This is a genomic window from Devosia sp. LjRoot3 (genome assembly GCF_964252865.1).
GTDB lineage: Bacteria > Pseudomonadota > Alphaproteobacteria > Rhizobiales > Devosiaceae > Devosia.
This window is the reverse complement of sequence record NZ_CAXUPK020000004.1, coordinates 168,518-275,717: the sequence shown is the minus strand read 5'-3', so window position 1 is coordinate 275,717 and position 107,200 is coordinate 168,518. Positions and strand designations below refer to the sequence as shown.

The 107,200-nt window shown below is 61.4% G+C and carries 121 protein-coding genes and 1 tRNA gene (2 of these 122 cut by a window edge); 63 read left to right on the top strand and 59 right to left on the bottom strand.

Annotated elements, in window-relative coordinates:
• The 4 genes from ACSQ2A_RS15990 to ACSQ2A_RS15975 form a co-directional block, all read left to right on the top strand.
• Positions 1-352: the 3' portion of an invasion associated locus B family protein gene (locus tag ACSQ2A_RS15990; protein WP_295413085.1), read on the top strand. Its footprint begins 170 nt before the window's first position; only the last 352 of its 522 coding nucleotides appear in the window; its start codon lies beyond the left edge, outside the window; the stop codon is at positions 350-352.
• Between the two features lie 87 nt (positions 353-439).
• On the top strand, positions 440-940 hold the full coding sequence (locus ACSQ2A_RS15985) for an invasion associated locus B family protein (protein WP_295413086.1): 501 nt from the start codon (positions 440-442) through the stop codon (positions 938-940).
• Between the two features lie 439 nt (positions 941-1,379).
• Positions 1,380-2,588, top strand: coding sequence for a 23S rRNA (adenine(2503)-C(2))-methyltransferase RlmN (rlmN, locus tag ACSQ2A_RS15980; protein WP_436073033.1), 1,209 nt, complete (start codon positions 1,380-1,382; stop codon positions 2,586-2,588).
• Positions 2,588-2,962 (top strand): restriction endonuclease, encoded by a 375-nt coding sequence (locus ACSQ2A_RS15975; RefSeq protein WP_436073032.1) that lies wholly within the window; start codon positions 2,588-2,590, stop codon positions 2,960-2,962. The genes rlmN and ACSQ2A_RS15975 overlap by 1 nt, the downstream gene beginning before the upstream one ends.
• 3 nt (positions 2,963-2,965) lie before the next feature.
• Here the strand turns inward: ACSQ2A_RS15975 and ACSQ2A_RS15970 are convergent, their stop codons facing one another.
• From ACSQ2A_RS15970 to ACSQ2A_RS15955, 4 genes are read right to left on the bottom strand one after another with little or no spacing between them, the layout of a single operon-like run.
• Positions 2,966-3,814, bottom strand: coding sequence for a 23S rRNA (adenine(2030)-N(6))-methyltransferase RlmJ (locus ACSQ2A_RS15970; RefSeq protein WP_436073031.1), 849 nt, complete (start codon positions 3,812-3,814; stop codon positions 2,966-2,968).
• Positions 3,814-4,461 carry a LysE family translocator gene (locus ACSQ2A_RS15965; protein WP_436073030.1) on the bottom strand — a complete coding sequence of 216 codons (648 nt, stop codon included), beginning with the start codon at positions 4,459-4,461 and terminating at the stop codon, positions 3,814-3,816. The genes ACSQ2A_RS15970 and ACSQ2A_RS15965 overlap by 1 nt, the downstream gene beginning before the upstream one ends.
• 2 nt (positions 4,462-4,463) lie before the next feature.
• A complete protein-coding gene (locus ACSQ2A_RS15960; RefSeq protein ID WP_436073029.1) occupies positions 4,464-4,922 on the bottom strand; it encodes a hypothetical protein in 459 nt (152 codons plus the stop codon).
• 40 nt (positions 4,923-4,962) lie between these two features.
• Positions 4,963-5,427 carry an Lrp/AsnC family transcriptional regulator gene (locus tag ACSQ2A_RS15955; RefSeq protein WP_436073028.1) on the bottom strand — a complete coding sequence of 155 codons (465 nt, stop codon included), beginning with the start codon at positions 5,425-5,427 and terminating at the stop codon, positions 4,963-4,965.
• 125 nt (positions 5,428-5,552) lie between these two features.
• Here ACSQ2A_RS15955 and ACSQ2A_RS15950 point away from each other — a divergent pair, with 125 nt between their 5' ends.
• The 5 genes from ACSQ2A_RS15950 to ACSQ2A_RS15930 all read left to right on the top strand — a co-directional run bounded on the left by ACSQ2A_RS15950 (position 5,553) and on the right by ACSQ2A_RS15930 (position 10,621).
• On the top strand, positions 5,553-6,776 hold the full coding sequence (locus ACSQ2A_RS15950; RefSeq protein ID WP_436073027.1) for an argininosuccinate synthase: 1,224 nt from the start codon (positions 5,553-5,555) through the stop codon (positions 6,774-6,776).
• Positions 6,777-7,421, top strand: a complete 645-nt coding sequence (locus ACSQ2A_RS15945) for a chloramphenicol phosphotransferase CPT family protein (RefSeq protein WP_436073026.1) — start codon at positions 6,777-6,779, stop codon at positions 7,419-7,421.
• Positions 7,422-7,488: 67 nt separating this feature from the next.
• On the top strand, positions 7,489-9,600 hold the full coding sequence (locus ACSQ2A_RS15940; protein WP_436073025.1) for an EAL domain-containing protein: 2,112 nt from the start codon (positions 7,489-7,491) through the stop codon (positions 9,598-9,600).
• A 6-nt stretch (positions 9,601-9,606) separates the two neighbouring features.
• Positions 9,607-10,206, top strand: a complete 600-nt coding sequence (locus ACSQ2A_RS15935) for an RNA polymerase sigma factor (protein WP_436073024.1) — start codon at positions 9,607-9,609, stop codon at positions 10,204-10,206.
• Between the two features lie 28 nt (positions 10,207-10,234).
• Positions 10,235-10,621, top strand: a complete 387-nt coding sequence (locus ACSQ2A_RS15930; RefSeq protein WP_436073023.1) for a VOC family protein — start codon at positions 10,235-10,237, stop codon at positions 10,619-10,621.
• Positions 10,622-10,722: 101 nt separating this feature from the next.
• Here the strand turns inward: ACSQ2A_RS15930 and ACSQ2A_RS15925 are convergent, their stop codons facing one another.
• From ACSQ2A_RS15925 to ACSQ2A_RS15870, 12 genes are all read right to left on the bottom strand, one after another.
• Positions 10,723-11,274 (bottom strand): dihydrofolate reductase family protein, encoded by a 552-nt coding sequence (locus tag ACSQ2A_RS15925; protein WP_295413113.1) that lies wholly within the window; start codon positions 11,272-11,274, stop codon positions 10,723-10,725.
• A gap of 679 nt (positions 11,275-11,953) precedes the next feature.
• On the bottom strand, positions 11,954-14,098 hold the full coding sequence (locus ACSQ2A_RS15920) for a sodium-translocating pyrophosphatase (protein ID WP_436073022.1): 2,145 nt from the start codon (positions 14,096-14,098) through the stop codon (positions 11,954-11,956).
• A 202-nt stretch (positions 14,099-14,300) separates the two neighbouring features.
• Positions 14,301-14,585 carry a hypothetical protein gene (locus ACSQ2A_RS15915; RefSeq protein WP_436073021.1) on the bottom strand — a complete coding sequence of 95 codons (285 nt, stop codon included), beginning with the start codon at positions 14,583-14,585 and terminating at the stop codon, positions 14,301-14,303.
• 75 nt (positions 14,586-14,660) lie between these two features.
• Positions 14,661-14,987 carry a DUF167 family protein gene (locus ACSQ2A_RS15910; protein ID WP_436073020.1) on the bottom strand — a complete coding sequence of 109 codons (327 nt, stop codon included), beginning with the start codon at positions 14,985-14,987 and terminating at the stop codon, positions 14,661-14,663.
• On the bottom strand, positions 14,968-15,270 hold the full coding sequence (locus ACSQ2A_RS15905) for a YggT family protein (protein ID WP_295413124.1): 303 nt from the start codon (positions 15,268-15,270) through the stop codon (positions 14,968-14,970). Before ACSQ2A_RS15905 ends, ACSQ2A_RS15910 begins: the two co-directional genes overlap by 20 nt.
• Positions 15,271-15,624: 354 nt before the next feature.
• Complete coding sequence (locus ACSQ2A_RS15900) at positions 15,625-16,233, bottom strand: DedA family protein (protein WP_436073019.1); 609 nt, start codon at positions 16,231-16,233, stop codon at positions 15,625-15,627.
• 86 nt (positions 16,234-16,319) lie between these two features.
• Positions 16,320-18,134: a translational GTPase TypA gene (gene typA, locus ACSQ2A_RS15895; protein ID WP_295414438.1), complete on the bottom strand. Its 1,815-nt coding sequence runs from the start codon at positions 18,132-18,134 to the stop codon at positions 16,320-16,322.
• A gap of 266 nt (positions 18,135-18,400) precedes the next feature.
• A complete protein-coding gene (locus ACSQ2A_RS15890; protein ID WP_436073018.1) occupies positions 18,401-19,714 on the bottom strand; it encodes a diguanylate cyclase domain-containing protein in 1,314 nt (437 codons plus the stop codon).
• Positions 19,715-19,826: 112 nt separating this feature from the next.
• Entirely contained in the window at positions 19,827-20,264 is a 438-nt protein-coding gene (locus ACSQ2A_RS15885; protein WP_436073017.1) for a MarR family winged helix-turn-helix transcriptional regulator, read from the bottom strand.
• A gap of 61 nt (positions 20,265-20,325) precedes the next feature.
• Positions 20,326-21,198, bottom strand: a complete 873-nt coding sequence (locus ACSQ2A_RS15880; protein WP_436073016.1) for a heme-dependent oxidative N-demethylase family protein — start codon at positions 21,196-21,198, stop codon at positions 20,326-20,328.
• 150 nt (positions 21,199-21,348) lie between these two features.
• Positions 21,349-21,882, bottom strand: a complete 534-nt coding sequence (gene ppa / locus ACSQ2A_RS15875) for an inorganic diphosphatase (RefSeq protein ID WP_295413139.1) — start codon at positions 21,880-21,882, stop codon at positions 21,349-21,351.
• A 140-nt stretch (positions 21,883-22,022) separates the two neighbouring features.
• The gene (locus ACSQ2A_RS15870; protein WP_436073015.1) at positions 22,023-22,472 is read right to left on the bottom strand and encodes a universal stress protein; all 450 of its coding nucleotides are present in this window, start codon (positions 22,470-22,472) and stop codon (positions 22,023-22,025) included.
• A gap of 84 nt (positions 22,473-22,556) precedes the next feature.
• Here ACSQ2A_RS15870 and ACSQ2A_RS15865 point away from each other — a divergent pair, with 84 nt between their 5' ends.
• On the top strand, positions 22,557-23,108 hold the full coding sequence (locus ACSQ2A_RS15865; RefSeq protein WP_436073014.1) for a hypothetical protein: 552 nt from the start codon (positions 22,557-22,559) through the stop codon (positions 23,106-23,108).
• Here the strand turns inward: ACSQ2A_RS15865 and ACSQ2A_RS15860 are convergent.
• The gene (locus ACSQ2A_RS15860) at positions 23,105-23,554 is read right to left on the bottom strand and encodes a TerB family tellurite resistance protein (RefSeq protein ID WP_436073013.1); all 450 of its coding nucleotides are present in this window, start codon (positions 23,552-23,554) and stop codon (positions 23,105-23,107) included. The genes ACSQ2A_RS15865 and ACSQ2A_RS15860 overlap by 4 nt on opposite strands.
• 241 nt (positions 23,555-23,795) lie before the next feature.
• On the opposite strand from ACSQ2A_RS15860, the gene ACSQ2A_RS15855 reads away from it, so the two are divergent.
• From ACSQ2A_RS15855 to ACSQ2A_RS15845, 3 genes are read left to right on the top strand one after another with little or no spacing between them, the layout of a single operon-like run.
• On the top strand, positions 23,796-24,605 hold the full coding sequence (locus ACSQ2A_RS15855) for an ImuA family protein (protein WP_436073012.1): 810 nt from the start codon (positions 23,796-23,798) through the stop codon (positions 24,603-24,605).
• Complete coding sequence (locus ACSQ2A_RS15850) at positions 24,490-26,160, top strand: Y-family DNA polymerase (RefSeq protein WP_436073011.1); 1,671 nt, start codon at positions 24,490-24,492, stop codon at positions 26,158-26,160. The genes ACSQ2A_RS15855 and ACSQ2A_RS15850 overlap by 116 nt, the downstream gene beginning before the upstream one ends.
• Entirely contained in the window at positions 26,157-29,624 is a 3,468-nt protein-coding gene (locus ACSQ2A_RS15845) for an error-prone DNA polymerase (RefSeq protein ID WP_436073010.1), read from the top strand. The genes ACSQ2A_RS15850 and ACSQ2A_RS15845 overlap by 4 nt, the downstream gene beginning before the upstream one ends.
• A 7-nt stretch (positions 29,625-29,631) precedes the next feature.
• Here ACSQ2A_RS15845 and ACSQ2A_RS15840 read toward each other — a convergent pair whose 3' ends face one another.
• Complete coding sequence (locus ACSQ2A_RS15840; RefSeq protein WP_436073009.1) at positions 29,632-29,919, bottom strand: 4a-hydroxytetrahydrobiopterin dehydratase; 288 nt, start codon at positions 29,917-29,919, stop codon at positions 29,632-29,634.
• Between the two features lie 358 nt (positions 29,920-30,277).
• Between ACSQ2A_RS15840 and ACSQ2A_RS15835 the strand changes: the two genes are divergently transcribed.
• The gene (locus ACSQ2A_RS15835; RefSeq protein ID WP_436073008.1) at positions 30,278-32,584 is read left to right on the top strand and encodes a putative bifunctional diguanylate cyclase/phosphodiesterase; all 2,307 of its coding nucleotides are present in this window, start codon (positions 30,278-30,280) and stop codon (positions 32,582-32,584) included.
• Between the two features lie 108 nt (positions 32,585-32,692).
• Entirely contained in the window at positions 32,693-33,472 is a 780-nt protein-coding gene (locus ACSQ2A_RS15830) for an N-acyl amino acid synthase FeeM domain-containing protein (RefSeq protein WP_436073007.1), read from the top strand.
• 19 nt (positions 33,473-33,491) lie between these two features.
• On the opposite strand, the gene ACSQ2A_RS15825 is transcribed toward ACSQ2A_RS15830, so the two are convergent.
• The 5 genes from ACSQ2A_RS15825 to hemC all read right to left on the bottom strand — a co-directional run bounded on the left by ACSQ2A_RS15825 (position 33,492) and on the right by hemC (position 37,953).
• A tRNA-Thr gene (locus ACSQ2A_RS15825) sits at positions 33,492-33,567 on the bottom strand.
• 36 nt (positions 33,568-33,603) lie between these two features.
• On the bottom strand, positions 33,604-34,989 hold the full coding sequence (locus ACSQ2A_RS15820) for a heme biosynthesis protein HemY (RefSeq protein ID WP_436073006.1): 1,386 nt from the start codon (positions 34,987-34,989) through the stop codon (positions 33,604-33,606).
• Entirely contained in the window at positions 34,986-36,254 is a 1,269-nt protein-coding gene (locus ACSQ2A_RS15815; protein ID WP_436073005.1) for a hypothetical protein, read from the bottom strand. Before ACSQ2A_RS15815 ends, ACSQ2A_RS15820 begins: the two co-directional genes overlap by 4 nt.
• 24 nt (positions 36,255-36,278) lie before the next feature.
• On the bottom strand, positions 36,279-37,010 hold the full coding sequence (locus ACSQ2A_RS15810) for a uroporphyrinogen-III synthase (protein WP_436073004.1): 732 nt from the start codon (positions 37,008-37,010) through the stop codon (positions 36,279-36,281).
• A 4-nt stretch (positions 37,011-37,014) separates the two neighbouring features.
• The gene (gene hemC / locus ACSQ2A_RS15805) at positions 37,015-37,953 is read right to left on the bottom strand and encodes a hydroxymethylbilane synthase (protein ID WP_436073003.1); all 939 of its coding nucleotides are present in this window, start codon (positions 37,951-37,953) and stop codon (positions 37,015-37,017) included.
• Positions 37,954-38,051: 98 nt separating this feature from the next.
• Between hemC and tsaD the strand changes: the two genes are divergently transcribed.
• From tsaD to ACSQ2A_RS15785, 4 genes are read left to right on the top strand one after another with little or no spacing between them, the layout of a single operon-like run.
• Positions 38,052-39,110, top strand: coding sequence for a tRNA (adenosine(37)-N6)-threonylcarbamoyltransferase complex transferase subunit TsaD (gene tsaD / locus ACSQ2A_RS15800; protein ID WP_436073225.1), 1,059 nt, complete (start codon positions 38,052-38,054; stop codon positions 39,108-39,110).
• Positions 39,100-40,086, top strand: coding sequence for an NAD(P)H-dependent glycerol-3-phosphate dehydrogenase (locus tag ACSQ2A_RS15795; protein WP_436073002.1), 987 nt, complete (start codon positions 39,100-39,102; stop codon positions 40,084-40,086). Before tsaD ends, ACSQ2A_RS15795 begins: the two co-directional genes overlap by 11 nt.
• Before the next feature lie 4 nt (positions 40,087-40,090).
• A complete protein-coding gene (locus tag ACSQ2A_RS15790) occupies positions 40,091-40,384 on the top strand; it encodes a YciI family protein (RefSeq protein ID WP_295413180.1) in 294 nt (97 codons plus the stop codon).
• A gap of 5 nt (positions 40,385-40,389) precedes the next feature.
• Positions 40,390-40,824 carry an EVE domain-containing protein gene (locus tag ACSQ2A_RS15785; protein WP_436073001.1) on the top strand — a complete coding sequence of 145 codons (435 nt, stop codon included), beginning with the start codon at positions 40,390-40,392 and terminating at the stop codon, positions 40,822-40,824.
• A 104-nt stretch (positions 40,825-40,928) separates the two neighbouring features.
• On the opposite strand, the gene ACSQ2A_RS15780 is transcribed toward ACSQ2A_RS15785, so the two are convergent.
• Positions 40,929-41,228, bottom strand: a complete 300-nt coding sequence (locus ACSQ2A_RS15780; RefSeq protein WP_295413185.1) for a hypothetical protein — start codon at positions 41,226-41,228, stop codon at positions 40,929-40,931.
• A gap of 122 nt (positions 41,229-41,350) precedes the next feature.
• Here ACSQ2A_RS15780 and rimM point away from each other — a divergent pair, with 122 nt between their 5' ends.
• The 4 genes from rimM (at position 41,351) to ACSQ2A_RS15760 (ending at position 44,479) form a co-directional block, all read left to right on the top strand.
• Positions 41,351-41,887: a ribosome maturation factor RimM gene (gene rimM / locus ACSQ2A_RS15775; RefSeq protein WP_436073000.1), complete on the top strand. Its 537-nt coding sequence runs from the start codon at positions 41,351-41,353 to the stop codon at positions 41,885-41,887.
• Between the two features lie 14 nt (positions 41,888-41,901).
• Positions 41,902-42,582 (top strand): tRNA (guanosine(37)-N1)-methyltransferase TrmD, encoded by a 681-nt coding sequence (gene trmD / locus ACSQ2A_RS15770; protein ID WP_436072999.1) that lies wholly within the window; start codon positions 41,902-41,904, stop codon positions 42,580-42,582.
• Positions 42,583-42,776: 194 nt separating this feature from the next.
• Positions 42,777-43,319 (top strand): 50S ribosomal protein L19, encoded by a 543-nt coding sequence (gene rplS / locus ACSQ2A_RS15765; RefSeq protein WP_436072998.1) that lies wholly within the window; start codon positions 42,777-42,779, stop codon positions 43,317-43,319.
• Positions 43,320-43,666: 347 nt separating this feature from the next.
• Positions 43,667-44,479 (top strand): exodeoxyribonuclease III, encoded by an 813-nt coding sequence (locus ACSQ2A_RS15760; RefSeq protein WP_436072997.1) that lies wholly within the window; start codon positions 43,667-43,669, stop codon positions 44,477-44,479.
• Positions 44,480-44,482: 3 nt separating this feature from the next.
• Here ACSQ2A_RS15760 and ACSQ2A_RS15755 read toward each other — a convergent pair whose 3' ends face one another.
• Positions 44,483-44,998, bottom strand: a complete 516-nt coding sequence (locus ACSQ2A_RS15755) for a DUF930 domain-containing protein (RefSeq protein WP_436072996.1) — start codon at positions 44,996-44,998, stop codon at positions 44,483-44,485.
• A gap of 25 nt (positions 44,999-45,023) precedes the next feature.
• On the opposite strand from ACSQ2A_RS15755, the gene ACSQ2A_RS15750 reads away from it, so the two are divergent.
• Positions 45,024-45,179, top strand: coding sequence for a hypothetical protein (locus ACSQ2A_RS15750; RefSeq protein ID WP_436072995.1), 156 nt, complete (start codon positions 45,024-45,026; stop codon positions 45,177-45,179).
• 29 nt (positions 45,180-45,208) lie between these two features.
• Here the strand turns inward: ACSQ2A_RS15750 and ACSQ2A_RS15745 are convergent, their stop codons facing one another.
• The 3 genes from ACSQ2A_RS15745 to ACSQ2A_RS15735 form a co-directional block, all read right to left on the bottom strand.
• A complete protein-coding gene (locus ACSQ2A_RS15745) occupies positions 45,209-45,661 on the bottom strand; it encodes a Crp/Fnr family transcriptional regulator (protein ID WP_436072994.1) in 453 nt (150 codons plus the stop codon).
• A gap of 113 nt (positions 45,662-45,774) precedes the next feature.
• The gene (locus tag ACSQ2A_RS15740; protein ID WP_035084782.1) at positions 45,775-46,458 is read right to left on the bottom strand and encodes a response regulator transcription factor; all 684 of its coding nucleotides are present in this window, start codon (positions 46,456-46,458) and stop codon (positions 45,775-45,777) included.
• 128 nt (positions 46,459-46,586) lie between these two features.
• Positions 46,587-47,270 (bottom strand): YggS family pyridoxal phosphate-dependent enzyme, encoded by a 684-nt coding sequence (locus ACSQ2A_RS15735; protein ID WP_436072993.1) that lies wholly within the window; start codon positions 47,268-47,270, stop codon positions 46,587-46,589.
• A 139-nt stretch (positions 47,271-47,409) separates the two neighbouring features.
• Between ACSQ2A_RS15735 and leuS the strand changes: the two genes are divergently transcribed.
• Genes leuS through holA form a run of 3 tightly spaced genes read left to right on the top strand, consistent with a single transcriptional unit; the run spans position 47,410 to position 51,555 of the window.
• Positions 47,410-50,043 (top strand): leucine--tRNA ligase, encoded by a 2,634-nt coding sequence (gene leuS, locus ACSQ2A_RS15730; RefSeq protein ID WP_436072992.1) that lies wholly within the window; start codon positions 47,410-47,412, stop codon positions 50,041-50,043.
• Complete coding sequence (gene lptE, locus ACSQ2A_RS15725) at positions 50,030-50,536, top strand: LPS assembly lipoprotein LptE (RefSeq protein WP_436072991.1); 507 nt, start codon at positions 50,030-50,032, stop codon at positions 50,534-50,536. Before leuS ends, lptE begins: the two co-directional genes overlap by 14 nt.
• Positions 50,533-51,555: a DNA polymerase III subunit delta gene (gene holA / locus ACSQ2A_RS15720; RefSeq protein WP_436072990.1), complete on the top strand. Its 1,023-nt coding sequence runs from the start codon at positions 50,533-50,535 to the stop codon at positions 51,553-51,555. Before lptE ends, holA begins: the two co-directional genes overlap by 4 nt.
• A 221-nt stretch (positions 51,556-51,776) precedes the next feature.
• On the opposite strand, the gene ACSQ2A_RS15715 is transcribed toward holA, so the two are convergent.
• The 8 genes from ACSQ2A_RS15715 to hemE all read right to left on the bottom strand — a co-directional run bounded on the left by ACSQ2A_RS15715 (position 51,777) and on the right by hemE (position 60,439).
• Positions 51,777-52,652 carry a ParB/RepB/Spo0J family partition protein gene (locus tag ACSQ2A_RS15715; protein ID WP_436072989.1) on the bottom strand — a complete coding sequence of 292 codons (876 nt, stop codon included), beginning with the start codon at positions 52,650-52,652 and terminating at the stop codon, positions 51,777-51,779.
• 10 nt (positions 52,653-52,662) lie between these two features.
• The gene (locus ACSQ2A_RS15710; protein WP_436072988.1) at positions 52,663-53,463 is read right to left on the bottom strand and encodes a ParA family protein; all 801 of its coding nucleotides are present in this window, start codon (positions 53,461-53,463) and stop codon (positions 52,663-52,665) included.
• Between the two features lie 22 nt (positions 53,464-53,485).
• Positions 53,486-54,133: a 16S rRNA (guanine(527)-N(7))-methyltransferase RsmG gene (rsmG, locus tag ACSQ2A_RS15705; RefSeq protein ID WP_436072987.1), complete on the bottom strand. Its 648-nt coding sequence runs from the start codon at positions 54,131-54,133 to the stop codon at positions 53,486-53,488.
• Complete coding sequence (gene mnmG, locus ACSQ2A_RS15700) at positions 54,133-55,995, bottom strand: tRNA uridine-5-carboxymethylaminomethyl(34) synthesis enzyme MnmG (RefSeq protein WP_436072986.1); 1,863 nt, start codon at positions 55,993-55,995, stop codon at positions 54,133-54,135. The genes rsmG and mnmG overlap by 1 nt, the downstream gene beginning before the upstream one ends.
• Before the next feature lie 178 nt (positions 55,996-56,173).
• Complete coding sequence (gene mnmE, locus ACSQ2A_RS15695; protein ID WP_436072985.1) at positions 56,174-57,466, bottom strand: tRNA uridine-5-carboxymethylaminomethyl(34) synthesis GTPase MnmE; 1,293 nt, start codon at positions 57,464-57,466, stop codon at positions 56,174-56,176.
• A gap of 10 nt (positions 57,467-57,476) precedes the next feature.
• Positions 57,477-58,742 carry a transcription termination factor Rho gene (gene rho, locus ACSQ2A_RS15690; RefSeq protein WP_035084758.1) on the bottom strand — a complete coding sequence of 422 codons (1,266 nt, stop codon included), beginning with the start codon at positions 58,740-58,742 and terminating at the stop codon, positions 57,477-57,479.
• Between the two features lie 292 nt (positions 58,743-59,034).
• Complete coding sequence (gene hemJ, locus ACSQ2A_RS15685; protein WP_035084755.1) at positions 59,035-59,460, bottom strand: protoporphyrinogen oxidase HemJ; 426 nt, start codon at positions 59,458-59,460, stop codon at positions 59,035-59,037.
• A gap of 10 nt (positions 59,461-59,470) precedes the next feature.
• Positions 59,471-60,439: a uroporphyrinogen decarboxylase gene (gene hemE, locus ACSQ2A_RS15680; protein ID WP_436072984.1), complete on the bottom strand. Its 969-nt coding sequence runs from the start codon at positions 60,437-60,439 to the stop codon at positions 59,471-59,473.
• Positions 60,440-60,944: 505 nt separating this feature from the next.
• Here hemE and ACSQ2A_RS15675 point away from each other — a divergent pair.
• From ACSQ2A_RS15675 to dnaQ, 4 genes are read left to right on the top strand one after another with little or no spacing between them, the layout of a single operon-like run.
• A complete protein-coding gene (locus ACSQ2A_RS15675; protein WP_436073224.1) occupies positions 60,945-61,547 on the top strand; it encodes a Maf family protein in 603 nt (200 codons plus the stop codon).
• A 6-nt stretch (positions 61,548-61,553) separates the two neighbouring features.
• Positions 61,554-62,384, top strand: coding sequence for a shikimate dehydrogenase (locus ACSQ2A_RS15670; protein WP_436072983.1), 831 nt, complete (start codon positions 61,554-61,556; stop codon positions 62,382-62,384).
• A 2-nt stretch (positions 62,385-62,386) separates the two neighbouring features.
• Positions 62,387-62,983, top strand: coding sequence for a dephospho-CoA kinase (coaE, locus tag ACSQ2A_RS15665; RefSeq protein ID WP_436072982.1), 597 nt, complete (start codon positions 62,387-62,389; stop codon positions 62,981-62,983).
• Entirely contained in the window at positions 62,983-63,690 is a 708-nt protein-coding gene (dnaQ, locus tag ACSQ2A_RS15660; protein ID WP_436073223.1) for a DNA polymerase III subunit epsilon, read from the top strand. Before coaE ends, dnaQ begins: the two co-directional genes overlap by 1 nt.
• A 174-nt stretch (positions 63,691-63,864) precedes the next feature.
• Here the strand turns inward: dnaQ and secB are convergent, their stop codons facing one another.
• The gene (secB, locus tag ACSQ2A_RS15655; protein WP_295413240.1) at positions 63,865-64,386 is read right to left on the bottom strand and encodes a protein-export chaperone SecB; all 522 of its coding nucleotides are present in this window, start codon (positions 64,384-64,386) and stop codon (positions 63,865-63,867) included.
• 90 nt (positions 64,387-64,476) lie between these two features.
• Positions 64,477-64,950: an FxsA family protein gene (locus ACSQ2A_RS15650; protein WP_436072981.1), complete on the bottom strand. Its 474-nt coding sequence runs from the start codon at positions 64,948-64,950 to the stop codon at positions 64,477-64,479.
• Between the two features lie 128 nt (positions 64,951-65,078).
• On the opposite strand from ACSQ2A_RS15650, the gene ACSQ2A_RS15645 reads away from it, so the two are divergent.
• The 4 genes from ACSQ2A_RS15645 (at position 65,079) to ACSQ2A_RS15630 (ending at position 67,328) form a co-directional block, all read left to right on the top strand.
• Entirely contained in the window at positions 65,079-65,804 is a 726-nt protein-coding gene (locus ACSQ2A_RS15645; RefSeq protein WP_436072980.1) for a Tim44/TimA family putative adaptor protein, read from the top strand.
• 24 nt (positions 65,805-65,828) lie between these two features.
• Positions 65,829-66,410, top strand: coding sequence for a Smr/MutS family protein (locus ACSQ2A_RS15640; protein ID WP_436072979.1), 582 nt, complete (start codon positions 65,829-65,831; stop codon positions 66,408-66,410).
• Complete coding sequence (locus ACSQ2A_RS15635) at positions 66,407-66,778, top strand: helix-turn-helix domain-containing protein (protein WP_295413249.1); 372 nt, start codon at positions 66,407-66,409, stop codon at positions 66,776-66,778. The genes ACSQ2A_RS15640 and ACSQ2A_RS15635 overlap by 4 nt, the downstream gene beginning before the upstream one ends.
• A 61-nt stretch (positions 66,779-66,839) precedes the next feature.
• Complete coding sequence (locus ACSQ2A_RS15630) at positions 66,840-67,328, top strand: hypothetical protein (protein WP_436072978.1); 489 nt, start codon at positions 66,840-66,842, stop codon at positions 67,326-67,328.
• A 35-nt stretch (positions 67,329-67,363) separates the two neighbouring features.
• Here ACSQ2A_RS15630 and hslU read toward each other — a convergent pair whose 3' ends face one another.
• Genes hslU through hslV form a run of 3 tightly spaced genes read right to left on the bottom strand, consistent with a single transcriptional unit; the run spans position 67,364 to position 69,769 of the window.
• The gene (gene hslU, locus ACSQ2A_RS15625; RefSeq protein ID WP_436072977.1) at positions 67,364-68,674 is read right to left on the bottom strand and encodes an ATP-dependent protease ATPase subunit HslU; all 1,311 of its coding nucleotides are present in this window, start codon (positions 68,672-68,674) and stop codon (positions 67,364-67,366) included.
• Positions 68,675-68,680: 6 nt separating this feature from the next.
• The gene (locus ACSQ2A_RS15620) at positions 68,681-69,214 is read right to left on the bottom strand and encodes a GNAT family N-acetyltransferase (RefSeq protein WP_295413257.1); all 534 of its coding nucleotides are present in this window, start codon (positions 69,212-69,214) and stop codon (positions 68,681-68,683) included.
• Entirely contained in the window at positions 69,215-69,769 is a 555-nt protein-coding gene (gene hslV / locus ACSQ2A_RS15615; RefSeq protein ID WP_436072976.1) for an ATP-dependent protease subunit HslV, read from the bottom strand.
• 128 nt (positions 69,770-69,897) lie between these two features.
• On the opposite strand from hslV, the gene ACSQ2A_RS15610 reads away from it, so the two are divergent.
• From ACSQ2A_RS15610 to coaA, 9 genes are all read left to right on the top strand, one after another.
• Positions 69,898-70,281, top strand: coding sequence for a VOC family protein (locus tag ACSQ2A_RS15610; protein ID WP_436072975.1), 384 nt, complete (start codon positions 69,898-69,900; stop codon positions 70,279-70,281).
• A gap of 67 nt (positions 70,282-70,348) precedes the next feature.
• Positions 70,349-70,936, top strand: coding sequence for an imidazoleglycerol-phosphate dehydratase HisB (gene hisB, locus ACSQ2A_RS15605; RefSeq protein ID WP_436072974.1), 588 nt, complete (start codon positions 70,349-70,351; stop codon positions 70,934-70,936).
• 194 nt (positions 70,937-71,130) lie between these two features.
• On the top strand, positions 71,131-71,487 hold the full coding sequence (locus tag ACSQ2A_RS15600) for a hypothetical protein (RefSeq protein WP_436072973.1): 357 nt from the start codon (positions 71,131-71,133) through the stop codon (positions 71,485-71,487).
• Positions 71,484-72,137: an imidazole glycerol phosphate synthase subunit HisH gene (gene hisH / locus ACSQ2A_RS15595; protein WP_436072972.1), complete on the top strand. Its 654-nt coding sequence runs from the start codon at positions 71,484-71,486 to the stop codon at positions 72,135-72,137. The genes ACSQ2A_RS15600 and hisH overlap by 4 nt, the downstream gene beginning before the upstream one ends.
• The gene (gene hisA / locus ACSQ2A_RS15590) at positions 72,134-72,865 is read left to right on the top strand and encodes a 1-(5-phosphoribosyl)-5-[(5-phosphoribosylamino)methylideneamino]imidazole-4-carboxamide isomerase (RefSeq protein ID WP_436072971.1); all 732 of its coding nucleotides are present in this window, start codon (positions 72,134-72,136) and stop codon (positions 72,863-72,865) included. The genes hisH and hisA overlap by 4 nt, the downstream gene beginning before the upstream one ends.
• Positions 72,862-73,191, top strand: a complete 330-nt coding sequence (locus tag ACSQ2A_RS15585) for a hypothetical protein (protein ID WP_436072970.1) — start codon at positions 72,862-72,864, stop codon at positions 73,189-73,191. Before hisA ends, ACSQ2A_RS15585 begins: the two co-directional genes overlap by 4 nt.
• Positions 73,188-73,988, top strand: a complete 801-nt coding sequence (gene hisF, locus ACSQ2A_RS15580) for an imidazole glycerol phosphate synthase subunit HisF (RefSeq protein ID WP_295413275.1) — start codon at positions 73,188-73,190, stop codon at positions 73,986-73,988. The genes ACSQ2A_RS15585 and hisF overlap by 4 nt, the downstream gene beginning before the upstream one ends.
• A gap of 130 nt (positions 73,989-74,118) precedes the next feature.
• On the top strand, positions 74,119-74,436 hold the full coding sequence (locus ACSQ2A_RS15575) for a phosphoribosyl-ATP diphosphatase (RefSeq protein ID WP_436072969.1): 318 nt from the start codon (positions 74,119-74,121) through the stop codon (positions 74,434-74,436).
• On the top strand, positions 74,436-75,389 hold the full coding sequence (gene coaA / locus ACSQ2A_RS15570) for a type I pantothenate kinase (RefSeq protein ID WP_436072968.1): 954 nt from the start codon (positions 74,436-74,438) through the stop codon (positions 75,387-75,389). Before ACSQ2A_RS15575 ends, coaA begins: the two co-directional genes overlap by 1 nt.
• 73 nt (positions 75,390-75,462) lie before the next feature.
• On the opposite strand, the gene ACSQ2A_RS15565 is transcribed toward coaA, so the two are convergent.
• Positions 75,463-75,813 carry a VOC family protein gene (locus ACSQ2A_RS15565; RefSeq protein WP_295413280.1) on the bottom strand — a complete coding sequence of 117 codons (351 nt, stop codon included), beginning with the start codon at positions 75,811-75,813 and terminating at the stop codon, positions 75,463-75,465.
• A 145-nt stretch (positions 75,814-75,958) separates the two neighbouring features.
• On the opposite strand from ACSQ2A_RS15565, the gene dapB reads away from it, so the two are divergent.
• Positions 75,959-76,771, top strand: coding sequence for a 4-hydroxy-tetrahydrodipicolinate reductase (dapB, locus tag ACSQ2A_RS15560; protein WP_436072967.1), 813 nt, complete (start codon positions 75,959-75,961; stop codon positions 76,769-76,771).
• A 19-nt stretch (positions 76,772-76,790) separates the two neighbouring features.
• Positions 76,791-77,405: a 2,3-bisphosphoglycerate-dependent phosphoglycerate mutase gene (locus ACSQ2A_RS15555; protein WP_436072966.1), complete on the top strand. Its 615-nt coding sequence runs from the start codon at positions 76,791-76,793 to the stop codon at positions 77,403-77,405.
• 158 nt (positions 77,406-77,563) lie between these two features.
• Here ACSQ2A_RS15555 and ACSQ2A_RS15550 read toward each other — a convergent pair whose 3' ends face one another.
• Positions 77,564-78,433, bottom strand: coding sequence for a methylated-DNA--[protein]-cysteine S-methyltransferase (locus tag ACSQ2A_RS15550; RefSeq protein ID WP_436072965.1), 870 nt, complete (start codon positions 78,431-78,433; stop codon positions 77,564-77,566).
• Positions 78,434-78,508: 75 nt separating this feature from the next.
• Positions 78,509-78,994: a DUF2244 domain-containing protein gene (locus ACSQ2A_RS15545; RefSeq protein WP_436072964.1), complete on the bottom strand. Its 486-nt coding sequence runs from the start codon at positions 78,992-78,994 to the stop codon at positions 78,509-78,511.
• A gap of 45 nt (positions 78,995-79,039) precedes the next feature.
• Here ACSQ2A_RS15545 and nth point away from each other — a divergent pair, with 45 nt between their 5' ends.
• Positions 79,040-79,714, top strand: a complete 675-nt coding sequence (gene nth, locus ACSQ2A_RS15540; protein WP_436072963.1) for an endonuclease III — start codon at positions 79,040-79,042, stop codon at positions 79,712-79,714.
• Between the two features lie 121 nt (positions 79,715-79,835).
• Here nth and ACSQ2A_RS15535 read toward each other — a convergent pair whose 3' ends face one another.
• Positions 79,836-80,288, bottom strand: a complete 453-nt coding sequence (locus tag ACSQ2A_RS15535) for a DUF2214 family protein (RefSeq protein ID WP_436072962.1) — start codon at positions 80,286-80,288, stop codon at positions 79,836-79,838.
• Between the two features lie 57 nt (positions 80,289-80,345).
• Between ACSQ2A_RS15535 and ACSQ2A_RS15530 the strand changes: the two genes are divergently transcribed.
• Together ACSQ2A_RS15530 and ACSQ2A_RS15525 are read left to right on the top strand one after the other, a co-directional pair.
• On the top strand, positions 80,346-80,906 hold the full coding sequence (locus tag ACSQ2A_RS15530; RefSeq protein WP_295413296.1) for a TetR/AcrR family transcriptional regulator: 561 nt from the start codon (positions 80,346-80,348) through the stop codon (positions 80,904-80,906).
• 194 nt (positions 80,907-81,100) lie between these two features.
• On the top strand, positions 81,101-82,102 hold the full coding sequence (locus ACSQ2A_RS15525; protein ID WP_295413298.1) for an adenosine kinase: 1,002 nt from the start codon (positions 81,101-81,103) through the stop codon (positions 82,100-82,102).
• A 59-nt stretch (positions 82,103-82,161) separates the two neighbouring features.
• On the opposite strand, the gene ACSQ2A_RS15520 is transcribed toward ACSQ2A_RS15525, so the two are convergent.
• The 3 genes from ACSQ2A_RS15520 to pyrF form a co-directional block, all read right to left on the bottom strand.
• Positions 82,162-82,353 carry a hypothetical protein gene (locus ACSQ2A_RS15520; protein ID WP_436072961.1) on the bottom strand — a complete coding sequence of 64 codons (192 nt, stop codon included), beginning with the start codon at positions 82,351-82,353 and terminating at the stop codon, positions 82,162-82,164.
• A gap of 438 nt (positions 82,354-82,791) precedes the next feature.
• Positions 82,792-83,571, bottom strand: a complete 780-nt coding sequence (locus tag ACSQ2A_RS15515) for a TIM barrel protein (RefSeq protein ID WP_436073222.1) — start codon at positions 83,569-83,571, stop codon at positions 82,792-82,794.
• Positions 83,568-84,269: an orotidine-5'-phosphate decarboxylase gene (gene pyrF / locus ACSQ2A_RS15510; RefSeq protein ID WP_436072960.1), complete on the bottom strand. Its 702-nt coding sequence runs from the start codon at positions 84,267-84,269 to the stop codon at positions 83,568-83,570. The genes ACSQ2A_RS15515 and pyrF overlap by 4 nt, the downstream gene beginning before the upstream one ends.
• A 154-nt stretch (positions 84,270-84,423) precedes the next feature.
• Here pyrF and ACSQ2A_RS15505 point away from each other — a divergent pair, with 154 nt between their 5' ends.
• On the top strand, positions 84,424-84,858 hold the full coding sequence (locus ACSQ2A_RS15505) for a MarR family winged helix-turn-helix transcriptional regulator (RefSeq protein WP_295413302.1): 435 nt from the start codon (positions 84,424-84,426) through the stop codon (positions 84,856-84,858).
• On the opposite strand, the gene ACSQ2A_RS15500 is transcribed toward ACSQ2A_RS15505, so the two are convergent.
• Entirely contained in the window at positions 84,855-85,460 is a 606-nt protein-coding gene (locus ACSQ2A_RS15500; RefSeq protein ID WP_436072959.1) for a histidine phosphatase family protein, read from the bottom strand. The two genes, ACSQ2A_RS15505 and ACSQ2A_RS15500, sit on opposite strands and share 4 nt — an antisense overlap.
• A 3-nt stretch (positions 85,461-85,463) precedes the next feature.
• Positions 85,464-86,009 (bottom strand): NADPH-dependent FMN reductase, encoded by a 546-nt coding sequence (locus ACSQ2A_RS15495; RefSeq protein ID WP_436072958.1) that lies wholly within the window; start codon positions 86,007-86,009, stop codon positions 85,464-85,466.
• Between the two features lie 125 nt (positions 86,010-86,134).
• On the opposite strand from ACSQ2A_RS15495, the gene ACSQ2A_RS15490 reads away from it, so the two are divergent.
• A complete protein-coding gene (locus ACSQ2A_RS15490) occupies positions 86,135-86,542 on the top strand; it encodes a VOC family protein (protein ID WP_436072957.1) in 408 nt (135 codons plus the stop codon).
• 212 nt (positions 86,543-86,754) lie between these two features.
• On the opposite strand, the gene dnaJ is transcribed toward ACSQ2A_RS15490, so the two are convergent.
• The 4 genes from dnaJ to ACSQ2A_RS15470 all read right to left on the bottom strand — a co-directional run bounded on the left by dnaJ (position 86,755) and on the right by ACSQ2A_RS15470 (position 91,125).
• On the bottom strand, positions 86,755-87,888 hold the full coding sequence (dnaJ, locus tag ACSQ2A_RS15485; protein ID WP_295413311.1) for a molecular chaperone DnaJ: 1,134 nt from the start codon (positions 87,886-87,888) through the stop codon (positions 86,755-86,757).
• A 296-nt stretch (positions 87,889-88,184) separates the two neighbouring features.
• Positions 88,185-88,475, bottom strand: coding sequence for a GIY-YIG nuclease family protein (locus ACSQ2A_RS15480; protein ID WP_436072956.1), 291 nt, complete (start codon positions 88,473-88,475; stop codon positions 88,185-88,187).
• Positions 88,476-88,653: 178 nt separating this feature from the next.
• Complete coding sequence (dnaK, locus tag ACSQ2A_RS15475; protein WP_295413313.1) at positions 88,654-90,561, bottom strand: molecular chaperone DnaK; 1,908 nt, start codon at positions 90,559-90,561, stop codon at positions 88,654-88,656.
• Positions 90,562-90,795: 234 nt separating this feature from the next.
• Positions 90,796-91,125 (bottom strand): hypothetical protein, encoded by a 330-nt coding sequence (locus tag ACSQ2A_RS15470; protein WP_295413315.1) that lies wholly within the window; start codon positions 91,123-91,125, stop codon positions 90,796-90,798.
• A gap of 225 nt (positions 91,126-91,350) precedes the next feature.
• On the opposite strand from ACSQ2A_RS15470, the gene pabB reads away from it, so the two are divergent.
• Complete coding sequence (gene pabB / locus ACSQ2A_RS15465) at positions 91,351-93,114, top strand: aminodeoxychorismate synthase component I (protein WP_436072955.1); 1,764 nt, start codon at positions 91,351-91,353, stop codon at positions 93,112-93,114.
• Positions 93,114-93,749, top strand: coding sequence for a bifunctional nicotinamidase/pyrazinamidase (pncA, locus tag ACSQ2A_RS15460; protein ID WP_436072954.1), 636 nt, complete (start codon positions 93,114-93,116; stop codon positions 93,747-93,749). The genes pabB and pncA overlap by 1 nt, the downstream gene beginning before the upstream one ends.
• Before the next feature lie 76 nt (positions 93,750-93,825).
• On the opposite strand, the gene grpE is transcribed toward pncA, so the two are convergent.
• Together grpE and hrcA are read right to left on the bottom strand one after the other, a co-directional pair.
• The gene (grpE, locus tag ACSQ2A_RS15455; RefSeq protein WP_436072953.1) at positions 93,826-94,410 is read right to left on the bottom strand and encodes a nucleotide exchange factor GrpE; all 585 of its coding nucleotides are present in this window, start codon (positions 94,408-94,410) and stop codon (positions 93,826-93,828) included.
• Between the two features lie 69 nt (positions 94,411-94,479).
• Positions 94,480-95,556: a heat-inducible transcriptional repressor HrcA gene (gene hrcA / locus ACSQ2A_RS15450; RefSeq protein WP_295413322.1), complete on the bottom strand. Its 1,077-nt coding sequence runs from the start codon at positions 95,554-95,556 to the stop codon at positions 94,480-94,482.
• Between the two features lie 137 nt (positions 95,557-95,693).
• On the opposite strand from hrcA, the gene rph reads away from it, so the two are divergent.
• From rph to hemW, 3 genes are all read left to right on the top strand, one after another.
• Positions 95,694-96,410: a ribonuclease PH gene (gene rph / locus ACSQ2A_RS15445; protein WP_353919585.1), complete on the top strand. Its 717-nt coding sequence runs from the start codon at positions 95,694-95,696 to the stop codon at positions 96,408-96,410.
• A gap of 253 nt (positions 96,411-96,663) precedes the next feature.
• Positions 96,664-97,305, top strand: coding sequence for a non-canonical purine NTP pyrophosphatase (locus ACSQ2A_RS15440; protein ID WP_436072952.1), 642 nt, complete (start codon positions 96,664-96,666; stop codon positions 97,303-97,305).
• The gene (gene hemW, locus ACSQ2A_RS15435; protein ID WP_436072951.1) at positions 97,295-98,452 is read left to right on the top strand and encodes a radical SAM family heme chaperone HemW; all 1,158 of its coding nucleotides are present in this window, start codon (positions 97,295-97,297) and stop codon (positions 98,450-98,452) included. The genes ACSQ2A_RS15440 and hemW overlap by 11 nt, the downstream gene beginning before the upstream one ends.
• Before the next feature lie 145 nt (positions 98,453-98,597).
• Here hemW and ACSQ2A_RS15430 read toward each other — a convergent pair whose 3' ends face one another.
• Positions 98,598-99,845 carry a penicillin-binding protein activator gene (locus ACSQ2A_RS15430; protein WP_436072950.1) on the bottom strand — a complete coding sequence of 416 codons (1,248 nt, stop codon included), beginning with the start codon at positions 99,843-99,845 and terminating at the stop codon, positions 98,598-98,600.
• An 82-nt stretch (positions 99,846-99,927) separates the two neighbouring features.
• Here ACSQ2A_RS15430 and rsmI point away from each other — a divergent pair, with 82 nt between their 5' ends.
• From rsmI to ACSQ2A_RS15410, 4 genes are all read left to right on the top strand, one after another.
• Positions 99,928-100,815, top strand: a complete 888-nt coding sequence (rsmI, locus tag ACSQ2A_RS15425; protein ID WP_436072949.1) for a 16S rRNA (cytidine(1402)-2'-O)-methyltransferase — start codon at positions 99,928-99,930, stop codon at positions 100,813-100,815.
• The gene (locus ACSQ2A_RS15420) at positions 100,784-101,164 is read left to right on the top strand and encodes a YraN family protein (RefSeq protein ID WP_295413337.1); all 381 of its coding nucleotides are present in this window, start codon (positions 100,784-100,786) and stop codon (positions 101,162-101,164) included. Before rsmI ends, ACSQ2A_RS15420 begins: the two co-directional genes overlap by 32 nt.
• 9 nt (positions 101,165-101,173) lie before the next feature.
• The gene (gene gshB / locus ACSQ2A_RS15415) at positions 101,174-102,118 is read left to right on the top strand and encodes a glutathione synthase (protein WP_295413339.1); all 945 of its coding nucleotides are present in this window, start codon (positions 101,174-101,176) and stop codon (positions 102,116-102,118) included.
• Positions 102,119-102,181: 63 nt separating this feature from the next.
• Positions 102,182-102,814, top strand: coding sequence for a MarC family protein (locus tag ACSQ2A_RS15410; RefSeq protein ID WP_436072948.1), 633 nt, complete (start codon positions 102,182-102,184; stop codon positions 102,812-102,814).
• Position 102,815: 1 nt separating this feature from the next.
• Here ACSQ2A_RS15410 and ACSQ2A_RS15405 read toward each other — a convergent pair whose 3' ends face one another.
• Positions 102,816-103,658 (bottom strand): glycoside hydrolase family 25 protein, encoded by an 843-nt coding sequence (locus tag ACSQ2A_RS15405; protein ID WP_436072947.1) that lies wholly within the window; start codon positions 103,656-103,658, stop codon positions 102,816-102,818.
• A 179-nt stretch (positions 103,659-103,837) separates the two neighbouring features.
• On the opposite strand from ACSQ2A_RS15405, the gene ACSQ2A_RS15400 reads away from it, so the two are divergent.
• From ACSQ2A_RS15400 to ACSQ2A_RS15390, 3 genes are read left to right on the top strand one after another with little or no spacing between them, the layout of a single operon-like run.
• Positions 103,838-105,364, top strand: coding sequence for a YifB family Mg chelatase-like AAA ATPase (locus tag ACSQ2A_RS15400; protein ID WP_436072946.1), 1,527 nt, complete (start codon positions 103,838-103,840; stop codon positions 105,362-105,364).
• Between the two features lie 22 nt (positions 105,365-105,386).
• Entirely contained in the window at positions 105,387-105,839 is a 453-nt protein-coding gene (locus ACSQ2A_RS15395; protein WP_436072945.1) for an NUDIX domain-containing protein, read from the top strand.
• 19 nt (positions 105,840-105,858) lie between these two features.
• Positions 105,859-106,497 carry a DUF1294 domain-containing protein gene (locus tag ACSQ2A_RS15390; RefSeq protein WP_436072944.1) on the top strand — a complete coding sequence of 213 codons (639 nt, stop codon included), beginning with the start codon at positions 105,859-105,861 and terminating at the stop codon, positions 106,495-106,497.
• Positions 106,498-106,531: 34 nt separating this feature from the next.
• On the opposite strand, the gene ACSQ2A_RS15385 is transcribed toward ACSQ2A_RS15390, so the two are convergent.
• Positions 106,532-107,200: the 3' portion of a helix-turn-helix transcriptional regulator gene (locus ACSQ2A_RS15385; RefSeq protein ID WP_295413355.1), read on the bottom strand. Its footprint extends 33 nt past the window's final position; 669 of the gene's 702 nt are visible here — the last part of the coding sequence; the start codon falls outside the window, past its right edge; the stop codon is at positions 106,532-106,534.

Sequence of the window (107,200 nt, the reverse complement as noted above, 5' to 3'; positions counted from 1 at the left end):
GACGAAGTCGGAACCCGCGGGCGCCAATCGCGATCCGATCCACTTCATGATCATCCATCGCAAGGGCCTCGGCACCAAGAACGAAGTCCAGACCCTGATCGGCTATCCGTTCAATGCGACCGCGGCCAATGCCAGCGCCTCGGTGGACGGAAAGTCCTATCCCATGGTCACCGAAGGTTCGGCCGCCTGGCTCGCCTCCACCGGCGACGAAGCAGGCTTCGTTTCCGCCTTCAAGGCCGGCAGCCAACTCCTGATCAAGGGCACATCGCAGCGCGGTACCAATACCACCGACACCTATTCGCTGTCCGGTGCCACCGCCGCGATGAACGCCATCGACGCCGCCTGCAAGTGATTTGGGCTTTGCCCACTCCTGCATTTAGACCATAAAGGGCGCCGGGCTTTGGCCCGCTGCCCATCCTACCCCGCGAGTTTCCCATCCATGACCCTTGGAAAAAAATCCGCTCTCGCCCTCGCCCTGGTTCTTGCCACCGCGCTTCCGGCGCTGGCGCAGTCGGCACGGGTGCTGGGGGATTTTCGGGACTGGTCGAGCTACGCGGCTGACGACGGGTCGGGCACGATCTGCTTTGCCATGACCAAGCCCAAGACCTCGGACCCGGCAGCCGAAGGCCAGGGCTATCTCTACATCACCAATCGCCCCGGCGAGGATGTCGTCAGCGAGATCAATATCGTCGCCGGCTACACGTTCCAGACCGGTTCGGTCGCGACGATCAGCGTCGGCGGCCAGAGCTTTGCGCTCTTCACCCAGGGCGACGCTGCCTGGCTCGATGATTCCGGCCAGTCCGCCGCGCTCGCCGCCGCCATCCGCGCCGGTTCCGCCCTGACCGTACAGGGCGTCAACGCCGCCGGCACCCAGGTGATCCAGAACTATTCACTCTCCGGCGCCACCGCGGCGCAGCAGGCCATCGGCGCCGAGTGCTGATCGGCCACTGGCCGAAGCGCCAACTTATCCAGCTTATCCCCGCCCCCTCCATCCCGTCATAAAATCAAAAAATTCCCCGCACGGGACGGAGTCGAGACGGACGGCTGCGTGGGATGCTGAGCGCACGGGACCGTTCCCGTGTGGGTTCGGGGGCTGGCCGCATGCGACGAGCGATCAAGTGCCGCTAAAAGTTCTGTCCAAAAAATCAGCTCCCCGAGGCGGTTTCGTCTCACTAATCAAAATACTCAGGGGCGAGAACGCCTCGGGGTCCGTTCCACTTACAAAAACCTGACGCGGAGACGTGTTCAGGGCAAAAGTGCTGGACAGTGTGTCTTGCGCGATTCGCAAAGCCGCCTCCCGCGGGCGTGACTTTGTGTTTTTCGTGCCCATATGCTATTGGCCGCGGACTTCCCGCATTTCTGACCTTTTTTGAGCCGCCATGAGCATCGCGCTGAACCTTGACCATTCGACCGCCATCCGCCCTCAGGCGGCCGCGCGGCCGTCGCTGATCGGCCTTTCCAAGGCGCAGCTCGCCGAGGCGCTCGTCGCCAATGACGTGGTGGGCGAAAAGGAAGGCCGCATGCGCTCGAGCCAGCTCTGGAACTGGCTCTATGTGAACGGCGTCACCGATTTCGACCGCATGACCAATGTGGCCAAGCCAGTGCGCCAGAAGCTGGCCGATACATTTATTCTCGATCGCCCGGAAATCGTCACCGAACAGGTTTCCGTCGACGGCACCCGCAAGTGGCTCTTTCGCTTTCGCGATCCGCAGAACCCGAACTTTCCGGCCGTGGAAGTCGAAACCGTCTACATCCCCGAAAGTGACCGCGGGACACTTTGTGTCTCGTCCCAAGTGGGCTGCACGCTGACCTGCTCCTTCTGCCACACCGGAACGCAGAAGCTCGTCCGCAACCTGACCGCAGGCGAAATCCTGGGACAGATCCTCATGGCCCGCGAGCGCCTTGGTGACTTCCCCGGGGGTTCGCGCCCCGATGACGGCGGCCTCGTGCCGGGCGGCGAGAGCCGCGCCATCACCAATATCGTGATGATGGGCATGGGCGAGCCGCTCTACAATTACGAGAACGTCAAGCAGGCCCTGCTCATCGCTTCGGCCGGTGATGGCATGTCAATTTCCAAGCGCCGCATCACGCTTTCGACCTCCGGCGTCGTGCCCTATATCGGCCCGACCGGCAGCGAGATCGACGTCATGCTGGCTATTTCGCTCCACGCCGTACGCGACGACCTGCGCGACGTCTTGGTGCCGATCAACAAGAAGTGGCCGCTCAAGGAGCTGCTGGAAGCCTGCCGCAACTATCCCGGCCTTTCCAATGCCCGCCGCATCACCTTCGAATATGTGATGCTCGACGGCATCAACGATTCCGATGCAGAAGCCAAGGAACTGGTGCGGCTCCTCGCCGGCATCCCCGCCAAGATCAATTTGATCCCGTTCAACCCCTGGCCGGGTTCGAACTATGGCACCTCGCCCTCGAGCCGCATCGAGCGCTTTGCCGATATCGTCAACCGCGCCGGCTATGCCTCCCCCGTCCGCACCCCGCGCGGCCGCGACATTTTTGCCGCCTGCGGCCAGCTCAAGAGCGAGAGCGAACGCCTTTCCAAGAAGGATCGTGACGCCCTCGCCGGCGTCTGATGAAACCTTCGGCGCGGCGCGTCGAACAAGCCATCGCTGCCGTCGAGGCAGCGGCAGCCCGGCGCGCTCCGTCCACCTGCCCACTTTGCGGCAGACCCATTCCCCCCGGCGCCAAATCCAGCCGCCACCACCTGACGCCCCGCCTCAAGGGCGGCACGCATATGGGCACGGTGCGCCTCCACCAGATCTGCCACAGCGCCATTCATGCCCGGTTTTCGGAAACCGAGCTGGCTAAGCGGTTGGCAGACGTCGAAAGCCTCAAGGTCGATCCGGAGATTTCTGCTTTCATCGCCTGCGTGCAAACCAAGCCTCCCGGCTTCCATGCACCGACGCGTATGACGAAGGAACGGCGGGAATCCAGAAAGGAGCGCTAGGCGCTATTCCCCCGCCACCCAGTCAATCGTCCAGCGCCCCCTGCCCTCGTCGCTCAGCACATCAGAAAGCACGGGCATCAGCACCCGCATTTCTTCTTCGAGCACGAAGGGCGGATTGATGACGATCATGCCGGTGCCATGGAGGCGCGGCGGGAGCGATGCCGCACGTATCTTCAGCTCGAGCCGCAGGATTTTGGGGATGCCTGCTTCCGCGAGCATGTCGACGAAATCGGCGACGTGCTCGGGATCCTTGATCGGATACCACAGGGCATAGAGCCCGGTCGGCCAACGCTTGTGTGCCTTGATCAGGTTCTGCGCCATGCGCTCGAATTCATTCCGCTCCTCAAACGGCGGGTCGATGAGGACGAGACCACGCTTTTCCTTGGGCGGCAGGTGTGTGCCAAGGGCCTGCCAGCCATCGACATGCGTCACGCGGACCTGAAAATCGCCGGCAAAATTCTCGCGCAACGCTTCGACATCCACCGGATGCAGTTCAAGCGCCATCAGCCGATCCTGCTGGCGCAGCATGTGTCGCGTGATCAGCGGCGAGCCGGGATAGAAGCGCAGATTTCCATCAGGATTCTGCGCGCGAACCGCGCCGAGATAGGGCGCCAAAAGGTCCTGAGCCGGCTGGGGCAGACCGCGATCAATCAGGCGACCGATGCCATCAACCCATTCTCCGGTCTTTTCCGCCTTGTCGCCCTTGAGATCATAGAGCCCGACACCGGCATGGGTATCAATGACGCGAAAAGGCGCATCCTTTCGCATGAAGTAGGTGAGAATGCGGGTGAGAATGGTGTGCTTGACCACATCGGCAAAATTGCCGGCGTGGAAGACGTGACGATAGTTCATCAGTGGCGCGCCTGTGCCGTGAGAATGGTGGCGGCAAAGGCAGTGAAGATCGCCGCAAAGCTCCAGTTCAAAATACGCTCGACCCACTTGCTCCGCTTGAACGCCGCAGCCAGCCAGTCGGCCGCCAGCACCGTGACGAGCCCGAGGGGGATCGAGAGCAGCACGAATTCAAAGCCGAGGAAGAACAGCTTCGAGGTCGCACCGGGATCATGCGCATCGACGAATTGCGGCAGGAAGGTCACGAAAAACAGCACCACCTTGGGATTGAGCAAGTTGATGCCAAGGCCAGTTGCAAAACTCTGGCGCACTGTCGGCGGCTTCTTGGCCGCCTCGGCGATCCGCAGCCCACCGCCATGCACGATGGCCTGATAGGCCAGCCACAGCAGATAAAGCGCGCCGACGATTTTTAGCGCCAGGAAGAGGGGCGGCGCCGCAATGATCAGCACCGAAATGCCGAACGCCACGAGGGTCGTGTGCACCAGAATACCGGCCATGGCACCGAGCATGGCCGCTACGCCATGGGCACGGCCATAATTGATGGCGCGGCTCAGTTGCAGCGCCATATCGGGGCCGGGCGTGATGGCGAGTATCACAGTCGCCAGCGCAAAAGCCAAAATAACGGGCAGGTCAGGAATGAAGGTAGACATGGTCAGGTTGCTGTCTCTCTGGCTTCTATGGCTTTTGTCATGACGCGATGCTCGGAGCCATAAAAAGTCACAGTGCCTATTGCCCGGAATAGGTGCATGAAACCAACGACGAGGCCGATTACGCCGACTGCCGCAAACTGCCAACCGCCCACAATTCGGAAATTCCAGCTGCCGAAATCGACACCGTTTGCGAGTGCGAATGCGCCTATATAGATCAACAAAATGGAGAATGCGAAGGACGACATCACTAGACCAATAAAGGCCGAACGATAGTCGTTGTCACGGATTAAGCGCGCATGTTCGGCAGTGATCGCTACACCCTGCAGCTTCCCCATAATGACGGCGTCTCGTAGGCTATTCGCATATTGCCAACCGCTTGTAATAGCGGACTGTGCGGCCCATACCGACGCCAGCACTGTAACGACGAGTGCGATGCTTTGAATTGGATCCGTGAAATCCATAGGGCTACTCATCGTTGATCTGCAAATGCCGACACCTTAGCTAAACCGGCAAGGCTCGCCCAGCCTTGATAGTCTCCATGGGCACATCGGTTTTGACGCTTTGCACGCTCGGGATGCGCATTAGATAGTCCGATTGAAAGCGCCAATATGCGTGCAGATCGGTCGTGACGATCCGCATGATCGCGTCACACTCCCCAGTCGTCAGATAACATTCTACCACTTCGGGGTAGCTTCGCACCGTTTCGGCGAACTGGTTTGTCGTCTCAGCATCCTGGGTCTTGAACCAGATGCGCGCAAAGACCGTCAGCCCCAGGCCCAACTTCTGCCCGTTGAGCACGGCAACATACTGGTCAATGACGCCATTTTCCTCGAGCAGTTTGACCCGGCGAAGGCAGGGGGAAGGCGACAACCCGACCTCATTGGCCAATTCCACATTGGACATGCGGCCATTGCGCTGCAATGCTTTCAGGATACGGCGATCGATAGCGTCGAGCATTTCTGGCATTTTCCGCAGCCGCCTATCTCGAAATTGGCACAATCTGCCAGAAAATGACAAAAGCTTGCGATGATCGCAAGATTATTGCGTACGTGGTGGCCTATCCTGTCACCATCTGATCTTGGGACGACATCATGGCGAATGAAATCAAGAAGGTCGTGCTGGCCTATTCGGGCGGCCTCGACACCTCCATCATCCTGAAATGGCTGCAGGAGACCTACAATTGCGAAGTGGTGACCTTCACCGCTGACCTCGGCCAGGGCGAAGAGCTGGAACCGGCGCGCAAGAAAGCCGAAATGTTCGGCATCAAGGACATCCGCATCGAAGACCTGCGCGAAGAGTTCGTGCGCGATTTCGTCTTCCCGATGTTCCGCGCCAATACAGTCTATGAAGGCCAGTACCTGCTCGGCACCTCCATTGCCCGTCCGCTGATCGCCAAGCGCCTTGTCGAAATCGCTCAGGAAACCGGCGCCGACGCCATTTCCCATGGCGCCACCGGCAAGGGCAATGACCAGGTCCGCTTCGAGCTGACCGCCAATGCCCTTGATCCCTCGATCAAGGTGATCGCGCCCTGGCGCGAATGGGACCTGCGCTCGCGCACCCAACTCCTCGCCTATGCCGAAGCCAATCAGATCCCGATCGCCAAGGACAAGCGCGGCGAGGCCCCCTTCTCCGTCGACGCCAACCTCCTGCACACGTCGTCCGAAGGCATGGTGCTGGAAGACCCGGCAGTGCCGGCCCCCGACTATGTCGCCCAGCGCACGGTCGACCCGGAAAAGGCCCCGAACGAGCCCGAAATCATCACCATCGGCTATGAAAAGGGCGACCCGGTCTCGGTCAATGGCGTCAAGTTGTCGCCGGCTGCGCTGCTCACCAAGCTCAACGAGCTCGGCGGCAAGCATGGCGTCGGCCGTCTCGACCTCGTCGAAAACCGTTTCGTCGGCATGAAGTCACGCGGCCTCTACGAGACCCCCGGCGGCTCGATCCTCCTCGTCGCGCATCGTGGCATCGAATCGATCACGCTCGACCGCGGCGAAGCTCATCTCAAGGATGAGCTGATGCCGAAGTATGCCGAGCTGATTTACAACGGCTTCTGGTTCTCGCCCGAGCGCGAAATGCTGCAGGCCCTGATCGACAAGAGCCAGGAATATGTTTCGGGCGAAGTGACCGTAAAACTCTACAAGGGTTCGGCATCGGTGATCGCCCGCTCATCGGCCAATTCGCTCTATTCGATGGACCTTGTCACCTTCGAAGAAGGCGCAGTGGCCTATGACCACAAGGACGCAGCCGGCTTTATCCGGCTCAATGGCCTGCGTTTGAAAACCTGGGCCGCTCGCAACAAGAAGGCGAACAGCTAAATGGCTTCCGGCGACGCGCCGCGCACTGGGCGCGTCGTCATTCTCAATGGCGCTCCGCGCTCGGGCAAATCCAGTCTTGCCCGGGCGATCCAGACGACCGTTCCCGGCACCTGGCTCAATACCGGTGTCGACAGTTTCATGGCGGCCCTGCCACCTGCCCTCATGCCCGGTATCGGTCTTCGCCCCGGTGGCGAACGGCCGGACCTCGAACCGGCCGTAGCAAAGCTCTATGACCTACTCTTCGCAACCATTCGCCTTCAGGCGCAGTCTGGCTTCGACATTGTAGCCGACCTCGGCATGCACGAGGATTATTCGGCGCCCATCGGCATTCTCGACCGCGCCGCATCGACCCTTGGCCCGCTTGGAGCCGTGTTGATCGGCATCGACTGCGACCTCGACGAGATCATGCGCCGCCGCAATGCCGATCCCAAGGGCGGCTTTTACGCGACGGGAGATACGGCGCCACCACCAGTATTGCGCTGGCAGGACGCCGTGCACCGCGACAAGACCTATGACCTGCGGCTCGATATGGGGCGGCTGACGTCCGAAGACGGCGCCGCTCGGGTAGCCTCCCTGCTCGCCGCGCCCCCAGCCCAAACCGTCCTTGCACGCCTGGGCAGGAATTCATCCGCGTCATCGACTTAAGTCTGCGTTAAGCCCCTGCCTTTAGCTTCACCAAAGCGTCATGAAAGCAATGACACCGAGGGGATTGATGGGGGAACTGGACGCTGGCACGACCGACGTCGCTGACGCGCTGCTGCTCGACGCAGCGCTGGAAAACATCCCCTATGGTTTTTGTGTCTGGTCGCCGCAATTCCGGCTGGTCATGTGGAACAAGAATTACCGCGAATTCTACGGCTTTTCCGAAGACGCCATAAGAAAGGGCATGACGCTCGAAGAGGTGGTTCACCTCTCGCATAGGCTCGGCAATCACCCCGGCCAGAGCCCTGACGCTTTCTACGAAACCTATACGAGCGACCTGCTCTCCAATCGCGGCGGCATGCGCACCAAAAGCCAGGAAGTGGTCTATGGCGGGCGCATCGTCGAGACCGCCCATGTCTATTCCGAAAAGCTCGGCTGGGTTGTGACGCATGAAGACGTCACCGACGAAATCCAGATGTCCGAGACGGTGCAGAAGCGCAAGCTCGAGCTCGAACGCCAGAATATCCGGCTCGACGCGGCCGTGAACAACATTTCCATTGGCCTGTGCATGATGGACGCCAAGGGGCGTCTGGTCATCTGCAACGAGCCCTATTCGCGCATCTACAATCTGCCGGATGAATTCGTCCGGCCTGGTGCACAGCTTGAAGACATTCTGGGGCACCTCTTCGATGGAGGCATGAGCGCCGGCGGGGATCGCGAAGACTATATTCTCTGGCGCCGCGAGGTCATCGCCAAGCGCGAATATGGCAAGAACGTTCACGAGCTCAACGGCCGCATCATCCTGATGCAGCACCATCCGATGAAGGATGGCGGCTGGGTGTCCACACACGAAGACATTACCGAGCAGCGACAGAACGAAGCGCGTATCCACCATCTCGCCCGCCACGACGCGCTGACCGACCTGCCCAACCGTGCCGAATTCCTCGAGGAAATGGCCCGTACCGAGGCCGGGTTGAAGCGCGGCGAAATGGCGGCGGTGCTCTATATCGACCTCGACCACTTCAAGGCCGTCAACGACACGCTCGGCCATGCCGTGGGTGACGAGGTGATCAAGCAGGCCGCAGTACGCCTTTGGGGCACGACGCGGGAAAGCGATCTGCTCGCCCGCCTCGGCGGCGACGAATTTGCCCTGCTGCTGCGTCCCATCGACAGCGCCGATGCCGCGGCACGCATTGCCGACCGCATCATCAAGGCCATGGGCGCACCGATGAATATCCGCGGCCAGCAGATCGAGATCGGCGCCAGCGTCGGCATCGCCGTCGGGCCCGGTGATGGCCTGACCACCGATACGCTGGTGAAAAATGCCGATCTCGCGCTCTACAAGGCGAAAAGCGAAGGCCGCTCGACCTACCACTTCTTCGAGACCGGCATGGATGCCGAACTGCAACAGCGGCGCCTGATCGAGGCGGGGCTGCGTCTGGCGCTGAGCCGCAACGAATTCCGCCTGATGTACCAGCCCCTCCTCGGCCTTGCGGAAAACCGCGTCACCTGCGTCGAAGCCCTGCTGCGCTGGGATTTTGAGGGCCGCACCGTGTCACCGGCCGAATTTGTGCCCGTGGCCGAGGAAACCGGGCTGATTTCGGCCATCGGTCAATGGGTACTGAACGAGGCCTGCAGCACCGCTGCCAGCTGGCCCAAAACCGTGCGCATCGCCGTCAATCTCTCGCCGGTGCAGTTCCGCCAGCGCGACCTCGTCACCCAGGTCCGCCGGGCGCTCAGCAATGCGCGGCTCGACCCCAGCCGGCTCGAACTCGAAATCACCGAAAGCCTGCTTCTTACCGACAGCGAGTCGACACTCAAGGCCCTGCACGAACTGCGCGCCATGGGCGTGCGCATTTCCATGGACGATTTTGGCACCGGCTATTCTTCGCTCTCCTATCTGCGCTCCTTCCCCTTCGACAAGATCAAGATCGACCGCTCCTTCATTCGCGATCTCGCCAGCCGCGCCGACAGCCAGGCGATCATTCGCGCCGTGATCGGGCTCGGCCAGTCGCTGGGGATGTCGACCACGGTGGAAGGCGTCGAAACCGAGGAACAGCTGGCGCTGGTGCGCGCCCAAGGCGTTTCCGAGGTGCAGGGCTTCTTGTTTTCTCCCCCCATTTCCGGCGCGGCATTGGCGAACCTGCTTCACGCAGAAATCGCTCTGGCCAAGGCTTCTTGAGCCAAAATGCGCGGCCGCCTTTACACGCAGCTGCTCTCCATCGCCGCCCGGGAGCACACGCCCGCCGAGGCGGAAGATGTGGTGCAGGAGGCGCTGATCTCGGCCATCGCCGCGGGCCGCAGCGATATCGAAAACCCCGACAATGCCCGCTGGCTCACCGCCGTCGTGCGCAACCGCGCCCGCATGGAGGCGCGCACGGCACGACGTCGAAAAGGCCGGGAAACCGCCTGGCAGGCGGCCCGGGCGCCGGACGCAAAAACCAGTGACGCCAAACCGGACGATGTTCTGGCCGGCCTTCCCCCGGCTTTGCGCATTTTGGCAGCCCTGGTACTGACCGGGCATAACCGGCGTGAAATCGCCTATCTGCTCCACCTGCCCGATACCGCCCTGCGCCAGCGAGTTTCGGCGCTGAAACGGCATCTGACCGCCAAAAATCTGGCAGCGCCCGAGGAATTGACCGGGCTTAGCCTGGACTTGGCCTATGGCCGCATCCGCGACGTGCTCCTGCCCGCGCTCCTCCGCCATGGCGGGGTTTTTGCGAGCCATGATCCGGACGGCCATCTTTTTCTGGTAAAGCGCTCACAAAATGACACGCCGCGGCAATAGGGTGATGTAACCAGTATTGGAGCCTGTCATGAGCCTCAAACCCAAGAATGTCAGCATTGTCTTTTACGTCAGCGACATCCTTCGCACCGAAAGTTTCTATAACGAAACGCTGGGCCTTGGGCTCGAGCGCATGGAGGGTGCCGAGCCCTTCTGGCTGCAAGGCAGCATCGAGAAGGGCCCAGATCTGATCTTCTTCCAGCAGGACGGCAAGCGCGGCGACACGCCGGCCATCGTCTTTGAACTGGACGAAGGCGGCATCGACGACGTGGTGGGGGAACTGGCGCAAAAGGGCGTCAATATCGTCACGCCCGTTTCCGAAGCCCCCGGCGGCTGGAGCGCCGACTTTCTGGACCCGGATGGCTTTGGTCTCGGCCTCTGGCAATCGGGCGAACTGCCGCGATCGGTGAAGGGCTGACCTGCTCTCCCACGACGTCATTCCCGCAAAAGCGGGAATCTCTCTTCGCCTGAAACAGAGATCCCCGCTTTCGCGGGGATGACACCGCGTTTGGGTTGGCATCAGGCCAGCCGCCGATAGACCTGCACTACATTGCCCTTTGAGGTGGTGCGGGCACGGACCAGTTCGAGGCGCGTCGTCGGATCACCCGGCTCGAACAGGTGCCGCCCCTTGCCGGCGATGACCGGGTGGGTGATCAGCGTCAATTCATCCATCAACCCGGCAAAGACCAGCTGTCGCACCAGCGAAATGCCACCCATGGCGCAGACGTCGCTGCCTTCGCCTGCCTTGAGCGCGCGGACAAAGTCGAGGAAATCGCCCTCGATCAGGCTGGCATTGGTCCAGCTCACCTCGGACGGCTTCAAGGTTTCCGAAGCGACGAATTTTTCGACGCCATTGATGAAGCCGGCAAAATCGAGGTCCTGGCTCGCATTGGGCCAATAACCCGCCCATTCGGAATAGCCCACCCGCCCCATCAGCACGGTGCCGATATTGCCCATGATGGTGCCCATTTCCTGGCCCAGCTCATCATCGAAGGAATCGAACTGAAACTCGTTGGGCGCCTCGACAACGCCATCGACAGAATGAAAGAGGCCGGCAATCACTTTACGCATTGTATGTCCCTTCTTTCTCGGGCCCCCTGCCCGATCGTTGCTGCGACGAATGAGGAAGTGAAAGTTCGACAATTTTTGTTTTGGTTTTTTTGCCCCGCTGGTAGCGCTCTTCCACTGATTGTCGCCCCGGCGTACACCGGATCGATCTCCCGCATGTGCGACTGCTGCGGACCAAGCCATCACAGGATGGGCCCTGGCCTCAGCCGGGGTGACAGCCGGTGGATAGGAAGCACCACCACCCTGCCCGCGTCTCCGCGTCAGGTTTTTGCAAAAGGAACGGACCCCGAGGCGCCTTCGCCCCTGAGTATTTTAGTGAGTGAGACGAAACCGCCTCGGGGCCCGCCATGTGAGCATAGCTCACATGGCCTTCTCTCTTAAAATCGCTCCACTGGAGCGATTTTGCCTGCGGCACAGTTCGAAGTTTTTTGGACAAGACTTTTAGCGGCACTTGATCGCTCGTCGCATGCGGCCAGCCCCCGAACCCACACGGGAACGGTCCCGTGCGCTCAGCATCCCCGCAGCCGTCCGTCTCGACTCCGTCCCGTGCGGGGAATTTTTTGATTTTATGACGGAGTGGAGGGGGCGGGGATAAGTTCTTTGGCATATCCCCCCAAACCATCGAAAAGGCCCGGGATTGCTCCCGGGCCTTCTTCTTCAATTCAGTGCAGACTGCGTCTGCCTAGCCACCCATATGCGCCAGCACGGCCAGCAGCAGCAGTGCCACGATATTGGTGATCTTGATCATCGGATTGACGGCCGGGCCGGCCGTGTCCTTGTAGGGGTCGCCGACGGTGTCGCCGGTGACGGAGGCCTTGTGGGCGTCCGAGCCCTTGAAATGCTTGACGCCGTGGCTGTCGGTAAAACCGTCCTCAAAGCTCTTCTTGGCATTGTCCCAGGCGCCGCCGCCGGCGGTCATGGAAATGGCGACGAAGAGGCCGGTGACGATGACACCCATCAGCATGGCGCCGAGGGCCGAGAAGCCGGCGGCGGGGCCGGCGATCCAGTTGATGAGGAAGAAAACGAGGATCGGCGACAGCACCGGCAGCAGCGAGGGGACGATCATTTCCTTGATCGCGGCTTTGGTGAGCATGTCGACGGCACGGCCATAATCAGGCTTGTCGGTGCCAAGCATGATACCCGGCTTTTCCTTGAACTGGCGGCGCACTTCCACCACGACCGACTGGGCGGCGCGGCCAACGGCAGTCATGGACATGCCGCCGAAGAGGAACGGAAGCAGACCACCGAAGAGGAGGCCGACGACGACGTATGGGTCGGCCAGCGAGAAGGTGAGCGCGCCCATGCCGGCAAAGATGGCCGGCGCATCAGGCAGGGACGAGAAGTAGATCAGGTCCTGCGTATAGGCGGCAAAGAGCACCAGGGCCCCGAGGCCGGCCGAACCGATGGCATAGCCCTTGGTGACGGCCTTGGTGGTATTGCCCACCGCGTCGAGCGCGTCGGTATTGTGGCGCACTTCCTTGTCGAGTCCCGCCATTTCGGCAATGCCGCCGGCATTGTCGGTGACGGGGCCAAAGGCGTCGAGCGCCACGATCATGCCGGCGAGAGCCAGCATGGTTGCCACCGCGAAGGCGATGCCGAAAAGGCCGGCCAGCGAATAGGTGACGATGATGCCGGCGATGATGACCAGAGCCGGCAGGGCGGTCGATTCCAGCGACACGGCAAGGCCCTGGATGACGTTGGTACCGTGGCCCGTGACCGAGGCTTCGGCGATGGAATTGACCGGGCGGCGATTGGTGCCGGTATAGTATTCGGTGATGACGATGATGAGACCGGTGATGACGAGGCCGGTGACGCCGCACCAGAAGAGGTGCCAGGGCGTAAAGGTCTTGTCTGATGTTTCGATGGCCAGATTCATATCGCCAAAGAGCAGCCAGAGCACCGGCAAGAGGGCGACAAGAGACAGGACGCCCGAGGCTATGACGCCCTTGTAGAGCGCGCCCATGATGTTGTTGTCGCTGCCGAGTTTGACGAAATAGGTGCCGATGATGGAAGTGATAACGCAGGCCCCGCCAATGGCGAGGGGCAGCACCATGCCGGTGAGTTTCAGCGCCTCGGGCAGGATGATTGCTGCCAGCACCATGGTGGCAACGATGGTGACCACATAGGTTTCGAAAAGGTCAGCGGCCATGCCGGCGCAATCGCCAACGTTATCGCCCACATTGTCGGCGATGGTGGCGGGGTTACGCGGGTCGTCTTCCGGAATGCCGGCTTCGACCTTGCCCACCATGTCGCCGCCGACGTCAGCACCCTTGGTGAAAATGCCGCCGCCGAGACGGGCGAAGATGGAAATCAGCGAAGCGCCGAAGGAGAGAGCCACGAGCGAGTCGATGACGACGCGGCTCGTCGGCGCATTACCCATGCCGGTGAGGATGATGAAATAAAGCGTCACGCCAAGGAGGCCGAGGCCCGCGACCAGCATGCCGGTGACGGCGCCTGATTTGAAGGCGAGGTCGAGACCCTTTGAGAGCGACGAAATGGCGGCCTGGGCGACGCGCACATTGGCGCGCACCGAAACGTTCATGCCGATAAAGCCGGCTGCGCCCGAGAGCACGGCGCCGATGAGGAAGCCGATAGCCGCATGCGGTCCCAGCAGCAGCCAGGCGGCAATGAGGATGACCACGCCGACAATGGCGATGGTGGTATATTGGCGTTTGAGATAGGCCGAAGCGCCTTCGCGTACGGCGGCGGAAATTTCCTGCATACGGGCAGAACCAGCGTCAGCCTTGAGCAGGCCCTGCGTGGTGACGATGCCATAAACAACAGCCAAACCGCCGCAGGCGACGATCAGCCAAAGTGCCAGATCCATGAAAACCGTTCCTCGAATGAAAAGATTCGAGGCCCGCCCCGGTCGTGGCCAGCTCTTTTTGGGTGCGACTTGCCCCCTGTCCGGTCCGCAACCGCCCTCCGGCGGACCTCCTCCCAAGGGGAAGATTACCGGGATTGTTCGGTTAAGCAATTGGAAAGTGTGGCGGTTTGTCGCGGCCTGTCAGAGCATTGCGAGTGGGGCACTAGCGGCTGAACGGCAGGTCGGCGGGTGCGGCGACACTGCCCTTGCCAGTCAGGCGAGAAGGCCGGACGTCGACATGGCATTCCTGATCAGGCGCCGGACAGATGATGATGTAGCCATCGACCGAGATGACGACGGAGCCGGATGGGTCGATATGCGCACGGCAACGGCTCGGCTGGGCATTGCATGAGCGCGTGGCATCGATCCCCTTCATGGCAAAGGCTGGCGGGGCGAAGGCGGCGGAGAGCGTGGTCAGGGCGAGAGCGGCAAGAAGGAACCTGTGCATTTGAGAACCCCTGCGGTTCTGGTGGCGTTGCACAAGACTGTCGCGGGCGCGCTGAACTCGCCCTGAATAGGGCGTTCAGGCGTCGGAGAGTGCGGCAAGGCGCGCCAGCAGCGCGTCGGTCTGCGGAGCGATGCGCAGGGTTTTCTGTCGCGCCGTCTCGCCGCTGACGAGGGCTATCGATGATTTTGGAATGCCGAGGGTTTTGCTCAGCAGTGCGATCACTGCGGCATTGGCCTTGCCCTTGTCGGGCACGGCGCTGACGCGAAGGCGGAGGACGGACGTGCCATCGTCGCGGCTCTCGACGCCGTCTATGGCATCACGACCGGCATTGGGCGTGACGCGGAGGAACAATAAGAGTCCCTCCGGCGTCGATCGGAAGAAGCTAGATGCCGGCGCGGGCAACGGCTGGATAGATATAGTAGCCGATGATCGACTGAATGAAGAAGATGATCAGGAAGGCCACCAGCGGGGAGAGGTCGAGGCCCGAGAAATTGGGCAGCACGCGCCTGAGGGGTCGCAGCACCGGTTCGGTCAGCTGGTTGAGCACGCGCCAGACCGCTTCGACGAACTGGTTGCGGGTATTGATCACGTTGAAGGAGATCAGCCAGCTCATGATGATCATGATGAGCAGGACCCACCAATAGAGCTGGAGCAGGATGAGGATAATATCGAGAACGGCGCGCATGGGCGTCTCCGCGAGAAAAGTTCCGAGTTATCTAGTGGGTTAGTGGCAAGGCGACAAGGCCACCCCGAGCGCTTCGAGGAAAAGTGGGTACCGGTTTTCCCTCGCCGAAGCGCGACCAGCAAGATCCAGAAAAAGCCGGAGCCCCGCACCGGGCAAGCGATACGGGGCCCAAATGACTGACATCCGGTATGCAGTACAAGGGTCCGGACACCAATTCCATTGCATGAAGCGTGCCAAGTGCGCGGCCCCGCAAAACCGGGAGCAAAGATTAAGCACCTGTTACGATTGGCCTTTTTCCTACTTTGCCGTTTCGCAAAATGCGAAGCGCGTTGCAAAATGCGAGGCAGAACTGCATCAGGCCTTGGCTTGGCTGGGCTTCCAGGTCGCGACCTTGACGAGGTAAAGCAGGACCACAAGGCCGAGGACAATGTAGCTCAGGGGATCGAGCACGACTTCGATGACCTCGTAATGCTCGTGCAGGATATAGCCAGCGAGCGTGAGAAAGGTGTTCCAGATCAGCGCGCCCGAAGTCGAGGCGAGCAGGAACACCGGCAGGCTCATGCGCGACAGGCCCGCGGGAATGGAAATCAGCGTGCGGATCAGCGGGATCAGCCGGCCGAAGAGGACGATGATCGGGCCGAAGCGCGTAAACCATTTGACCGCGACATCGATCTCATCGGCATTGAAGGCCATGACCCGGCCAAACCGATCGGCGAGATAGCGCACCCGTTCGAGCCCGAAAAGACGGCCGGCAAAATACCAGGGCAGCATGCCCACAACAGCGCCGATAGTTGCTGCGGCGAGAACGCCGAAAAGATTGAGGTCGCCATTGGCGGCGGCGAAGCCGGCAAAGGGAATGATCAGTTCCGAGGGTATGGGCGGAAAGATCGATTCGGCGAGCATGACGAGGAAGATCCCGAGATATCCGAGTTCGGAAATGGTCTGGATAATCCAATCGGTCATGCGGCACTCCTTGCACTGGACTTAAAAGAATGCCCGGACAAGCCGGGCATTCCTGTGACATTCGCGGATGAGTTTTAAGAAAACTCTTAGGCCGACTTGGCGGCGCGGCTCATGCGCTTGCGATCATTGGGATCAAGCCAGATCTTGCGCAGGCGGATCGATTTGGGCGTCACTTCGACATATTCGTCTTCGGCGATATAGCCGAGCGACTGTTCGAGGGTCAGCTTCTTCGGGGTCGTCAGGCGCACCGCTTCGTCCTTGGAGGTCGTGCGGATATTGGTGAGCTGCTTGCCCTTGAGCGCGTTCACTTCAAGGTCGTTCTCGCGGGAGTGCTCGCCCACGATCATGCCTTCATAGATGTCGACGCCGGCATCGATCATGATCGGGCCGCGGTCTTCGAGGTTCCACAGCGCGAAGGCAACGGACTGGCCGGTGCCGTTCGAGATCAGGACGCCGGTGCGACGGCCAGGCAGTTCGCCCTTATAGGGCACGAAGGAGTGGAACAGGCGGTTAAAGATAGCCGTGCCACGGGTATCCGACAGGAGTTCAGGCTGGTAGCCGATCAGCGAGCGGGTCGGAACCAGCAGCTGGATACGGGTACGGCCAACGCCGGACGGACGCATATCGGTCAGTTCGCCCTTGCGCTCGGTGAGCTTCTGCACGACGGCGCCGGTGAATTCGTCATCGACGTCGATGATGACTTCTTCGATCGGCTCGTGACGGGCGCCATCGATGTCCTGCATGAGAACCTTGGGGCGACCGATGGTCAGCTCAAAGCCTTCGCGGCGCATGTTTTCGATGAGAACGGCGAGCTGAAGTTCGCCGCGGCCGGCAACGTCATAGGAGTCGTTGTCGTCGCCGGGGGTGACGCGGATCGCGACATTGCCTTCGGCTTCGCGCATCAGGCGTTCACGGATGACGCGCGACTGCACCTTGTCGCCTTCGCGGCCGGCCAGCGGGCCGTCATTGATGCGGAAGGTAACCGACAGGGTCGGGGGATCGATCGGCTTGGCTTCGATCGGCTTGGTCACCGAAGTGGCACAGAGCGTGTCGGCCACGGTCGAGGTGACGAGACCGGCAATGGCGACGATGTCGCCGGCTTCGCCGATATCGACCGGGGTGCGTTCCAGACCGCGGAAGGCCAGAACCTTGGAAACGCGGCCCTTTTCGACTTCCTTGCCTTCACGGTTGAGCGTGTGGATGGGGTCGTTGGCCTTGACAGAACCCGAAGTGATGCGGCCGGTCAGGATGCGGCCGAGGAACGGGTTGCGCTCGATGGTGGTGACCAGCATGCGGAAGGCGCCTTCTTCGACGCTCGGCTCCGGCACGTGTTCGATGACCTTGTCGAGCAGCGGCCCGAGGCTTTCCTTCGGACCTTCCGGCTCAGCAGCCATCCAGCCCTGCTTGGCCGAACCATAGAGAACCGGGAAATCAAGCTGCTCGGGCGACGCGTCGAGGGCGATGAACAGATCAAAAATCTCTTCGAGCACTTCGAGGTGGCGCTCGTCGGACTTGTCGATCTTGTTGATAGCAACGATGGGACGCAGGCCCTGGGCCAGCGCCTTGCCAAGCACGAACTTGGTCTGCGGCATCGGGCCTTCAGCGGCGTCGACGAGGATGACGACGCCATCGACCATGGAGAGGATGCGCTCGACTTCACCGCCGAAGTCGGCGTGGCCGGGCGTGTCGACGATATTGATGCGGGTGTCCTTCCAGAGCAGGGAAGTCACCTTGGCCAGAATGGTGATACCGCGCTCGCGCTCGATATCATTGCTGTCCATGGCGCGTTCTTCAACGCGCTCGTTTTCGCGGAATGAGCCCGACTGCTTGAGCAGGACGTCGATCAGGGTAGTCTTACCGTGGTCAACGTGGGCGATGATGGCAATATTGCGCAGGGACATGGGCACCGGGGCGTTGGGCATGGTCCAGCGGCGCCAGAGGCAAACGGCCAAATCATGCGGAAAACAGGAAACGCCAGCTGCATTATGGGCAGTCTGGCGCTTTTCGGTGCGGCTATTACAGAAAAACAGCGCTCTTAACAAGCGCTGCCAATGCAGGGCGGGAATGCGCGAAAGACGAGAGGGGGCCCAATTCCGGTTCCGCGGCGAATATGGGATGGGTTTGCTGACTGAGACTCCTGGAAAAATGCCACTCTAGCGTTCGTGAGCTAGGCACTGCCGGCGAGCCTGACATTCTGGCCCGGCCAATGGCGCTCCTCCATGGCATCAGGCGCGATGGTGATCCTGTCGCGGCCGCTTTCCTTGGCGGCGTACAGCGCCTTGTCGGCCCGGGCGGTCAATCCATCGAGGTTTTCGTCGACGAGGTGCCGCGCAATGCCGGCGCTTGCGGTCACGCCCCAGCCGATATCGTCGCCAAAATCGGAGGCCGATAGCCCGGACCGGACCGCATCGGCAAACTGCCGTGCTGTGCTGAGATCACAGTCCGGAAGGATAACGGCGAACTCCTCGCCCCCCACGCGCCCCGCTATGCCACGCGGCACGGACATGTCGCGCAGGATCCGGCCTAGCCGGGAAATAACCCGGTCACCCGCCGCATGTCCGGCTGTATCGTTGACCCGCTTGAAATGGTCGATATCGAACAGGATCATGTAGATCGGACGGGCGCCGGCCGCCCGCAAAAGGCCCACGGCAGTCTCTTCGAAGGTCGCCCGATTGAGGAGGCCCGTCATGGCATCGATGCTTGAACGTTCCCGCATCCTGTCGAGCTCGCTCAGCATGTCGCGCATGACCAATGCTATGGCCATGGCCAGCAGCGCCACCACCGTGATCAGCGTCACCGTCAGGGGCTGCTCCACCGGCGGATGCGGGCCGGCCGGCGGCGCAAAATCGAGCAGTCCAGGCTGGGCCGGAGGCGGATTGAGCGAGATGGGTGCCCCGGGATCGCCCGCCTCGCCAAAGCTGCCGCGCAGGACCGATGGCGGACGGCGCGGCGACAGGGCGCGGGCGAGCCCTCCCGGATGGATCAGCGACAAGAGGCTGACAATGGCGATGCCGACGACCAGGACCAGCCCATAACCCCAGGCACCGGCGCGATAGACCAGCACAGCCGACCAGGCCATAAAGATCACCGTGGGAATGGGGCCGATCAGAAACCAGTAATGCGGCCGCGCATGCAGCACGGTCAGTGTGGTTGCCATCACGAGGAAAAGCGCCCCACAGGCGAGTATGCGGCCGAGGGGGCTGATGCGTGTGGCGCCTTCGCGATACAGCCCATAGGCCACGAGGCAGGCCGCCGCATAAAAACTGCCCCAGCTGAGCCATAAAACAGGGACAACCGGCTTTTCGAAACGCAGCGTCGCTGTTGCCAGCCACAAGGCCAGCAAGGCAAAGCTGCCGGCCCACCAGACAAAGGCCTTCAATCGGCGGTTGATGGCATAGGCAACGAGCAGCGCGACCGCCAGCAGTAACGCGGTGACAGCGGCGGCGAGCGAAAACACATCGACCTGGGCCACTTCAATCATTCCCTCTTTGCCCGCAAGCATAGGGGAGGCGCGTTAATGCACCCTTTTGGCGCGGACGAAGCGCATGATTTTTATGGTCTTTGTCTCGGTCGCCTTGCTGTTTGGCGGCCCCTCACCCCGCCCTACCCGTCTGCACTTCCAGCACGGAAATGACGCGTCCAAGCAGTTCCAGAAACTGCCCACGCTCGGCCGTGGTGAATTGCTCAAGCAGCAGTTCGTTGAGCGCGCCAAGGGCGCGGTCCATGTCGGCGATGCGATCATAGCCGGCCGGGGTCAGGGCGATCAGGGCGCTGCGGCCGTCATCGGGATTGCGCTTTCGCGTGACGAGACCATCGCGCTCCATGCGCTGGATGGTGGCGGTCATTGTCGGCTGTTCGACGGATGCCGCATCGGCGAGGCCCTTTGGCGTATGCGCGCCGCCGGCCGAGAGGGCGAGAAGCACCGGCACATAGGCAGGATTGAGCCCGATGGGTCCCAACATGGTTTCCGTCTCGCGCGCCAGAAGACGGGCAGCCCAGTTCAACTGGTCGGCAACGGTGGTCTCGTTCATATACTGAGCCTACTCAGGATTTTTCCCATTTAGGCGCGGCATACTGATTTGGGCAAGCGTTTCAGCTTATGCCTGCGAGACGTTTTAAGACCCGGTCGCGCTCGCGCGTCAGGCCCTTGTAGTCGAGCTGTTCGGGGGTGAGGGCGAGAAGCTGGGCATGGAGGGTTTCGGCGAAACTTTTGGCGCCGGGCAGGACGGAAAAGCTGTCGAGATCGACCAGTGAAATCCGGATGGTGAACACGATCGCCCCGCTTCCCGGGAGTTTGCGCAGGGTTTGCCGCTCGATGCGCAGGTGGACGGGATCGGCCCTATCGCCCGTGCCGAAGCGGGGCGTGTCGGGTCCTGAAACGTCGGGGTGAAACAATCTCCGGTCGCCATAGAGCGACCAGTTCCAGCGGATGATAGGTGTTTCGGGTCGCAGCGCGTCGAACATGCGCGCCATCAGCTGAGCCGGGCGGGTTTCGGGGCCAAAGCCGGGTACCGGAGCATGAATGGCATCGAGCACCTTTCCGATTTTTTCGGACAGCACCCAGGAGGACGGAAAGTTCAGGCTTGCTGCAACGAGGCGCCAACCGGCCTCGGCGCGAGAGAGGATGAGCAGATCGTCCTGCACCAGCTTTGCGGCCTGCAGCAGGGGAATGCCGCTCAGTTCAACCATTTCGCCGGTGGGGACGACAAGGAGGCCATCATCGCGCTTTTGCCAGAGGTCTGGAAAGCAGACGGGCAGATAGTCAGCTAGCAGGGAAAGCAGCTCGGCCTGGGCCGGACGGCTTTCGGGCAGTTCGGCAAAAATCTCGGCGAGATGCGTTTTGTGCAGCCGCGCCTTTTCGGCCAGCTGCGCCGCCATATCGGCATCGGGATCGAGCCAGTCTGAGAGGTCGAGCGGCCTGGTGGCGATCTGGAAAAGTCTGGTATCGAAGGCGGGAAGCGTCATGCCGCCATGAAAGCGGGGAGTTCGAGCCTTAGCAAGTGGCTTGGGGCGTCAATCACCACCAGCTGTCATCCCCGGCCTGCGCCGGGGTGACATCGAGGCAAGAGCCGAAAAGAAACGGGCGAGGTAGAACCCCGCCCAAAAAATCCAAAATTACTTGGAGGCCTTGTGGCGCTCGATCGATTCCAGAATCACGCGCTTGGCGTCGGCGAGGTTGCCGATCCGGTCGATCTTGGCCCACTTGCCGGGCTCGAGATCCTTGTAGTGCGTGAAAAAGTGCTTCACGCGCTCAAGCTGGATTTCCGGGAAATCCTCAATGTCTTTGATATTGTCGTACATGCGCGTCAGCTTGCTGACCGGCACGGCAATGATCTTTTCGTCCTGGCCACCATCGTCTTCCATGAAGAGCACGCCGACGGGGCGCGAGCGCACCACGGCGCCGGGCACCAGCGGACGCGAATTCATCACGATCACGTCGAGCGGATCGCCATCGCCGCACAGAGTATGCGGCACGAAGCCGTAATTGCCGGGGTAGCGCATCGGCGTATAGAGGAAGCGATCGACGAAGAGCGCGCCGCTATCCTTGTCGATTTCATACTTGATCGGCTCGCCGCCAAGGGGGACTTCGATGATGACATTGAGGTCGTCGGGCGGGTTCTTGCCGGTCGGGATGGCGTCGATGTTCATTTGGGCGTGTCCGTTGCGTCAGGGAGGGGCTGAACGGAGGCGTTCTGCCGCAGAACCCCCGGCAAAGGCAAGCCGTAAATAGGCGAGACGCCGAAGCCATTCGCCGCAGGACGAATGGCTTCGGAAAAAATTGCAAAAGCCTATTTGACGATCAGCACAGGCACGCTGGAACGCGCCAGAACCTCGGAAGCCTGGCTGCCGAGCAGCAGCCGGCCAAGGCCGCGACGGCCATGCGAGCCCATGACGATCGTATCAACGCCGCGCGCGGAAACCGCTTCGAGAATGGCATCGGCCGGACGATGGCGCGGCACATGCAGGGTTTCGGCGGCAATCCCGGCCGCGTCGAGTTTTTGCTTGGCGACGTCGAGCAGTTTTTTGGCCTGGTCGGCATAATCCTCTTCGAGCTGGGCAATGATCGGGCCCGCATCAAAAGTGCCGAAACCGCCGGCGCCGATGCCGGTGGCCACCGGGTCCGTTGAAGTTAGGACCAGGATTTTCGAGCCGTGTGCTTTGGCGAGTTCGACGCCGGCCGCCACGGCCTTGTCGCCAAGTTCGGAACCATCGGTGGCAATAAGCAGGGATTTGAACATGCTCTTCTCCTTGTTATCAGCACAATAACCCGATCATTGTGTCCGGCAATTGATCTCGATCATATCGCGGCGAGGAGGCCGGTCATGTTGCAGCGTCTTTTTCTGGTTCTGACCGTGACTTGCGCAACCCCGGCCTTTGCCCAATCGGGCTTTACCAGTGCCTATACCGACCTCGATATCGAGCAGTGCCTGGTGCTCGAAGCCGACGATTTCGGCGCCAGCTGGGCCTGCCCGGGCTATAAGGGTTTTCCGGTCATGGTTGAGGAAGGCGACCTCCGCTTTTCCATCAGCTATGGTTTTGATCCGGAAGCCAATTCGGCCGGTTTCCAGACGCTGCCGCCCTTCAACAATCTCGGCGCAAAGCTCGAATGGCGGCTGTCCAATGCAAAAGGCTACTTTTTCCCGGTGGCGACCATCGTGCGCTATCACACGGCCGACCCTGAAACCGGCGAGAACAAGGGCCAGGTGCTGGTGGTGACCCAGATTGCCGAGGGCAATTCCTGCCACATCGCCTATGTCGATGCCCTCGCCAACAAGGACGCCAACGAACTGGCCCGCGCCGCTGCCGACAAGGCTGGAAAATTCGACTGCGCCAATGACGAGCCCGAAGTAATCGGGGAGTTTTCGGCCTACTAGGCTTCGGCCTCGCCGCGCAGTCCCCGAATCTGGTTGCGCAACACGGTGCGGTCGCGGCTCGACACGCCGATCAGCTCGGCAATGCGCCAGACCATATTGTCCTCGAGCTCGTGATTCTGCCGGTCGGCAAAAACCACGGTCCACATCATGCGGATGATTTCGACGCGGTCTTCCATCGGCAACTGGGTAATGCCGGTGGTAAAGCGGTAAAAATCCACCGCCTCGGCATCGCGCTCGGCCGCCTGCTTGATCAGGCGATCGACACTGGGCTCATCAAGATCATAGTGATCCATCAGCGCGCCGCGGATGGTTTTGCGTTCCTCATCCTTCATCGTGCCATCGACCGCGGCGAGGTGCACCAGAAGCGCTGCCACCGACAGTCTTGGGTCATTGCTGTCGGCCGTGGCCTCGGCTTTTTGGAACAGACGGGTCAGGGCCTCGAACATGGCTTTCAGCCTCGTGGACGGGGTGAAGGAAACGGGTTTTGAATGAGCCGGGAGGGCCGCAGGTAAAGACTGGGGCAGAAGCTGGTTTTGCTCAATGGTCGCAAGTACTGCTCACGCGGTCTTGACCGCCGATGATGCAGCAAGGCCACACCCGATTCCGAGGTAGGCCGCAAAAGGGACTCGACTCCCGAGGGATTCGGAGTCAACATGTTCCTGTTTTGTTCTAGCAGGCAGTTTCACTATGTCAGCCCCGGATCGCCAACAGCGCCTCACCGCGCTGCGGGACACCATTGCCGATATCGAGCGCAAGCCGGCACTGGCGGAGGTGCGGGCAAAGTCCTTTGATGCCAGGGACGGCAATTTTCCGCGCCTGCCCGGAGGGCTTCTGCAGGAGGTCTTCACCGATGCCGTACGCAATGGTGGGGCCAGTCTCGGTTTTGCCCTGGGTCAGGCCAAAACACTGCTGACGCCCAAGCGTATGGCAGTGCTCTATCTGCAACTCACTTCTGACGGCCAGTTCTTCGGCCTACCCTATGGGCCGGGGCTTTTATCTTTTGGCTTCGATCCGGCACAATTGGTGATCGTGCGGGTCAGCGACATGCGGGACTTCCTTTGGGTCGCCGAAGAATCCCTGGCTTGCCGGGCGGTCGCCGGAATCGTCGCCGATATCGGCGGCGACCCCGAGCCACTCGATTTCACAGCCAGCCGGCGCCTGAGCTTGCGCGCTGCCGAAAGCGGCACGTCCTTGTTTCTGCTGCGCTATGGCGCGGAACGGCAAGCCAGCGCCGCCCATCTGCGCTGGTGTCTCACCCCGCATCGCTCGGGCCGAAAACGCTTCGATGAACAGGCACCCGGCGCGCCACGCTGGAGTCTCGAATTGGAAAAAGGGGTCGCACTGGGTCGCCAAACCCAGTTCTTACTGGAATGGACCGAAAATGGCTTTGCAACCTTGCCTGTTGAGCCCGGACGTAAAAGCCGGCACCGGCCGACGCTTCCTTTCGCTTTTCCTACCCGATTGGCCGACGGATTATCTCAAGCGGCGCGAGCCTGAACTAAGCACGCCCCTCGCGCTCTACGAGAAGATCAAGGGTGGCTTGCAGCTTGCCGCCATCGATACAGAGGCAGCTAAAAGAGGGCTGCGCGTGGGCCAAAGTGTAGCCGATGCACGTGCGCTCGTGCCGCGCCTCGCCATACGTGAACTCGATCGTCCCATGCTGGAAAATGCCTTTGCCAGCTTTGCCGACTGGCACTCCAATGCCAGTCCTCTTGTTTCGGTCCTGACCGACATAACGCCCTATGGCGATCTCATCCTCGACATAACAGGCGTGCCCCATCTTTTCGGTGGCGAGAAAATCATGTTGTCGATGATGATCAGTCGTTTGCGGCAGGTTGGCTATACCGTTTCGGGGGCTATTGCGCCGACGATCGGGGCAGCATGGGCGGTGAGCCACTTCGTCGGAAACCGGATCGTCACACCCAAGACGATGGTAACTTTGCTCGACAGCCTGCCCATCCCAGCACTGCGTCTGGGCAGGGACCAGATCGCGGCACTGACCCAGATGGGCCTTCTCACGATCGGACAGGTGCGGCAACGCCCCCGCAAACCGCTGCAGGCGCGCTTCGGTGCATCATTCCTTATCCGGCTTGATCAGGCTTATGGTGAAATCGAAGAACGGATGACCCCACGCCTGCCTGTCGTGGAACATTTTGTCGAACGCCGGTTTCACGAACCGATTTCCCAACTTGATGACGTTCTGGCGGCGGCCCGGGAACTAGCACAAAAACTCTGCGCGGCATTGGAAACCGATGGGCTCGGCGCCCAGACGTTTCATCTCTTTCTCTACCGCGTCGACCACAAGGTCATGACCCTGTCGCTCAATGCAGCGCGACTGACGCGTGATCCCCAGCATATCGCCAGTCTTTTTCATCACCGTGCACAGCGGTTCGAAGTGGAAGAATTCGATCCGGGATTCGGTATCGACATGGTGCGCCTGGCTGCAAGCTCGCTCGATCGACTCGATGTAGCCCAACTCGGCGCTTTTGAAACAGAGAATGGTGCTGCCGATATAGATCGCCTGACAGATCGACTTACGAGTCGGCTGGGCCCGACCGCCGTGCTCAAGGTCGAGCTTGTCGAGAGCCATATTCCCGAACGGGCGGCGCGCCTGGCACCGGCCGTTGTCGCCGAAACCGAGTCTCCGCTTTCCCGCCCGCGACCCAGACGTCCCCTGCGTCTCCTGCCCATGCCGGAATTGGTCAGGATCAATGCCGAAGTGCCTGATGGTCTTCCTGCTTCCATGATTTGGCGACGTCAGCCTTATCGCCTCATCAAGGGCGCCGGCCCTGAACGCCTCGGTGCCGAATGGTGGCGCAAGCGCGAACGACTACAACTTGTCGAAGAGGTCGAGCCCGAGGAACTCGAGCCAGGCGAGAAGGCCAAACAACCGCCCTATGTCGCCGCTCTGCCCCTACACGATCCGGAGGCCAGCACACGTGACTACTACCTGGTGGAAGATACCGACGGCAGGCGCTTCTGGGTTTTTCGGCAAGGTTTTTATGACGGTGATCTGCCTCCCGCCTGGTATCTGCATGGGTTTTTCCCATGAGCAATGTCGTTTCCCTCTCGCGCGAAAAAGCTTTGCAGGCTCAGCTTCCAGCTCAATCGCCTGCTTTTGCCGAACTGATAAGCACCAGTAATTTTTCTTTCCTGCGCAGCGGATCGCATCCGGAGGAACTGGTGTCTGGCGCGATACATCTGGGCATGACGGCACTCGGCCTCTGTGATCGCAATAGTTTTGCCGGCGTGGTTCGCGGCTATGTCACAGCCCGGGACACCAAGACTGACGGCAATCCCAATTTTCGCTACCTCGTCGGGGTTCGCCTTTGCTTTGCCGATGGCACTCCCGACATCGTGGCCTACCCAACCGATCGCATTGCCTATGGGCGGCTCTGCAAGCTGCTCACCCTTGGCAATCAGCGCGGCGAGAAGGGAAATCCCAAACTATTCCTCGAAGACCTTTTCGGCTCTGCCGACCCTGTTTCAGACAGCCAGCACGGTCCGACCGAAGATTTTTCCCAAGGTCAGCTCTTCATTCTCATGCCCAACGAAAACGACTGGGGACTGACGGAAGAAACCCTTGATCAGTTGAGCAGGAAAGCCCCGGGACGGATCTGGGTTGCTGGAACACCGCGCTTTGACGGGGAGGACCGGGCGCGCCTCAACCGGGTCGATCTCCTGGCCAAGCGACACCGGGCCCGGATGATCGCCAGCAATGATGTTGCCTATCATGAGCCGGACCGGCGCATGGTGCTCGATGTGGTGACCTGCATTCGAGAACACGTCACCCTCAACCAGGCCGGATTTCGTCTCGCCGCCAATGCCGAGCGACATTTGAAACAGCCGGCGGAAATGGTTCGGCTTTTCGCCGAACATCCCGACGCGATCACGCAAACGCAGCTTTTTATAAACCGCATCGCCTTCACGCTCGATCAGCTCAAGTACAATTATCCCGAAGAAACGATTGGCAACGGAGAAACCGCGCAACAGACTCTGGAACGCCTGACCTGGGCTGGCGCCGCCTGGCGCTTTCCCGATGGCCTGAGCAACAAGCTGAAAGAGGATCTCTGGAAAGAACTCTGCCTGATCGCCTATAAAGGTTACGCTGCTTATTTTCTGACCGTCCATGACATCGTCATGTATGCCCGGAACGAGCGCAAGATCATGTGCCAAGGACGTGGCTCGGCAGCCAATTCCTCAGTTTGCTTTTGCCTTGGCATTACATCGGTCGACCCAACCAAGAACACTCTGGTCTTTGGCCGTTTCATTTCCACCGAACGAAACGAGCCGCCCGATATCGACGTCGATTTCGAGCATGAGCGACGCGAAGAGGTGATGCAGTATGTTTACAAGAAATATGGTGGCCGGCGGACAGGACTGACAGCCAACGTCATCTCCTATCGCTCCAAAAGCGCCATTCGCGAAACCGCCAAGGTTTTTGGCGTATCGGAAGATGCGATCAGTGCTTTTAACCAGCTTCACTGGGGCTGGGGCTCGTCGCTAGATCTGAAAAACGTCGCCAATATCGGCCTTAGCCCCGATGATCCGGTGCTGGCCCAGATGTTCGAAGTCGTCAAAGTGCTGCGCGGCTTTCCCCGCCATCTCAGTCAACATGTCGGCGGCTTCGTCATCACCCGCGATAGTCTCGAAAGCCTGGTGCCGATCGGTCAATCGGCCATGGATAATCGGGCGATTATCGAATGGAACAAGGATGACATCGACGCCTTGGCCATTCTCAAGGTCGATATCCTTGCCTTGGGCATGCTCTCTTGTCTGCGGCGAGCATTCGAACTGCTACATGTGCATTACAAAAAAGACTATGAATTGACTGACTTGCTCGCCGAAGAAGTGGGCAAGGGACCGCTCGATAAATCTCGGGTCTATGCCATGACCCACCGCGCCGACACGATCGGCGTATTCCAGATCGAAAGCCGAGCGCAGATGTCCATGCTGCCACGGTTAAAGCCGATCCGGTTCTATGACCTAGTGATCGAGGTCGCCATTGTACGGCCCGGCCCGATCCAAGGCGGCATGGTACACCCCTATCTCAAACGCCGGGATGGAATCGAAAAATGGGAACCCAAACCCGACGATCCGCTCGACGAAGTGCTCAGGGAAACCAAAGGCATTCCCTTGTTCCAAGAACAGGCCATGCAGATGGCGACTGTTGGCGCCGGATTTACGCCGGGTGAAGCTGATCAGCTTCGACGAGCCATGGCGGCTTGGCGGCGAACAGGCAGGATCAGTATTTTCAAGGAGAAGTTCGTCAAGGGGATGATGAACAACAAAAGGGGGTATAGCCGCGAGTTCGCAGAACGCTGCTTTTCTCAGATCGAAGGTTTTGCCGAATATGGCTTTCCCGAAAGCCATGCGGCGAGTTTCGCTCTTCTTGTCTATGCCTCGTGCTGGCTCAAGTGCCACTACCCCGATGTCTTTGCCTGCGCGCTGCTGAATTCCCAGCCCATGGGGTTTTACGCACCCAGCCAGATCGTACGCGATGCAATGGAGCATGGTGTTGAAATCCTGGATGTGGACGTCAATCTTTCGGACCCCGAAAGCGTGCTCGAAACCGGTAGCCGCGAAACGCGCGATGCCATCTGGGCTCGACATGCCGAGATGAAGGACGACATCCTCTCCAATAAGGCAATCCGACTGGGTCTCAACTTTGTCGAGGGCCTGCCGGAGGCAGACATCAATCGCATCGTCGCCCGACGCGGTACAAAGCCGTACAATTCGGTCCGTGATCTGTGGTTGCGTACAGGCGTACCGATCGCGAGTCTTGAAAAGCTCGCTCGAGCCGATGCCTTTGCTTCCATGGATATCAATCGTCGTGAGGCGCTCTGGGCAGTGAAAGGGCTCATTGGCGCCCACGGCGCCGATACCTTGCCCCTCTTCCAGGCCGCAGCGCCCGTCGTGACGATAGCGGAAGAGCCCGCCGGCCTCCCCCTCATGGCGCCGGGCGAAGAGGTCATCCATGACTATGCGACCCTGTCACTGTCCTTAAAAGGCCATCCAGTGCAATTCCTGCGGCCCATGCTGATGGAGCGCGGCACGACGCGAGCGGCGAATCTCTCGACGGTGACGCCGGGCCATCGCATCGAAGTGGCGGGCCTCGTTCTGGTCCGCCAGCGGCCGGGCACGGCGAGCGGCGTCATCTTTGTCACCCTCGAGGACGAGACCGGGGTCGCCAATATCGTTGTCTGGCCAAAGCTGTTTGAAAATGACGCCATGCGAAAAACCCTGCTTTCGAGCCGCATGCTGGCGGTGCGCGGGCAATTGCAGAAAGAGGGCCTTGTCATTCACATCATCGCCGAGGACATGGTCGATTTGACCCCGCACCTGCTCGATCTCTCCCATGGCAAGGATTTTGGCGACCGGATCGTGGCCCGGGCCGATGAGGGAAAATCCGGTCCGCCGGGCACGCAGAGCCGCGACCGCAATGCCATCCGCGAGGTGGAAATGGCCCGCCGCCGCGCCTATGGCGCCATGCCCAAGGGTCGGAATTTCCATTAAGAGAGGATCACACCAGGGCGCTGATGTTTTCGGCGAGATCGACATCCTTTTGCGTCAATCCCCCGGCATCATGGGTGGACAGCACGATCTCGACTTTGTTGTAACTGTTCGACCAATCGGGATGGTGATCCGCCTTGTCGGCGAGCAGCGCCACGCGGCTCATAAAGCCAAAAGCCTCGGAAAAATCCTTGAACTTGAAGGTTCGCGTCAGTCGTTTCTCGCCGTCCTCCACCGTCCAGCCGGCCAGCTTGCCGCGTGCCGCCGCGATTTCCTCGGGTTTGAGCTTGTCTGCCATTTTGGTCTCCTCAACCTGCGGCACGTCTCCCGAAAACAGTACCGCTTCGGAACAAAGGCATGCGCGACAACAAAAACCAAGTCGCGCCAAACCAATCCAGGGGATCTCGACGCGCTTTAGCGAACCGCATTAAGCAAGGGTTCACCTTGGCAACGGGAAAGCGGCGACGAAGTTCAACTTCCGCCCAACATTCAAGACGGTCTTAACCGCACCTGAGTTGAACTCAAACGTCAACCAGAACGGCCACGCCAAGAATGGGCGGCCATAAGCCACGAACGTGGCGAACTACACCAAACTGCCACCGACCGGAGTCGGGGCGGCGGATCACCCCAAGATCCGAACTCTTCACAGGACCGGCATGTTTCAAGCCGCCCATAAATTGCTGCCCCCTCTCGACTATGTGTCGATGATCCGCTCGCTTTATGCGGACCGGCTGTCGATGCTGCTTGGCGCCTATGGCTCGGCACTCGCTGCCTCCGTCGCGGCGCTCGAGGCCCAGTCGCCCGAGCTTGGCTGCATTGCGGTGATGTTCATCGTCGTGGGCTTCCTGCGCCACCTCGATATGAAGGCTTTTGACGATGTGGTTCTGGGCGACGAAGACGTCGAAGCCGCGCTCTATTGGGAAGGACGCGCGACCCTGGGGGCCGCCGCCATCGCGTTGATCTATGGCGTCTGGTGCCTGATCAGCTTCTGGGTGGTCGACGATGCCTTTGCCGAACTGACCGCTGCCAGCGTCTCGGTTTCCGTGCTGGTGGGTGTCTCGCAGCGCAATTTCGCCATCGACAGGCTGATGACCATCCAGGTCCTGCTGATCGCCGTGCCCCTGTGCCTGGGGCTGCTGCTGGTGGGCAATATCTACTATGCCCTTCTCACCCTGCTGCTACTGCCCTTCTTCCTGTCGCTGCGAAAGATCGCGGGCAATGCGCGAAACGTGCTGCTGCGCGCCGTGCATGGCCGCACCAAGGCCTCGGCGCTGGCCGGCCAGCTTGATGCTGCGCTCGACACCATGGCGCATGGCCTCCTGATGCTCGACCGGAACCACCTGATCGAAGTGGCCAATGACAGCGCGCTCATGGCCTTCGGCATCGACAATCCCACCGACTGGATCGGGCGCCCGCTCTACGAACTGTTCGAACACGCCCTTGCCACCGGCGCCGTGCCGCAGGCCGCCACCCGGCGCATCGAGCTGCTGATCGAAACCCGTTCGAGCGGCAAGGTGCTGATCTCCAGCGCTGCGGGGCAGTATTTCGAAGCCTCGATTTCCTCGCGCGACACCAAGTCGGTTCTGCTCTTCGAAGACATTTCCGATCGCATCGCGGCCGAAGAGCGCATCAGCTACATGGCGCGCTACGACGCGCTGACGGGCCTGCCCAACCGGGCCTATTTCGCCGAGCTGGTGGAAAAGGCGCTCGAAGCGCGACTCGATACGTTCGCGGCGGGCGATATGGCGCTGCTGATCCTCGATATCGACGACTTCAAGCATATCAACGATACGCTCGGCCATCTCGCCGGCGATCAATTGCTGCACGAGCTCGGTCAGCGCCTGCCCGGCGCCCTGCCCGCAAATGCCATTGTCGGACGCCTGGGCGGCGACGAATTCATCGCCTTCTATGTCTCATCCGCGGGACCCGCAGGCATCGAGGCCGATGCCGAGCGGCTGATCACCAGCATGCACCAGGCCTATCAACTGCCCAATCGCCGGCTCGACATCGATGTCAGCGTTGGTCTCGTCTCGTCCCCGGACCGCAACAATGACTTCGAGCAATTGATGATCAAGGCCGATCTGGCACTCAACGCGGCCAAATCGGGCGGCAAGAACCGCATCATGCAGTTCCATACCCGCATGGATACCGAGTACCAATTCCGCCAGCAGCTCAAGACCGACCTCAAGACCGCCATTGCCGAAGGCAAATTGCACCTCGCCTATCAGCCCGTGGTCGACCCGCGCGAAAACCGCATCGTCGGCTGCGAGGCCCTGGCGCGCTGGGATCACGAGACTTTTGGCGCGATCTCGCCGGCCACTTTCATTCCGATCGCCGAAGAAACCGGCATGATCACCGATCTGACGCGTTTCGTGCTCGCAAAGGCCACCCGCGACTGCCACACCTGGCCCGGAAGCACCCACGTCGCGGTCAATATCTCGGCGCATGATTTCCGCGCCACCGATGTGGAAGACATGGTCAGTCGCGCGCTCGCGGAAAGCGGGCTCCCGGCCGCGCGGCTCGAAATCGAAGTGACCGAAACCACCGTCATCGAAGAGCGCGATGCCGCCGCCGCCGCTCTCCTGAAACTGTGCAAGCAGGGGGTCGGCGTGGCGCTCGACGATTTTGGCACGGGCTATTCTTCGCTGAGCTATCTCAGCGCCCTGCCCTTTACAAAACTCAAGATCGACCGCTCCTTCCTCACCGGCATCGAAACCGACGAACATGCCCTAAAACTGCTCACCAATGTGGTGCAGATCGGCAAGGACCTTGACCTCGTGACCACGATCGAAGGCGTCGAAACCGAGGTTCAGCTCAACTTCGTCACCAATCACACGCGGGCCGACCTCATCCAGGGGTTCCTTTATGGCGCGCCCATGAGTTTTGATGCGATCTCGCGCCTGCTCGAACAGCAGATTTACCGTCAAAACACGGTGCCGCTGCGCTTGGTCTCCTCGACCTAGTGGGTGCAAAACCGGCAAATTAACCACGTCGGCAATGTCAACTTTTGTCAGGGTTAATAGATCGTTAACGTTCCCGCGACGGCAATTTTGGGCGGCGGACAGATCAGCATGGCTATCGACAAAGACAGCGCGGCTGCAGCCCGCGCCGGCGAACCCTCGCGCTTTTCGGGGGCGCTGATCGACGTGCTCGACGACGTCAGCTATGCACGGGTCGATGCCAGCGTCATCGACGATCCCATCTACAAATTGCGCTATCGCGCCTATGTGCGTGAGGGTTTCATGGATCACAATGCAGAGGAAATCTGCATCGACGATCTCGATGAAACGCCCAATGCCATGAGTTTTGGCATCTATATCAAGGGCGAACTGGTCAGCTCCATTCGCCTGCACCACCTGATTGCCGAGCACCGCCGCTCGCCCAGCATGAAAGTGTGTCCCGATATCCTGGCCCCGATGGTGGATGCCGGGAAAACCTTCATCGATCCCAGCCGGTTTACGGCCGACCGCGAGGCATCGCTGACCTATCCGGCCCTGCCTTTTCTGACGCTGCGCGTTGCCGCCATGGCCTCGGTGCATTTCAATGCGGACCTGTGCCTTGCGTTGGTGCGCCCCGAGCATGGGCCCTTTTACAAGCGCGTCTTCGGCTCGGAAATCATGAGCGATGTGAGGACCTATCCGGGCCTCCATTTCCCGGTCGCCCTCTTCGGCGCGCCGGTCGAGAACATCCGCACCCGCGTCGCCCAGCGTTTTCCGTTCTTCTTGTCGACCAGCCATGAGCGCGAGCAGCTCTTCACCCAGACGGTGAAGCAGGGCACGCATCTGCGCATCCGCGCTTCGGCCCGCCACGCCTATGAAAGCGCGCGCGCAGAAATGGCGGAGCAACTCTGACCGGAATGGGAAAGGGAAGTGGTGCCGCTTAGGTGACTCGAACACCTGACCCCATCATTACGAATGATGTGCTCTACCAACTGAGCTAAAGCGGCGCCGGGCGGGCCATGGCCCGAACGGATGGCGGTCTTTTACTGTTGGTTTTCCGCGGGCGCAAGAGGCAAGACCGGCGCAGGCTTGGGGAAATCTTCAGCCGGATCACCTGAAGCCGCCGGCAACGGCAAGGGCCGCGCATTGCTGGTCACAGGCACTTTCCATTCAAAGGCGTCGAGCTTACCGGTGACGGGCGAAATCGGCTCCCACTCGGCACTGACAAGCCCATCGGCTGTCCAGGCCGGATCGCGCGCCGCGCGCAGACCCCGGGCCAGCCATTCGCGTGCCTTGCCCTGATCGCCGGTTTCGCCGGCTTCGATTTCGGCCATCAGACTCGCAACGCCCTCGGTGAGATCGGGCCCGGCATAGGGCAGCAGTACATCGCGGGCCAGCGGCCAGTCATAGGCGTCAATAGCGGCACGGGCGAGCGCCATGGCGGCCGCACGGTGTTCGGGTGGCGTATCGACGATCTCGCGCATCCGCTTCAAACGTTCGACTGCCGAAGCGCCGGGCTGGGCGTGACCGTAGAGCGCGGCGACATCGGGGTGCCCGGTCGCCCGCCAGATACGACGCAAGAGGCTCATCGCTTTGCGGCTCTCGCCCTGATTGATATGGACGCGCGCTGCAATGAGCGCTGCGGGCACGAAATCGGGCAGGAGTTTTAGCGCCGTCAGCGCATGTTCGAGCGCCACCAGCGGCTGGCTGGTTTCGGCTTCCCGCGCGCGCGCCGTTTCAATGACCGCCTGGCGGCGGCGTTTTTTGGCGCGGCCTTCGCGGCCCGGCGGCACTTCGGCATTGACCATGGCCACAGCCTCGGCCCAGTGACCGCGCCGCACCAGATCGTCGAACACGGCTTCAGAGGCCCAGGAACTGTCGGGCGCCAGACTCAGCGCCTTGCGGGCAAAGGTCAGCGCCGCTTCCGGCCGCTGCTGGGTCCGGGCCTGGTCATAAAGGCCGGTGAGAGCCGCCAGCGCGGTCTTGTCGCTGGCGATCAGCGCCCGATAGTGCTCGCGTGCCGCCGGCATATCGCCCACGGCCAGATCCGCGCGGGCTTCGAGCAATTTTGCCGCGCTGTTTTCAGGCAGCCGGGCTTGTGCCTCGCGGGCGAGAAGACGCGCCCGCGCCGGATCGCCCGATTGCAGGGCAATGACGGCGTCAGACAGGGCTTCCACCCCCTGTTCGCGACGGCGCAGGGCACGACGCCGGGCCATGGCGCGCGGCGCCCCAAAAATGCGGCGCAGCACAGCCCAAACGAGGATGATGAGCGCAGCAGCAAGCAGCAAGAGCACCACCGCCGTGCCGAGCCGCGGCTGCATGCGATAGCCGGCCAATTCCAGCGTCAGCGTGCCTGGCAGAGCCATCAACCACGCAGCGAGCGCCGCAACGACGAGGGAACCGACGATCCAGAGGGCGAGACGGATCATGCGCCGTTTCCTCCGGCCAGCGCCGCTTGGCGCAGCGTTGCAAGGAAGGTCTGGGCCGCGGCCTGCTTGTCGATTTCGTCGGCCACAGCGCCGGTGGCGGTTCGCATGGAGGGTGGCAGGGCGTCGAGTTCGGTCTTTGCCGCAACAAAGTCGCCGCGCCCAATGGCGCCTTCGAGCCGCGCAACCACAGCCTCTGGCCCATCGCCCTCCACCGCCTCCGTGGGGCGCAGCGCTATGATGCCGCGGAACCAGTCCGACGTTGCTTCCTGCCAGCCGGCATCGGCTCCAACCGGCCTGCCGGCCAAAACATCGGGCAGCACGGCATTGAAATCGCGGGCAATGAGATCGGGGCGCTTGAGCCCGGTCATGGCATTGGCAAGCACGGCATCGGGCACGGCAAGATTGGGCAGCGCCTGCCGAAGGGCAGCAATTTCCGCATCATAGGCCGAGCCGGTGGCAAAAGCCGTTTCGAAGCCGGAAACGATGAGCGGCAGGCGCACCTGCCCCGCTTCGATTGCCGTACCCTCGGAAAAATCGGTTTCGAGCGTCGCGACCTTGGCGGTGACACCATCGAGATCGGTCTGGGTCTGGGCGGAAGCCTGGCGCAGCGCAGCGAGTTCGGTTTCAAGCGTGGCAATGGCAGCAGCATTTTGCGCCGCCGTTTCACCGGCGGTCTGCGGCGCAGCAGTGAGCTCATCGACCCGAGCGCTAAGCGCGGCAAGATCACCTGCCAGCTGATTCGATGCCGTCGAATCGCCTGCCGGGGCGGACGCTTCAGGATTGGTTTCGAGCCCGGCGACCCGCGCGGTCAGCCGCGCCAACTCGCCCTGCAAGGTGGAGGTAACCGTTTCAAGTTCCGGCACGGCCGTCGAAATGGTTGATATCCGCGGATCGGCCGGCTGCGGCGCGGGAGCGACCGCAGGCCAATAGCCCAGCAGCGCCAACCCATAGGCAGCGCCGAGACCCACGACACCACCAACGAGACCAGCAAGCCACGCCGTCCCTGCCCCCGATTCGGCTGATGTAACCGGCGGCGGCGTGATCGGCTTTGATTCGGGCTTTGTCGTTGCGCTGGCCGGACTGGTCTTGGCCGGTTCGGATTTAACCGGCTCGGGCTTGGCCTCTGCTTCGGGCTTTGCCGCACTTGGCTTGGCCGATTCGGCCGGGCGCGCCGTGCCTTCGAGCACTGGTGGCTTCACCGCGCCGGACTTGCCGGCGGGCGTGGTTGGGGTTGCGGCGCTTGCCTTGTCCTTGGGATCAGCCATGTGCCTTCCTTTTGCCTTGCCCGATCATGACCCAGATTGCTCGCGGGCAAAAGCCAGCGCCAGGGACATCATCGCTTCTTCATCCGGCCGGTCGGCCAGATGCACGCGGGTAAAGTGACTGCCGAGCAGCGGCTGCGCGACATTTTCGGAGAGGCACAACAGCACGAGATCGCGCTTTTTTGCCGCGCTGAGTTTTTCGCTCACCAGCGCACAAAAAATCTCCGCCGTTCGCCGGGAATAGACGAGCACCGCGTCGAGGCCGCCGCTTTCGAGCTCCGTCAACGTGCCATTCGGGAAATATGATTCGGCGACCATGTCATAGACTGTCGCGGTGACCACCATGATCCCATGCGGGGCAAGCGCCTGCGCCAGGTCGCCGCTGAGGTGCCGCCCGGCCGGGTAAAGCACCGGCCCCTCGATGCGGGCCAAGGCCAGCATGGTCGTCAGCCGCTCAAAGGTACCGCCAGCGCTGAACACATCTCTAAAGCCCAGGCTTTTTGCCTCGTGCGCCGTGCGATCGCCCACCGCATAGACCGGCAAGTGATGCAGGTCCGGGAGTACGCTCTTGTCCTCCAGCGCCCTGAGAGCATTGGTACTGGTGACTGCCAGGGCGGCAAAGCCGGACGGGTCTGGCAGATGAAAATCAAGCGCCGCCCGCGTCAGGAGAGGTGTCGCCACCGCCTCGATGCCGAGCGCCGCCAGCCGGTCGATACTGGCTTGTGCATCGGGCTCCGGGCGGGTGACGAGCATGCGCATGTTTTCAACCCATCCACTGTTTGAGCCAGTCGGGCCCAGCCTGATCGAGCAGTTCCTGTCCGACCTTTTCGCCCAGGGCCTGCGGATCGCCACCACTGGCTTCAGCGCGGAAAGTCGTCTGCCCATCAAGGCTCAAAATTTCGCCCTTGAGGGTCAGCGAACCGCCCTGCCCCTCGGTCAGAGCCCCCACCGGGGTGCGGCAGGATCCATCGAGCACGGCCAGCATGGCCCGCTCCGCCGCAATACGCGCATGCGTTTGCGCATGATCAAGCGGCGCCACGAGGTCCAGAAAGCGCTTGTCGCCGCTGCGCACGGCAAGCCCGATGGCCCCCTGGGCCGGCGCGGGCATGAAATTGTCGGCATCAAGAACGGCCGTCGCCCGATGCGCCTCGCCCAGCCGGTTGAGTCCGGCCATAGCCAGCAGCGTGGCGTCGGCCACGCCATCAGCCAGTTTTTGCAGCCGTGTATGCACATTGCCGCGGAAGGGCACGATTTTGAGATCGGGCCGCAACCGCAGCGCCTGCGCCGCGCGGCGAATGGACGATGTGCCGAATTTCGCGCCCTCGGGCAGCTGATCGATCCCCGCCACCTTCAGGGATAAAAAAGCGTCGCGCACGTCCTCGCGCTCAAGAAAGGCGGCCAGCACCATGCCCTCGGGCAGGCCTGTCGCCACATCCTTGCTGGAATGAACGCCGATATCGACGCGGCCCGAAAGCAGCGCCTCGTCGATCTCCTTGGTGAAAACGCCTTTGCCGCCAATGGTCGACAGGGCCACATTGGCATCCTGGCTGCGGTCGCCGCCGGTCGAAAACACTTCAATATGGATGTCGTCTTCGCCAACGCCATGGGCCGATGAAAGCAGGCTCCGCACCAGCTTCGCCTGTGCCAGCGCCAGCGGGCTGCCGCGCGTTCCGATCCGGGCGAAGGGGGCTGGCGATTGCATTATGGCTCTGTCCTAGTGTAGCGAAAACCGTCAAGGCGCCTCGCGCCGCCTCACCCTTGGGAGTAGACCAGTTCGTCGTGACCGGGCAAGCGCAAGCCATCATTCTAGGTATCGAGACTAGCTGCGACGAAACCGCCGCCTCCGTGGTCGTGCGGGATCAATCCGGCCACGGCACCATTCGTTCCAATGTGGTGCGTAGCCAGCTCGACGAGCACGCGGCCTTTGGCGGCGTGGTGCCGGAACTGGCCGCCCGCGCCCATGTCGAATGGCTCGATCACATCATCGCGCAGGCAATCGACGAGGCCGGCATCAGCCTCGATGACATCGACGCCGTCGCCGCCACTGCCGGCCCAGGGCTGATCGGTGGCGTGCTGGTGGGCCTGACCACTGCCAAGGCGCTTGCCGCTTCGCTGGAAAAACCGCTGATCGCGGTCAATCACCTCGAAGGCCATGCTCTTACCGCGCGGCTGACCAATGGCGTCAAATTCCCCTACCTGATGCTGCTCGTCTCCGGCGGCCACAGCCAGTTCGTGCTGGTGCGCGGTGTCGGTGATTATGAACGCTGGGGCGGCACCATCGACGACGCGCTGGGCGAAGCCTTTGATAAGGTAGCTAAGCTCCTGTCACTGGGCCATCCTGGCGGCCCTGCGGTCGAGCGGATCGCCCAGCAGGGTGACCCAAAACGCTTCAAATTCCCAAAGCCGCTTCTGCGCGAAGAACGCCTCGATTTTTCGTTCTCAGGGCTAAAGACCGCTGTGCGTCTGCAGGCCGAGGCGCTGGCCCCGCTGACCGATCAGGACGTCGCCGACATCGCCGCCAGTTTTCAGGAAACCGTGGCGCAGATTGTTGGATTCCGCGCTCGCCAAGCCCTCGAAAAATTTGCGGCAGAATTCCCAGGCGAACCCATTCGCCTTGTCGTCGCCGGTGGCGTTGCCGCCAATCGCCGTATTGCCGAGGCCCTGCAAAAGCCCTGTACCGAATTCGGCGCCGATCTCATCGTGCCGCCTATCGCACTTTGCACCGACAATGGCGCCATGATCGCCTGGGCCGGCGCCGAGCGACTGGCGCTCGATGATACCGACAGCCTCGCCATTGCCGCCCGACCGCGCTGGCCGCTGCAGGACGAAGACATGAAGGTGAAAAGCCATGGCGCTTGAAACGGTAGCCGTTCTCGGCGGCGGCACCTGGGGCACGGCCCTCGCGCAGGCCGCTGCCATGGCTGGGCGCAGTGTGACGCTGGTGCTCCGCAACCAGGCCCAGGCCGATGCGCTCAACGCCACCCATATCAACCAGACCGCCCTGCCCGGCCAGGCCCTGCTGGAAACCATCACCGCCAGCGTGGAACCGGTATCAGCCGATATTTTTATTCTCGCCGTGCCCGCGCAGGCGACGCGAACACTGCTTACATCGCTCGATCCCCAGCTGCTGGCGGGCAAGCCGGTGGTCCTTTCCGCCAAGGGCCTCGAAGCCGGCACCCTCGCGCGCCAGAGCGAGATTCTGGCTGACATGGCGCCCGACGCGATCGGCTATGTGCTCTCTGGCCCCAGCTTTGCCGGGGATGTTGCCGCGGGTCGCCCAACAGCGGTGACTCTTGCCGGCGACGATGCCAATTCCACGTCGGACCTTGCCATTGCCCTCGCCGGCCCCAGTTTTCGCCCCTATGCGGCCGATGACCGGATCGGCGTCGAGATCGCCGGGGCACTGAAAAATGTCTATGCCCTCGCCTGCGGCGCCGTCGAAGGCGCCAGCCTCGGCGCCTCGGCCCGCTCGGCCCTGATCGCCCGCGGCTATGCCGAAATGGCGCGCATGGTGCACGCGCTTGGCGGCTCGGCCCATACCCTCACCGGCCTTGCCGGTCTGGGCGATCTCACGCTGACCTGTACCTCGGTCCAATCGCGAAACTATCAGTTCGGCATGGCGCTCGGTGCCGGCCGCAAGACAGCTGACATCCTGGCCGGGGGAGCCAAGCTCGCCGAAGGCGTTGCCACGGCCCCGGTCGCGGCCGCGCTTGCCGCCAGCCTCGATGTGGATGCCCCGCTCATCCACGCCGTTGATGCATTCGTTGCCGGCCGCGCCGATATTGCCACCATCGTTGCGGGGCTGATGTCCCGCCCGCTCAAGAGGGAACACTGAAAAAATGCTCTATGCCATGATCGCCAAGGACGCGCCGGGCGCCCTGCAGACCCGCCTCGACACCCGCCCGGTGCATCTCGAACACCTCAACTCCCTGGGCAAGAAGCTGGTCTTTGCCGGCGCCCTGCTCAATGCCGACGAACAGCCGGAAGGCTCAATCGTTGTCTTCGAAGCGGAAAACCTCGCCGAAGCCGAGGCCCTGGCGGCCGCGGATCCATTCGTGCCGGCCGGCGTTTTTTCGAGCTATGAGGTCAAGCGTTGGCGCATCGCCATCAACAACACCGCAGCGGAGTTTTAGGACCCATGGCCTACTGGCTGATGAAATCCGAGCCGGATGTGTTTTCCTTCGACGATCTCGTCGCCAAGACCGGCCGTGGCGAAGTCGAAGAATGGCATGGTGTGCGCAATTATGCGGCGCGCAACAACATGAAGGCCATGGCGGTCGGCGACCAGGCCTTCTTTTACCACTCCAATATCGGCAAGGAGATCGTCGGCATCATGCATGTGGTGGCCCCGGCCCATCCTGACAGCACGGCCGACCTCAACGCCAAGGGTGAAGTGGTGTGGGAATGCGTCGACGTGCAATCGGTCAAACCGTTTCCGCGCCCGGTGACGCTCGCCGAGATCAAGGCGACAGAAGCGCTGTCCGGGCTAGAACTGGTAAAACTTTCGCGCCTGTCGGTCTCAAAGGTCAGCGACGCCGAGTGGAAGCTGCTGTGCAAGATGGGTGGCTTGTAAGCGACTAGCCGAGCGATTCACGTGAAACGCTAAAAATGCAAAACCACGATGTCATCCCCGCGAAAGCGGGGATCTCTGTTTCGGCGTCGTGGATGGGGAAAAACCTAGTCCCGCGGCACAAATGTAAACTCGGCCTCGTTGCCGCCTGAGGGATCATCGGTCACCTCGATCGCCAGGTGTCCCTTTTCCAGCGCCACGAACCACTCTTCCCAACTCACCAGCTGAAAGCCATCGATCCGGTCCGGTCCCTCATTGCCCTCGGCATTGAGCGCATCCTGCCCAAAGGTGAGCTGCAGTACAGTGCGGATGCCAGTGCCATCCGGCACGTCCATGAGCACGGGATTGCCACCGCGGGCTTCCACCCATTCGCGAATGGCGCGGCGGTCAGTTAGGGTTTTGGACATGACGCTTCTCCTTGGCATCGCCTTGCGAGAAGAAAGCGCCATGAGGCGCAAGGTTCCGCCGTTTGCGCCAAGGCGCAACCCTGCTAAAGGGTGCAGCTGTCTTCAAGCCAAAAGGGACGAAAATGGCAGCGCCAGCAAACCGCATTCTGATGGGCAAGATCGGCGCCGCCCACGGCATCAAGGGCGAAGTCCGCATCACCACCTTTACCGGCGAGCCTGAAGCCATAGCCAGCTATGGCCCGCTCGATACCGACCGCGCCGGCCTGACCATCACCATCGAGGCGGCCCGTCTCAACAAGAACGTGCTCGTGGCGCGAGTTAAGGGCGTTCGCGACCGCAATGCGGCCGAGCTCCTCAACGGCGTGTCGCTCTTTGTCGATCGCAGCCGCCTGCCCGATCCAGATGATGAGGACGATTTCTATCACGCCGATCTCATCGGTCTCGACGCCCGGCTCGATTCCGGTGTCAGCATCGGCGAAGTTTCGGCACTCCTCAACTATGGCGCCGGCGATCTCCTCGAAGTGCGCGATCCGCGTTCGGGTGACACCTTTCTTTACCCCTTCACCAAGGCCGTGGTGCCGACCATTCGCATTGCCGATGGCTTTCTGGTCATCGCCCCGCCGCTCGATGCCGAGCCGGGCGAGGAAGAGCCGGACTGATCGGAAGCAAGAGTATGTTTTCCGCTGATATTATCACCCTCTTCCCCGATCTCTTTCCGGGGCCGCTCGGCGCTTCCGTCCTTGGCCGCGGCATGGCCGACGGGCTCTGGGCGCTGCGCGCCACCCATCTGCGCGACTTTGCGACGGACAAGCATCGCACCGTCGACGACACCCCCTCGGGTGGCGGCGCCGGCATGGTGCTAAAGCCCGATATTTTGGCCAAAGCCATCGACACCATCGCGCCTGCCGACGACCCGCGCCCACGCATTCTGATGTCCCCCCGCGGAAAACCTCTCACCCAGGCCCGTGCCCATGAACTGGCGACCGGGCCTGGCGCTGTCATCGTCTGCGGCCGTTTTGAGGGCGTTGACCAACGAGTCATCGACTCGCGAAACCTCGAGGAAATTTCCATAGGCGACTATGTACTCGCCGGTGGTGAAGTCGCCGCCATGGTCCTTCTTGAAGCGGTCGTGCGTCTCATCCCCGGCGTTCTCGGGGCCCTGGACAGCCGCGACGAAGAAAGCTTTGAGAACGGTCTTCTGGAATATCCGCACTACACCCGCCCCCAGACTTTTGAGGGCACTGATATCCCCGCCGTCCTCACCTCGGGCGACCATGCCAAAATCGCCAAATGGCGTCATGAACAGTCCCAGGCGCTGACCAGGGCACGGCGGCCTGATTTGCTGAAGGACTAAAAGCCCAAAAGACCCAAAACGCTGGACTCTCCGCGCGTTTTCTCCTATGAGCCGCCCATTCGCGCGCTTCGGGATCGGACCCGGCCGTGCGACAAGACCAAAAAGACTACCCTTCCGTCAAAAACCAAGACCGGGCGACGGGGCCGCAAGGCCCGCACAGAGTTGCCCCTAGAAAAGATCAGAACGGATCGAAAATGAGCAGCATTATCGAACAGCTCAATGCCGAGCAGGTTGCCCTGCAGGCTGCCAAGCGCGAACTCCCTGAATTCACCCATGGCGATACCGTCAAGGTGTGGGTCAAGATTCGCGAAGGCGACAAGGAACGTCTCCAGGCCTATGAAGGCGTGGTGATCGCCCGCTCCGGCGGCGGCATCACCGAAAGCTTCACCGTGCGCAAGATTTCGTACGGCGAAGGTGTGGAACGCGTTTTCCCGCTTTACTCGCCCAACATCGCTTCGGTTGAAGTGATCAAGCGCGGTAAGGTCCGTCGCGCCAAGCTCTACTACCTGCGTGATCGTCGCGGTAAGTCGGCTCGTATTTTCGAATCGACCAACGCTCGTACCCGCAAGATCGAAGCCGGCGAACGCGAAGCAGCCCAGGCCGCTCGCGAAGCCCGCGAAGCTGAAAAGGTCGCCGCTGCCGAAGCCTTTGCCGCCGAACAGGCCGCCAAGGACGCGGAAGCCGCAGCCGCCGCTGCTGCCGCAGCATCGGCTGAAGGCGAAGCCAAGAGCGAATAAGCTTTTAGCGCAGCTTGAACGATTGAAGCCCGGCCGCAAGGTCGGGCTTTTTTGATTCACGTGGAACGCAAGCTACGAGACTGGTGTATGCCGACACCCCCTCCCGGCCTCCCCCATCAAGGGGGAGGTGAGGGGACAGTGGTCGTCAGCAGAAAGTGCCAAAAACTCGATGCAGCACCTCCCCCTTAATGGGGGAGGACGGGAGGGGGTGGAGCCAAGCGCTCATAGCCCCTGACACCCCGCGTCAGCAGTCCGCCCTGCCCCGCCATTTCCGGCTTTACCCCTCGCCCGCGCTTGTCCATAAGAATGCCTCGGCCCCAAAGCCCAAAAGCATCCGGATCTCCCCCATGACCCTTTCCGTCGTCACCTGGAACATCAATTCGGTTCGCCTGCGCCTCGATATGGTGCTCGATTTTCTGCGCCAATATCAGCCCGACGTCCTGATGCTGCAGGAGATCAAGTGCACCAATGACCAGTTCCCGCGGAATGCCTTTATCGAGAACGGCTATCCGCACATGGCCGTGCACGGCCAAAAGGGCTATCACGGCGTCGCCATCGTCTCAAAATTTCCGCTGACCGACGTGTCGAGCCGCGTTTTCTGCGAGATTCCGGAATCGCGCCATGTCTCGGCGCTGGTCGACATGGGCCATGGCCCCTTCACGCTGCACAATTTCTACATCCCGGCCGGCGGCGATGAGCCCGATCCAGAGATCAATCCCAAATTCAAGCACAAGCTGGGGTTCCTCTCCGAACTGAAGACCTGGTTCAATGAACCCGTCTTCCAGCGCGGCCATCTCATCGCTGGCGATTTCAACATTGCCCCGCATGAGAACGACGTCTGGAGCCACAAGCAGCTGCTGAAAATCGTCAGCCACACCCCGGTCGAAACCGAGGCGCTCAATGGCCTGCTGAGCGGCGGCCATGGCTGGGTCGACGTCGTGCGCAAGCACGTCCCCTACGACCAAAAACTCTATTCCTGGTGGAGCTATCGCAGCGCCGACTGGAACGCCGCCGACAAGGGCCGCCGCCTCGACCACATCTGGGCCACCGCCGACGTCGCCGAACAATCCATCTCAGCCGAAATCATCCGCCCCGCCCGCGGCTGGACCGACAAACCGTCGGACCACGTGCCGGTGATCGCCCGCTTCGCAAGGCCATAAAATTCACTCGTCGGTGGCGTTGAGAAAGTGAGCTTCCCACTCGCTTTCCGGCACCAGCTCGCCCAGGGCATATTCGAAGGCGGCAACGCTGCGGATATCGGGCGCCACCGCGCAGCGATAGCGGATATGGCGCCATCGGCCAGCGCTGCGGAACGCGCCGCCATCCGCGACGAGGTCGAGCCCGCTCACCTCGATCGCCCCGAAGGCATAGCCGACAAGCGCATCCGGCGGCTCCCCCAGCCCGGCCTCGCGCAATTGCTCCAGCGCCTCGATATTGCAGATCTGGATGATCTGTTCCTGATCAGCCAATAGCGGAAAGTTCTCCCGCACCTCGCTGTTTGCGGGGTCATTGAGAATCGATGCTGCGTAAAAATCCGTGGCCGCAACCATGCCATCGGCCTGCTGTTGTACGGGCAATGGCTGTGGAAGCGCCAATTCCTCGACCGGTTCGGCGAGCGCCTCGCGCTCAACACCCGACGAAGAGAGCTTTTCGGCCCAATCTGCCGGCCTGGAAGGCATTTCGGCTTCCGGAATGAGCTCGACCATGATTGCGCGCGACGGTGGCACGGGCAGCGGTTTGGGCACCGACAGCCAGAAAACCGCGCTCAACAACAGGCTATGCGCCAGCAACGATCCGGCAAACGAACCCTGTCTCTGCCAATGGAAAAGAGAATATGCGCCCCACATGATGTCGGCGTGAACCGGCTTTGCGGCTGATTTTGGGAGGCTTTATTTGCTCTTCATCTTCCGCCGGAGCGGGTCGAGCGCCCCGAGATAACCCGTCAGCTCCCGCTCGATCCGCTGCGCCGCTTTCTGAGCCAGCTCAGGATATTGCCGAATCAGCTTCAAAAACGCCGTGCGCGGCACGAAGAGCAATTCGCAATCGGTGACGGCGGTGATGGTCACCGGCCGTGGCTTGTCGAGAATCAGCGCCATGGTCGAAACGACGCTGCCTGGCTCCGACAACGCATAGGGCTTTCCGGCCTCGACGCCCTCATTGCGCGCCTTGAGCGTGCCTTCGATGAGCACATAGGCGCCCTCGGGCACCGTGCCGGCCTTGTAGATGATTTCGTCGGCCTCGACGTGGCGGCGATCGCTGGCAAAGCCCAGCATACGCCGCTGCTCGTCGTCACACATCATGAAGAAATCGGCCCGCCCCAGAATGGCGGCCGCATCGTCCATTCTCATCAGCCACAGACCCGAATGCGCCCCGCCCGCCGAAAAGTTTCCGGCGGGTCAACGCATCTGTCTATAGGGCAGTTTTTCCACTTTATGAACACCCTTGACGGGCATCATTAGGGAACGAGGCGATATCCCCCGTCTTCCGTCACTAGAAGCCGCGCATTGGAAGGGTCGCGCTCGATTTTTTGACGCAGGCGATAGATGTGCGTTTCGAGCGTATGGGTGGTCACGCGGTTGTTGTAACCCCAGACTTCCTTGAGCAGCACGTCGCGCGTAATCGTCTTCGGACCCTGCCGGTAAAGATATTTCAGGATGGACGTTTCCTTGTCCGTCAGCCGCACCTTGATGCCGTCATTGCTCTCCAGCAGCTTTGCTGCCGGCTGAAAGCTGTATTGGCCGATGGTGAAAACGGCATCCTCGCTCTGATCGTGCTGGCGCAGGGCCGCATTGATGCGGGCGAGCAGTACGGGGAAGCGGAAGGGTTTGGTCAAATAATCATTGGCCCCCGAATCAAGGCCCTTGATTTCGTCCGCCTCGGTATCGTGCCCGGTCAACATCAGCACCGGGCTCTTGAACCCCTCCTGGCGCATCAGCTTTACCGCATCGCGCCCATCCATGTCGGGCAGGCCGACATCGAGGATCGTCAGCTCGACATTGTTCTCGCGCAGGGCTTTCAGCGCATCATTGGCGGTGCCGGCTTCGACTATGTCGAATTCAGGCTGGCTCTTGAGCTGTTCGACCAGGGTTTCGCGAAGATCCGCATCGTCGTCCACAACAAGGATGCGTCGCTTATTCATTGCAGTCTCCGGTCTTTTTCACTCAGCGGACCAAGATCACATCATTGCGACCTGTTCTTGGCCCGCCAATCACATCGACGTTATTCGGCTCAAAGTAACGCCTAGGCCCTGGAAAAAGTTGCAGCGCCTCAGAGTTGAGTGCGCCGCCCAAAGAGCGCCGAGCCCACGCGAACATGGGTGGCGCCCATGGCAATGGCCGTCTCGAAATCCCCGCTCATGCCCATGGAGAGGTTTTCAACGCCCGCCAGCTTCCCCAGCGCTGCGAGATGCGCAAAGTAGGGTCCGGCCGGCTGGCCATCGGGCGGAATGCACATCAGGCCCACGATATCGAGCCCATGCACCTCGCGGCAGCGCCGCACGAAATCCACGGCCTCATCCACGGAAATGCCGGCCTTCTGCTCCTCGCCGCCAATATTGACCTGCACGAAACACGGCAGGCGCTTTCCGGCGCGTTGCATCTCTTCGGCCAAAACGCCGGCAAGTTTTTCGCGGTCGAGGGTTTCGATGACGTCGAACAAGGCCACGGCTTCCCGTGCCTTGTTGGTCTGCAGCGGTCCGATCAGATGCAGCACCACATCGGGAAAAGCCTCACGCAGACCCGGCCATTTTTCCTTGGCCTCCTGCACGCGATTCTCGCCAAAGACGCGCTGCCCGGCCTCCAGAAATGGTCGCACCGCCTCGGCGTCAAAAGTCTTCGACACGGCAATGAGTTCGACACTTTCAGGCGGCGCGCCGAAGCGGCGCCGCGCCTTTTCCATGCGGGTTGTGATGTAGTCGAGCGCTGCGCGAGCGCCATTGACGCGATCGGCCATGAGAAGGCCCCGTTTCTGTTGACCTTGAGGGGGATTTCTGGTGATGGTCCGGTAGCCAAAATCCCCCAAAAGCGCAAGCTGGCCCAGCCCTTTGAGGTCAAACGCGCGCTTCGGACAAAGAATTTTCAAGGACGAGCAAGTGAGCGGCGAACGCTACAATCCGCGCGAAAGCGAACCGAAATGGCAAAAAATCTGGGACGATGCGAAGAGCTTCGTCACCGCCAATGACGATCCGCGCGAGCCCTACTATGTCCTGGAAATGTTCCCGTACCCGTCCGGGCGCATCCATATGGGCCACGTGCGCAACTATTCCATGGGCGACGTCGTGGCGCGCTACTATCGCGCTAGGGGCCGTAACGTGCTGCACCCCATGGGTTGGGACGCCTTTGGCCTGCCGGCGGAAAATGCTGCCATCGAGCGCAAGACCCATCCCGGCACCTGGACCTACCAAAACATCGAAGCGATGAAAGCCCAGCTCAAATCGATGGGTCTCTCCATCGACTGGACGCGCGAATTCGCCACCTGCTCGCCCGAATATTACAAGCACCAGCAGGCCCTCTTCATCGACATGCTCGAAGCAGGCCTGATCACCCGGAAAAATTCGAAGGTGAACTGGGACCCAGTTGACATGACCGTGCTCGCCAATGAGCAGGTCATCGACGGCAAGGGCTGGCGCTCGGGCGCCGTGGTGGAACAGCGCGAGCTGACCCAGTGGTTCTTCAAGATTTCCGACTTTGCCGAAGACCTGCTCGAAGCGCTCGACACCCTGACCGAATGGCCGGAAAAAGTCCGCACCATGCAGCGCAACTGGATCGGCAAGTCCGAAGGCCTGCGCCTGCTGTTCGAACTGGCCCCGTCGGACAAGACCGATGCCACCAGCATCGAGGTCTTCACCACGCGCCCGGACACCATTTTTGGCGCCTCCTTCATCGGCCTCTCGCCTGACCACCCGCTTACGACTGCTTTGGCTGCTAACAATCCGGCCTTGGCCGAATTCGTCGCCGAATGCCATCGCCACGGCACGGCCACGGAAACGCTGGAAAAGGCGGAAAAGCAGGGTTTTGACACGGGTCTTCGCGTAAAACATCCGGTCATCGAAGGCGAGACGCTGCCCGTTTATGTCGCCAATTTTATCCTGATGGATTACGGCACCGGCGCCATTTTCGGCTGCCCGGCGCACGATCAGCGCGACCTCGACCTGGCGCGCAAATATGGCCTGAGCGTCATTCCCGTCGTGCTGCCGCAGGGCGCCGACCCGAAAACGTTCGAAGTCGGCAACGAAGCCTATGTTGACGCTGGCAACATTTTCAATTCCGGTTTCCTCGATGGCCTCTCCATCGACGACGCCAAAAAGAAGATTGCCGAGCACTTTGGCGCCCAGACCGTCGGCGGCAAGGTGCAGGGCAAGGTGGAAGTGAACTATCGCCTGCGCGACTGGGGCATTTCGCGCCAGCGCTATTGGGGCTGCCCGATCCCGGTCGTCCATTGCGAAGTCTGCGGCACCATCCCCGTGCCCAAGAAGGATCTGCCGGTCCGCCTGCCCGACGACGTCACCTTCGACAAGCCGGGCAATGCGCTCGACCACCACCCGACCTGGAAGCACGTTCACTGCCCGCAGTGTGGTGCTTCAGCTCGTCGCGAAACCGACACCATGGACACTTTTGTGGATTCGTCCTGGTATTTTGCCCGTTTCACCGCGCCCCAGGCCGATACCCCAACCGTGCCGGCCGTCGCCAATCGCTGGCTGCCGGTCGACCAATATATCGGCGGGGTCGAGCACGCGATTTTGCACCTGCTCTATTCGCGCTTCTTCACGCGCGCCATGAAGGCAACCGGGCACGTCGACATCAGCGAACCCTTCAAGGGCCTCTTCACCCAGGGCATGGTGACGCACGAAACCTACAAGTCTCAATCAGGCGAGTGGGTGAACCCCACCGAAATCGTCATTGAAGCCAATGGTGATACCCGCACTGCTCGCGATCTCAAGACCGGCGCGCCGATCAGCATCGGCTCGGTCGAAAAGATGAGCAAATCCAAGAAGAACGTCGTGGATCCCGACGAGATTGTCGCCACCTACGGCGCCGATACCGCCCGCTGGTTCATGCTCTCGGATTCTCCCCCGGAACGCGACGTGCAATGGACCGAAGCCGGCGTCGAAGGCGCCAGCCGCTTCCAGCAGCGCGTCTGGCGCCTGGTCAATGAATCGATCGAGATTGCCAAACAATCTTCCGAGACTGTTTCCGACGATGATGTAAACGAAAAGCTGGCGCTACGCAGCGATGCGCTGGCCCTGCGCCGCATCATCCACCGCTCAGTCCACGGCATCGCTCACGACATCGAGGGCCTGCGGTTCAACCGCGCCGTCGCCCAGATCTATGAGCTGACCAATGCCCTGACCAAGGCGCTGGGCAGCAATCTGGGCTCTGCCCAGCGCGCCGCCATCGCCGAAGGCGTCGAAAAGCTGACGATCCTTCTGAGCCCGATGATGCCGCACCTCGCCGAAACCTGCTGGGAAGTTCTTGGAAAGACTGGCCTTGTCGCCGACGCACGCTGGCCGGATGTCGATCCGGCCCTGCTGGTCGACGACGAAGTGACCCTGCCGATCCAGATCAACGGCAAGCGCCGCGCCGAAATCTCCGTGGCCAAGGGTCTTGCCGCCGCCGAAGTCGAACAACGCGTCTTGTCACTCGACGAAGTTGTCCGCATTCTGGAGGGCAAAGCCCCGAAGAAAATCGTCGTGGTGCAGGACAGGATCGTAAATGTCGTTGTCTAGGCTAAAGCGCCTCGCCCTGATCGTCCCCCTTGCCCTGGCTTCGGCCGGGCTCGGGGCCTGTTCCTTCCAGCCCGTCTATTCGGGCGCGCTGGCCGAAAACCCCCAGCTGCAGCTCGCTTACGCGGCGCCCAAGACGCGGTTGGAACAGATCGTCTATCAGGAACTGAGCTTCCGCCTCGGCAAGACCACCTCCCCCACGGCGCCGCTCGTCTCTGTGACGGTGTCGGCCAGCGACGCCGAGCCCTATCTCAGCGCCACGGCCAATCCCAACAAACCGCGCGAAATGACTGTTTCGGCCACGCTGACCATCACCCCGCGCGATGGTGTCGATAGCAAGCCGATCACCATTACCCGGGTCGCAAAAGCCCAGCACACGCGCAGCGGACAGGTCCTGGCCGACGAATCCGCGATCATCGAGGCCCAGGAGCGCGCCGCGCGTTCCGTGGCTGAGTCGCTGCGCCTGGCCATTCTAGCGGCCCTCGCCAAGGGATGACCGCACTCAAGGCCCATGAGGTCGCTCGCTTCCTGGCGCGCCCCGACCTCACCGAAGGCATCTTCTTAGCTTACGGCCCCGACGGTGGCCTCGTCCGCGAAACCGCGCAGCGCCTGATTCGCTATTTGAGCGGCGATGACCCTGCCTCCGCCGACGTTTTCATCTTCGACGGCCCCGAACTCGACGCCGAGCCCGGCCGCCTGATCACCGAAGCCCGCAGCACCTCGCTTTTCGGCGGCAAGCGGATTATCCGCGTCCGAAACGCCAGCAAAAGCCTCGTCATGCCGCTGACGGAGCTCCGCGACGACCCCGGCGGCACCGCCATCGTGCTCGAAGCGGGCAATCTCGCCCCACGCGATGCCCTTCGCGCGCTGGTGGAAGCCGCCAAACTCGGCCGCGCCCTGCCCTGCTACCCCGATACCGACGAAACGCTCACCAATCTGATGCGCGAAACCTTCAATCAGGCCGGTATCCGCGTCGATTCCGACGTTGTCCCCACGCTGCGCGAAATTTTGGGCAATGACCGCGAAATCACCCGCCGCGAGCTCGAAAAGCTGACCCTTTTCGCCGCCAGCAGCAAATCCCTGACCCGCGAAGACGTTCTCACGCTCTGCGCCGACAACGGTGCCCTCGCGATCGACGCGATTCTCGACGCCACCGGCGGCGGTCATGCCGAAAAGCTGGAAATGGCGCTTAATCGCGCCCTCACCTCCTCGGTCAATCCCCAGCAATTGCTGGCTGTGCTGACCAATCATTTCGCCAGCCTCCGCCGCTGGCGCGTCGAGGTCGATGCCGGCAAGAGCCCACGCGGCGTCCTCGACAACGTAAAGCCCAAGCCCCACTTTTCGCGCATCGGTCAACTCGAGCAACAGCTCCGCCTCTGGACCGACCCGGCTCTCGCCCAAGCCTCAGAACGCCTGCTACAGGCAACGAGCGACAGCCGCCGCAAACCCGCTTTGGCAACCGCGATCCTGCACCGGACCACCCTCGCGCTCTGCATGATGGCTGCAACACATTGATTTCAAACGTGTTTCACGTGGATCATTCTGGCAATGTGGGTCGTTCAGCAAACGGGCTACCTCCCAGTAGCTGAACCTATTGCCCCCACGGTGTCATTCCCGCGAAAGCGGGAATCTCCCCCACGACTTGGGATTCCCGCTTTCGTGGGAATGACAGCGCGCACCGCAAACAAAAACCCCGCTTTCGCGGGGTTTCCAAAGTTTCAAAATTCCTGAGCAGCCTAATTATGCTGCCCTGTCAGCTTCAGACAAAGCGCATCGAGCTGTTCCAGCGTCTTGTAGCGGATTTCCACACGCCCGCCGCGATCCGAATGGTTGAGCGACACGGAGAGACCCAAAACATCGGAAAGACGACGCTCGAGCGCCACCGTATCGGCATCGCGTGCCGGTTCGCTGGCAGGAACTTTGCGCGCCGGCGCTTCGCGCTGCTGGCTCAGGGCCTCGGCTTCACGCACCGAAAGCCCCTTATCAACAATCTGCCGCGCCAAACCCGAGGGATCTTCAACCGTGATCAGCGTACGCGCATGACCGGCCGTCAGCGTGCCACTCGAAACCATGCCACGCACATCTTCCGGCAGTTTTAGCAGGCGCAGCGTATTGGCCACATGCGAACGGCTCTTGCCGATCACCTGCGCCAGGTCCTGCTGCGTATACTCGAACTGCTCGATGAGTTGGCCATAACCCATGGCCTCTTCGAGCGGATTAAGATCGGCCCGCTGCACGTTCTCGATAATGGCAAGCTCGAGCGCTTCCTTGTCATCGACCTCGCGGACGATAACCGGCACATCGTGCAACCCAGCCTTCTGCGCCGCACGCCAGCGACGTTCGCCGGCAATGAGCTCAAAAATGTTCGGATCATCCGTCGGCCGCACCAGCAGCGGCGACATGACGCCCTTTTCTCGGATCGAATTGGTCAGCTCTTCGAGCTGATCGGGATCAAATGTCCGCCGCGGATTGGCCCGGTTGGCGATGATAAAATCAACCGGCAGTTTTTTGCCGCCGGAACCCGTATCGGTAACGCGCGCTGCTTCCAGGGAAGCCATATCGCCAATGAGAGCAGCCAGACCCCGGCCAAGACGTGTGGGTTTGTCGTTCATCGTGGAACTCCTAGGCTGCTACCAGCCGCCGCTCGCGGCGGATGACTTCGGTGGCGAGGCGCAAATAGGCCTGGCTGCCCGCGCATTTCAGATCATAAAGCAGCGCCGGCTTGCCATAGGACGGCGCTTCGGACAGCCGCACGTTTCGCGGGATGACCGTGTCATAGACCAAATCGCCCATTTCGCTGCGCACGTCAGCAAGCACCTGCTCGGACAGATTGTTGCGCTTGTCGAACATGGTCATCACCACGCCCTGAATGGACAGGCGCGCATTGAGCGTCGAGCGAATCTGTTCGATGGTCTGCAAAAGCTGGCTAAGGCCTTCGAGCGCAAAAAACTCGCACTGCAGGGGCACCAGCACGGCATCGGCCGCCACGAGCGAATTGACGGTAAGCAGGTTCAGCGACGGCGGGCAATCGATGAGAATATAGCTCACCGCCTGGTCATTTATCCGCAGATCCGAAAGCTGCTTGAAGGCGTCGCGCAGCTTGAAAGCGCGATCCGCCTGCCCCGCAATCGTCAACTCGACGCCCAAGAGGTCCATGGTCGAGGGAATGATCGCAACGTTCGGCACGCTGGTCATGATCGCCGCCTGCGCCACGCTGGCTTCGCCCACCAGCACGTCATAGGACGAGACTTCACGATCGTCGCGCGAAATGCCGAGGCCGGTGGAAGCGTTGCCCTGCGGGTCGAGATCGACAATCAGCACGCGCTCGCCAATGGCTGCCAGCGCCGTTGCCAGATTGATCGCAGTGGTCGTCTTGCCGACGCCACCCTTCTGATTTGCCAGGGTCAGGATACGGGGTGCCAAGAGCAGGCCTCCAGTTGTGCCGCTAAGACGCTGATTTTCTTTTAAGATTCGTGATCGTCAGGATCACGCCGCCCGGATCAGTGTCACTCTTGTTTACTACCACGTCATAGTGCCAATGCGCACCCGATTCCGTGAGTTCATCAACATGTTCCCGCCCTTTATGCAGGATCGCCCTTGTTTTCTCAGCGAAAAAGGGCTCCATCCAATCACAAAGCAGCGGCAAAGCCGCCAGAGCGCGGGACGTAATCACATCCGGCTCGGGTGTTTCACGTGAATCAATTTCGTCGCTGCGCCGGCCAATGACGGTCACATTGAGATCAAGCTCGCGCGCCACGGTCCGTAGAAAGCTAACCTTTCGTGCCGTCGGTTCCACCAGCACAAAATGCCGGTCCAGACCTTTGCTGGCGACTGCCAATGGCAAAGCTGGAAATCCACCGCCACTGCCAAGGTCCATGAACTCACGATCAGTCGCTGTCAGCAGTGGTAATACCTGCAAGCTGTCGGCAAAGTGTCGTTCCCACATGGAGCCCAACGTTTCACGTGAAACAAGATTCTGCACAACCTGCCATTTTCTCAGCAGCGCAGCATAGGATTCCAGGTCTCGGCCAACCTCGTCCAGCGACCGACCAAAATGCGCCGCGTAAGGCGTAATCGCCTTGAAATCAGCCATCAACCGGCCTTCCGCAGATCACCGCGACGGATCACGGCGAGCAGAAGCGTAATGGCAGCTGGCGTCATACCGTCCACGGCTTGTGCCTGGGCAATGGTCTGCGGGCGGAACTGTGTCAGCTTCTGCCGCAGCTCGATCGAGAGTCCCGGAATGGCCTGATAATCGAGTTCGTCCGGAATCTGCCGCTGCTCGTCGCGCCGCATGCTTTCGATGTCGGCCTGCTGCCGATCAAGATAGACGGCATACTGGGCATCAATGCCAAGCTGCTCACGCACAGCTTCCGGAATATCCGTGAGATCCGGCCAGAGTTTTGTGACGTCGTCCCAGCCAAGGTCGGGATAGGACAAAATCTCGAAGGCACTCCGACGCTTACCGTCTTCGTTGATGGGAATGCCAACCCTGCGGGCCTCGCTCGGCGACGCCATTGCGGACCGAAGTCGCTGCCGCCCGTCAGCCAGAGCGGTAACCTTCGCCGAGAACAGCTCACGTCGCTCTTCGCCCACCAGTCCCTTGTCGACACCCTGCGGCGACAGGCGTTGGTCAGCATTGTCGGCCCGCAAGTGTAGCCGGAACTCCGCGCGCGAGGTGAACATGCGGTACGGCTCGGAAACACCCCGGGTCACGAGATCGTCGATCATCACACCAAGATAGCTCTCAGTGCGCGAAAGGATCATCGGCTCCTGGCCGCTCGCCGCCAGCGCCGCGTTAGCGCCGGCCAGCAAGCCTTGGGCACCCGCCTCTTCATAGCCGGTCGTGCCGTTGATCTGCCCAGCGAGGTAAAGACCTGGCTGACGCTTCACTTCCAGTGTCGGCCGCAGCTCGCGCGGATCGACATAGTCATATTCGATGGCATAGCCCGGACGAACGATTTTTACATTTTCGAGCCCAGGCATGGAGCGCAGGAACGCGTCTTGCACTTCGGCCGGCAGCGAGGTGGAGAGACCATTGGGATAGACCGTCTGCTCTTCAAGTCCTTCCGGCTCCAGGAAAATCTGATGGCTGTCGCGATCGGCAAAGCGCACGATCTTGTCTTCGATCGACGGGCAATAGCGCGGACCGCGAGATTGAATACGCCCCGAATACATGGCCGAACGATGCAGATTATCCTGGATGATCTTGTGCGTTTCCGCGGTCGTGCGGGTGATGTGGCACGATACCTGACGCGTCGTGATCGCCTTGGTCAGCGCCGAGAACGCTTCGGGCGGATTGTCGCCGGGCTGTTCTTCGAGGACGGAATAATTGATGGAATCCTTGTCGAGCCGCGCTGGCGTTCCCGTCTTCAGCCTGCCAAGCTGAAGGCCAAGATTTTCTAGCCGCGTCGAAAGGCCGAGCACCGGCTTTTCGCCCACCCGGCCGGCCGGCGTCGTTTCCTCGCCACGATGAATGAGCCCGCGGAGGAATGTCCCTGTGGTCAGCACAACGGCCTTGGTTGAAAAGCGGCGACCATCGAGCAACACGACACCGGAAATAGCGCCGTCTGTCACCTCAAGATCATCAACCTCGCCTTCGATGACGTCGAGATTGGCCTGCGCCGAAATGGCTGCCTGCATGGCGTTACGATAGAGCTTTCTATCTGCCTGGGCGCGCGGACCACGCACCGCCGGGCCCTTGCGGCGATTGAGCACGCGGAACTGAATGCCGGCCTCGTCGGCAACACGGCCCATAAGGCCATCGAGCGCGTCGATTTCACGGACAAGATGACCCTTGCCCAGCCCGCCAATGGCCGGGTTGCAGCTCATCTCCCCGATGGTGGCGAAGCGATGAGTGATGAGCGCCGTGGGAACACCAAGTCGCGCAGACGCTGCCGCGGCCTCACAGCCGGCGTGACCGCCTCCGACGATAATGACAGCATAGTCAGTCATAGGAATTTTCCTGAACGGCTCTCAACGACGCACAAATCGGCGCAGCGAAAGGAGAGCGATCAATTGAAGTTTGACGTTCTCATACAGCGTCTTGGTTCCCAAGAAAACCTCTCGCTGTGTTTCACGTGAATCACGAGATGGTGGCTGCACCAGGTGGTCGAGTAATGTTTCACGTGAATCATTTGCCGATGCAGAAGCTGGCAAAGAGCCGATCCAAAACCCGCTCAGCGTCTACGCGACCAATCATTCGCTCTAGCGCGAGTGACGCATGGCGCAACGCTTCCGCCGCCAGCTCCCAGTTGCTGAGATAAAGAACGGCTTCGTCGACCGCAGAAATTGCCTGCTCAAGCCCCAGGCGGTCACGCTCATGGCTGATCAGGGGCGGCTCGCCGCCGGCAAGATTCTCACCGATGGCGCGCAAACGATCGATCAGAACATCGAGGCCCATCCCGGTCGTCGTCGATATCTGGAGATCGTAGCCGCTTGCCGAACCGAGATCAGACTTGGTCCCAATCCGCACAACCGTGGCATTCGTGAATGGCTGAGGGGCAGCATCAGTATCAGGCGCCTCCAGCCAAAGCAGAATATCGGCGTCCTGGATTGCGCGTTCGGCGCGACGAATGCCTTCCGCCTCCGCGCGGCTATCGGTCTCGCGCAGACCGGCGAGATCCAAAAGGACAAAAAGCTGCCCGCCGATATCGAGCGGTACTTCCCGGACATCACGCGTCGTGCCGGCCTCGTCGGAAACGATGGCGATATCAGACTTTGACAGCGCATTGATCAAGCTGGATTTTCCGGCATTCGGAGCACCGGCCAGCGCCACGCGCAGGCCCTCGCGAACAATGCGGCCGCTATTCAAACTCGCCAACGCATCCACGAGCGAGGTTTTCAACTTCGCTAGTTCGGTGGCAAATTCTGCAGGCAGTTCCTCGGTAACATCGCCTTCATCCGAAAAATCGAGCCGCGCTTCAATCTCGGCCCGCAAGTCGAGCAGATCATTGCGCCAGGCTTCAACTTTTTCTGTAAGCCGACCGTCATAGCGCGCCAGAGCCTGTTGGCGCTGCTTTTCGGTTTCGGCGCTGAGAAGGTCGCCAAGGCCCTCAACGGCAATCAGGTCCAGCTTTCCGTTTTCGAAAGCACGCCGGGTGAACTCCCCCGGACCAGCCAGGCGAATACCAAAAGTATTTAGGCTACGAAGGATCGCCTTGACCCCGGCAGGTGAGCCGTGGACGTGAAACTCGGCGCAATCTTCGCCGGTAAAACTGTTTGGTCCGGGAAACCAGGCAACGAGGCCCTGGTCTAGCTGGGTATCGGCGCCAATCCGGCGCAAAGCCATGGTTCGCGGGGCAGGCAGGTCACCAGCAAGAGACAAAAACGCCTCCCGGACTTTTGGGCCCGAGAGGCGGATAACCGCAACGCCGGAAGGAAGAGCGCCCGAAGAGAGCGCCATGATCGTATCGCCGGCGAGCATTTTTTTGCGACTAGGTATTCATCGAGTCGAAGAAATCCGAATTGGTCTTGGTCTGGCGGACCTTGTCCATAAGGAATTCCATCGCGTCGATCGTGCCCATCGGATTGAGGATACGGCGGAGCACATACATCTTCTTGAGGATATCGGGCTCGACCAGCAGCTCTTCCTTGCGGGTACCCGACTTGGTGATGTCGAGCGCCGGGAAGATGCGCTTGTCCGCGACCTTGCGGTCCAAAATGATTTCCGAGTTACCGGTACCCTTGAATTCTTCGAAGATCACTTCGTCCATTCGGCTGCCGGTATCGATCAGCGCCGTAGAAATGATGGTCAGCGAGCCGCCGTCTTCGATATTACGTGCGGCACCGAAGAAGCGCTTCGGGCGTTGCAGGGCATTGGCGTCGACACCACCGGTAAGAACCTTGCCCGAGCTTGGAACCACGGTGTTGTAAGCGCGGCCGAGGCGGGTAATGGAATCGAGGAGAATGACAACGTCGCGCTTGTGTTCGACCAGGCGCTTGGCCTTTTCGATCACCATTTCAGCGACCTGGACGTGGCGCGAAGCCGGTTCATCAAAGGTGGAGGAAATAACTTCGCCGCGCACCGAGCGCTGCATGTCGGTCACTTCTTCCGGACGTTCGTCGATCAGCAGAACGATGAGATAGCATTCCGGGTGATTGGTCGCGATAGATTGTGCAATATTCTGCAACAATACCGTCTTACCAGTACGCGGAGGAGCAACGATCAGAGCGCGCTGGCCCTTGCCAAGCGGCGCCACGAGATCAAGAAGACGAGCCGAGCGATCTTTCAGCGTCGGATCTGGCAGCTCCATACGGAGCCGTTCTTCGGGATAGAGGGGTGTCAGGTTATCGAAATTGACCTTGTGGCGAACCGCCTCGGGATCTTCGAAGTTGATGGTGTTTACTTTGAGCAGCGCGAAGTAGCGCTCGCCTTCCTTGGGAGAGCGGATTTCGCCCTCGACCGTGTCGCCAGTCCGCAGGCCAAAGCGGCGAATCTGGCTGGGGCTGACATAGATGTCGTCAGGGCCCGGAAGATAGTTTGCGTCAGGAGAGCGGAGGAAGCCAAAGCCGTCTGGCAGGACCTCGACCACGCCCTCACCGACAATGTCGATGTCCTGCGAAGCCAATTCCTTGAGAATGGCGAACATCAACTCCTGCTTGCGCATGGTCGAAGCATTCTCGACTTCGAGTTCTTCGGCGAACGCCAGCAATTCGGCCGGGGACTTGGCCTTCAGCTCACTGAGCTTGATATTCTGCATGGATGCGATGGACCCTTGGGGTAAATCGTAGAGGAGGGATTTTATTTTTGGGGAATGCACCGCGCAGTGCCGGAATCGGCCGCGCATGAGGAAGGATGCTTGATGGCTTCATTTAGCGTGATCGCCAGCCGGTTTCAAGATGGGAACCGAGCCTGATTGGCAATTTTGGCGGATTCACGTGAAACTTCGAAGCGTTCCGCGCAGCGGATGAAAGGCTCCGGTGGAGCCTTTCAAGCTGAGAAGGCCATGAAAGCTATGCTTGAATGGCCCAGCGCCCGTGAGCCCCAATCGCCTAAAACGGCTTCACGATCACCATGATGACAATGCCGATCATCAGCACAGTCGGCACTTCATTGATGATGCGAAAATACTTTTGCTCCTTGACGTTCTCGTCGCGGGCAAAGCGCTTCTGGTGGCCGACCAGAATGCCATGCACACCGCTCATCGCCAGAACCATGGCCGCCTTGGCCCAGGGCCATCCCGAACCCCAATCGACGCCGCCGAGATGGATCATGGTGAGCCCAAATACCCAGGTGGCAATCATCGCCGGGTTGATAATGCCCTTGAGGAGCCGCCGCTCCATGACCTTGAACGTCTCGGACTGCACGGAGCCGATTTCGGCCTTGGTGTGATAGACGAAAAGCCGCGGCAGATAGAGCATGCCGGCCATCCAGGCGATGACCGAAATGACGTGCAGCGCCTTCACCCATTCATACATTTCAATTTTCTCAACTTTGCTTGACCAGCTCGACCAACCGCTCGACGTGGGAAATCGGGGTTTCGGGCACAATGCCGTGGCCGAGATTAAAGATATGCGGGCGCTTCGCAAACGCGGCCTTGATCTCGATCACGCGCTCTTCCATCGCCTTGCCGCCGATGACAAGCCGCAGCGGATCGAGATTGCCCTGAACCGGTAGGGTCTTTGGCAAAAATTCGTCGGCGAAGGACAGCGGGGTCGCATAGTCGAGCCCAAGCGCATTGACGCCGGTCTTTTCCGCATAGCGCTTCAAATTACCGGCAGCTCCGCGCGGGAAACCGATGATCGGAGCGCCGGGCACTTTTGCCCGCACGCCCTCAACAATCCGTCGATTGGGCTCGATCACCTGCGTTTCAAAAGCCGCATCGTCGAGATTGAGCGCCCAGCTCTCAAAAAGCTGCACCACATCGGCGCCGGCCTCAAACTGGGCGACGAGATAGTCAATGCTGGTTTCAACCAGCACATCCATCAATTTCGAAAAGGCCGCCGGGTGTTCCAGCGCAAAGCGCCGCGCCACCCATTGATCGGGCGATCCCCGACCATTGAGCATATAGGTCGCAACCGTCCAGGGAGAGCCACAGAAGCCGATCAGGGTCTTTTCGGGAGCCAGTGCCGCTCGCAGCCGCTGCACGGTCTCCAGCACAGGCGCCAGATGATCCAAAGCCCCGCCGCGCTCAAGCCGATCCACGTCGGTCACGGCCAGGGGCTCGAGCATTGGTCCTTCACCCGCTTCAAAGCGAACCTTCTGTCCGAGTGCATCTGGAATGACCAGAATGTCAGAGAACAAAATAGCCGCGTCGAGATCGAACCGGCGAAGTGGCTGCAGCGTCACTTCCGTCGCAAAATCGGGATTGTAGCAAAGATCCAAAAAGCTTCCGGCCTTGGCGCGGAGCTCGCGATATTCCGGCAGGTAGCGACCAGCCTGTCGCATGATCCACATGGGAGGGGTGTCCTGGCGTTCCCCCAGCACCGTTGCGAGCAATCTTTTCTTGGCCACTGCACTCACCCTTTCGTCCCCTTCGAAAACCCAAAAGAGACTCTTAGTCTTCCTATCTTCTTCTTTATGGTGGTGTTTATCCGCAATTCATGGCGCTCCACAATCTGGACCCATGGCGGCACTTCAGCACAGCGCTTCATTAACGCTCTGTTAACATCTGTGGCCGACCCCGCTGGCCTGCCCCGTTAATGGAGTTTAAGAGGAGCTTAACAGGGCGACTCCCGAGTCAACGATTCGGTAACGCCTGTGGATGAGGGGTGTGAAAAGCCGCTCCCGCCCTTTCAGCTTATCCCCACAGATTCCCCCAGCCCCCGTCCGAGAACCTCGGAAAGGAATTGTTAACTTTTTATCGAATAGGTCGAACAAGTTTCGTGCCTCGTGAAAGTTACGAGTCTTTCCCCCAGTTCGCCCTTGAGCTGGGGATGACAGTGTGGAAAAACTTGTTCCCATGCTGATCCTGGCCTCCTCAAGTCCGACCCGCAAAACCTTGATGGAAAAGGCTGTTTTTTCCTTTTCCGTCATTCCGGCCGATATCGATGAACGCGCCCTCGGAGCCCAGGCTTTGGGGGCCGGGGCTGACGGCCGTGATCTTGCAGGCCTCCTTGCCAAGGCGAAGGCCGAAGCGGTCTCAAAACTCCATCCTGACGCCTATGTGATCGGCGCCGATCAAACTTTGGCTCTGGGCACGGAATTGCTCCACAAGCCCATCAACCGCGAAGACGCCGCGCGCCAGCTCGATCATCTCGCCGGCAAGACCCATCGTCTGCACGCCGCGGTCGCGCTCGTGCGCAATGGCCAATTGTTGTGGTCCGATATCGAAACCGCCGAATTGACCATGCGCCAGTTCGAACCGGAAGAGCGCGACCTGGTTCTCGATCTTGAGGGACCTGCCGCCCTGACCTCCGTCGGCGGCTATCGGCTCGAAGGTCCGTCCATTCGGCTCTTCGAGACCATTACCGGCGATTATTTCACGATTCTCGGGCTGCCGCTCTTGCCCCTGATCGGCGCCTTGCGCGATATCGCTCCGGAGCTTCTTTCCGTCAGGGCCTGATCAAACGTGACCATCAAAGCTTTCGTCACCGGCCACCCCATCGCCCATTCGCGTTCGCCGCTCATTCACGGCACGTGGCTCGCCGAGCACGGCATTGATGGCTCCTATGAAGCGATCGACGTTGCGCCTGCGGATTTGCCGGCCTTTTTCGACCGTTTGCGCGCGGGCGAATTTGCCGGCGGCAATGTCACCATTCCCCATAAGGAAGCGGTTTTTGCCCTTTGCGACAGCGTCGACGATCTCGCCAAAACCATCGGTGCGGTGAATACGCTGGTCGTGCGCGGGGGCAAGGTGCACGGCTACAATACCGACTATCTCGGTTTTCTCGGCAATCTCGACGCTACAGCGCCGGGCTGGTCCGATGGCCCGCGCGATGCCCTGGTGATCGGTGCCGGCGGCGCAGCCCGCGCCATTTTGGTTGCCCTGCGCGAGCGCAATGGCGGAAAAGTCCATGTGCTCAATCGCACCCTCGCCAATGCCGAAGCGCTGGTCGAGGAAATCGAAGGCCCCTTCGAGGCCCACGGCTTTGAAGCCTTTGCCGAGCTCGCGCCAAAGATCGGCATTGTCGTCAATACCAGCTCCATCGGCATGCATGGCAGCCGCTTCGACTGGCTCGACATGAGCCTGCTTCCAAAGACCAGCCTCGTCACCGACATCGTCTATACTCCGCTAGTGACGCCCCTCCTCGCCGATGCCCAGGCCCATGGCCTCGAAATCGTCGATGGCCTTGGCATGCTGCTGCACCAGGCCGTGCCGGGTTTTGCCGATTGGTTCGGCGTGCGGCCGGAAGTGACGCCGGCCCTCCGCGCCCGCATCGAAGCGACTTTGGGTCACTGACCATGTGGCGGATCGGGGTCACCGGATCGATCGCCACCGGCAAATCCACCCTGCTCGCCGCGTTCGAAAAAGTCGGTGTTCCGACATTCTCGGCCGATGCCGCAGTCGCTGCACTCTACGAGGGCGAAGCCCTCGCCCCGGTTGAAGCTCTTTTTCCCGGCGTCACCAGAGACCAAAAAATAGACCGCCAGGAATTGGCGCGGCGCCTCGCGGCCGAGCCGCAAAATTTCAAGAAATTGGAAGCCGTGGTTCATCCCCTGGTCCGGCAGAAAATCGCCGAATTTATGGACGGCGCCGAGGCCGCCGGCGCCATCGCAGCGGCCGTCGAAGTCCCCCTGCTCTTCGAAAGCGGCTTCAATTGCGGCTTTGACGCCGTGGCCGTGACCTTTGTCGACCCCGAGATTCAGGCTGTACGGATCATGGCCCGGCCGGGCATGACCGTGGAAAAGCGCGATACCTTGCTTGCCCGCCAGATGCCGCAGGATGAAAAGAAGAAGCGGGCCACATATCTCTTCGATACCGAGCGCCCGCGCGAGGAAATCGATGCCGAAGTCGCGGCTTTGATCGCCGACCTCAAGGCAAAGGGACCAGAAATATGATCCGGGAAATCGTGCTCGATACCGAAACCACGGGCCTTTCCCATGCCGAGGGCGATCGCCTCGTCGAAATCGGCTGCGTCGAGCTGATCAATCATATTCCCTCGGGCAAGAATTTTCACGTCTACATCAACCCTCAGCGCTCCATGCCCGACGAGGCATTCCGTGTGCATGGGTTGAGCGAAGAGTTTTTGTCCGACAAGCCGGTTTTCAAGACGCTGGCCGAGGAGTTTCGGACCTTTGTCGATGGCGCCCGGCTCATCATTCACAACGCCCCTTTCGATATGGGTTTTTTGAATGCCGAGCTTGGCTGGGCCGGCCTGCCTATTCTCGACAACGAAGTCATCGACACGGTCATGCTCGCCCGCAAAAAGCACCCGGGCGCCCGCGTCAGCCTCGACGCGCTCTGCAAGCACTATGGCATCGACAATTCCCGCCGCACGCTGCACGGCGCTCTCCTCGACAGCGAGATCCTGGCTGAAGTCTATCTCGAGCTGATCGGCGGCAAGCAGGTGAGCCTGGCTCTCATTGCCGAGGTCGAAAGCGACGGCAGCGACGCCCTCGCGACCCGCATCGCCGCTCTGCCCCGCCCTGCCCCGCTCCCATCGCGCGTGACTTCAGCGGAAGCCGCGGCGCACGAAGCCTTCGTGGGAAAAATGGGCGAAAGCGCGATCTGGGCCCAATATGCCGAGGTCGCGGCGGCGGAGTAATCCGCTGGTCCTTCCGGACCCTCTTCCCCCACGGTGCCATTCCCGCGAAAGCGGGAATCTCTGTTTGACACGCATGGATTCCCGCTTTCGCGGGAATGAATCAGCGAGCGCACCCCCCAGAAACAAAAAACCCCAGCTCTCGCCGGGGTTCTTCAAATTTCAAAAAACCAAAAATCAGTTCGGCAGGTCGGTTGCCGGAGCGGCGGCTGCGCCACCTTCGGCCTGCTGCTTGGCAGCAAGGGCTGCAAGATTTTGGCGGTAGATCGCCATGAAGTCGACCGGCTCCATCATCAGCGGCGGGAAACCGCCCTGCTGGGTGACATTGGCCAGGACCTGACGGGCAAACGGGAAGATCAGGCGCGGGCATTCGACCATGAGAAGGCCGCTGAGCTGGGCTTCGGGAATGTTCTTGAGGCGGAAAACGCCGCCATAGACCAGTTCCACGTTGAACAGCAGCGTTTCCTCGCGATTGGCCTTGGCCTTGAGGTTCAGCTCGACCGCATAGAGGTCGTCGGCCTGCTTCTTGACGCCGACCGAGATCGAAACGTTGAAGGCCGGATTGCCGCCGCCGGCCAGGATCGAGCCGGGCGCGCCGGGGTTCTCGAAGGAAAGGTCGCGCACATATTGACCCACAAGGTTCATGCTGGGCGCGGTGCCGGGCTGGGTCGCTGCTGCGCCTTCGTTTTCTTCGGCCATCTTTGGTCCCTTTATATTCCGGTTGGAACAGTCCTGCGGGTGGCTAGCATCTTTGCCCCAAAGGAACAAGCAAAGAGGCCTTTTGCAACGCTATTTGCGCTGCCAGTCGTCGTCATCGAGGTCGATGGTTCCCGGTCCGTTAAGATGGGTCGGCGCGGAATCGGTCGGCGACGCGCGGCGATAGCTGGTCGTTGTTTCAACCACGGTTACATTGCGCGTCAGCGTCTTGTAGAGCCAGGCGCGCACCGGCGGAAGCAGCAGCAGAATGGCGACGAAGTCGCCCAAAAATCCGGGAATGATGAGAAAGACTGCGGCCAGGGCCAGCGCCATGCCGTCGAACAGGGTCTGTCCGGGAAGCGTACCGGTTTGCATATTGGTGCGCATGCGGTTGAGCACGCCCAGACCTTGCTGGCGCAACACAAAGCCGCCGACAACCACGGCGAGAATGACAAGACCCAGCGTCGGCAGCACGCCGATGGCGCGGCCGACGAGAATGAAAAGCGCAATCTCGATCAGCGGCAAGGCCAGAAGGAGCAGGGGAATGAAGCGGAGCAACCGGGTCATCCTTTGTTTGTGAAGGGCGCGGCAAATCGCGCTACCTTGTGTGAACTGGTTTTGAGCTAAAGCTTTCCCTATATATAGGAACGACAAAAGCGCTCGGCGAGCGCCCAACTTCTCAGGTGCACCGATTCATGGACGATTTTCTCGATCTGCCTACTCTCATCGCCATCGTGGTCGCGGTTTTCGTGCTGTTCCGCCTCCGCTCGGTCCTGGGAACGCGGACGGGCAATGAGCGCCCGCCAATCGACCGCTCTCGCTCGACCCCGACCGAGAAGAAGGCCGCCAATGGCGACGAAACGGTCGTGCCGATCCGTCCCCGTCCCACCGATGCGCCCAATCTCGATGACGAGCGCCGCACCCGCAAGACCGAGGCCGAGATCGAACAGGCTGCGTCAGGCAATGCAGATCTCGCAAACGGCCTTCGCGCCGTTGTCGAAGCCGACCCCACCTTTACGCCCAAATCCTTCCTCGAAGGCGCCAAGCAGGCCTATGAGATGATCGTCACCGCCTTTGCCGAGGGCGATCGCCAGACCCTGAAGAACCTCCTCGACAAGGACGTCTACGATAGCTTTGCCCGCGCCCTCACCGAGCGCGAGGCCGCCGGCCAGAAGAATGACTTTACCTTTGTCGGCCTGCCCAAGATTGCCATCGTCTCGGCCGAATATGACAAGAAGAACGTGCTGGTGACCGTCGATTTCCATGCCGAAGTCGTCTCGGCCATCCGCGACAAGGACGGCAATCTCGTCGAAGGCAATGCCGACCAGGTGCAGACTATCGCTGACGAGTGGACCTTTGCGCGCAATCCCAAATCGCGCGACCCCAATTGGAAGGTCATCACCACGAGCCAGCTCGACTAAAATCTTTTTGCGGCAGGCCCTTCCATGTCCAAGCGCGACCCCAAGCGCCTGCCGCACGATTTTCACCTGTGGACGACCGTGTCCGCCACGGTTGAACCCTTGCGCCGCAAGGGTCTCCTCAAGTTGGGGCATGGCACCCTGCCCATCCCCGAGCCTGAACCGACCCCCGCCATCAAGGCGCCGCCCAAAATGGGCAGTCCCAAAAAGCCCTTCCTGCCACCCTATCAGGCGCCCACCCAGCCGGTGCAGGTGGTCGAGAAAAACGTTGATCCGGCTATCCACAAAAAGGTCCGCCGCGGCCGCATCGAGATCGATGGCACCATCGACCTTCACGGCATGACCCAGGTCGAAGCCCGCGAAACCCTCCGCCGCTATATCGGTGCCCGCGCTGCCCGCGGCGACCGCACCTTGCTCGTCATCACCGGCAAGGGCGCCAAAACCGAAAACGACTATGTCGCTGCCATGACCGAGCGCGGCATCCTGCGCACCATGCTGCCGATCTGGCTTTCCGAGCCGGGCCTGTCGCATATGATTTCCGGCTGGAGCCTCGCGGCCCGCGGCCATGGTGGGGAGGGCGCCTGGTATGTGCGCCTGAGGCGCCCATGACCCCGCTTGGCGCAAAATTCCGCGCGCTTCGCGAGGCCCGCGGCATTTCTTTGAAAGAAATGGCTGCCGCCCTCAACGTCTCGAGCGCCTATCTCTCGGCCCTCGAACACGGCCGCCGCGGCCAGCCCACCAGCTTCCTGCTCCACCGCATCATCGCCTTCTTCAACGTCATCTGGGACGAAGCCGAAGAGCTGCAGCGCCTCGCCGAAATTTCCGATCCAAAAGTGACGATCGACACCGGCGGCCTCGCCCCCGAAGCCACCGAATTCACCAATCGTCTACGCGACAATATCGAGCGTCTCGAGCCCGAAGACCTCAAATTCCTGCGCGATGAATTGGTGAAGCGCGCGGGCAAGAAGCGCGGTTAGGCGGCGCTGGAATCCACCTCTCGATGGGCGTATTTTATGGCCCATGCAGTAGGAGGTTCCCATGCGCACGATTGGTGTCGCGGCCATCCTTGCCGCGTTGTCCCTACCAGCCCTCTCCGCCGACCTGACCCCGGGTGATTTTCGCGCGCTCCTCGCAGAGAGCGATGCGAGTTCCGTGGTGCGCTCGCTCGACGAAGCGTCCTGGAATGCGTTTCTCACCCATGTCGAGGCAGGCGACCGTGGCTGGATCGACCTCGTGCCGCTCCTGGCGGCGGGGACGGATGCCGGAACGTCGGAAAGCCTTGTTATCACCCTGTCGCGGGCGCTTCGCGCCAATCCGCAGGGCGTGCTCAGTGTCCTTGCCAGCAGCAGCTATGCTGCGAGTGACATCTGCGTCGACAATGAAATCGAGATCTCGACCCTCGACGCCGTTCGCCTGATCGATGAGGCGCTGGTCAAGGTCGCTGGGGTTCTCGACCCGGCATTGAGCCAGGTGCGCAACGAATGCATCTATGCCCTTAGCGATGCGCGCATCGCCGCGCTGATCTAGAAAACGCCCGCCCTTTTGGGGCGGGCATATGAAGGCTAAAGTACGAACTTGCTGAGATCGGTGTCTTTGGCGAGAACGCCCACCTTTTCGCGAACAAAGGCGGCGTCAATCTCGATCGACTGCCCGGCTTTGTCAGGCGCATCGAAGGAAATCTCTTCCACGAGCCGCTCCATCACCGTCTGCAAACGCCGCGCGCCGATATTCTCGACTGAATCATTGACCTTCACCGCCGCATCGGCAATTGCCTCGATGGCGTCAGTCGTGAAGCTCAGCGTGACCCCTTCGGTCCCCATCAGCGCCACATATTGGCGCACCAGGCTCGCCTCGGTGTCGTTGAGGATGCGAATGAAATCTTCGCGGGTCAGCGCCTTCAGCTCCACCCGGATCGGCAAACGGCCTTGCAGCTCCGGCAGCAGGTCCGAGGGCTTGCTCACATGGAACGCACCCGAGGCAATGAACAGGATATGGTCCGTCTTCACCGGCCCATATTTCGTCGACACCGTCGTGCCTTCGATCAAGGGAAGCAGGTCCCGCTGCACGCCTTCGCGCGACGGACCGCCTGATACGCCACCCTCGCGGGCCGCGACCTTGTCGATTTCGTCGATGAAGACGATGCCGTGGTTTTCCACGAGCTCGATGGCTTCCGTCTTGAGCTGTTCCTGATCGAGCAGCTTGTCGGCCTCTTCGGCGATCAGCGGCTCATAGGCGTCCTTCACCTTGACCTTGCGCTTCACACCGCGACCGCCCATCGCCGACTTGAACATGTCGGAAAGGTTGATCATGCCGATGCCGCCATTGGGCATGCCGGGGATTTCGAACCCGCCCGTATTCGGGCTCGGCTGTATCTCGATCTCGATTTCCTTGTCGTCGAGTTCGTTGTTCCGCAGCTTGTTGCGGAACGAGTCGCGCGTCGACGGCGTCGCCGAAGTGCCGACCAGTGCATCAAGCACCCGCTCCTCGGCATTGTGGTGCGCCTGCGCCTGCACATCGCGTCGGCGCTTGTCGCGGAGCACGGTGATACCGGCTTCGACAAGGTCGCGAACAATCTGCTCCACGTCGCGGCCGACATAGCCGACCTCGGTGAACTTGGTCGCTTCCACTTTTACAAATGGCGCCTGTGCCAGCCGCGCCAGGCGACGCGAAATCTCGGTCTTGCCGACGCCGGTCGGCCCGATCATCAAAATATTCTTCGGCGTCACTTCACGGCGCAGCTCGGGGGAAAGCTGCTGCCGGCGCCAGCGATTGCGCAGCGCCACGGCGACGGCGCGCTTGGCATCCTGCTGGCCGACAATATTGCGGTCCAGCTCCGAAACGATTTCGCGCGGCGAAAAATTGGTTTCACTCATTTCTTGTCACTTTCGATCGGTGCCTTGCTGTTGAACCGGTTCGCGGTCCAGGAAGCGCACCATCAGGTGTTCGTCGATATATCGACCGTTCACGAAGAGGTAGCGGGGCTCTGTCCCATAAGTCTCAAAGCCCAGCCGCTTATAGAGGCGGATGGCCGGCTCGTTCTCGGCCCAGACCCCGAGATGGACCTGGATGACCTTTTCCCGTGCATGCTGGATCAGGTGCTCGCAAAGAGCCTTCGACATGCCGCTGCCGCGATGCTCTGGCTGCACATAGACCTGGATCATCCAGCCCCGGTGCCGTTCCTTGGCCGCATCATTGCGCATGAAGGCATTGATGCCGCCAATCGATCCATCCGGCAGTTCGGCGCCAAAGACCGTCAGGGTCTCCAGCATCTGCCTGACATCCGCGTCAGTTCTCTGCGCAAAGTTCTCCGCCGAAGACACGAAGGCCTCCGGATGATTGGCCAGCGCCTCGTGCCGAATGGCCCGATAGGCCGCTGCATCCTTCACGCCGAGTTGCCGAATGGAAAAGGTCACTTAGAGCTCGATGGTTTCGAGGGTTACGTTGCCATTGGTGTAGACGCAGATTTCCTCTGCGATCTTCATGGCGCGACGGGCAATGTCTTCCGCATCAAGCTCGGTCGCCTGATGCAGGGCCAGGGCGGCCGAATGCGCATAATTGCCGCCTGAGCCAATGGCGATCACACCATGGTCAGGGGTAAGAACGTCGCCCGTACCGGTAAGCACCAGCGTGTCGGTCTTGTCGGCCACGATCATCATGGCTTCGAGCTTCCGCAGATAGCGGTCCGTCCGCCAATCCTTGGCCAATTCGACGGCAGCGCGCATCAGCTGGTCAGGATATTGCTCCAGCTTGCCTTCGAGCCGTTCGAAGAGGGTAAAGGCGTCGGCGGTCGAACCGGCAAAGCCGCCGATCACCTTGCCGCCGGCCAGCCGGCGAACTTTCTTCGCCGTATGCTTCATCACCGTCTGGCCCATGGAAACCTGGCCATCGCCAGCGACCACGACCTTGTTGCCCTTGCGCACGGAAACGATCGTTGTCCCGTGCCAGCCGGGAAATGCGTTTTCACTCATGGGGGGAAATACTCCGAACTGTTGAGTGATATTTAGGCGCAAGGCCGCCGTTTGCAACCAGCCCCGCGCAACGGCAACCAAGCCATGCGCGTTGGACGGCAAAGAGGAAATCGGAGGAGGGCGAAAAAATGCCAAGAGCCAGCCGGGTCATGCCCATGCTTTCGGTTGCCGACATGCCCGCGTCGCGCCGCTTCTATGAGACCATATTAGGCGGAACGCTGGTCTATCAGTTTCCGCCCGAAGATGAGCCGGTCTTCCTAACCCTGTCCTTCGGCGAAACCGAAATCGGCCTCGGCATCCTCTCCGACAAGGGCGTTCACGGTCGCCCCCTCCGCCCCGCCAGCGGCCACCGCATCGAGCTCTGCATCAATGTCGATGACGTCGACGCGACGCTTGCTGTCCTCGGAGCCCCCATCGTCATGCCGCCGATCGACCAGCCTTGGGGCGAGCGCGCGGCTTATGTCGAGGACCCCGACGGCAATCTGATCATGCTGGTCGCGCCCATCGGCTGAAAGCAACGCGATCTTTAAGCCTTTGCGCATATCTGCTAGTGAGCCCCGATCTCCGGAGACATTTGCAATGCGCACCGCCACCATCGCCCGCAAGACCAACGAGACCGAGATTGCTGTCTCGATCAATCTCGACGGCACCGGCGCGCATAAAATGGCGACCGGCGTCGGCTTCTTCGATCACATGCTCGACCAGCTCTCGCGCCACTCGCTCATCGACATGGACGTCACCTGCAAGGGCGACCTGCACATCGATTTCCACCACACGGTGGAAGATGTCGGTATTGCCCTCGGTCAAGCCATTGCCAAAGCGATCGGCGACAAGAAGGGCATCCGCCGCTACGCCTCGTGCGACCTGCCCATGGATGGCACTCTTACCCGCGCGGCGCTCGACGTTTCGGGCCGGCCCTTCCTCGTCTTCAAGGCCGAGTTCAACCGCGACAAGATCGGCGACATCGACACCGAACTTTTCCGCGAGTTCTTCCAGGCTTTTGCCATCAATGCCGGCATCACGCTGCATGTCGAAAACTTCTACTTCGACAACAACCATCATCTGGCCGAGTCGATGTTCAAGGCGGTGGCCCGCGCCCTGCGCGATGCGCTCGAAATCGACCCCCGCCAGGCCGACCGCGTCCCCAGCACCAAGGGCACGCTGTAAGCCAATCGCCGCTACTTCAGTTGTCGTCACTGCCGGGCTTGTCCCGGCAGTCCATGCCATCCGCAGGATGGCGGGCCTCAGAAAGCTGGATTGCCCGGACAAGCCGGGCAATGACGACGCATCAAATAGGTCGTGGCCTTTCGCATTTCCGCTTTTTGCACTAAGTGGACCTCATTCCGTCCTGGGAGTTCCCCGTGACCCTCTTTGCCCTCTACCGATCCGTCGATGACCCGACCGCCCTGCCCGTGGCCGTCGCCGAGCGCTTCTCTTGGGTTTCGGCCCTGTTGCCGCCCGTCCATGCGCTGCTCCATCGACATTGGGATCTCCTGGGCCTTTTTGCCGTCGGCCTCGTCGCGCTGATTTTTGGCGCGCGCTATCTCGGCCCGGACGCCACTCTCTGGCTCTACATCCTCCTCGCCATCGCCTGCGGCTTTGCCGCACCGGGCGCCGAGCGTCGCGCACTGAAACGTCGTGGTCTCTCTTCGCTTGGCCACCGCGTCGCCGCCGATGCCGACCTTGCCCGTCTCGCTGTTATGGAATCTCGTCCATGAGCACTGTTGCCATTATCGACTATGGCGCGGGCAATCTCCGCTCCGCCGCCAATGCCTTCGAGCGCGTCGCCGCCTCGCTCGTAAGCAGCCCCGACATCGTCGTCACTGCCGACCCTGAAGTCGTCCGCCGCGCCGACCGCATCATGCTCCCCGGCGTCGGCGCCTTCGCCGATTGCAAAGCGGGCCTTGATGCCGTCGCCGGCATGACCGAGGTTCTGGAAGAGCGCGTCATCCGTGGCACCACGCCGTTCCTCGGCGTCTGCGTCGGCATGCAGCTTCTCGCTGGGGAAGGCCGCGAAAAGGTCATCACGGCAGGTCTTGGCTGGATCCCCGGCGCCGTCGAAAAGATCAAGCCGACCGATCCAAACCTGAAGATTCCGCACATGGGCTGGAACACCATTTCGGTGACAAAACCCCACGCCCTCCTCGCCGGCATCCCGGATGGTCCCAATGGCCTCCACGCCTATTTCGTACACTCCTACCACTTCCTCACCGAGGACCCGGCGCACCTCCTCGCCACCACCGACTATGGTGGTGTGGTGACGGCCTGCGTCGGCCGCGACAATATTTTCGGGACGCAGTTTCACCCGGAAAAGAGCCAGGCCCTCGGCCTCAAACTGATCGAGAATTTTATGGGGTGGACGCCATGATCCTGTTCCCGGCCATCGACCTCAAGGACGGTCAGTGCGTGCGCCTCAAACTGGGCGACATGAACCAGGCCACTGTCTTCAACGACGATCCCGCCGCCCAGGCAAAGTCGTTCGAAGATCAGGGCTTTGAATATCTGCACGTCGTCGATCTCAACGGCGCCTTCGCCGGCGAGAGCGTCAACGGCGCTGCCGTCGAGCAGATTTTGAAGACTGTAAAATTCCCCGTCCAGCTCGGCGGCGGCATTCGCACGCTCGACCACATTGAAGCCTGGCTCGACAAGGGTCTTGCCCGCGTCATCCTCGGTACGGTCGCTGTGAGGAATCCGGAGCTGGTGAAAGAGGCCGCCAAAAAGTGGCCCGGCCAGGTCGCCGTCGGCACCGATGCGAAGGGCGGCATGGTCGCGGTCGAAGGCTGGGCGGAAACCTCCGAACTCTCGATCATCGAACTCGCCAAGCGTTTTGAAGGCGCCGGCGTCGCGGCCATCATCTACACCGACATCGACCGCGACGGCATCCTCGCCGGCATCAACTGGGACTCGACCCTCGAGCTTGCCCGCTCGACCTCAATCCCGGTGATCGCTTCCGGCGGCCTCGCCTCCATGGACGATATCGATCGCATGACCCGCCCCGAATATCAGGTTCTCGAAGGCGCCATTTCCGGCCGTGCACTTTACGATGGCCGGATTGATTCACGTGAAGCACTGGCAAAACTGAGGGCCGCGGCGTGAGCGAAGCCCGGCCTGCCAAATTTCCGTGGTGGGCCTATTGGCTCTTTCTCGCCGTCATCGCGCTCTTCGCCTTCGCGCCGGTGATCTCGGTGCTTACCGCCGGCTTCATCGCCGAAAGCAATGGCTGCGCTCTCAACGAGGGCAGCATCAATACCTGCGTGGTCGGCGGCAATGATCTGGGCCCGACCATCTACACTCTCTTCGTGCTCGGCTGGTTCGCCATAGCCACCCTGCCACTTGGCGGCGCTGCCTTCTTCGTCTGGCTCGCAACGCTCATCATTCACCGCATCGCCTGGGGGCAGATGCAGAAGGGCAAACGCTCATGACCCTGAAAACCCGCATCATTCCCTGCCTCGACGTAGCCGGCGGCCGCGTCGTCAAAGGCGTCAACTTCGTTGATCTCATCGATGCCGGCGACCCGGTTCAGGCCGCCATGGCCTATGACGCGGCCGGCGCCGATGAATTGACCTTCCTCGACATCACCGCCAGCCACGAAGGCCGCGACACCATTTTCGACGTCGTCGCCCGCACGGCCGAACACTGCTTCATGCCGGTCACCGTCGGCGGTGGCGTCCGCTCCATCGAAGATATTCGAAAACTCCTCCTGGCCGGCGCGGACAAGGTGGCGATCAATTCCGCCGCCGTAAACGATCCCGATTTCATCGCTCGCGCGGCGGACAAGTTCGGCAATCAGTGCATCGTCGTTTCGGTCGATGCCAAGCAGCGGCTCGATGCAAAGGTCGGCGGCGACAATCGCTCCGAATGGGAAATCTACACCCATGGCGGCCGCCGCCCCACCGGCATCGACGCGGTCGAATTTGCCGCCAAAATGGTCGAGCGCGGCGCCGGCGAACTCTTGGTGACCTCCATGGATCGCGACGGCACCAAGTCCGGCTTTGACCTCAAGCTCACCCGCGCCATTGCCGACTCGGTGGAAGTCCCGGTTATCGCCTCGGGCGGTGTCGGAAAACTGCAGGACCTCGTCGATGGCGTCACCGAAGGTCACGCCAGCGCCGTCCTTGCCGCCTCCATCTTCCACTTCGGCACTTTTACGATTCCCGAAGCGAAGCGCTACATGGCCGATCATGGCATCGCCATGCGGCTCGATGCGGCAGCGGCTTAAGTAGGGATTGCCCCGGCACGTCATTCCATCACAACGTCATCCCCGCGAAAGCGGGGATCTCGGGAACGGAAACTGGGATTTCCGCTTACGCGGAAATGACGCGGTGAAAGCGGGCCCAAAGGACCAAAAAATGACCCTTGAAGAACTCGAAGCCCGCATCGCCATCCGCGCCGCCGCTTCGCCCGAGGAAAGTTACACGGCAAAGCTCATCGCCCGCGGCATGAAAAAAGCCGCGCAAAAAGTCGGCGAGGAAGCGACCGAAGCCGTCATCGCCGCCGTCACCGGCGACCGCGCCGAGCTGGTCAAGGAATCCGCTGACCTCCTCTACCATCTCCTCGTCGTGCTCAAGGCGGCCGACATTCCGCTCGCTGAAATCATGGCCGAGCTCGATGCGCGCACCGCCCAGTCCGGCCTTGCCGAAAAAGCCTCCCGATCGGAAAAGCAGTAATGGCGCCTCGTTCCCCCGCGCTCGACCCCTATCACAATTTTACCAAGGCCGAATGGAGCAAGCTGCGCGACGGCCAGCCGATGACGCTCGACCAGAGCGACATCGATCGCCTGCGCGGCCTCACCGACCCGATCTCCCTGGAAGAAGCCGAAGAGGTCTACCTGCCGCTTTCGCGCTTGCTGTCCTACTACGTCGAAGCCATCCAGGGTCTTCACAACGTCCAGTCGCGGTTCCTCCAAACCCCGCATGGTCACAAGGTGCCCTTCATCATCGGCGTCGCCGGTTCGGTTGCGGTGGGCAAATCGACTACCGCGCGTATCCTGCAGACCTTGCTCTCGCGCTGGCCGTCGACACCCCGCGTCGATCTCGTCACCACCGACGGCTTTTTGTACCCCAATGCCGTGCTCGCCGAAAAAGGCCTGATGGAGCGCAAGGGTTTTCCGGAAAGCTACGACCGCGCCCGCTTCGTCAACTTTTTGGCCGACATCAAATCGGGCAAGGCGAACGTAAAGGTCCCGGTCTATTCCCATCTCGTCTATGACGTGGTGGAAGGCACCGAAATATCAGTCGATCGCCCCGACATTCTCATCGTCGAAGGCCTCAACATCCTGCAGGCCGGCGAATTGCCCAAGACCGGCAAGCCGATCCTCTTCGCCTCCGACTTCCTCGATTTCTCGGTCTATATCGACGCCGACAATGACGACCTTGAAGACTGGTTCATGCAGCGCTTCTTCCGCCTGCGCGAAACCGCCTTCAAGGACCCCACCTCCTTCTTCCGCCGCTTTGCCGAAATGAGCGAAGAGGAAGCCGGCTCCTTCGGCCGCCAGGTCTGGCGCTCCATCAACCTGCGCAACCTCATTGACAACGTGCTGCCGACGCGCGGCCGCGCCGATCTGATCCTCAAAAAGGGAAAAGATCACCTGATCGAGAATGTCAGCCTGCGCCGCGTCTGACGCCCATCGACTCTCCGCCCCCCACGATGTCATCCCCGCGAAAGCGGGGATCTCTGTTTCCGGAGAGAGGGGCCTAATACGTCCCCTGCTGCGGCTGGCTCAAGACGATCATATTGCCATCGGGATCGCGCAGTTTCGCGGTCTTGAAAAAGTCTCCGATCGCCTTAGCCACCGGCTTGATCCCGAACATCTCCAGCCGCCCCAGCTCGTCCGCAATATCATCGACGATCAGCATAAGTACGCTCGCCCCTGCCCGGTCGGCATCGGTCGCCACATGCACCCAGCCGCCCCCCGGCAACTTCCATTCGGCGACGTCGGCCATGGGCCGTGCATCGGCTTTCCGGCCGAACAGATACTCATACCAGACGAGGGATTCAGGCAGGCTTTCGACGGCAATGCTGGCCAGCGCATTGGTGATGGTCATTGCGGGTCCGTGTGTTCGCTTTACGCCAGCCTAGAGTCTCCCGCCGATTGTGTCGATTGCGAAGCATTCATCCAATCGCCGCACGGAGTTGGCGGCCGGCCATGGCACTGATATAGGCGTTGGCGACCATATTTGGAGACTAGGCATGACCGAGCTCAGAACCATTGTCGTCGGCGCCGGCGGCCGCATGGGATCTGCCAATATCAGGGCAGTAGCGGCAAGCCATGGTCTCAAACTCGTCGGCGCAGTGGATCGCCCCGGCGCCTCCTCGATCGGCAAGGATGCTGGCACGCTTGCGGGCATCGATGCACTCGGCGTCACCATCACCGACGATGTTTCCCCACTACTCGACCAGGCCGACGTCATCATCGATTTCACGGCCCCCGCCTCCAGCGTCGCGCTGGCAAAACTCGCTGCGACCAAGGGCCTCGTCCACCTCATCGGCACCACCGGCTGTTCCGAAGCCGACGACGCTGAAATCGCCGCTGCCGGTGCCGCCGGCGCGCGCATCGTCAAGTCCGGAAACTTCTCCCCCGGCATGGTCGCCCTCGCCGTCCTCGTCGAGAAGGCCGCCCAGGCCCTGCCCGACTACGACGTCGAAGTCCTTGAGATGCACCACAACCTCAAGGTCGACGCCCCCTCGGGCACGGCGCTTCTGTTGGGCGAAGCTGCCGCCAAGGGTCGCAACATTTCGCTCAAGGATCATTCGGTTCGCGTTCGCGACGGCCACACCGGCCCGCGCGAATTCGGCACCATCGGCTTTGCCACCCTCCGTGGGGGCAATGTCATCGGCGACCACATGGTGATCCTTGCCGGCCCCTCCGAGCGCATCGAGCTGAACCACCGCGCTCAGGACCGCACCATCTACGCCAACGGCGCCGTCCGCGCCGCCCTCTGGGCTACCCACCAGCCCGCGGGCCTCTATTCCATGGCCGACGTCCTCGGCCTCAACGACTAGTCTTAGGGATCAAAAAAATATGTCCGGTACACTGATCCTGGTCCGCCACGGCCAGAGCGAATGGAACCTGAAAAACCTCTTCACCGGTTGGCGCAATCCCAACCTCACCGAGCAGGGTGAAGGCGAAGCCCGCGCCACGGGCAAGGCTCTCAAGGCCGGCAAGTTCGCGCCTGACCTCTTTTACACCTCGGCCCTGCGCCGCGCCCAGCACACGCTCGATCTCATCCTCGAAGAGATGGGCATCCTCAACGTGACGATTACCCGCAACATCGCGCTCAACGAACGCGACTACGGCGATCTCTCCGGCCTTAACAAGGACGACGCCCGCGCCAAGTGGGGCGAAGAGCAGGTCCTCATCTGGCGCCGCTCTTTCGACGTTCCCCCTCCGGGCGGCGAAAGCCTCAAGGACACCGCGGCCCGCACCCTGCCCTATTATGAAGCCGAAATCCTGCCCCAGCTCAAAGCCGGCAAGACCGTCCTCATCGCCGCCCACGGCAACTCGCTCCGCGCCCTCGTCATGGCCATCGAAGGCCTCACCCCCGACGAGATTCTCGCCCGCGAAATCGGCACCGGCGAACCTACGGTCTACAAGATCGGCCCGGATGGAAAGCTGGTCGAACGGCTGAAGCTCTAAGCCCTCACCTCTCCCAAACCACGACGTCATCCCCGCGAAAGCGGGGATCTCTGTTTCTGGCACTGAGAAATGGATTCCCACTTTCGCGGGAATGACGTCGTGCCGGGATGAGGATTCACGTGAAACTTCGAGGCATTCCGCGTAGCGGATGAAGGCGCCTAGTGCGCCGCCGAAACCACCCCGGCCTCCCAGCCGAGAATCGCCCGCTTGCGCGGCACGCCCCAGTGATACCCCGTCAACGCGCCTGACGTTCCCACCACGCGGTGGCATGGCACCACAAAGCTGATCGGGTTCTTTCCCACTGCCGCGCCCACCGCGCGAGACGCCGTCGGTCGCCCGATATGGTTGGCGACGCTGGAATAGGTGACGGCCTTCCCGCACGGAATTTTAAGCAGGGTCTCCCAGACCTTCACCTCAAAGTCGGTCCCGATAAGCACCACCCGCACCGGCCGATCCGGCGACCAGCGTCCCGGCTCAAACACCTGCGCCGCCATCGGCGCAATGCGCGCATCGTCCCGGGTAAACCGCGCCTTGGGCCAGCGATTGGCGAGATCGGCAAAAGCCTCTTCGATTGACATATCCGCATCGGCAAAGCCCAACCCGGACATGCCATATTCCGTCGCCGTCACCACGGCGAGCCCGAAGGGCGAAGGCGCCACGCCCCAGAACATGTCGATCCCCTCACCCCCGGCGCGAAACACCCCCGGCGGCATGGCTTCATAGGTGACAAAAAGATCGTGCAGCCGCGAGGTGGAAGACAGCCCCACCTCATAGGTGGTGTCGAGCACGCTGGCCTTGTCGCGCAGGAGCGATTTTGCATGGTCGAGCGCCACCGCCTGCGCAAAGCTCTTTGGCGAGAGCCCACACCAGCGTCGAAAGAGGTCCGTCAACTGCCGCTCGGTCAGCCCGAGCGCCCGCGAAAATTTGCCGAGATCGGTCGCATCCGGACCGTTCTCGCTGAGATAGCGAATAGCCGCGCGAATGGTGTCGTAGTCGCTGGCCGGGGCGATATGGGCAAGCTGGTTCATGGCCGTATCTTTCAATTGAGCTTTTGCCCTTTTTAGTCCCGGAAGAGGGCGGCCCGCGACCCGGTTTTGACGCGCCTAGCCGTGCCGTGCCTTGCGCACCGCCTGGCCAAAGGCGCGGGCAAAACTCGACTTGTCATTGACCGCGAGAAAGGCGCCGATCTCGATGCGTTCATCGCCATGCTTGAGATACATGGCCGTGGTGCGCTCGTTCTCGTCCCGGTCGAGCAGCAGCCGCACCTTCTTGGGGTCAAGCCGGCGCATCTGCCGCTCCTGCCCCCGGCCCGAAGTGACCACTTCAATCTGGTCGGGCCAGACGGTAATCTGCTCCGTGCGCCGCGAGCGCCGCGCCTGCCTCACCGAAAAGGCCGCAAGCGCACCCCCGGCAATGACAAAACCCAGAACGCCCGGCAGCAGAAATTCCGGCACGGAGATCACGAAGGGCAGGCCAAGAATTCCGGCGGCTGCCAGGCCAATCCAGCCGCCAGCAGCGCGCAGTGACCTGTCCGGCCGCAAGGTGGCCGAAAACAGAGGACTGGTCGTTGTGCTGGTTTGCATTGGCATGATGGACTCGCCCTGAAATATTGGCAGAGATTCGGGGTCGAGAGAATGCCAAGTCCTAAAAAAGTGAAGAAGCTGAACCGCGCCCAGGCCGAGGCAATTTTCGAGCGGTTCCATCAGATCGAGCCCGAGCCCAAGGGCGAACTCGACTACGTCAACGCCTATACTCTGCTGGTCGCTGTCGTCCTCTCCGCCCAGGCGACCGACGCCGGGGTCAACAAGGCCACAAAACGTCTCTTCGAACTGGCGCCCTCCCCGGCCGCCATGGTGGCGCTGGGCGTGGAACAGATCACCGATCTCATCAAGACCATTGGCCTTTATCGCGGCAAGGCCAAGAACGTCTTTACCCTCAGCCAGATGCTGATCGACCTGCACGGTGGCGCAGTCCCCGAGCATCGCGAGGCGCTCGAAGCCCTGCCCGGCGTCGGCCGCAAGACGGCCAATGTAGTGCTCAACATCTGGTTCAAGCAGCCGACCATCGCGGTGGACACCCACCTGTTTCGCGTCGGTAACCGCACCGGCCTTGCTCCCGGCAAAACCCCGCTCGCAGTGGAACAGGCCCTCGAAAAGCAGATCCCCGAGCGTTTTATGCTGCACGCTCACCACTGGCTGATTCTCCACGGCCGCTACATCTGCAAGGCCCGAAAACCCGAATGCTGGCGCTGCCCGATCAGCGAGTGGTGTCTTTTCGAACCAAAGTCGCCGCTGCCAAGGGCGGCATAGCAGGCCCAACGCCCAACCCACCGAACGTCATCCTCAGGCTTGACCCGAGGACACTGCACTTGGCGATGGCGCAGCAAGTATAGAGCCCTCGGGTCAAGCCCGAGGGTGACGACGTGTGTGTTCAGCTCCCATACCCCCTCGCCATAGCCGCAGCAAAAATCGGGATCAGCAACAGCACCCCCGCCTGCAGATGCACGAACCGCCGGCTCGTCCCGATCTCGCTTTCCGGCACCAGATAATCGACGACGCCCTCGCCCGCCTTCGCCCAGCGCCGGATAGCCATGGTCGGCTGGACGGTAAGCAACCCCATCACCAGGAACGCTGCCATCTTCCCCCAAAAGGCGTGATTACCGAGATAATACCAGGGATCGACACCCCCGAACCAAACCCGCAAAATTCCAACAACGATCACCACGATCGCGATCGCGCCATAGGCCGCATCGATCCGCGCCAGCTGCCCGAGCCTGGTCCCGCCTAGCCCTGGCCTGATCAGCGCAAATTCCGTCGCAAAAATCCCCACCAGCGAAAAGACCGCCAGATGGTGGGCGCAAGCCAATATCAGATTCCAATCCATTGCCCTGTCCTCACCCAGGTGTTAACGGTGCTCACATCTATTCCTGTCATGTAAACAATGTCAACATCTCTCAATTCGCCCTATCATCACGGCAATCTGCGCCAGGCTCTGCTCGAAGCCGCGCTGATCATTCTGGAAAAGGAAGGCGAAGCCGGCCTCGGTCTGCGCGACCTTGCCCGCGCCGTCGGCGTTTCGGCTGCCGCGCCCTATCGCCACTTCGATTCCCGCGCTGCTCTCCTCGAAGCGCTCGCCGTCACCGGCTTCCAGCGTTTCTCCGCCGCCATGGAAGCAGTGGCGTCAAGCAATCCGGCCGATCCCATGGCCGCCATGGGCAAGACCTATGTCCTCTTCGCCCTCAGCAATGCCAATCTCTTCCGCCTGATGTTCTCGCCCCAGCTCAAGAAAGACGGTCGCCCCGGCCTGCGCATGGCAGCCGACGCGGCCTTCGATACCCTGCGCCACGTCGTCGGCGGCGACATGCAGACTGGCCGCATAAAAGCCCTTGCCGCCTGGGCCAAGGTCCACGGCCTTTCCATCCTGCTCCTCGACGGCCAGATCGCCCTGCGCGCCGGTGAAGACACCGAAGCGCTGATCGCCGAAATTATCGGGAGCCTGTAGCGCCTCTATCGCCTGGACCTCACGAAATTCCACAGCGTCATCCCCGCGAAAGCGGGGATCTCCGTTTGTCTGCCGGGGGATTCCCGCTGTCGCGGGAATGACGCCGAGCGAGGGCCCCAAAAACCCAAAACATTGCCCCCGCTCCCCTCATGCGCTAAACCCAGCCCCGATTTTCCTCATCCCGGACTGCCCGCATGACCCAGACCCGCTTCGACGTGCTGACGATCGGTAACGCCATTGTCGACATCATCGCTCCGGTTGAGCCCGGCTTCATCGAGCGCGAAGGCATGAAGGAGGGGATCATGCACCTGATCGATACCGATCGGGCCGAAGACCTCTATTCAAAGATGCCGCTGAGCCGGCAGCAGATTTCCGGCGGCTCCGCCGCCAACACCGCCGCGGGCGTCGCCTCGCTCGGTGGCCGCGCCGCCTTCGTGGGCAAGGTGGCGGATGATCCGCTTGGCGATGTCTTCGAAAACGACCTCGACGCCATCGGCGTCTATTACAACACCTCGCGCCTCAAGAATGGCGCGCTGACGGCCCGCTCGATGATCTTCCTCTCGGAAGCCGAGCGCACCATGAACACCTATCTCGGCGCCTGCCACCAGCTCACCGAAGCCGATATTCGCCCCGACGAAATCGGCGGCGCCGCCATCACCTATATGGAAGGCTTTTTGTGGGACCCGGTCGAAGCCAAGAAGGCCTTCGTCCTCGCCGCCCACTATGCCCACAAGCATGAGCGCGCCGCGGCCTTCACCTTGTCCGACCCGTTCTGCGTCGACCGCTACCGCGCCGAATTTTTGGACCTCATTCGCTCCAAGACGATCGACTACGTCTTTGCCAACGTCCACGAGCTGAAATCGCTCTACGAAACCGACGACCTCGGCACCGCCGTCCGCGCCATCGCACAGGACGCCGAACTCGCCGCCATCACCATGGGCGCCGAGGGTGCTATGGCGGTATACAATGGCGAAGTCGTCTCGGTTCCCGCTTTCCCGATCGACACTGTCGTCGATGCCACCGGCGCCGGCGACCTCTTTGCCTCCGGCTTCCTCCTCGGCATGGCCCGAGGCCAAAACCTCGAATCCGCCCTCAAAACCGGCTGCCTTGCCGCCTCCGAAGTCATCTCCCACATCGGCGCCAGGCCACAGCTCGACCTGCAGGATCTGAGCAAGCAGCATGGCCTGGCGGGCTAGGTTGACGAGTTGCTCAGTAGCAAGGGATCGCTTCGGCGACCTCTTGCTGCAACCAGTGGCTACGCTGCAGGGAAGTCAGCGGGCAAGTGGGCGGCGGGAGCAATGTCAGGATACAAGCGACCCTTCATTACGTCAGCGATGCGACCTTGATTGATCTGAAAGTACGCCGCAATGCGCGCATAGTTATACTTCAGGGCGCGTGCGAGTTTGATAACCGGAACCATTTCCGGCGTGACCTTACGGTCATGCATGATGAGACCTCTTGGCTCGATTTCCCTTGAAGCGAGAGCCAGAGCATGCGAATCTAAACGGGCTTTCCACAGCAACCGTCAGAAGCGACATTCCTGAGCACCCGCCCAGCGGGCCGGGTTTTACCGCTGACACCATGGGTCACAATGCCGTCGACTTTCCGACTCGCGTTGTGGCCCTTTTATTTCGCCTCGGGGCAAGGTGTTCGGTTACTCCTAGGCACCTACAAAATTAGGCCACTGATTTTGAGGTTACAAGTCAATGTTGGGGAAAAGCCCGGCAATTTGACAGAAACGCCCCTATAAGACGTGTTTTGGTGGCAGCGAACCTAGGGTGCTCCCACCAACTACGGCCGCCTATGGGCCTCCTGAGCGGTTTTTGCTCCTAATTGTGGAACATTACTCGAACACGAATCGATTCGTTCGGACCCGCGTGAGGTCTTAACGAAGGACGTTGATCCCCGTCGCCCGCATCTGCGTCAGCGCTTCATCCGTCCCCGCCGTCGGCCGGAACTCGAGCCCAACAAAGCCATCATAGCCCTGCCCCTGCAGCCACTTGAGCGGCCGCTTCAAATCCAGCCCACCACTTCCCGGCTGATTGCGCCCGGGATGATCGGCCACATGCACATGCACAATGTGCCTTGCGCGATCCCCAACCACCTCTTCGGGCACCTCGCCCATCACCATGGAATGATAGAGATCATAGGTGATCCCGATCTCCGGCCGATCGACCGCATCCATGATATCGAGCGCCTCAACCGTGCTGGTGAGATAATATCCGGGATGATCGACGCGCTCATTGAGCGGCTCGAGCCCCAGGCGAACCCCAGACCCCTTCAGCACTTCGGCCGAACGCTGCATGGCGATGGTCAGCCCCTCATGCTGCTTCGCCCTCTCGATGCCCGCGAGCAGCGGCCCCGACTGGCAGATCAGCACGCCTGCCCCAAGCCGCAGCGCCACATCCCGACTCTTCTCGAGCCCGGCGAGAAACCGATCATGATCCCCCTCGCGCGTCAGCTCGGCAAAGGGCTCCGCCACGATCCCGGCGAGCTTGACGCCGGTCTCGCCCAAAACGCGCTCCACGGCATCGAGGTCCTTGTTCGACCACAGCCAGAATTCCACCGCCTCAAAACCCGCCGCCTTGGCAAGGCGCACCCGCTCCACCGGATCGGGCGTTTCCGGCACGAACAGCATTTCGATACAGGCTGAGTACCGCATCAGGCCAGCCTTGTGCCCGTACCGGCCATCTCGGCCAAAATCGCCCGCGCCGCCGCTGCCGGGTCTGCCGCCTCGACGATGGGCCGCGCCACCACCAGATGGCTCGCGCCCACCGCCAGCGCTTCGGCCGGCGTCATCACGCGCTTCTGGTCGCCGAGCGCCGCGCCTGCCGGACGAATGCCCGGCGTCACGATCGCCATCTTCGGCCCCAGAATCGTCCGCACCATTTCCGCCTCGTGCGATGAAGCGACTATGCCGCCGATCCCGGCTTCCTTGGCCTGCTGCGCGCGCAGGGCCACCAGCCCCGCCGCATCGCGCTCATAGCCGGCGTCCTTCACATCGGCATCGTCCATCGAGGTCAGCACGGTCACCCCGAGCACGCAGAGGTTTGAACCCTCCGCCGCCCTGGCCGCCGCCTTCATGCATTTGGGATAGGCATGCACGGTCAGCATCGCCGCGCCGGTCGCGGCAATCGCCGCCACGCCCTTTTCGACCGTGTTGTCGATGTCGAGCAGTTTCAGGTCAAAGAACACCTTCTTGCCCGCCGCGATCAGCTCCTTGCCGAGCGCAAAGCCATCGGCGCCATAAAAGCACTGATAGCCTATCTTGTAATGGTCGACGGTATCGCCCAGCGTGGTAACAATTTCCTCGGCACGGGCGCGCGTCGAAACGTCGAGCCCCACGATCAAATGGCCGGCCATGGCAAAATCCCTTCTGTCGCTGATTTGGGCTGGGGTCGCATATCGCTGACCGCACGGCAAGACGAAATCGCCGCTCCTATGCCGGCATAGCACCTTGCGAGAGGAATCCTATGCCGTCATAAGACACGCGATTCATCTGTCTCTCGAAAGCAAAATGCAGCAGCAGGCCCTTTCCACCCTGGTCGCCTGGATGCGGCTCGATTCCGCCATCGCCGCCTTCCACCTCGAACTGAAACAGCGCCACGGCATTACCGGCCTGCAGCTCGCCGTGCTCCACACGCTGGCCGAACGCCCCCACATGGCCCTCGCGGCTCTGCGCAAGGGCCTCGACATGCACGCGGCCACCTTGGGTCAGTCCATCGACGAACTCCGCCGCCTCGACCTCTGCATCGTCCGCACCGACCCGCGCGACCGCCGCGCCCGCTTGGTCGCCATCACCCAGAAAGGCCTCGACCTCGTCGGCGCCGTCCCCCTCGCCGGCCCCAATCGCCTGCGCCAGCTCGAAACCGACCCGGCCCGCCTCGATCGTCTCACCGAAGCCCTGGCCGACGCCCTCGACCTTTTTGCCCTGAGCGACAAAAAGGCCTAAAGCCACCACTCGTCTGGCAGTTCTTCCATCGGCATCCACTCGGTCTTCAGCGTGCCGCTTGCCGGATCGAACAAAAATCCATTGCCGCCACCGCGATGGCCGTGCCGGCTCTGGTCCTCGCTGCGCGCGATCCTGCGCTTGCCGAGATGGCATTTCAGCAGCGTCCCCACCGCCCCGTGTCCGCAGAAAATAACCGGCGTATCGGGCGGCACGCCCTTGAGCGCGGAAAAAACCGTCTCGACAATCCGCGCCTGCGCATCCACCGCCCGCTCCCAGCCGTCAACGCTCTCTTCGGGATGCGCGAAGAAACGATCCGCCGTCTCCTCGAAAAATGCCGGCGGCAGAAAGCCGGTGGCGGTGCGATCGTTTTCGCCCATCTGGTGATCGGCCAGCACCGGTGTGCCGGCTTGCGCTGCCACCACTTCTGCCAGTTCCAGCGCCTTGGTCTCGCGGCTCGAAAACACAAAAGTGCCCGCCGGAACGATCCGGCGGGCGGCAAAAGCCTCGGCTCTCTGCCGACCCTCTTCCGAAAGGCCCCAGAGCGGCACCGGCACGGCCGGGTCCATGCGTACCTGCGGATGGGTCAGATAGAGCGCCTTCATGGTCTATCCTCGCGAAAAATGCGTCAGTTCATGCACCATCTGCTCAACCTTGCGGATGATGGCCGGTTCCACCGGATTGCCCGCTGCGTCCAGCGCCTCTTCCGCCGGCCCGATGCCCAGCAGCGTCGGCACCACCAGCGCCCCCACCTTGGAGAGCGAATCCCGCAGATGGCTGAGGCTCCAGATGGTCCCGTATTTTCCAGAACTCACCCCGCCGATACCAAAAACGGCATGCCGGAACGGGCTCGGTCTTTGCCGGCTGATCCAGGTGATCGTGTTGGCGATCAGCGGCGATACCCCGCCATTATATTCGGGCGTCGCGATGAAGACGATGTCATGGCTGCGCCACATCTCGGCCAGTTTCACCGCCGCCTCCGGCACCGAATCGGCCTCAAGATCCTCGTTGAAGATCGGCATGGGAAAATCCCCGAGATCGAGTTCGGTGACCTCCACTCCTGCTGCCGTCAGGGCCCGGCCCATATGCTGCTGCAGGACACGATTGTAAGAACCCCTACGGATCGAACCGGAAAGGGTGAGCGCCGTCTTCATGCTGTCTCCAAATTTATACAGGCATGGTCGAAAATGGCTTGGCTCATCCGTCGAAGGCAAGAGGATTGACTCGCCAAGGGCAATCTTCCTATACTTAAGACAAAACTTAACTAATGGAGCCAGCCATGTCCTCGATGATTTTCGTCAACCTTCCCATTCGCGACCTTGCGGCCTCCATGGCCTATTACAAGGCACTGGGTTTCGACCATAATCCGCAATTCACCGATGAGACCGCCGCCTGCATCGTGATCTCCGACACGATTTTCGTGATGGCTCTCACCCACGAAAAGTTCAAGGAATTCGCCCGCCTGCCGATTTCGGACGCGAAGAAGGAAACCCAGGCGCTCTACGCCCTCTCGCGCGATAGCCGCGAAGCGGTGGATGCCATCGCCGAAGCTGGCCTGAAGGCCGGCGGCAAGGAAGTGCGCGATCGCCAGGATATGGGTTTTATGTATTCTCGCGCCGTCGCCGATATCGATGGCCATGTCTGGGAATATGTCTGGATGGACATGTCCGGCATGCCGACGGAGTAAGGGAGCACGCGGTATCAATCCCGCGTTGACCCTTCCAATCCATCGTCACCACCGGGTTTATCCCGGTGGTCCATGCCTCCAAAAACTGGATTGCCGGGACAAGCCCGGCAATGACGAAGACAGATAGTTTGGCGCGTGTGGCCCAGCCACTCAGGCATAGCCTTCGTGGCCTTGAGGCCTAAAATCGCCCCACTGGGGCGATTTTTACGGCCTCAAGCCTCAAACATCTTCTTGAGCTTATCGAAGAACCCACCCGATTGCGGGCTGGTATCCTTCGTTTCGAGCTCAGCAAACTCTTCCAGCAGCTCGCGCTGGCGCTTGGACAGGTTCTGCGGCGTCTCGATATCGAGCTGCACATAAAGGTCGCCGACATCCTTGCTGCGCAAGACAGGCATGCCCTTGCCTTTCAGCCGCACCCGCTGCCCCGGCTGCGTGCCCGTCGGCACTTTCACCTTGGCCCGCGCGCTATCGAGCGTCGGCACTTCGAATTCCCCGCCGAGCGCCGCCGTGGTCATCGAAATCGGCACGCGTGCAAAAAGGTCCGCGCCATCGCGCTGGAACAGGTCATGCGGCCTGATCGAGATAAAAATATAGAGATCGCCCGGCGGGCCGCCACGCACCCCGGCCTCGCCCTCATTGGCCAGGCGAATGCGCGTCCCGTCCTCGATCCCCTTGGGAATATCGACTGAAAGTTTGCGGTTTTCCTGCCGGCGACCCTGGCCTGCGCAATCGGTGCAGGGCTGGTCCATCATCTGGCCGCGGCCCTGGCAGACGGGGCAGGTGCGTTCGATCGTGAAAAAGCCCTGGGCCGCGCGCACCTTGCCATGGCCATTGCACTGCCGGCAGGTATGGGTGCCGGTGCCCGGCTTGGCGCCCGAACCCTCGCAGGTGTCGCAACCGACCAGCGTCGGCACGTCGATCTCGACCGTGCGGCCCTCAAAACTCTCTTCGAGCGAGATTTCAAGATTGTAGCGCAGGTCCGAGCCGCGCAGCTTTGAGGCGCCACCCCCGCCGCGACGGCCGCCGCCGCCCATGAAGTCCCCAAAAATGTCCTCAAAGATGTCGGACATGGACGAGGTGAATTCCGGCCCAAAACCGCCACCGGGGCGCCCGCCACCATTCTCGAAGGCAGCATGGCCAAACCGGTCATAGGCGGCGCGCTTCTGCCCGTCTTTCAGCGTGTCGTAGGCCTCGTTGATTTCCTTGAACTTGTTCTCGGCCTCGGCATTGCCGGGGTTGCGGTCCGGGTGGAACTGCATGGCGAGTTTGCGATAGGCGCTTTTCAGGGCCGCCTCGTCGGCGCCCTTCTGGCAGCCGAGCACTTCGTAAAAATCGCGTTTGGCCAAAAATCTTCTCCGAAACAGCCGGTCGCGCATGGGATCGCGCCCCGCTTGGGGTCTGTTGTTCCGTCCCTAGATGGCAATCGACCCCACAACCCGCAAGGGGCCTGGGGTCGGCAAGATGTAGGGCCGTGTTGGAAGTGCTTTAGCAAGAGTGCGCAAACGGGGCAACTTTGCTGACGCAGCCGTCGTGATTCACGTGGAACGTTTTGCGGTGCGCGCATCAATCGTCTACGCCACATCGAGAGAAACCTGCTCCCCGCCCACCGTCATTGCCCGGCTTGTCCGGGCAATCCATGCCGTCACGTGTCGAAAAGCCAATGTGATACGTCGTCCCAATCAGGATTGACGGCCTCGATCAAGTTGATCTTCCACTGGCGGGGATACTTCTTGATCGCCTTCTCCAGGCGGATGGCATCGACAACCAACTCATGCTCTTCCAGCCACACGAGTGTTTTGACGCCGTAGCGAGACGTAAAGCCGGGCGTCAGCGCGTGTTGGTGTTCGAATAGACGTCTAGAAGGGTTTGACGTCACCCCTGTGTAGAGCGTGCCGTTCTTCCCAGACGCAAGAATGTAGACATAGCCCCTCATGATCGGAGCATGCCGTGAAATGGACCACCCGGACAAGCCGGGTGGTGACGGTGGCTTTGATAGTCGTTGACCTCCCCACCGGCGTCATTGCCCGGCTTGTCCGGGCAATCCATCTCCCCAAAAACAAAAAGGGCCCGGTGTCACCACCGAGCCCCAAAATCCAAAAAGTGACAAAAACTTACTTCTTGTCGTCGTCCTTGACCTCTTCGAAGTCGGCGTCGACGACATCGTCTTCGTCGTCCTCATCGCGGGTGCCATTGGCCTTGGCTTCGGCTTCCGCCTGGCTGGCCTTGTACATGGCTTCGCCGAGCTTCATCGAAGCTTCGGCAAGGGCCGAGGTCTTTTCCTTGATCAGTTCGGCGTCGTCGCCATCGATGACAGCCTTGAGATCCGACACGGCGGTTTCGATCGCGCCCTTGTCTTCGGCCGAAACCTTGTCGCCATAATCCTTGAGCGACTTTTCGGTCGAGTGGATCAGCGATTCGGCCTGGTTGCGGGCTTCCACCGCTTCGCGCTTGCGCTTGTCGGCTTCGGCATTGGCTTCGGCGTCCTTCACCATCTTCTCGATGTCGGCGTCGCTGAGACCACCAGAAGCCTGGATGCGGATCTGCTGTTCCTTGCCGGTGCCCTTGTCCTTGGCGGACACGTTCACGAGGCCGTTGGCGTCGATGTCGAAGGTCACTTCGATCTGCGGCACGCCACGCGGTGCGGGCGGAATGCCGGCGAGGTCGAAATTGCCGAGCAGCTTGTTGTCGGCTGCCATTTCGCGTTCGCCCTGGAAGACCCGGATGGTCACGGCCGACTGATTGTCTTCAGCGGTCGAGAAAGTCTGGCTCTTCTTGGTCGGGATCGTGGTGTTGCGATCGATAAGGCGCGTGAAGACGCCACCGAGCGTTTCAATGCCGAGCGAGAGCGGGGTCACGTCGAGCAGCAGCACGTCCTTGACGTCGCCCTGCAGCACGCCGCCCTGGATCGCAGCGCCAAGCGCCACGACTTCGTCCGGGTTCACGCCCTTGTGCGGTTCCTTGCCGAAGAGCTGCTTTACCGCTTCCTGCACCTTGGGCATGCGGCTCATGCCGCCAACGAGAACGACTTCGTCGATCTGGCTAGCGGAAATGCCGGCATCCTTCATCGCCTGCTTGCACGGCTCGATGGTGCGCTGGATCAGGTCGTCGACCAGCGATTCGAGTTTCGAGCGCGACAGCTTCAGCGTCAGGTGTTTTGGGCCCGAAGCATCTGCCGTGATGAAGGGCAGGTTGATTTCGGTCTGGGTCGAGGACGAAAGTTCGATCTTGGCCTTTTCGGCAGCTTCCTTGAGGCGCTGCAGAGCGAGCTTGTCGTTGCGCAGGTCGATGCCCTGCTCTTTCTTGAACTCGTCGGCGAGATAGTCGACGAGACGCATGTCAAAGTCTTCGCCGCCGAGGAAAGTGTCGCCATTGGTCGACTTCACTTCGAAGACGCCATCGCCGATTTCGAGAATGGAAACGTCGAAGGTACCGCCGCCAAGGTCATAGACCGCGATGGTGCCCGAATTCTTCTTGTCGAGACCATAGGCGAGCGCAGCTGCCGTCGGCTCGTTGATGATGCGCAGAACTTCAAGGCCGGCAATCTTGCCTGCGTCCTTGGTGGCCTGGCGCTGGGAATCATTGAAATAGGCGGGGACGGTGATCACGGCCTGGGTGACGGTCTCGCCGAGATAGGCTTCGGCGGTTTCCTTCATCTTCTGCAGCACCATGGCCGAAACCTGGCTCGGGGAGAACTTGTCGCCCGAAGCTTCGACCCATGCGTCGCCATTGTCGGCGCGGGTGATCTTGAAGGGCACGAGGCCCTTGTCCTTTTCCACCATCTTGTCGTCATAGCGGCGCCCGATCAGGCGCTTGACGGCGAAAAGCGTATTTTCTGGATTGGTGACGGCCTGGCGCTTGGCCGGCTGGCCAACAAGGCGCTCACCATCCTTGGAGAAAGCGACCATGGACGGGGTCGTCCGGGCGCCTTCGGCATTTTCGATGACTTTGGGATTGCTGCCGTCCATGACGGCGACGCAGCTATTGGTTGTACCGAGGTCGATACCAATGACTTTTGCCATAAAACTAGCCTCTCTTTACAGCGAACCCTGTGGCGAGGCCCTTTTTGCAAAGCAGCCTCTGTGCCCCAAAGGGGCCGGGTCCCTCGTAGGTTGATTTGCCCTGTTCTGGGCCTCGGGGCGTATATAGGGGGGTGTGCTTGGGGCTTCAAGCGCGTCTGGCGCCAGAAATGGCTTTGCAGGAAAGTTTGCAAGCAAGAAAGGCGCCGCCCGGGTCGGGGCAGCGCCGGGCAGAAATCAGTCGGTGATCGTATAGGAATCGAGCTGGCAGATATCGATCGCGGGTTCGACCAGTTCTGCGCCGCTATCCATCACGAACTTGAAGTCATAAAGGCACTGGTCCGAGCCATCGCCAATGGTGGCAACGCCCTGGCTGCCCGATTCCAGCGTACCGTCGGCGAGCAGGTCTTCACCCCAGCTGTTTTCATTGCTGGGCGTGGTGTAGAAATAGTGCAGAGCCTGCGAGCTGTCGTTGACGATGGTGAATTCGACAGTCTGAGCCATGGCCGGCGCCACGCCAGCCACAAGCGCCAGGGCAGCAATGGCGCCCAGCAGATTGGTCTTCATGGAATATCCCTCAACCCGGCGCACATCGCGTCCGGACGGCCCGCTATCTGCCATGCCCGTGATCGCCCGCCAAGAGGGCATCCCGCCGCTTGAGCAGGAGCGCAGACACCGCGCCGACCGCCTCCCTCCCCCTTGTGGGGAAGGAATGCGGGTGGGGGTGGGCCAAGCGCACAGGGTCTAGAAATCCCTCTTCGCCCCCGCGCGCAAACACACTAAAACCCCCTCATGTTTTCATCAGGCACCGTGCTCCTGCACGACAACCTTTCCCCCCACGGCCAGAGCCACCTCTTTTCCGAACCGAAAGAGGTCCTTGTCGCCTATGACGCCGAGACCGCGCGCACCGCGCTAAAACGCATTGCCGAAGCCGGAAAGAAAGGCTTCTGGGCCGCTGGCTATTTTGCCTACGAACTCGGTTTTTTGTTCGAAGAGCGCCTGGCAAAATACCTGCCCGAACGCAGCGAGACCCCGCTCCTCTGGTTCGGCCTCTACGAAGGGCCAAAACCCTTCGCCGGTCTCCCCGAAGCGCCTGATGGCTCCGCCGAAAACCTTGCCCCGGCCACAAGCTTTCCCGCCTACGCAGCCGCCTTCGAAAGGGTAGAAAACTACATAGCTGCGGGCGACACCTATCAGGTCAACCTCACTTTTAAGGCCAACTTCCAGCTTTCCGGCTCCCCCCTCGGTCTCTACCGCCGCCTCGCCCAAAGCCAAAAGACCGCCTATGGCGCCTATATCCATGCCGGCGACCATTTTGTGCTCTCGCGCTCTCCCGAGCTTTTTGTCTCCGGCACCGGCGACACGCTCGCTGCCCGCCCAATGAAAGGCACCCTGCCCCGCGCGCCTCTCGCCTCACAGGACGCCGCCGACCGTGCCGCCCTTGCCAGTGACGAAAAGAACCGCGCCGAAAACCTGATGATCGTCGATCTCTTGCGAAACGATCTCGGTCGCATCGCCGAAATCGGCTCGGTGAAAGTGACCGACCTCTTCACGGTCGAAACCTATTCCACCCTCCACACCATGACATCAGGCATCACCGCAAAGCGCCGCCCCGACGTCAGCATCTTGGATGTGCTCGAAAACCTCTTCCCCTGCGGCTCGATCACCGGCGCCCCAAAACTGCGCGCCATGGAGATCATCCGCGAAGTGGAAAACACTCCCCGCGGCCTCTACACCGGCTCCATCGGCTACATCGCCCCATCAGGCGATTTCGCCTTCAACGTCGCCATCCGCACCGCCGTCATCGATTCCACGGGTAATGGCACCATCGGCATAGGCGGCGGCATCGTCGCCGACAGCGAAGCCCAATCCGAATACAGCGAGGCCCTGCTCAAATTGCGCTTCCTCAGCGACCCCGCCCCGCCGGTCACCCTGATTGAAACCATAAAGTGGTCCTCGGAAGAAGGTTTTGTCCTCCTCGGCCGCCACCTCGCCCGGCTCTTGTCCTCCGCGACCTATTTCGGCCTCCGTGCCGACGGCGCCGAAGCCACCACGCGCCTCATCGCCGAGAGTGCAAACTGGACCGCCCCCATGCGCGTCCGCCTCACGCTTTCGGATGGAGGCATCGAGGTGACATCAGTCCCCCTGCCGCCAAACCCCGAAAAATTCCGCTTCATCATCGCGAGCGAAACCCTCGACTCCACCTCGGTCTGGCTCGCCCACAAAACCACCAACCGCGCCTTCTATGATTCTCCCCGCATCAAGGCCCACGACAAACTCGGCGTCGACGAAGTCGTCTTCCTCAACGAGCGCGGCGAACTCACCGAGGGCTCGATCACCAATCTTTTCATCCAGCGCGGCGAAAAGCTTCTCACCCCGGCCCTCTCCTCCGGCCTCCTCCCCGGCACCCTCCGTGCCGAATTGATCGAAACCGGAAAAGCCCAGGAAGCCATTCTCACCCTTGCCGATTTGCATTCCGCCGATGCAATCTTCCTCGGCAATTCCGTGCGCGGCCTCATCCGCGCCGAGCTATTTGAGCCAAAGGACGCCGCCTGATGACCAAAACTATCGGCCCCGAAGACGTGCTCGTCGTCGTCGATGTGCAATATGACTTCCTGCCCGGCGGCAATCTGGCCGTATCCGGCGGCGACGAAATCGTCCCCTTGATCAATGCCCTAGCCAAAAAATTCAAAAATGTGGTCTTCACCCAGGACTGGCACCCTGCCGACCACATCTCGTTCGCCAGCCAACATCCTGGCAAGGCGCCCTTCGAGACCGTCGAACTCGACTACGGCACACAAGTCCTCTGGCCCGACCACTGCGTCTGGGCCACTCGTGGCGCTGAACTATCCGCCGATCTCGACATCCCCCACGCCCAGCTGATGATCCGCAAGGGCTACACCCGCACCGTGGATTCCTATTCCGGCTTCCAGGAAGCCGACCGCAAAACCCTGACGGGCCTTGCCGGCTATCTCAACGAACGCGATGTCGGCCGCCTCTTCGTCGTCGGCCTCGCCACCGATTTCTGCGTCGCCTGGACCGCCCTCGACGGCGCCGCCGGCGGATTTGATGTCACGGTCATCGAAGACGCCACCCGCGCCATCAATGCGAATGGTTCTTTGGAGAAGGCCTGGGCCGATTTGAAGGAAGCCGGCGTCGAACGCATCATGAGCCGAGAGATTCTGGGCTAGTAGAAGGGGGCCTCCCCCATCTCCAAACAAAAAGGGCGCCTCGCAGCGCCCTTTCCAAAATCCAAAAACCCAAAAATCAGACGTTCTTGTCCACGCCCTCGGCCGGAGCCGCAGCCCCGCCACCCTTGGCGACGCCCACCATGGCCGGCCGCAAGATGCGCTCGCCAATGGCAAAGCCTTCCTGCACCACCTGCACTACCGTGCCCTCAGGCACATTGGGGTTCGGCACTTCAAACATCGCCTGATGCTTGTTGGGGTCAAATTTCTGGCCCGCCGCCTCGATCGGCTTCACGCCATGTTTTCCGAGCAGCCGCTGCATTTCGCGCTCGGCCAGCTCCAGCCCTTCGATCAGGCTTTTCAGCGTGCCTTCCGCGGTTACCCGCGTTTCCTCGGGGATCACCAGCAGCGCGCGGCTCAGCGCATCGGTAGCGCTCAGCATGTCGCGGGCAAAGCCGGCAATGGCGTAGCTGCGCGTGTCAGCCACGTCGCGCTCGGTGCGCTTGCGCAGGTTTTCCATCTCGGCATGCGTGCGCAGCACGCGGTCCTTCAGCTCGGCATTTTCTGCAAGCAGGGCCTCGACGGGATCGACCTCCGGCGTTTCGGTGGCCGGGATTTCGGTCTCCGGCGTTTCGCCCTGGGCGGCGTTCTCGTCGCTCATCATGTTTCCATGGCCTCGGTAGTTAAAGTTTCGTCCCCGCATATCGGCCAATACGGAGCGTATTTCAATAGTTCAGCGTTTTCTCGCCATCAGTCGTGTCAGCACATTGGCGGTATAATCCACCACCGGCACGATCCGCGCATAGTTGAGCCGCGTCGGCCCGATCACGCCCAACACGCCCACCACCTTGTCATTGGCATCCTTATAGGGCGAGAGAATCACCGAAGACCCCGAGAGCGAAAACAGCTTGTTTTCCGAGCCGATGAAAATGCGCACCCCCTGCGCTTTCTCGGCATCGCCCAGCAGTTCCAGCAACCCTTCCTTGCTCTCGAGCTCATCGAAAAGCTGCCGCATGCGCTCGAGCTCATCGCTCGCCATGGCGTCATTGAGAAGGTTCGCCCGCCCCCGCACGATCACTCGTGGTGCGGTGGCCGGAGAATCCTGCACCAGCGTCGCAATCCCATCGTCGACGAGCTTTTGCGTCAGCTCATCGAGCTCCGCCCGCTGCTCCACCCGCCGCTCGTCCAGCGCCTTTCGCGCCTCGGAAAGCGTCCGCCCCACAACATAGTGCGCTAAATAATTGCTCGCCTGGCTCAGCGCCGCGGCCGTAAAACCCGGCGGCAGTTCCAGAATGCGGTTCTCCACCTGTCCATCGTCGCCGACCAGAATCGCCATGGCGCGCGAACTGTCGAGCCGCACAAATTCCACATGCCGCATCACCATGTCGGCCTTGGTGGCAATCACCAGTCCCGCCCCCTGGCTCAGCCCAGAAAGCAGCGAACTGGCTTCCGTAAGCAGGTCTTCCACCTGCCGCCGTCCCGCATGCCCCTCAATGTGCTGGGCAATGCTGCGCTTCTCGCTTTCATTGACCGCGCCGACTTCGAGCATGGAATCGACGAAAAACCGCAGCCCCTGCTGCGTCGGCTGGCGCCCGGCCGAAGTATGCGGCGCCGCAATCAGCCCCAGATCCTCAAGATCCGCCATCACATTGCGCACCGAAGCGGGCGAAAGCTCGGTCTGCAACAGCCGCGAAAGATCGCGCGATCCCACCGGCAGGCCGGTATCGAGATAGCGCTCCACCAGCCGCCTGAAAATTTCCTGGCTGCGCGAATTGAGAACGCTCAGAAATTCGTCGTGCGGATGAACCATGGTGTTTTAAATGAATTACCGGCTTTAACCTTGCTCCCTCATTTAAGCGTTCAGTGCAAGGGCGGTAAGCGGTGCAGCGCTTGTTCCGCGAGGCTAGGAAGGTTAAGAGGCGGTAAATAGCAAAACGAGACCAAAGCATGCGGCCTTCCGGACGCGCCCCTGATGCAATGCGGGCTGTCACCATCGAGCGCAACGTCGCCATGAAAGCCGAAGGCTCCTGCCTCATCGCTTTCGGCAATACCAAGGTGCTCTGCACGGCTTCGGTCGAAACCAGCCTGCCCGGCTGGCTGCGCGGCAAGGGCCAGGGCTGGGTCACGGCCGAATATGGCATGCTGCCCCGCGCCACCGGCACTCGCACGCGCCGTGAAGCCACTGCCGGCAAGCAGTCCGGCCGCACGCAAGAAATCCAGCGCCTCATCGGCCGCTCGCTCCGCGCCGTGGTCGATCTGACCGCGCTTGGCGAATCCCAGATCACCCTCGATTGCGACGTGCTCGAAGCCGATGGCGGCACCCGCACCGCCTCCATCACCGGCGCCTATGTCGCCCTCGTCGATGCCATCAAATGGCTCGAAGAGCGCAAATTGACCAAGGGTCCAGTGCTGAAAGATTCGGTCGCCGCCATTTCCTGCGGCATCTATCGCGGGGCCCCGGTGCTCGATCTCGACTATCTCGAAGACGTCGAAGCCGAAACCGATGCCAATTTCGTCATGACCGGCTCGGGCAAATTCGTCGAGATCCAGGGCACCGCCGAAGGCGCCCCTTTCGATCGCGCCGAACTCGAAGCGCTGATGAACCTTGCCGGCAAGGGCATTTCGGAACTGACGCTCCTGCAACAGGCGGCGCTCGAAGCATGATTTTTTCGTTCTTGAAGAAGGCCCTCTCACCCCAGCCGAATTCGCCGACGCGAATTCGGCGCGGCTTCGCCGTCGACCTCTCCCCCCAGGGAGAGGTGGGTGCCCGCCAAGTCGCGAAGCGACACCTCTCCCTCTGGGGGAGAGGTCGACCCGTAGGGTCGGGTGAGGGGGCCTTGAAAGCCTTCTCCGAAGAAAGCTGCGCCATCTGGAACGACATCAATCGCGCCCTCGACGCCAAGCCACGGAGTGAAAAGTGACCATCCCAAAACTCCGCCGCGGCGACCGCCTAGTCCTTGCCACCCACAACGCGGGAAAACTCAAGGAATTCCAGGAGCTGTTCGCCCCCTTCGGCCTTGAGCTGATTTCTGCCGGCGATCTCGGCCTGCCCGAGCCAGAAGAAAACGGCACCACCTTTGCCGAAAACGCCCGCACCAAGGCCCACGCCTCGGCCAAGGGCGCCAATATGCTGGCCCTTTCCGACGATAGCGGCATTTCCGTCGACGCGCTCGATGGCCAGCCCGGCGTCTACACCGCCGATTGGGCCGGCGTGCCCCGCAACTTTGCCAACGCCATGCAGCGCGTAGAGGACGAGCTTCTCGCCAAGGGCGCAACCACGCCCGAACAACGCACCGCTGCCTTCAACGCCACCCTTTGCCTCGCCCATCCCGATGGTCGCGACGTGCTCTATGTCGGCAAGTGCGAAGGCACCCTAATCTGGCCGCCCCGCGGCACCCAGGGCCATGGCTACGATCCGATGTTCAAGCCAAACGGCTATGACATCACTTTTGGCGAAATGTCGCCCGAGCAAAAGCATTCCTGGTCGCCTGGCGAACAGGGTCTGTCCCACCGTGCCCGCGCCTTTGCCCAATTCGTGGAGAACCAGATTGAGCGCTAACCCGAACGACCTGTTCGGCGTCTACGTGCATTGGCCCTTTTGCGCGGCCAAATGCCCCTATTGCGACTTCAATTCCCACGTCCACCGTGGCCCGTTCGACGAAGACGCCTTCGTTGAAGGCTACAAGAAAGAGATCGCCCACATGGCGGCGCTCTCGCCCGGCCGTCTCGTCCAGTCGATCTTCTTCGGCGGCGGCACGCCCTCGCTGATGTCGCCAAAAGCCGTCAGCACGATTTTGGACACCATCGCCGGCCACTGGCAGGTCGACAGCAACGCCGAAATCACCCTCGAAGCCAACCCGACCTCTGTCGAAGTCGACCGCTTCAAGCGTTTTAGAACTGCCGGCATCAATCGCGTCTCGCTCGGCGTCCAGTCCCTGCGCCCCGGCCCCCTGGCCGAACTCGGCCGCCGCCACACGGTCGAAGAGGCCGTCGCTGCCGTCCGCATCGCCCAGTCGGTCTTCGATCGCTCGAGCTTTGATCTCATCTATGCCCGCCCCAAGCAGACGCTTGAAGATTGGGAAGACGAGCTGAAAGAGGCCATCTGGCTCGCTCGCGGTCACCTCAGCCTCTACCAGCTCACCATCGAGCAGGGCACGCGCTACTTCGATCTCTTCAATGCCGGCAAGCTGCAAATGCCGAACGAAGATCTCGGCGCCGATTTTTATGAGCTGACTCAGGAACTCACCGCCGCAGCTGGCATGCCGGCCTATGAAATTTCCAATCATGCCGTGCCCGGCCAGGAAAGCCGGCACAACATGCTCTATTGGCGCTATGGCGAATATGCCGGCATCGGCCCCGGCGCCCATGGCCGCCTCCTGGTCAACCACCAGCGCCACGCCACCGCCACGGAAAAGATGCCCTTCGACTGGCTCAAACTCGTCAACGAGTTCGGCCACGGCATGACCACCAACGACGTCCTCACATGGGAAGAACAGGGCGACGAATACCTCGTCATGGGTCTTCGTCTCAAGGAAGGCATTTCGCCCACCCGCTTCATGTCCATCTCCGGCCGCACCATCGCCGAAAAGCAGATCGAAGCGCTCAAGGGTTATGGCTTTGTCGAAACCCTGCCAAACGGCAATATCCGTGTGACGGAAAAGGGCTTTCCGGTGTTGGACGCCGTGGTCGCAGATCTGGCGGCGTAGAAAAAGGCCCCCTCACCCGCCGGCTTTGCCGTCGACCTCTCCCCCAGAGGGAGAGGTGTCGCTCCGCGACTTTGGTAATCTCCCACCTCTCCCTTTGGGGGAGAGGTCGGCCCAAGGGGCCGGGTGAGGGGGCCTTCCCTAAACCCTAAAGCTTCGCCCCATCCACCGTAGTCGCCCCACCAGCCCCCACCTTCTTCACCACCAGCGCATATTCCGCCCGGCCATTGCTCAAAAACCGGAACGCCCCATCCCGCCCATTAAACCCGGAAGCTCCCGTCAGCAGCCCCGGATTATACGGCGGTGTCGCCATGGACAGCGTATTCACATTGGCCAAAATCGTCGCCGTGTAGGCAATCGTTGCCAGCGGATGCGGCCGCGATCCAAACCTGGCCTGATAATCCCCGGCAATGGCTGCAAATCCTGCCTCATCGACCGCCGGATAAATCGCGCCCGCCAATCCCGGCGTCGAATTAATCGTGGCATCCCCCGCCCAATCCGCCGACCCGACAATCTGCACCGCATCCCCAGTCACGCCCGCACTCGCCAGCGCCGCCGCAAATGCCGGCGCACTCGCCCGCTCGGGAATGAAAAAGGCATCGATCATGCCCCGATCAATCTGCTGCTTGGCCTGCGCCACGATCTGCGCCGCTTCACCCGGTCCTGAGAATGTGTAAACGGCAGGCGGCCCAAACCCGGCCATTGTCGCCTGCTGCCTGAACGCCGTCGCCAGCGCCTCGCCATAAGGCGTCGCCGGAAAAGCCCCCGCCAAGCCTCGCCGCCCCTGTCCCTTCACATAGGATATGGCGCGCTTCATCTCCATCTCCGGCAAGACCGAGAGCAAATACACCCCCTGCCCCGCCGCACTGGCATTGTTCGAAAAACCGATCAGCGACACCCCGGCGCCCCGCGCCACATTGGACACCGCCACCACCTGATCGCCCTTCAGCGGCCCGAGGATCAGCTTTGCGCCACCCGCCACGGCCGCATTGGCAGCATTCACCGCCCCAGCCGCACTATCCCCGGTATCGCGAAGCGTGATGGTGATGTTCTCAGCAATGTTCGGATTGGCCTCAATAAAGGCGATTGCCAGTTTCGACGCATTGGCCAACGACGTCCCGACCGCGGCGAGCGACTGATCCCCCGAAAGCGGCAACAGCAGCGCCACCGGCACCGGCCCACGCCCAAACACCTCGCCACCCGATTGCGGCATCGGACTTGGTGTCAGCATACCGCCGCCGCTATTCCCGCCCCCGCCATCGCCAGAGGGTTCACCCCAGCCCAAGGTGCGCGAACCGATCTGAAATGTGCCCGGCGAGCACGAGGTCAAAGCCAGACCGAGCGCGAGCGCAAAAACGCCGCGCCGCCATTTGGCATTTACCTGACCAAAACCCATGAAAGCGGTCCGAGATGCTCACAGTCTGTTAACAAACTGCCCTCATTTCGTTAAGCAAGTCTCAACCCAAGGAGCTTCCGGCGTGACCGAATCCAAAGCCGAATATTTCATTGCCGGCTCGCCCTTTAGCGCTCCGCCGCTTGCCGCCGGCCTCTATGTCGTCTCGACCCCCATCGGCAATCTCCGCGACATCACCGTCCGCGCTCTCGAAACCCTTTCCGCCGCCAGCATCGTCCTTTGCGAAGACACCAGAACCTCCGCAAAGCTCCTCGACCACTACGGCATTCGCGGAAAACGCCAGCCATTACATGAACATAACGAGCGGGCCCGCGCCGAGGAGATTGTCTCGCGCATCGCCGCCGGCGAAGCCATCGCCCTGATTTCCGATGCCGGTACCCCCCTCCTCTCCGATCCTGGCTTCCCCCTCATCCGGGCCCTCGCCGAAGCCAATCTGCCCGTCTTCCCCATCCCCGGCGCCTCCGCCCTCCTATCCGCCTTGGTCGTCGCCGGCCTCCCCACAGACGCCTTCGCCTTCCACGGTTTCCTACCGCCCAAATCCGGCGCCCGCACTAACGCCTTGGAAAGATACGTGGATTCACGTGAAACACTGGTCTTTTACGAGTCTCCCCGCCGCCTCGACGACACCCTTGCCGCCATGGCCGAAGTCTTTGGTGATCGCCAAGCCTCCGTCAGCCTCGAACTGACCAAGCGTTTTGAGCGCACTTTTCGCGGGACGCTTGGCGAACTGGCGGAAAAATTCGCGGGCGAAGAAACCAAAGGCGAAGCCGTCATTGTCGTCGCTGGTGCCGACGAACCGAGCGCTCCCGCCGCCGAAGACTGGCAGGCCGCCCTCCTCGCAGCCATGGCCGATCAGCCGATGCGCTCGGCGGTTGACGAAATCGCGGCGCGCTACGGCCTGAAACGCAAAGAAGTCTACGATGCCGCCCTCGCCCTCAAGGCCCAGCAATAAAAGGCAAATTGCCGAACGCGGTGGTCAGCGCGGCGAAGCGCTGGCAGCGCTTTTCCTGCAGCTCAAATTCTACCGCATCAGAAACCGCCGCTACAAAACCCCGATCGGGGAAATCGACCTCGTCGTCGAACGCAATGGCACCATCGCCTTTGTCGAGGTGAAAACCCGCGCCACCCATTTGCTCGAAGCCGAAGCCCTCGAAGCGGTAAACACATCGCGCATTGTGCGGGCCGCGGAGCATTGGCTTGCGCGCCACCCCCGCGAGGCTGAAAAGACCTGCCGCTTCGACGTGATTTTCCTTGCACCCGGTCGCTGGCCACGCCATCTCATCAACGCGTTCGAAAGCTAAGGGACAACAATGTCGCTAAAAATCGCCGTCCAGATGGACCACGTCTCCACCATCAATCCGCGCGGCGACTCGACCTTCGCCATGATGCTCGAGGCCCAGGCCCGCGGCCACGAACTGCTGCATTACACGGCTAATACCCTGTCTTTGCGCGACAATGTGGTCACCGCCCTCGTCCAGCCGATCGCGGTAACCGACGCCGAAAAGGGCCAGCATTTTACCCTTGGTGAATCGAAGCGCGTCGATCTGTCGACCCAGGACGTGATCCTGATGCGTCAGGATCCGCCCTTCGACATGAACTACATCACCATCACCCATATTCTCGAGCGTCTGCACCCCAAGACGCTGGTGGTCAATCCGCCCTCCGCCGTGCGCAACGCGCCGGAAAAGATTCTGGTGACCGATTTCCCGCAGTTGATGCCGCCGACTTTGGTGACGCGCGACCGGGCCGAAATCCACGCCTTCCGCCGGGAACACGGCAACATCATTGTAAAACCGCTCTACGGCAATGGCGGCGCCGGCGTCTTCTTCATCCAGGAAGGCGACCACAATCTCAATTCGCTGATTGAACTGTTCGAGCAGAACTATCCCGAACCGTTCATGATCCAAAAATATCTTCCGGACGTGCGCAAGGGCGACAAGCGCATCATCATCATCGATGGCGAGCCGGTGGCCGGTCTCAACCGCATCCCGGCCGAAGGCGAAGCCCGCTCCAACATGCATGTTGGCGGCCGCCCCGAACTTTCCCCGCTCACCGAGCGCGAGAAGGAAATCTGCGCCGCCATCGCCCCGGCGCTCAAAGAGCGTGACATGATCTTCGTCGGCATCGACGTCATCGGCGACTACCTTACCGAAATCAACGTCACCTCTCCCACCGGCATCCGCGAAATCAAGCGCTTCGGCGGCCCGGACATCGCCGTCCTCATCTGGGATGCCATCGAAAAGCGCCGCGCCTGAGCCGAGCTTGGCGACACCCCGCAAATCCCGTAAGTGTCAGCTTTGGGTTTTGCGGGGATCTTCGTGGACACTTCGGCTTTTCTCGTCGCCTTCGCGACGCTTTTCGCGACTGTCGGCGTCGCCGATATCGCTTTCATCTTCGCCGCGCTGACCAAGGATCATTCGCCGGCGCAGCGTCGAATCTTCGCGACCCGCGGCGCCGTCATCGCGCTGCTGATCCTGTTGTTCTTCGCCTTCCTCGGCAATGTCATTCTCGACATCTTTGGCATCACCATTCCGGCCCTGCGCACTGCAGGCGGCGTGTTGCTGCTGCTGATTGCCATCGACATGGTCTTTGCCCGCCACTCGGGCGGCACCGGCACCACCGACGAGGAAGAGAGCGAGGCGCGCCACGCTCACGATATTTCCGTGTTTCCCCTCGCCATGCCGCTGCTGGCCGGCCCCGGCGCCATCAGCGCCGTGATCCTGCTCACCACGGGTGCGGATTCGGATGCCGAATTCTGGCTGGTCATCGCCGCCATCATCGTCATCCTGTTCCTCGCCTGGGTGACGCTCCTTGTCGCCATCCCGATCCAGCGCCTGCTTGGCCTCACCGGCCTATCCGTGGCCTCCCGTATCGTCGGCATTCTGCTTGCGGCGCTCGCCGTGCAGTTCGTCTTCGATGGCGTGAAGGCCTCGGGTCTTTTAGGCGGCTAGCCTATTTGGCGAACTGGCAGCGGCCCGTGGGGGCAAGCGCAGCGATAGCTCGCGGGTCGCAGCCGGTCGACAGGAACATCAGCCAGTCATTGGTCGAGCCGTAGAACACATTGCGGTCGACCTCGCCGCGCACGCCCGGAACAACGCCGGTCTGCGTGTATTGCCAGAAGGTCCAGGGACGGTTTTCATAGCGCTCATGCGGCTCGGCAGCGGTCGAACGCAGCCAGAACGTGTTCGGAAAGTATTCACCCGCGAGCACATCGCGGTGGAAATTCATGTCCGTATAGATGATCGGCAATTTGCCGGTATGCCGCTCCATCACATCGAGCATCAGCCGGATTTTTTCCAGCGCATCCGCCTTGTTCGGCTTCACCTTGCAGCTCGAATGGTTGTTCCATTCCAGATCAAGCACCGGCGGCAGGGCGCTGGGATCGGCCGGCACGTTTTGCACGAACCAGTTGGCCTGTTCCGACGCCAGGGAGCACCAGGTCATGAAGTGATAGGCGCCGCGCGGCATGCCGGCATCCCGGGCACGCTGCCAGTTCACGCGGAAATTGGGATCGACATAGTCCTTGCCTTCGGTCGCCTTCATGAAGACGAAATGCGTGCCCGCGGCTCGCGCCTTGGCGAAATCGACATTTTCCTGATAGCGCGCCACGTCGATGCCCTGCACCGGCATAGACCGCGCCCGATCGACTGCCGCATGCGGACGATTATCGCCCGGAATAGCACCATAAAGCCCGCCGCCAGTGGCGCAGGCCGCCAGGGCTGTGACCGCCAGGCCCATCACGGCATTGCGCAATAGAGCGGAAACAGGAGCGGGCAAACGGAAGGCGCGGGCCATCAATACACTCGGAACACAAAGACAAACTGAGCCTTTGATTCAACATGGCGCGGTTAACGGAGGTTTAGGGTAACCAATGTGGCAGCATGCATGGTTAACAGACCATTCTTTGTTCGCTCTCCGTTCTTGACTCGGCCCTTCCTTCTGTTAGCGTTGTGAGGGGTTTGGGGGCATTCCACATGGTGACGCGCGTCGCGACCGTGGCGTTCCAGGGCATCGAGGCCGTGCCGGTCGATGTGCAGGTGCAGATTGCGCCGGGCCTTTCCAAATTTCTCGTCGTTGGATTGCCTGACAAGGCCGTGAAAGAATCGAGCGAGCGCGTCCGCGCCGCCCTCGTTGCTTCCGGTCTGGGCCTGCCGCCCAAACGCATCACCATCAATCTCGCGCCCGCCGACCTTCCCAAGGAAGGCAGCCACTATGACTTGCCCATAGCTCTCGGCCTGATGGCCGCCATGGGCGCCATCCCGCAGGATGCGCTGGATCGTTTCCTGGTCCTTGGCGAACTGGGGCTCGATGGGCGCCTTGCCCATGTCGATGGCGTCCTCCCGGCCGCCATTGCCGCGGCCTCGCGCGATCTGGGCATCATCTGCTCCACCGCCTCCGGTCCAGAAGCTGCTTGGGCCAATGACGAGATCGACATCGTCGCTGCCGATAGCCTTCTCGCGCTCGTCAATCATCTTGTCGGCCGGCAATTGCAGGCGCGGCCAAAACCCGCAAGGCAGCTTGTTGATGCCTCCGTCCTGCCCGATCTCGCCGACGTCCGCGGCCAGACCATCGCCCGCCGGGCTCTTGAAGTCGCCGCCGCCGGTGGCCACAATCTCCTCTTCGTCGGGCCGCCCGGCGCCGGAAAATCCATGCTGGCCGCCCGCCTGCCCTCCATCCTTCCGCCGCTCAGCGCCCGCGAACTGCTCGATGTGTCGATGATTCAGTCGATCGCGGGCGAACTGGCCGGTGGCGCCCTCTCCGATCGGCGTCCCTTTCGCGCGCCGCACCATTCCGCCTCCATGGCCGCCCTTGTCGGCGGTGGGTTGAAAGTGCGGCCGGGCGAAGCGACCCTCGCGCATAATGGCGTGCTTTTCCTCGATGAATTGCCCGAATTCGGCCCCAGCGTCCTCGACAGCCTGCGTCAGCCGCTCGAAAGCGGGGAAACCGTCATCGCCCGGGCCAATGCCCGCGTAACCTATCCCAGCCGTTTCCAGCTCATTGCCGCCATGAATCCGTGCAAATGCGGCATGGCCGGCACACCGGGCCATATCTGCAAGCGCGGCAATGCCTGCGCCGCCGATTATCAGGCCCGCGTTTCCGGCCCCTTCCTCGATCGCATCGATATCCGCATCGATGTGCCGGCGGTGTCCGCGACCGACATGATCGGCGCCGCCGGTGCAGCCGAGCCGTCCTCCGCGGTCGCCAGGCGCGTTGCTGCCGCCCGCGAACGGCAGCGCCAGCGCTATGAGGCGGCAGGCGTGCCCGACATACTCACCAATGCCGCAGCCGGCGCCACCCTGATCGAAAAGCTGGTCGAACCCGATCGCGAAAGCCAGACCCTGCTCCTGCAGGCTGCCGAACGCTTCAATCTGTCGGCGCGGGCCTATCATCGGGTGCTGAAAGTCGCGCGTACGCTTGCCGATCTCTCCGGCGTCGATAAGGTGGCCCGGCCCCATATCGCCGAAGCCCTGAGCTACCGCCTCAATTTCGGCGCCGCCTGATCTTTCGGAGTCTTTTGTTCCCATGCAACACCGCATCTCTGCCGGCGTTCTGGCTTTGCGCGACGAAAAAATCCTGCTCGTGCGTCATTTTCGGCCCGGCAAACACGATTTCTGGGCCGGCCCCGGCGGTGGTGCCGAAGGCGCTGAAGAACTCTGGCAGACAGCCGAGCGCGAAGCGTTTGAGGAAACCGGCCTTCGCGTAAAGGCGCGAACGATGGCCTATATCGACGAGCTGGTCGACGACTGGGGCCGCATCGTCAAATTCTGGTTCCTTGCCGATTATGTGTCGGGCGAAATCGACGTTGCGGCCAATCCCGCCGAAAACGAAAGCATCAGCGAGGCCGGCTGGTTTTCGCGCGAAAACCTGCCGCAAGGCCATGTTTTTCCAGAAGTTTTGCGCGATCGCTTTTGGGAGGAGCTAAAAACCGGTTTTCCGGCTCCGATCAAATTGCCCCTGCGCCAGTCGATCTTCTAGAAAATACAGGAGAGAAGCCTTGCTGCGAGGCGAACTGGTGCAGTGGAACGACAGCCGCGGCTTCGGTTTCATTCTGGCCGATGGTGGCGAACGCTACTTCGTTCACATCTCCAATATTGGCCGAATTGCCACGCGCCCACGCCAGGGCGATTTCGTGTCTTTTGCACCTGCCAAGGGGCAGGATGGGCGGCTTCAGGCCCGCTCCGTCTCGATTTTGGGCGCCAATCCCAAGCCGACCCTGGCGCAGATGCGCCGAGGGGCGGAAATGCCCGCCCATTCCACTTGGCGGGTGCCCTTGGCCGGGTTGATGGTTGTACTGATCGTTGTCGGTCTTTTGCTCGGCCGTCTGTCCTGGCCGCTTGCCGCGCTTTATGCCCTCATGGGCGTGATCTCGTTTTTCGCCTATGGCCGCGACAAGCAATTCGCCGAAACTGGCCAATGGCGCATCCCCGAGGTGACGCTGCTTGTCCTCGATCTCTGTTTCGGCGTGATCGGGGGATTGCTCGGCCAGGACGTCTTTCGACACAAGACACGAAAGCCCGGATATATCGCTACCACGCTGCTGATTTCAGGCGTGCATCTTCTCTGGATTGCCGGCTTTGCCGTCGGCTTCATCCCTCCCGACGTGTTTGCTGAGCTGAGAAACATCGTGCCCTAGGGCTGTGTTTCACGTGAATCCGTCCGGTTACCCCTTACCCCTCATGCGCACGGCGATCGCGCGACCAGCTATCGCGCCATTCGCGCTCCAGCACGGCCCGGCGCTTGCCAAAACGCTCTTCGGTGATGATCAGGTTGACGATGCGGTCGGTCCGAAAATTGCGAAAATCCTGTCGCAACAGGCACCAGGCGGCGATGGTCTGCTTGCCTTCGTAAAAAGCCAGGCCCACCGGCCAGAGAGTTCGCGAAGTGGCTCGCCCCTGCTCGTCCTCGTAATCTATGGTGACAGCCCGCTCCTGGCGCATGGCCAGCCGAATGTCGCCCAGCACCGGAATGGGCTTGCGCCCGCCCCAGATGGCCACCGGCCAGAGCGCCGTATCGCTGATCCGGTCGCGCAGGTCTTCTGGTGAGGCAGTGGCAATCTTGGCCAGTGCATTGCGCGCGGCTGCGCCCAGACCGTCGTCCGGCTGCGTCTCCACCCATCGCGCGCCCAGCACCAGCGCCTCCAGTTCCTCGGGCGAAAACATCAGTGGCGGCAGGAAAAAGCCGGGTTTCAGCATATAGCCGATCCCCGCCTCGCCATCGATCGGCGCGCCAAGGCCGATAAGGGTCTGGATATCGCGATAGAGCGTGCGCACCGAAACGCCCTGCTCCTCGGCCAAAGCCGCGGCCGTAATCGGGCGACGATGGCGCCTGAGGGCGTC

Excerpts from the sequence above, each read along its gene's own strand:
- ACSQ2A_RS15985 (WP_295413086.1), top strand. The coding sequence starts at position 440 with ATGACCCTTGGAAAAAAATCCGCTCTCGCCCTCGCCCTGGTTCTTGCC.
- rlmN (WP_436073033.1), top strand. The coding sequence starts at position 1,380 with ATGAGCATCGCGCTGAACCTTGACCATTCGACCGCCATCCGCCCTCAG.
- ACSQ2A_RS15975 (WP_436073032.1), top strand. The coding sequence starts at position 2,588 with ATGAAACCTTCGGCGCGGCGCGTCGAACAAGCCATCGCTGCCGTCGAG.
- ACSQ2A_RS15970 (WP_436073031.1), bottom strand. The coding sequence starts at position 3,814 with ATGAACTATCGTCACGTCTTCCACGCCGGCAATTTTGCCGATGTGGTC.
- ACSQ2A_RS15965 (WP_436073030.1), bottom strand. The coding sequence starts at position 4,461 with ATGTCTACCTTCATTCCTGACCTGCCCGTTATTTTGGCTTTTGCGCTG.
- ACSQ2A_RS15960 (WP_436073029.1), bottom strand. The coding sequence starts at position 4,922 with ATGGATTTCACGGATCCAATTCAAAGCATCGCACTCGTCGTTACAGTG.
- ACSQ2A_RS15955 (WP_436073028.1), bottom strand. The coding sequence starts at position 5,427 with ATGCCAGAAATGCTCGACGCTATCGATCGCCGTATCCTGAAAGCATTG.
- ACSQ2A_RS15950 (WP_436073027.1), top strand. The coding sequence starts at position 5,553 with ATGGCGAATGAAATCAAGAAGGTCGTGCTGGCCTATTCGGGCGGCCTC.
- ACSQ2A_RS15945 (WP_436073026.1), top strand. The coding sequence starts at position 6,777 with ATGGCTTCCGGCGACGCGCCGCGCACTGGGCGCGTCGTCATTCTCAAT.
- ACSQ2A_RS15940 (WP_436073025.1), top strand. The coding sequence starts at position 7,489 with ATGGGGGAACTGGACGCTGGCACGACCGACGTCGCTGACGCGCTGCTG.
- ACSQ2A_RS15935 (WP_436073024.1), top strand. The coding sequence starts at position 9,607 with ATGCGCGGCCGCCTTTACACGCAGCTGCTCTCCATCGCCGCCCGGGAG.
- ACSQ2A_RS15930 (WP_436073023.1), top strand. The coding sequence starts at position 10,235 with ATGAGCCTCAAACCCAAGAATGTCAGCATTGTCTTTTACGTCAGCGAC.
- ACSQ2A_RS15925 (WP_295413113.1), bottom strand. The coding sequence starts at position 11,274 with ATGCGTAAAGTGATTGCCGGCCTCTTTCATTCTGTCGATGGCGTTGTC.
- ACSQ2A_RS15920 (WP_436073022.1), bottom strand. The coding sequence starts at position 14,098 with ATGGATCTGGCACTTTGGCTGATCGTCGCCTGCGGCGGTTTGGCTGTT.
- ACSQ2A_RS15915 (WP_436073021.1), bottom strand. The coding sequence starts at position 14,585 with ATGCACAGGTTCCTTCTTGCCGCTCTCGCCCTGACCACGCTCTCCGCC.
- ACSQ2A_RS15905 (WP_295413124.1), bottom strand. The coding sequence starts at position 15,270 with ATGCGCGCCGTTCTCGATATTATCCTCATCCTGCTCCAGCTCTATTGG.
- ACSQ2A_RS15900 (WP_436073019.1), bottom strand. The coding sequence starts at position 16,233 with ATGACCGATTGGATTATCCAGACCATTTCCGAACTCGGATATCTCGGG.
- typA (WP_295414438.1), bottom strand. The coding sequence starts at position 18,134 with ATGTCCCTGCGCAATATTGCCATCATCGCCCACGTTGACCACGGTAAG.
- ACSQ2A_RS15890 (WP_436073018.1), bottom strand. The coding sequence starts at position 19,714 with ATGATTGAAGTGGCCCAGGTCGATGTGTTTTCGCTCGCCGCCGCTGTC.
- ACSQ2A_RS15885 (WP_436073017.1), bottom strand. The coding sequence starts at position 20,264 with ATGAACGAGACCACCGTTGCCGACCAGTTGAACTGGGCTGCCCGTCTT.
- ACSQ2A_RS15880 (WP_436073016.1), bottom strand. The coding sequence starts at position 21,198 with ATGACGCTTCCCGCCTTCGATACCAGACTTTTCCAGATCGCCACCAGG.
- ppa (WP_295413139.1), bottom strand. The coding sequence starts at position 21,882 with ATGAACATCGACGCCATCCCGACCGGCAAGAACCCGCCCGACGACCTC.
- ACSQ2A_RS15870 (WP_436073015.1), bottom strand. The coding sequence starts at position 22,472 with ATGTTCAAATCCCTGCTTATTGCCACCGATGGTTCCGAACTTGGCGAC.
- ACSQ2A_RS15865 (WP_436073014.1), top strand. The coding sequence starts at position 22,557 with ATGTTGCAGCGTCTTTTTCTGGTTCTGACCGTGACTTGCGCAACCCCG.
- ACSQ2A_RS15860 (WP_436073013.1), bottom strand. The coding sequence starts at position 23,554 with ATGTTCGAGGCCCTGACCCGTCTGTTCCAAAAAGCCGAGGCCACGGCC.
- ACSQ2A_RS15855 (WP_436073012.1), top strand. The coding sequence starts at position 23,796 with ATGTCAGCCCCGGATCGCCAACAGCGCCTCACCGCGCTGCGGGACACC.
- ACSQ2A_RS15850 (WP_436073011.1), top strand. The coding sequence starts at position 24,490 with ATGGCTTTGCAACCTTGCCTGTTGAGCCCGGACGTAAAAGCCGGCACC.
- ACSQ2A_RS15845 (WP_436073010.1), top strand. The coding sequence starts at position 26,157 with ATGAGCAATGTCGTTTCCCTCTCGCGCGAAAAAGCTTTGCAGGCTCAG.
- ACSQ2A_RS15840 (WP_436073009.1), bottom strand. The coding sequence starts at position 29,919 with ATGGCAGACAAGCTCAAACCCGAGGAAATCGCGGCGGCACGCGGCAAG.
- ACSQ2A_RS15835 (WP_436073008.1), top strand. The coding sequence starts at position 30,278 with ATGTTTCAAGCCGCCCATAAATTGCTGCCCCCTCTCGACTATGTGTCG.
- ACSQ2A_RS15830 (WP_436073007.1), top strand. The coding sequence starts at position 32,693 with ATGGCTATCGACAAAGACAGCGCGGCTGCAGCCCGCGCCGGCGAACCC.
- ACSQ2A_RS15820 (WP_436073006.1), bottom strand. The coding sequence starts at position 34,989 with ATGATCCGTCTCGCCCTCTGGATCGTCGGTTCCCTCGTCGTTGCGGCG.
- ACSQ2A_RS15815 (WP_436073005.1), bottom strand. The coding sequence starts at position 36,254 with ATGGCTGATCCCAAGGACAAGGCAAGCGCCGCAACCCCAACCACGCCC.
- ACSQ2A_RS15810 (WP_436073004.1), bottom strand. The coding sequence starts at position 37,010 with ATGCGCATGCTCGTCACCCGCCCGGAGCCCGATGCACAAGCCAGTATC.
- hemC (WP_436073003.1), bottom strand. The coding sequence starts at position 37,953 with ATGCAATCGCCAGCCCCCTTCGCCCGGATCGGAACGCGCGGCAGCCCG.
- ACSQ2A_RS15795 (WP_436073002.1), top strand. The coding sequence starts at position 39,100 with ATGGCGCTTGAAACGGTAGCCGTTCTCGGCGGCGGCACCTGGGGCACG.
- ACSQ2A_RS15790 (WP_295413180.1), top strand. The coding sequence starts at position 40,091 with ATGCTCTATGCCATGATCGCCAAGGACGCGCCGGGCGCCCTGCAGACC.
- ACSQ2A_RS15785 (WP_436073001.1), top strand. The coding sequence starts at position 40,390 with ATGGCCTACTGGCTGATGAAATCCGAGCCGGATGTGTTTTCCTTCGAC.
- ACSQ2A_RS15780 (WP_295413185.1), bottom strand. The coding sequence starts at position 41,228 with ATGTCCAAAACCCTAACTGACCGCCGCGCCATTCGCGAATGGGTGGAA.
- rimM (WP_436073000.1), top strand. The coding sequence starts at position 41,351 with ATGGCAGCGCCAGCAAACCGCATTCTGATGGGCAAGATCGGCGCCGCC.
- trmD (WP_436072999.1), top strand. The coding sequence starts at position 41,902 with ATGTTTTCCGCTGATATTATCACCCTCTTCCCCGATCTCTTTCCGGGG.
- rplS (WP_436072998.1), top strand. The coding sequence starts at position 42,777 with ATGAGCAGCATTATCGAACAGCTCAATGCCGAGCAGGTTGCCCTGCAG.
- ACSQ2A_RS15760 (WP_436072997.1), top strand. The coding sequence starts at position 43,667 with ATGACCCTTTCCGTCGTCACCTGGAACATCAATTCGGTTCGCCTGCGC.
- ACSQ2A_RS15755 (WP_436072996.1), bottom strand. The coding sequence starts at position 44,998 with ATGCCTTCCAGGCCGGCAGATTGGGCCGAAAAGCTCTCTTCGTCGGGT.
- ACSQ2A_RS15750 (WP_436072995.1), top strand. The coding sequence starts at position 45,024 with ATGATTGCGCGCGACGGTGGCACGGGCAGCGGTTTGGGCACCGACAGC.
- ACSQ2A_RS15745 (WP_436072994.1), bottom strand. The coding sequence starts at position 45,661 with ATGGACGATGCGGCCGCCATTCTGGGGCGGGCCGATTTCTTCATGATG.
- ACSQ2A_RS15740 (WP_035084782.1), bottom strand. The coding sequence starts at position 46,458 with ATGAATAAGCGACGCATCCTTGTTGTGGACGACGATGCGGATCTTCGC.
- ACSQ2A_RS15735 (WP_436072993.1), bottom strand. The coding sequence starts at position 47,270 with ATGGCCGATCGCGTCAATGGCGCTCGCGCAGCGCTCGACTACATCACA.
- lptE (WP_436072991.1), top strand. The coding sequence starts at position 50,030 with ATGTCGTTGTCTAGGCTAAAGCGCCTCGCCCTGATCGTCCCCCTTGCC.
- holA (WP_436072990.1), top strand. The coding sequence starts at position 50,533 with ATGACCGCACTCAAGGCCCATGAGGTCGCTCGCTTCCTGGCGCGCCCC.
- ACSQ2A_RS15715 (WP_436072989.1), bottom strand. The coding sequence starts at position 52,652 with ATGAACGACAAACCCACACGTCTTGGCCGGGGTCTGGCTGCTCTCATT.
- rsmG (WP_436072987.1), bottom strand. The coding sequence starts at position 54,133 with ATGGCTGATTTCAAGGCGATTACGCCTTACGCGGCGCATTTTGGTCGG.
- mnmG (WP_436072986.1), bottom strand. The coding sequence starts at position 55,995 with ATGACTGACTATGCTGTCATTATCGTCGGAGGCGGTCACGCCGGCTGT.
- mnmE (WP_436072985.1), bottom strand. The coding sequence starts at position 57,466 with ATGCTCGCCGGCGATACGATCATGGCGCTCTCTTCGGGCGCTCTTCCT.
- rho (WP_035084758.1), bottom strand. The coding sequence starts at position 58,742 with ATGCAGAATATCAAGCTCAGTGAGCTGAAGGCCAAGTCCCCGGCCGAA.
- hemJ (WP_035084755.1), bottom strand. The coding sequence starts at position 59,460 with ATGTATGAATGGGTGAAGGCGCTGCACGTCATTTCGGTCATCGCCTGG.
- hemE (WP_436072984.1), bottom strand. The coding sequence starts at position 60,439 with ATGTGGATCATGCGACAGGCTGGTCGCTACCTGCCGGAATATCGCGAG.
- ACSQ2A_RS15675 (WP_436073224.1), top strand. The coding sequence starts at position 60,945 with ATGCTGATCCTGGCCTCCTCAAGTCCGACCCGCAAAACCTTGATGGAA.
- coaE (WP_436072982.1), top strand. The coding sequence starts at position 62,387 with ATGTGGCGGATCGGGGTCACCGGATCGATCGCCACCGGCAAATCCACC.
- secB (WP_295413240.1), bottom strand. The coding sequence starts at position 64,386 with ATGGCCGAAGAAAACGAAGGCGCAGCAGCGACCCAGCCCGGCACCGCG.
- ACSQ2A_RS15650 (WP_436072981.1), bottom strand. The coding sequence starts at position 64,950 with ATGACCCGGTTGCTCCGCTTCATTCCCCTGCTCCTTCTGGCCTTGCCG.
- ACSQ2A_RS15645 (WP_436072980.1), top strand. The coding sequence starts at position 65,079 with ATGGACGATTTTCTCGATCTGCCTACTCTCATCGCCATCGTGGTCGCG.
- ACSQ2A_RS15640 (WP_436072979.1), top strand. The coding sequence starts at position 65,829 with ATGTCCAAGCGCGACCCCAAGCGCCTGCCGCACGATTTTCACCTGTGG.
- ACSQ2A_RS15635 (WP_295413249.1), top strand. The coding sequence starts at position 66,407 with ATGACCCCGCTTGGCGCAAAATTCCGCGCGCTTCGCGAGGCCCGCGGC.
- ACSQ2A_RS15630 (WP_436072978.1), top strand. The coding sequence starts at position 66,840 with ATGCGCACGATTGGTGTCGCGGCCATCCTTGCCGCGTTGTCCCTACCA.
- hslU (WP_436072977.1), bottom strand. The coding sequence starts at position 68,674 with ATGAGTGAAACCAATTTTTCGCCGCGCGAAATCGTTTCGGAGCTGGAC.
- hslV (WP_436072976.1), bottom strand. The coding sequence starts at position 69,769 with ATGAGTGAAAACGCATTTCCCGGCTGGCACGGGACAACGATCGTTTCC.
- ACSQ2A_RS15610 (WP_436072975.1), top strand. The coding sequence starts at position 69,898 with ATGCCAAGAGCCAGCCGGGTCATGCCCATGCTTTCGGTTGCCGACATG.
- hisB (WP_436072974.1), top strand. The coding sequence starts at position 70,349 with ATGCGCACCGCCACCATCGCCCGCAAGACCAACGAGACCGAGATTGCT.
- hisH (WP_436072972.1), top strand. The coding sequence starts at position 71,484 with ATGAGCACTGTTGCCATTATCGACTATGGCGCGGGCAATCTCCGCTCC.
- hisA (WP_436072971.1), top strand. The coding sequence starts at position 72,134 with ATGATCCTGTTCCCGGCCATCGACCTCAAGGACGGTCAGTGCGTGCGC.
- hisF (WP_295413275.1), top strand. The coding sequence starts at position 73,188 with ATGACCCTGAAAACCCGCATCATTCCCTGCCTCGACGTAGCCGGCGGC.
- ACSQ2A_RS15575 (WP_436072969.1), top strand. The coding sequence starts at position 74,119 with ATGACCCTTGAAGAACTCGAAGCCCGCATCGCCATCCGCGCCGCCGCT.
- coaA (WP_436072968.1), top strand. The coding sequence starts at position 74,436 with ATGGCGCCTCGTTCCCCCGCGCTCGACCCCTATCACAATTTTACCAAG.
- ACSQ2A_RS15565 (WP_295413280.1), bottom strand. The coding sequence starts at position 75,813 with ATGACCATCACCAATGCGCTGGCCAGCATTGCCGTCGAAAGCCTGCCT.
- dapB (WP_436072967.1), top strand. The coding sequence starts at position 75,959 with ATGACCGAGCTCAGAACCATTGTCGTCGGCGCCGGCGGCCGCATGGGA.
- ACSQ2A_RS15555 (WP_436072966.1), top strand. The coding sequence starts at position 76,791 with ATGTCCGGTACACTGATCCTGGTCCGCCACGGCCAGAGCGAATGGAAC.
- ACSQ2A_RS15550 (WP_436072965.1), bottom strand. The coding sequence starts at position 78,433 with ATGAACCAGCTTGCCCATATCGCCCCGGCCAGCGACTACGACACCATT.
- ACSQ2A_RS15545 (WP_436072964.1), bottom strand. The coding sequence starts at position 78,994 with ATGCCAATGCAAACCAGCACAACGACCAGTCCTCTGTTTTCGGCCACC.
- nth (WP_436072963.1), top strand. The coding sequence starts at position 79,040 with ATGCCAAGTCCTAAAAAAGTGAAGAAGCTGAACCGCGCCCAGGCCGAG.
- ACSQ2A_RS15535 (WP_436072962.1), bottom strand. The coding sequence starts at position 80,288 with ATGGATTGGAATCTGATATTGGCTTGCGCCCACCATCTGGCGGTCTTT.
- ACSQ2A_RS15530 (WP_295413296.1), top strand. The coding sequence starts at position 80,346 with ATGTCAACATCTCTCAATTCGCCCTATCATCACGGCAATCTGCGCCAG.
- ACSQ2A_RS15525 (WP_295413298.1), top strand. The coding sequence starts at position 81,101 with ATGACCCAGACCCGCTTCGACGTGCTGACGATCGGTAACGCCATTGTC.
- ACSQ2A_RS15520 (WP_436072961.1), bottom strand. The coding sequence starts at position 82,353 with ATGCATGACCGTAAGGTCACGCCGGAAATGGTTCCGGTTATCAAACTC.
- pyrF (WP_436072960.1), bottom strand. The coding sequence starts at position 84,269 with ATGGCCGGCCATTTGATCGTGGGGCTCGACGTTTCGACGCGCGCCCGT.
- ACSQ2A_RS15505 (WP_295413302.1), top strand. The coding sequence starts at position 84,424 with ATGCAGCAGCAGGCCCTTTCCACCCTGGTCGCCTGGATGCGGCTCGAT.
- ACSQ2A_RS15500 (WP_436072959.1), bottom strand. The coding sequence starts at position 85,460 with ATGAAGGCGCTCTATCTGACCCATCCGCAGGTACGCATGGACCCGGCC.
- ACSQ2A_RS15495 (WP_436072958.1), bottom strand. The coding sequence starts at position 86,009 with ATGAAGACGGCGCTCACCCTTTCCGGTTCGATCCGTAGGGGTTCTTAC.
- ACSQ2A_RS15490 (WP_436072957.1), top strand. The coding sequence starts at position 86,135 with ATGTCCTCGATGATTTTCGTCAACCTTCCCATTCGCGACCTTGCGGCC.
- ACSQ2A_RS15480 (WP_436072956.1), bottom strand. The coding sequence starts at position 88,475 with ATGAGGGGCTATGTCTACATTCTTGCGTCTGGGAAGAACGGCACGCTC.
- dnaK (WP_295413313.1), bottom strand. The coding sequence starts at position 90,561 with ATGGCAAAAGTCATTGGTATCGACCTCGGTACAACCAATAGCTGCGTC.
- ACSQ2A_RS15470 (WP_295413315.1), bottom strand. The coding sequence starts at position 91,125 with ATGAAGACCAATCTGCTGGGCGCCATTGCTGCCCTGGCGCTTGTGGCT.
- pabB (WP_436072955.1), top strand. The coding sequence starts at position 91,351 with ATGTTTTCATCAGGCACCGTGCTCCTGCACGACAACCTTTCCCCCCAC.
- pncA (WP_436072954.1), top strand. The coding sequence starts at position 93,114 with ATGACCAAAACTATCGGCCCCGAAGACGTGCTCGTCGTCGTCGATGTG.
- grpE (WP_436072953.1), bottom strand. The coding sequence starts at position 94,410 with ATGATGAGCGACGAGAACGCCGCCCAGGGCGAAACGCCGGAGACCGAA.
- hrcA (WP_295413322.1), bottom strand. The coding sequence starts at position 95,556 with ATGGTTCATCCGCACGACGAATTTCTGAGCGTTCTCAATTCGCGCAGC.
- rph (WP_353919585.1), top strand. The coding sequence starts at position 95,694 with ATGCGGCCTTCCGGACGCGCCCCTGATGCAATGCGGGCTGTCACCATC.
- ACSQ2A_RS15430 (WP_436072950.1), bottom strand. The coding sequence starts at position 99,845 with ATGGGTTTTGGTCAGGTAAATGCCAAATGGCGGCGCGGCGTTTTTGCG.
- ACSQ2A_RS15420 (WP_295413337.1), top strand. The coding sequence starts at position 100,784 with ATGCCGCCCTCGCCCTCAAGGCCCAGCAATAAAAGGCAAATTGCCGAA.
- gshB (WP_295413339.1), top strand. The coding sequence starts at position 101,174 with ATGTCGCTAAAAATCGCCGTCCAGATGGACCACGTCTCCACCATCAAT.
- ACSQ2A_RS15405 (WP_436072947.1), bottom strand. The coding sequence starts at position 103,658 with ATGGCCCGCGCCTTCCGTTTGCCCGCTCCTGTTTCCGCTCTATTGCGC.
- ACSQ2A_RS15400 (WP_436072946.1), top strand. The coding sequence starts at position 103,838 with ATGGTGACGCGCGTCGCGACCGTGGCGTTCCAGGGCATCGAGGCCGTG.
- ACSQ2A_RS15395 (WP_436072945.1), top strand. The coding sequence starts at position 105,387 with ATGCAACACCGCATCTCTGCCGGCGTTCTGGCTTTGCGCGACGAAAAA.